105 protein-coding genes, 2 tRNA genes, 1 other RNA gene and 1 pseudogene (2 of these 109 only partly in view) are annotated in these 115,343 nt (G+C 53.0%); 70 read left to right on the top strand and 39 right to left on the bottom strand.

Features of this window, described 5'->3' with window-relative positions:
- The 10 genes from OGX97_RS20065 to hybG form a co-directional block, all read left to right on the top strand.
- Positions 1 to 1,459, top strand: partial view of a methyl-accepting chemotaxis protein gene (locus OGX97_RS20065; RefSeq protein WP_279850806.1) — the 3' portion only. 182 nt of this gene lie to the left of the window's left edge; only the last 1,459 of its 1,641 coding nucleotides appear in the window; its start codon lies beyond the left edge, outside the window; its stop codon occupies positions 1,457 to 1,459.
- Positions 1,460 to 1,543: 84 nt separating this feature from the next.
- Complete coding sequence (locus OGX97_RS20060) at positions 1,544 to 1,831, top strand: DUF2623 family protein (protein WP_003024490.1); 288 nt, start codon at positions 1,544 to 1,546, stop codon at positions 1,829 to 1,831.
- Positions 1,832 to 2,019: 188 nt separating this feature from the next.
- A complete protein-coding gene (gene hybO / locus OGX97_RS20055) occupies positions 2,020 to 3,138 on the top strand; it encodes a hydrogenase 2 small subunit (protein WP_003024486.1) in 1,119 nt (372 codons plus the stop codon).
- Positions 3,139 to 3,140: 2 nt separating this feature from the next.
- Positions 3,141 to 4,127, top strand: coding sequence for a hydrogenase 2 operon protein HybA (hybA, locus tag OGX97_RS20050; protein ID WP_003828357.1), 987 nt, complete (start codon positions 3,141 to 3,143; stop codon positions 4,125 to 4,127).
- Positions 4,117 to 5,295: a Ni/Fe-hydrogenase cytochrome b subunit gene (gene hybB / locus OGX97_RS20045; protein ID WP_003828354.1), complete on the top strand. Its 1,179-nt coding sequence runs from the start codon at positions 4,117 to 4,119 to the stop codon at positions 5,293 to 5,295. The genes hybA and hybB overlap by 11 nt, the downstream gene beginning before the upstream one ends.
- On the top strand, positions 5,292 to 6,995 hold the full coding sequence (gene hybC, locus OGX97_RS20040) for a hydrogenase 2 large subunit (protein ID WP_279850807.1): 1,704 nt from the start codon (positions 5,292 to 5,294) through the stop codon (positions 6,993 to 6,995). Before hybB ends, hybC begins: the two co-directional genes overlap by 4 nt.
- Entirely contained in the window at positions 6,995 to 7,489 is a 495-nt protein-coding gene (locus tag OGX97_RS20035; protein WP_032944999.1) for a HyaD/HybD family hydrogenase maturation endopeptidase, read from the top strand. The genes hybC and OGX97_RS20035 overlap by 1 nt, the downstream gene beginning before the upstream one ends.
- Positions 7,482 to 7,970: a hydrogenase-2 assembly chaperone gene (gene hybE, locus OGX97_RS20030; RefSeq protein ID WP_279850808.1), complete on the top strand. Its 489-nt coding sequence runs from the start codon at positions 7,482 to 7,484 to the stop codon at positions 7,968 to 7,970. The genes OGX97_RS20035 and hybE overlap by 8 nt, the downstream gene beginning before the upstream one ends.
- Positions 7,963 to 8,304: a hydrogenase maturation nickel metallochaperone HypA gene (gene hypA, locus OGX97_RS20025; protein ID WP_279850809.1), complete on the top strand. Its 342-nt coding sequence runs from the start codon at positions 7,963 to 7,965 to the stop codon at positions 8,302 to 8,304. Before hybE ends, hypA begins: the two co-directional genes overlap by 8 nt.
- Positions 8,305 to 8,334: 30 nt before the next feature.
- The gene (gene hybG / locus OGX97_RS20020) at positions 8,335 to 8,583 is read left to right on the top strand and encodes a hydrogenase maturation factor HybG (protein WP_003024459.1); all 249 of its coding nucleotides are present in this window, start codon (positions 8,335 to 8,337) and stop codon (positions 8,581 to 8,583) included.
- Positions 8,584 to 8,677: 94 nt separating this feature from the next.
- Here hybG and yghU read toward each other — a convergent pair whose 3' ends face one another.
- Complete coding sequence (gene yghU, locus OGX97_RS20015; RefSeq protein ID WP_008785803.1) at positions 8,678 to 9,544, bottom strand: glutathione-dependent disulfide-bond oxidoreductase; 867 nt, start codon at positions 9,542 to 9,544, stop codon at positions 8,678 to 8,680.
- Positions 9,545 to 9,762: 218 nt separating this feature from the next.
- Here yghU and OGX97_RS20010 point away from each other — a divergent pair, with 218 nt between their 5' ends.
- Both OGX97_RS20010 and gss read left to right on the top strand, forming a co-directional pair.
- Positions 9,763 to 12,051: an FdhF/YdeP family oxidoreductase gene (locus OGX97_RS20010; protein ID WP_279850810.1), complete on the top strand. Its 2,289-nt coding sequence runs from the start codon at positions 9,763 to 9,765 to the stop codon at positions 12,049 to 12,051.
- Positions 12,052 to 12,204: 153 nt separating this feature from the next.
- A complete protein-coding gene (gene gss, locus OGX97_RS20005; protein ID WP_279850811.1) occupies positions 12,205 to 14,064 on the top strand; it encodes a bifunctional glutathionylspermidine amidase/synthase in 1,860 nt (619 codons plus the stop codon).
- Between the two features lie 1,233 nt (positions 14,065 to 15,297).
- Here gss and OGX97_RS20000 read toward each other — a convergent pair.
- A tRNA-Phe gene (locus tag OGX97_RS20000) sits at positions 15,298 to 15,373 on the bottom strand.
- A 105-nt stretch (positions 15,374 to 15,478) separates the two neighbouring features.
- On the bottom strand, positions 15,479 to 16,186 hold the full coding sequence (locus OGX97_RS19995; RefSeq protein WP_003825390.1) for a DUF554 domain-containing protein: 708 nt from the start codon (positions 16,184 to 16,186) through the stop codon (positions 15,479 to 15,481).
- Between the two features lie 468 nt (positions 16,187 to 16,654).
- Between OGX97_RS19995 and OGX97_RS19990 the strand changes: the two genes are divergently transcribed.
- Positions 16,655 to 18,790, top strand: coding sequence for an ornithine decarboxylase (locus OGX97_RS19990; protein WP_048236909.1), 2,136 nt, complete (start codon positions 16,655 to 16,657; stop codon positions 18,788 to 18,790).
- 52 nt (positions 18,791 to 18,842) lie between these two features.
- Here OGX97_RS19990 and OGX97_RS19985 read toward each other — a convergent pair whose 3' ends face one another.
- The 4 genes from OGX97_RS19985 to mutY all read right to left on the bottom strand — a co-directional run bounded on the left by OGX97_RS19985 (position 18,843) and on the right by mutY (position 22,831).
- On the bottom strand, positions 18,843 to 20,099 hold the full coding sequence (locus OGX97_RS19985; protein ID WP_008785778.1) for a nucleoside permease: 1,257 nt from the start codon (positions 20,097 to 20,099) through the stop codon (positions 18,843 to 18,845).
- A gap of 210 nt (positions 20,100 to 20,309) precedes the next feature.
- The gene (gene mltC / locus OGX97_RS19980; protein WP_008785777.1) at positions 20,310 to 21,395 is read right to left on the bottom strand and encodes a membrane-bound lytic murein transglycosylase MltC; all 1,086 of its coding nucleotides are present in this window, start codon (positions 21,393 to 21,395) and stop codon (positions 20,310 to 20,312) included.
- Positions 21,396 to 21,481: 86 nt separating this feature from the next.
- Positions 21,482 to 21,751, bottom strand: a complete 270-nt coding sequence (locus OGX97_RS19975; protein WP_003027126.1) for an oxidative damage protection protein — start codon at positions 21,749 to 21,751, stop codon at positions 21,482 to 21,484.
- Positions 21,752 to 21,778: 27 nt separating this feature from the next.
- Positions 21,779 to 22,831, bottom strand: coding sequence for an A/G-specific adenine glycosylase (gene mutY, locus OGX97_RS19970; RefSeq protein WP_235126821.1), 1,053 nt, complete (start codon positions 22,829 to 22,831; stop codon positions 21,779 to 21,781).
- A 160-nt stretch (positions 22,832 to 22,991) separates the two neighbouring features.
- On the opposite strand from mutY, the gene trmB reads away from it, so the two are divergent.
- The 4 genes from trmB to ansB all read left to right on the top strand — a co-directional run bounded on the left by trmB (position 22,992) and on the right by ansB (position 26,041).
- Entirely contained in the window at positions 22,992 to 23,711 is a 720-nt protein-coding gene (gene trmB, locus OGX97_RS19965; RefSeq protein WP_003825406.1) for a tRNA (guanosine(46)-N7)-methyltransferase TrmB, read from the top strand.
- Positions 23,711 to 24,037 (top strand): YggL family protein, encoded by a 327-nt coding sequence (locus OGX97_RS19960; RefSeq protein WP_003027115.1) that lies wholly within the window; start codon positions 23,711 to 23,713, stop codon positions 24,035 to 24,037. The genes trmB and OGX97_RS19960 overlap by 1 nt, the downstream gene beginning before the upstream one ends.
- Before the next feature lie 49 nt (positions 24,038 to 24,086).
- Entirely contained in the window at positions 24,087 to 24,806 is a 720-nt protein-coding gene (locus OGX97_RS19955) for a DUF2884 domain-containing protein (RefSeq protein WP_003825409.1), read from the top strand.
- 188 nt (positions 24,807 to 24,994) lie between these two features.
- Entirely contained in the window at positions 24,995 to 26,041 is a 1,047-nt protein-coding gene (gene ansB / locus OGX97_RS19950) for an L-asparaginase 2 (protein WP_003027108.1), read from the top strand.
- Positions 26,042 to 26,155: 114 nt separating this feature from the next.
- Here ansB and hemW read toward each other — a convergent pair whose 3' ends face one another.
- The 5 genes from hemW to OGX97_RS19925 are packed head-to-tail and all read right to left on the bottom strand — an operon-like array spanning position 26,156 to position 29,462.
- The gene (gene hemW / locus OGX97_RS19945; protein ID WP_003825412.1) at positions 26,156 to 27,292 is read right to left on the bottom strand and encodes a radical SAM family heme chaperone HemW; all 1,137 of its coding nucleotides are present in this window, start codon (positions 27,290 to 27,292) and stop codon (positions 26,156 to 26,158) included.
- Positions 27,285 to 27,878 (bottom strand): XTP/dITP diphosphatase, encoded by a 594-nt coding sequence (locus OGX97_RS19940; RefSeq protein WP_235126823.1) that lies wholly within the window; start codon positions 27,876 to 27,878, stop codon positions 27,285 to 27,287. Before OGX97_RS19940 ends, hemW begins: the two co-directional genes overlap by 8 nt.
- Before the next feature lie 7 nt (positions 27,879 to 27,885).
- Positions 27,886 to 28,176, bottom strand: coding sequence for a DUF167 family protein YggU (gene yggU / locus OGX97_RS19935; RefSeq protein ID WP_003027101.1), 291 nt, complete (start codon positions 28,174 to 28,176; stop codon positions 27,886 to 27,888).
- Entirely contained in the window at positions 28,173 to 28,739 is a 567-nt protein-coding gene (locus OGX97_RS19930; RefSeq protein WP_003825417.1) for a YggT family protein, read from the bottom strand. The genes yggU and OGX97_RS19930 overlap by 4 nt, the downstream gene beginning before the upstream one ends.
- An 18-nt stretch (positions 28,740 to 28,757) precedes the next feature.
- Positions 28,758 to 29,462, bottom strand: coding sequence for a YggS family pyridoxal phosphate-dependent enzyme (locus OGX97_RS19925; RefSeq protein ID WP_149281254.1), 705 nt, complete (start codon positions 29,460 to 29,462; stop codon positions 28,758 to 28,760).
- Between the two features lie 17 nt (positions 29,463 to 29,479).
- Between OGX97_RS19925 and OGX97_RS19920 the strand changes: the two genes are divergently transcribed.
- Positions 29,480 to 30,460, top strand: coding sequence for a type IV pilus twitching motility protein PilT (locus OGX97_RS19920; protein WP_048236732.1), 981 nt, complete (start codon positions 29,480 to 29,482; stop codon positions 30,458 to 30,460).
- Here the strand turns inward: OGX97_RS19920 and ruvX are convergent.
- The 8 genes from ruvX to metK form a co-directional block, all read right to left on the bottom strand.
- Positions 30,457 to 30,873 carry a Holliday junction resolvase RuvX gene (ruvX, locus tag OGX97_RS19915; RefSeq protein ID WP_008785771.1) on the bottom strand — a complete coding sequence of 139 codons (417 nt, stop codon included), beginning with the start codon at positions 30,871 to 30,873 and terminating at the stop codon, positions 30,457 to 30,459. The two genes, OGX97_RS19920 and ruvX, sit on opposite strands and share 4 nt — an antisense overlap.
- Entirely contained in the window at positions 30,873 to 31,436 is a 564-nt protein-coding gene (locus OGX97_RS19910) for a YqgE/AlgH family protein (protein ID WP_003027086.1), read from the bottom strand. Before OGX97_RS19910 ends, ruvX begins: the two co-directional genes overlap by 1 nt.
- Before the next feature lie 176 nt (positions 31,437 to 31,612).
- Entirely contained in the window at positions 31,613 to 32,560 is a 948-nt protein-coding gene (gshB, locus tag OGX97_RS19905; protein ID WP_003027083.1) for a glutathione synthase, read from the bottom strand.
- 19 nt (positions 32,561 to 32,579) lie between these two features.
- Positions 32,580 to 33,311, bottom strand: a complete 732-nt coding sequence (gene rsmE / locus OGX97_RS19900; RefSeq protein ID WP_235126825.1) for a 16S rRNA (uracil(1498)-N(3))-methyltransferase — start codon at positions 33,309 to 33,311, stop codon at positions 32,580 to 32,582.
- Positions 33,312 to 33,385: 74 nt separating this feature from the next.
- Entirely contained in the window at positions 33,386 to 34,093 is a 708-nt protein-coding gene (endA, locus tag OGX97_RS19895) for a deoxyribonuclease I (protein ID WP_008785767.1), read from the bottom strand.
- Between the two features lie 94 nt (positions 34,094 to 34,187).
- Positions 34,188 to 34,685, bottom strand: coding sequence for a SprT family zinc-dependent metalloprotease (locus tag OGX97_RS19890; protein WP_003825440.1), 498 nt, complete (start codon positions 34,683 to 34,685; stop codon positions 34,188 to 34,190).
- A gap of 76 nt (positions 34,686 to 34,761) precedes the next feature.
- On the bottom strand, positions 34,762 to 36,156 hold the full coding sequence (gene galP, locus OGX97_RS19885; RefSeq protein WP_008785766.1) for a galactose/proton symporter: 1,395 nt from the start codon (positions 36,154 to 36,156) through the stop codon (positions 34,762 to 34,764).
- Between the two features lie 398 nt (positions 36,157 to 36,554).
- Positions 36,555 to 37,709, bottom strand: a complete 1,155-nt coding sequence (gene metK, locus OGX97_RS19880; protein WP_020996311.1) for a methionine adenosyltransferase — start codon at positions 37,707 to 37,709, stop codon at positions 36,555 to 36,557.
- 540 nt (positions 37,710 to 38,249) lie between these two features.
- On the opposite strand from metK, the pseudogene OGX97_RS19875 reads away from it, so the two are divergent.
- The 4 genes and pseudogenes from OGX97_RS19875 to speB all read left to right on the top strand — a co-directional run.
- Positions 38,250 to 38,351, top strand: a pseudogene (locus OGX97_RS19875) (hypothetical protein); the annotation flags it as partial.
- Between the two features lie 258 nt (positions 38,352 to 38,609).
- The gene (yqgB, locus tag OGX97_RS19870; protein ID WP_071692618.1) at positions 38,610 to 38,756 is read left to right on the top strand and encodes an acid stress response protein YqgB; all 147 of its coding nucleotides are present in this window, start codon (positions 38,610 to 38,612) and stop codon (positions 38,754 to 38,756) included.
- Positions 38,749 to 40,725 carry a biosynthetic arginine decarboxylase gene (gene speA / locus OGX97_RS19865; RefSeq protein ID WP_020996310.1) on the top strand — a complete coding sequence of 659 codons (1,977 nt, stop codon included), beginning with the start codon at positions 38,749 to 38,751 and terminating at the stop codon, positions 40,723 to 40,725. The genes yqgB and speA overlap by 8 nt, the downstream gene beginning before the upstream one ends.
- 207 nt (positions 40,726 to 40,932) lie before the next feature.
- Complete coding sequence (speB, locus tag OGX97_RS19860) at positions 40,933 to 41,853, top strand: agmatinase (protein WP_003027056.1); 921 nt, start codon at positions 40,933 to 40,935, stop codon at positions 41,851 to 41,853.
- A gap of 99 nt (positions 41,854 to 41,952) precedes the next feature.
- On the opposite strand, the gene OGX97_RS19855 is transcribed toward speB, so the two are convergent.
- Positions 41,953 to 42,711 carry a M48 family metallopeptidase gene (locus tag OGX97_RS19855; protein ID WP_032944921.1) on the bottom strand — a complete coding sequence of 253 codons (759 nt, stop codon included), beginning with the start codon at positions 42,709 to 42,711 and terminating at the stop codon, positions 41,953 to 41,955.
- Between the two features lie 279 nt (positions 42,712 to 42,990).
- Between OGX97_RS19855 and tkt the strand changes: the two genes are divergently transcribed.
- The 8 genes from tkt (at position 42,991) to srsR (ending at position 52,616) form a co-directional block, all read left to right on the top strand.
- Positions 42,991 to 44,982, top strand: a complete 1,992-nt coding sequence (gene tkt / locus OGX97_RS19850; protein ID WP_048215577.1) for a transketolase — start codon at positions 42,991 to 42,993, stop codon at positions 44,980 to 44,982.
- Between the two features lie 491 nt (positions 44,983 to 45,473).
- Entirely contained in the window at positions 45,474 to 46,502 is a 1,029-nt protein-coding gene (gene epd / locus OGX97_RS19845) for an erythrose-4-phosphate dehydrogenase (protein WP_218658947.1), read from the top strand.
- 39 nt (positions 46,503 to 46,541) lie between these two features.
- Positions 46,542 to 47,705 (top strand): phosphoglycerate kinase, encoded by a 1,164-nt coding sequence (pgk, locus tag OGX97_RS19840; protein ID WP_003027032.1) that lies wholly within the window; start codon positions 46,542 to 46,544, stop codon positions 47,703 to 47,705.
- Between the two features lie 88 nt (positions 47,706 to 47,793).
- Complete coding sequence (fbaA, locus tag OGX97_RS19835; RefSeq protein WP_003027029.1) at positions 47,794 to 48,873, top strand: class II fructose-bisphosphate aldolase; 1,080 nt, start codon at positions 47,794 to 47,796, stop codon at positions 48,871 to 48,873.
- A 191-nt stretch (positions 48,874 to 49,064) separates the two neighbouring features.
- Positions 49,065 to 49,925 (top strand): small-conductance mechanosensitive channel MscS, encoded by an 861-nt coding sequence (locus OGX97_RS19830; RefSeq protein WP_003825461.1) that lies wholly within the window; start codon positions 49,065 to 49,067, stop codon positions 49,923 to 49,925.
- Between the two features lie 195 nt (positions 49,926 to 50,120).
- The gene (gene argO / locus OGX97_RS19825; RefSeq protein WP_003027005.1) at positions 50,121 to 50,756 is read left to right on the top strand and encodes an arginine exporter ArgO; all 636 of its coding nucleotides are present in this window, start codon (positions 50,121 to 50,123) and stop codon (positions 50,754 to 50,756) included.
- 93 nt (positions 50,757 to 50,849) lie between these two features.
- A complete protein-coding gene (locus OGX97_RS19820) occupies positions 50,850 to 51,596 on the top strand; it encodes an oxidative stress defense protein (RefSeq protein ID WP_003825465.1) in 747 nt (248 codons plus the stop codon).
- A 123-nt stretch (positions 51,597 to 51,719) separates the two neighbouring features.
- Positions 51,720 to 52,616 (top strand): LysR family transcriptional regulator SrsR, encoded by an 897-nt coding sequence (gene srsR, locus OGX97_RS19815; RefSeq protein WP_003026999.1) that lies wholly within the window; start codon positions 51,720 to 51,722, stop codon positions 52,614 to 52,616.
- On the opposite strand, the gene OGX97_RS19810 is transcribed toward srsR, so the two are convergent.
- The 5 genes from OGX97_RS19810 to argP all read right to left on the bottom strand — a co-directional run bounded on the left by OGX97_RS19810 (position 52,613) and on the right by argP (position 59,159).
- A complete protein-coding gene (locus OGX97_RS19810) occupies positions 52,613 to 54,079 on the bottom strand; it encodes an acetyl-CoA hydrolase/transferase family protein (protein WP_043017523.1) in 1,467 nt (488 codons plus the stop codon). The genes srsR and OGX97_RS19810 overlap by 4 nt on opposite strands.
- 24 nt (positions 54,080 to 54,103) lie before the next feature.
- A complete protein-coding gene (gene scpB / locus OGX97_RS19805) occupies positions 54,104 to 54,889 on the bottom strand; it encodes a methylmalonyl-CoA decarboxylase (protein WP_218658948.1) in 786 nt (261 codons plus the stop codon).
- 10 nt (positions 54,890 to 54,899) lie between these two features.
- The gene (gene meaB / locus OGX97_RS19800; RefSeq protein WP_218658949.1) at positions 54,900 to 55,895 is read right to left on the bottom strand and encodes a methylmalonyl Co-A mutase-associated GTPase MeaB; all 996 of its coding nucleotides are present in this window, start codon (positions 55,893 to 55,895) and stop codon (positions 54,900 to 54,902) included.
- Positions 55,888 to 58,032, bottom strand: a complete 2,145-nt coding sequence (gene scpA, locus OGX97_RS19795; RefSeq protein ID WP_235126850.1) for a methylmalonyl-CoA mutase — start codon at positions 58,030 to 58,032, stop codon at positions 55,888 to 55,890. Before scpA ends, meaB begins: the two co-directional genes overlap by 8 nt.
- A 233-nt stretch (positions 58,033 to 58,265) precedes the next feature.
- Positions 58,266 to 59,159: a DNA-binding transcriptional regulator ArgP gene (gene argP / locus OGX97_RS19790; protein ID WP_003825477.1), complete on the bottom strand. Its 894-nt coding sequence runs from the start codon at positions 59,157 to 59,159 to the stop codon at positions 58,266 to 58,268.
- A gap of 170 nt (positions 59,160 to 59,329) precedes the next feature.
- Between argP and rpiA the strand changes: the two genes are divergently transcribed.
- Together rpiA and serA are read left to right on the top strand one after the other, a co-directional pair.
- The gene (gene rpiA / locus OGX97_RS19785; protein WP_003825479.1) at positions 59,330 to 59,989 is read left to right on the top strand and encodes a ribose-5-phosphate isomerase RpiA; all 660 of its coding nucleotides are present in this window, start codon (positions 59,330 to 59,332) and stop codon (positions 59,987 to 59,989) included.
- Positions 59,990 to 60,260: 271 nt separating this feature from the next.
- On the top strand, positions 60,261 to 61,493 hold the full coding sequence (serA, locus tag OGX97_RS19780) for a phosphoglycerate dehydrogenase (protein WP_003825480.1): 1,233 nt from the start codon (positions 60,261 to 60,263) through the stop codon (positions 61,491 to 61,493).
- 118 nt (positions 61,494 to 61,611) lie between these two features.
- On the opposite strand, the gene OGX97_RS19775 is transcribed toward serA, so the two are convergent.
- The 3 genes from OGX97_RS19775 to zapA form a co-directional block, all read right to left on the bottom strand.
- A complete protein-coding gene (locus tag OGX97_RS19775) occupies positions 61,612 to 62,208 on the bottom strand; it encodes a 5-formyltetrahydrofolate cyclo-ligase (RefSeq protein ID WP_003825482.1) in 597 nt (198 codons plus the stop codon).
- Between the two features lie 19 nt (positions 62,209 to 62,227).
- Positions 62,228 to 62,411: non-coding RNA, 6S RNA (gene ssrS / locus OGX97_RS19770), on the bottom strand.
- A gap of 41 nt (positions 62,412 to 62,452) precedes the next feature.
- The gene (zapA, locus tag OGX97_RS19765; RefSeq protein WP_003026980.1) at positions 62,453 to 62,782 is read right to left on the bottom strand and encodes a cell division protein ZapA; all 330 of its coding nucleotides are present in this window, start codon (positions 62,780 to 62,782) and stop codon (positions 62,453 to 62,455) included.
- A 167-nt stretch (positions 62,783 to 62,949) separates the two neighbouring features.
- Between zapA and OGX97_RS19760 the strand changes: the two genes are divergently transcribed.
- The 8 genes from OGX97_RS19760 to OGX97_RS19725 all read left to right on the top strand — a co-directional run bounded on the left by OGX97_RS19760 (position 62,950) and on the right by OGX97_RS19725 (position 73,155).
- Entirely contained in the window at positions 62,950 to 63,528 is a 579-nt protein-coding gene (locus tag OGX97_RS19760) for a YecA/YgfB family protein (RefSeq protein WP_003026978.1), read from the top strand.
- Positions 63,529 to 63,552: 24 nt separating this feature from the next.
- Positions 63,553 to 64,878: a Xaa-Pro aminopeptidase gene (gene pepP / locus OGX97_RS19755; RefSeq protein WP_048215582.1), complete on the top strand. Its 1,326-nt coding sequence runs from the start codon at positions 63,553 to 63,555 to the stop codon at positions 64,876 to 64,878.
- Positions 64,875 to 66,053 (top strand): 2-octaprenyl-6-methoxyphenyl hydroxylase, encoded by a 1,179-nt coding sequence (ubiH, locus tag OGX97_RS19750; RefSeq protein WP_128611720.1) that lies wholly within the window; start codon positions 64,875 to 64,877, stop codon positions 66,051 to 66,053. The genes pepP and ubiH overlap by 4 nt, the downstream gene beginning before the upstream one ends.
- Before the next feature lie 115 nt (positions 66,054 to 66,168).
- The gene (gene ubiI / locus OGX97_RS19745) at positions 66,169 to 67,371 is read left to right on the top strand and encodes an FAD-dependent 2-octaprenylphenol hydroxylase (RefSeq protein WP_071445581.1); all 1,203 of its coding nucleotides are present in this window, start codon (positions 66,169 to 66,171) and stop codon (positions 67,369 to 67,371) included.
- A gap of 452 nt (positions 67,372 to 67,823) precedes the next feature.
- Entirely contained in the window at positions 67,824 to 68,918 is a 1,095-nt protein-coding gene (gene gcvT / locus OGX97_RS19740; protein ID WP_003825494.1) for a glycine cleavage system aminomethyltransferase GcvT, read from the top strand.
- A gap of 25 nt (positions 68,919 to 68,943) precedes the next feature.
- Positions 68,944 to 69,333: a glycine cleavage system protein GcvH gene (gcvH, locus tag OGX97_RS19735; protein WP_003026965.1), complete on the top strand. Its 390-nt coding sequence runs from the start codon at positions 68,944 to 68,946 to the stop codon at positions 69,331 to 69,333.
- Positions 69,334 to 69,460: 127 nt separating this feature from the next.
- A complete protein-coding gene (gene gcvP, locus OGX97_RS19730) occupies positions 69,461 to 72,334 on the top strand; it encodes an aminomethyl-transferring glycine dehydrogenase (protein ID WP_279850827.1) in 2,874 nt (957 codons plus the stop codon).
- Between the two features lie 77 nt (positions 72,335 to 72,411).
- Positions 72,412 to 73,155: an SDR family oxidoreductase gene (locus OGX97_RS19725; RefSeq protein WP_279850828.1), complete on the top strand. Its 744-nt coding sequence runs from the start codon at positions 72,412 to 72,414 to the stop codon at positions 73,153 to 73,155.
- A gap of 93 nt (positions 73,156 to 73,248) precedes the next feature.
- Here the strand turns inward: OGX97_RS19725 and bglA are convergent, their stop codons facing one another.
- A complete protein-coding gene (bglA, locus tag OGX97_RS19720) occupies positions 73,249 to 74,682 on the bottom strand; it encodes a 6-phospho-beta-glucosidase BglA (RefSeq protein WP_048236723.1) in 1,434 nt (477 codons plus the stop codon).
- Positions 74,683 to 74,802: 120 nt separating this feature from the next.
- Positions 74,803 to 75,531: a MurR/RpiR family transcriptional regulator gene (locus OGX97_RS19715; protein ID WP_071445579.1), complete on the bottom strand. Its 729-nt coding sequence runs from the start codon at positions 75,529 to 75,531 to the stop codon at positions 74,803 to 74,805.
- A 52-nt stretch (positions 75,532 to 75,583) separates the two neighbouring features.
- On the opposite strand from OGX97_RS19715, the gene yqfB reads away from it, so the two are divergent.
- Positions 75,584 to 75,895, top strand: a complete 312-nt coding sequence (gene yqfB / locus OGX97_RS19710; RefSeq protein ID WP_048225466.1) for a N(4)-acetylcytidine aminohydrolase — start codon at positions 75,584 to 75,586, stop codon at positions 75,893 to 75,895.
- 163 nt (positions 75,896 to 76,058) lie between these two features.
- Positions 76,059 to 76,721, top strand: a complete 663-nt coding sequence (gene trhA, locus OGX97_RS19705; RefSeq protein WP_071445549.1) for a PAQR family membrane homeostasis protein TrhA — start codon at positions 76,059 to 76,061, stop codon at positions 76,719 to 76,721.
- A 131-nt stretch (positions 76,722 to 76,852) separates the two neighbouring features.
- Here trhA and ygfZ read toward each other — a convergent pair whose 3' ends face one another.
- On the bottom strand, positions 76,853 to 77,836 hold the full coding sequence (ygfZ, locus tag OGX97_RS19700) for a tRNA-modifying protein YgfZ (protein WP_153752296.1): 984 nt from the start codon (positions 77,834 to 77,836) through the stop codon (positions 76,853 to 76,855).
- 257 nt (positions 77,837 to 78,093) lie between these two features.
- Between ygfZ and sdhE the strand changes: the two genes are divergently transcribed.
- Together sdhE and OGX97_RS19690 are read left to right on the top strand one after the other, a co-directional pair.
- Positions 78,094 to 78,360, top strand: a complete 267-nt coding sequence (gene sdhE, locus OGX97_RS19695; RefSeq protein ID WP_003825514.1) for an FAD assembly factor SdhE — start codon at positions 78,094 to 78,096, stop codon at positions 78,358 to 78,360.
- Positions 78,341 to 78,748 (top strand): protein YgfX, encoded by a 408-nt coding sequence (locus OGX97_RS19690; RefSeq protein WP_071446521.1) that lies wholly within the window; start codon positions 78,341 to 78,343, stop codon positions 78,746 to 78,748. The genes sdhE and OGX97_RS19690 overlap by 20 nt, the downstream gene beginning before the upstream one ends.
- A 101-nt stretch (positions 78,749 to 78,849) precedes the next feature.
- Here OGX97_RS19690 and fldB read toward each other — a convergent pair whose 3' ends face one another.
- Positions 78,850 to 79,371, bottom strand: coding sequence for a flavodoxin FldB (fldB, locus tag OGX97_RS19685; RefSeq protein WP_003026933.1), 522 nt, complete (start codon positions 79,369 to 79,371; stop codon positions 78,850 to 78,852).
- 113 nt (positions 79,372 to 79,484) lie between these two features.
- Here fldB and xerD point away from each other — a divergent pair, with 113 nt between their 5' ends.
- From xerD to lysS, 5 genes are all read left to right on the top strand, one after another.
- The gene (gene xerD, locus OGX97_RS19680; RefSeq protein WP_186413019.1) at positions 79,485 to 80,381 is read left to right on the top strand and encodes a site-specific tyrosine recombinase XerD; all 897 of its coding nucleotides are present in this window, start codon (positions 79,485 to 79,487) and stop codon (positions 80,379 to 80,381) included.
- A 23-nt stretch (positions 80,382 to 80,404) separates the two neighbouring features.
- A complete protein-coding gene (gene dsbC, locus OGX97_RS19675) occupies positions 80,405 to 81,118 on the top strand; it encodes a bifunctional protein-disulfide isomerase/oxidoreductase DsbC (protein ID WP_003825520.1) in 714 nt (237 codons plus the stop codon).
- 5 nt (positions 81,119 to 81,123) lie between these two features.
- A complete protein-coding gene (gene recJ, locus OGX97_RS19670) occupies positions 81,124 to 82,857 on the top strand; it encodes a single-stranded-DNA-specific exonuclease RecJ (RefSeq protein ID WP_218658953.1) in 1,734 nt (577 codons plus the stop codon).
- Between the two features lie 91 nt (positions 82,858 to 82,948).
- Positions 82,949 to 84,047 (top strand): peptide chain release factor 2 gene (prfB, locus tag OGX97_RS19665; RefSeq protein ID WP_100194817.1). Its coding sequence is split into 2 segments (ribosomal slippage): positions 82,949 to 83,023 and positions 83,025 to 84,047, totalling 1,098 coding nucleotides; the frame shifts between segments, so codons are not numbered across the junction.
- A gap of 9 nt (positions 84,048 to 84,056) precedes the next feature.
- Positions 84,057 to 85,574, top strand: coding sequence for a lysine--tRNA ligase (lysS, locus tag OGX97_RS19660; protein WP_005123357.1), 1,518 nt, complete (start codon positions 84,057 to 84,059; stop codon positions 85,572 to 85,574).
- 77 nt (positions 85,575 to 85,651) lie between these two features.
- Here the strand turns inward: lysS and idi are convergent, their stop codons facing one another.
- Positions 85,652 to 86,206, bottom strand: coding sequence for an isopentenyl-diphosphate Delta-isomerase (idi, locus tag OGX97_RS19655; RefSeq protein WP_235126854.1), 555 nt, complete (start codon positions 86,204 to 86,206; stop codon positions 85,652 to 85,654).
- A gap of 166 nt (positions 86,207 to 86,372) precedes the next feature.
- On the opposite strand from idi, the gene actS reads away from it, so the two are divergent.
- Both actS and OGX97_RS19645 read left to right on the top strand, forming a co-directional pair.
- Entirely contained in the window at positions 86,373 to 87,131 is a 759-nt protein-coding gene (gene actS, locus OGX97_RS19650; protein ID WP_218658954.1) for an amidase activator ActS, read from the top strand.
- Between the two features lie 79 nt (positions 87,132 to 87,210).
- A tRNA-Gly gene (locus OGX97_RS19645) sits at positions 87,211 to 87,284 on the top strand.
- 33 nt (positions 87,285 to 87,317) lie between these two features.
- On the opposite strand, the gene OGX97_RS19640 is transcribed toward OGX97_RS19645, so the two are convergent.
- The gene (locus tag OGX97_RS19640) at positions 87,318 to 87,854 is read right to left on the bottom strand and encodes a GNAT family N-acetyltransferase (protein ID WP_032944886.1); all 537 of its coding nucleotides are present in this window, start codon (positions 87,852 to 87,854) and stop codon (positions 87,318 to 87,320) included.
- Positions 87,855 to 88,670: 816 nt separating this feature from the next.
- Between OGX97_RS19640 and pgaA the strand changes: the two genes are divergently transcribed.
- The 6 genes from pgaA (at position 88,671) to OGX97_RS19610 (ending at position 95,595) form a co-directional block, all read left to right on the top strand.
- Positions 88,671 to 91,133 (top strand): poly-beta-1,6 N-acetyl-D-glucosamine export porin PgaA, encoded by a 2,463-nt coding sequence (gene pgaA, locus OGX97_RS19635; RefSeq protein WP_286592715.1) that lies wholly within the window; start codon positions 88,671 to 88,673, stop codon positions 91,131 to 91,133.
- A gap of 9 nt (positions 91,134 to 91,142) precedes the next feature.
- On the top strand, positions 91,143 to 93,164 hold the full coding sequence (gene pgaB / locus OGX97_RS19630) for a poly-beta-1,6-N-acetyl-D-glucosamine N-deacetylase PgaB (protein ID WP_048215612.1): 2,022 nt from the start codon (positions 91,143 to 91,145) through the stop codon (positions 93,162 to 93,164).
- On the top strand, positions 93,161 to 94,495 hold the full coding sequence (gene pgaC / locus OGX97_RS19625; RefSeq protein WP_048236716.1) for a poly-beta-1,6-N-acetyl-D-glucosamine synthase: 1,335 nt from the start codon (positions 93,161 to 93,163) through the stop codon (positions 94,493 to 94,495). The genes pgaB and pgaC overlap by 4 nt, the downstream gene beginning before the upstream one ends.
- Positions 94,492 to 94,998 (top strand): poly-beta-1,6-N-acetyl-D-glucosamine biosynthesis protein PgaD, encoded by a 507-nt coding sequence (pgaD, locus tag OGX97_RS19620; RefSeq protein ID WP_235126856.1) that lies wholly within the window; start codon positions 94,492 to 94,494, stop codon positions 94,996 to 94,998. Before pgaC ends, pgaD begins: the two co-directional genes overlap by 4 nt.
- A gap of 82 nt (positions 94,999 to 95,080) precedes the next feature.
- Positions 95,081 to 95,311 carry a 4Fe-4S mono-cluster protein YjdI gene (yjdI, locus tag OGX97_RS19615; protein WP_003825544.1) on the top strand — a complete coding sequence of 77 codons (231 nt, stop codon included), beginning with the start codon at positions 95,081 to 95,083 and terminating at the stop codon, positions 95,309 to 95,311.
- A gap of 11 nt (positions 95,312 to 95,322) precedes the next feature.
- Entirely contained in the window at positions 95,323 to 95,595 is a 273-nt protein-coding gene (locus tag OGX97_RS19610; RefSeq protein WP_003033869.1) for a GNAT family N-acetyltransferase, read from the top strand.
- A gap of 42 nt (positions 95,596 to 95,637) precedes the next feature.
- On the opposite strand, the gene OGX97_RS19605 is transcribed toward OGX97_RS19610, so the two are convergent.
- A complete protein-coding gene (locus tag OGX97_RS19605; RefSeq protein ID WP_003825551.1) occupies positions 95,638 to 96,567 on the bottom strand; it encodes a LysR substrate-binding domain-containing protein in 930 nt (309 codons plus the stop codon).
- A gap of 390 nt (positions 96,568 to 96,957) precedes the next feature.
- Between OGX97_RS19605 and OGX97_RS19600 the strand changes: the two genes are divergently transcribed.
- The 7 genes from OGX97_RS19600 to OGX97_RS19570 all read left to right on the top strand — a co-directional run bounded on the left by OGX97_RS19600 (position 96,958) and on the right by OGX97_RS19570 (position 105,461).
- The gene (locus OGX97_RS19600) at positions 96,958 to 97,563 is read left to right on the top strand and encodes an ankyrin repeat domain-containing protein (RefSeq protein WP_008785731.1); all 606 of its coding nucleotides are present in this window, start codon (positions 96,958 to 96,960) and stop codon (positions 97,561 to 97,563) included.
- A 126-nt stretch (positions 97,564 to 97,689) separates the two neighbouring features.
- Positions 97,690 to 98,478, top strand: coding sequence for a DUF2877 domain-containing protein (locus OGX97_RS19595; RefSeq protein WP_218658957.1), 789 nt, complete (start codon positions 97,690 to 97,692; stop codon positions 98,476 to 98,478).
- Positions 98,456 to 100,003: an acyl-CoA synthetase FdrA gene (gene fdrA, locus OGX97_RS19590; RefSeq protein ID WP_125363283.1), complete on the top strand. Its 1,548-nt coding sequence runs from the start codon at positions 98,456 to 98,458 to the stop codon at positions 100,001 to 100,003. The genes OGX97_RS19595 and fdrA overlap by 23 nt, the downstream gene beginning before the upstream one ends.
- Entirely contained in the window at positions 100,003 to 101,421 is a 1,419-nt protein-coding gene (locus OGX97_RS19585; protein WP_008785728.1) for a DUF1116 domain-containing protein, read from the top strand. The genes fdrA and OGX97_RS19585 overlap by 1 nt, the downstream gene beginning before the upstream one ends.
- Positions 101,422 to 101,538: 117 nt before the next feature.
- Positions 101,539 to 103,089: a hypothetical protein gene (locus OGX97_RS19580; protein ID WP_003825560.1), complete on the top strand. Its 1,551-nt coding sequence runs from the start codon at positions 101,539 to 101,541 to the stop codon at positions 103,087 to 103,089.
- A 26-nt stretch (positions 103,090 to 103,115) separates the two neighbouring features.
- Positions 103,116 to 104,066 (top strand): carbamate kinase family protein, encoded by a 951-nt coding sequence (locus OGX97_RS19575; RefSeq protein ID WP_218658959.1) that lies wholly within the window; start codon positions 103,116 to 103,118, stop codon positions 104,064 to 104,066.
- Positions 104,067 to 104,078: 12 nt separating this feature from the next.
- Positions 104,079 to 105,461 (top strand): amidohydrolase family protein, encoded by a 1,383-nt coding sequence (locus OGX97_RS19570; RefSeq protein ID WP_257119573.1) that lies wholly within the window; start codon positions 104,079 to 104,081, stop codon positions 105,459 to 105,461.
- 45 nt (positions 105,462 to 105,506) lie between these two features.
- On the opposite strand, the gene OGX97_RS19565 is transcribed toward OGX97_RS19570, so the two are convergent.
- The gene (locus tag OGX97_RS19565) at positions 105,507 to 106,406 is read right to left on the bottom strand and encodes a nickel/cobalt efflux protein RcnA (protein WP_279850832.1); all 900 of its coding nucleotides are present in this window, start codon (positions 106,404 to 106,406) and stop codon (positions 105,507 to 105,509) included.
- A gap of 120 nt (positions 106,407 to 106,526) precedes the next feature.
- Here OGX97_RS19565 and rcnR point away from each other — a divergent pair, with 120 nt between their 5' ends.
- Positions 106,527 to 106,799, top strand: a complete 273-nt coding sequence (rcnR, locus tag OGX97_RS19560; protein ID WP_043017452.1) for a Ni(II)/Co(II)-binding transcriptional repressor RcnR — start codon at positions 106,527 to 106,529, stop codon at positions 106,797 to 106,799.
- 784 nt (positions 106,800 to 107,583) lie between these two features.
- Here the strand turns inward: rcnR and OGX97_RS19555 are convergent.
- Together OGX97_RS19555 and OGX97_RS19550 are read right to left on the bottom strand one after the other, a co-directional pair.
- Positions 107,584 to 108,813 carry an amino acid permease gene (locus OGX97_RS19555; protein ID WP_003825569.1) on the bottom strand — a complete coding sequence of 410 codons (1,230 nt, stop codon included), beginning with the start codon at positions 108,811 to 108,813 and terminating at the stop codon, positions 107,584 to 107,586.
- Between the two features lie 142 nt (positions 108,814 to 108,955).
- A complete protein-coding gene (locus OGX97_RS19550; RefSeq protein WP_047408961.1) occupies positions 108,956 to 109,411 on the bottom strand; it encodes a multidrug/biocide efflux PACE transporter in 456 nt (151 codons plus the stop codon).
- Between the two features lie 101 nt (positions 109,412 to 109,512).
- On the opposite strand from OGX97_RS19550, the gene OGX97_RS19545 reads away from it, so the two are divergent.
- The 5 genes from OGX97_RS19545 to araE form a co-directional block, all read left to right on the top strand.
- Positions 109,513 to 110,397, top strand: coding sequence for a LysR family transcriptional regulator (locus OGX97_RS19545; protein ID WP_279850833.1), 885 nt, complete (start codon positions 109,513 to 109,515; stop codon positions 110,395 to 110,397).
- 102 nt (positions 110,398 to 110,499) lie between these two features.
- Positions 110,500 to 111,678, top strand: a complete 1,179-nt coding sequence (locus OGX97_RS19540) for an acetyl-CoA C-acetyltransferase (protein WP_032944867.1) — start codon at positions 110,500 to 110,502, stop codon at positions 111,676 to 111,678.
- A 668-nt stretch (positions 111,679 to 112,346) separates the two neighbouring features.
- Complete coding sequence (kduI, locus tag OGX97_RS19535) at positions 112,347 to 113,183, top strand: 5-dehydro-4-deoxy-D-glucuronate isomerase (protein WP_008785720.1); 837 nt, start codon at positions 112,347 to 112,349, stop codon at positions 113,181 to 113,183.
- Positions 113,184 to 113,240: 57 nt separating this feature from the next.
- The gene (gene kduD / locus OGX97_RS19530; RefSeq protein WP_003033923.1) at positions 113,241 to 114,002 is read left to right on the top strand and encodes a 2-dehydro-3-deoxy-D-gluconate 5-dehydrogenase KduD; all 762 of its coding nucleotides are present in this window, start codon (positions 113,241 to 113,243) and stop codon (positions 114,000 to 114,002) included.
- Positions 114,003 to 114,317: 315 nt separating this feature from the next.
- On the top strand, positions 114,318 to 115,343 hold the 5' portion of the coding sequence (gene araE, locus OGX97_RS19525; RefSeq protein WP_003033926.1) for an arabinose-proton symporter AraE. Its footprint extends 393 nt past the window's final position; the window shows 1,026 of its 1,419 coding nt (coding positions 1-1,026); it begins with the start codon at positions 114,318 to 114,320; its stop codon lies beyond the right edge, outside the window.

The raw sequence follows: 115,343 nt of genomic DNA, 5'->3' as shown, positions 1-115,343 counted from the left end.
GTACTTTCGCTTCGTAACGCGCTTAAGTCGCGCCATGGATGTCAAAATGAGTGGCGGAACGCCTGATTTTGCGCCAGCGCAACAGTCCCTGGAGAATATGAGCAAAAAACTCCAGGAGATGAAAACGTTGTCTCCGGGACCAATGGATCCTGACATCGCTAACGCAGTACTGACGAAGTGGCAGGCGCTGCTGGACAACGGCGTGATCCCGCAAATGCAACTGGCGCAGCAGGGCACGCTTACGGCCTTTGCGGAGCATGCCAGCACTATTACACCCGCGTTGAGCCGTGAATTTGGCGCCAGTGCCGAGCGTTTTAACGCCACGGCAGGTGAGCGACTCGATACCACCCGCGTGATGGTCGATGGCAAAACCTCTATCATCCGGACGCTAATTATCACCGCCGTGATCCTTGGGATTGCCCTCCTTTTCTTTACCGACCGCTACCTTGTTTCCATGATGGTGAAACCGCTGGGACGTATTCGCCAACAGTTCCAGCAGATTGCGCAGGGCGATCTTAGCCATCCCATCGAAGATTTTGGTCGTAACTGTGTGGGTCAACTGGTGCCGTTATTGTGCGCGATGCAGGATAGCCTGCGTGAAGCCGTCAGTACCATCCGTTCAGGTAGTGACAACATCTGGCGAGGGGCGACGGAAATTTCCACCGGGAATAACGATCTCTCCTCACGTACTGAAGAGCAGGCTGCGGCACTGGAAGAGACCGCTGCCAGCATGGAGCAACTGACCGCAACGGTAAAACTGAACGCAGAAAATGCGCGTGAAGCCAGCCTGCTTGCCGATACGGCCACAGAAACGGCAGGCAAAGGGAGCACGCTGGTTTCAGAAGTGGTAGAGACGATGGACGGCATTGCCGCCAGCTCTAAACAGATCGCGGAAATCACGTCAGTTATTAATAGCATTGCTTTCCAGACCAACATTCTGGCGCTGAACGCGGCGGTTGAAGCAGCCAGGGCAGGCGAGCAGGGGCGCGGTTTTGCCGTCGTCGCCGGTGAAGTACGCAACCTTGCCAGTCGCAGCGCCGGGGCGGCGAAAGAGATTGAGACGCTGATTGGCGAGTCATCGCGTCGTGTTGATCAGGGCGCTCGTCTGGTTAAAGAAACAGGATTAACCATGGAGGCGATTCTGCGCGGCGCCACCGAAGTGACTGTCATCATGAAGCAAATTGCCTCTGCCTCGGAAGAACAGAATAAGGGTATCTCGCAGGTGAGCGTGGCGATCACGCAGATGGACAGCGTAACGCAACAGAATGCTGCGCTGGTAGAGCAAGTTTCCGCCGCGGCAGTGGCGTTGGAACGACAAACAGAGGAGCTGCAACGCTCGGTGCAACAGTTCCGCCTTTCCGCTAATGATGTGCAATACGCAGCCAGCCAAACCACTTCCTCTTCAGCAGACAGCAAAACGTCTGCGGCCGCTAAAACGGATGAGTGGGTGTCCTTTTAAGCCGTTATAAAAAGTTCGTGATACCTCTGGTCTTTGCTTAAAAAATCGCTATATAATTTATTATATAGCGATTGGAGGTTATGCATGGACAACCATTTTGGTAAAGGTCTGATGGCCGGATTAAACGCCTCAAGTGCGGACAGTGCACGCTCAGTGGCGAATTTTTGTGCGGATTATAAGCGTGGTTTTGTGCTGGGATTTTCACATCGAATGTTTGAAAAAACGGGTGATCGACAGCTCAGCGCGTGGGAAGCGGGGATCCTGACGCGCCGTTATGGGCTGGATAAAGAGATGGTGATGGATTTCTTTAAAGAGAACCAGTCCAGTACAACAATTCGGTTTTTCATGGCCGGCTATCGACTCGAAGCTTGATCCGAAAGGGGTATTATCTTGCTTTAATTAATTACACTATTGACCTACGCCTTCGTTTTGTTGCTCCGCCGAAGTATTATAATGCACATAACCATATAAAAAGTGTGGTAATGGCGCGCCGATCGCAATATGCAACATGCGAATGGTGCAAAATAAAAGCCAGGTCTTCGCAACGGAATAACTATAAAATGACTGGAGATAACTCTCTCATCAATTCGAGCGGCATTAATCGCCGTGATTTCATGAAGCTTTGTGCAGCACTGGCCGCTACCATGGGGCTCAGTAGCAAAGCCGCCGCAGAAATGGCCGAATCAGTTTCTCGTCCTCAGCGCCCACCGGTTATCTGGATTGGTGCTCAGGAGTGTACGGGTTGTACTGAATCGCTGCTTCGCGCGACACACCCTACAGTGGAAAACCTCGTTCTGGAGACAATCTCTCTGGAATACCATGAGGTGCTCTCTGCCGCCTTCGGCCATCAGGTCGAAGAGAACAAACATAACGCTCTGGAGAAGTACAAAGGGCAATATGTTCTGGTAGTAGATGGTTCTATCCCACTGAAAGATAATGGTATTTACTGCATGGTTGCCGGTGAGCCGATCGTGGATCACATCCGCCGGGCCGCAGAAGGCGCAGCCGCTATCATTGCCATCGGCTCTTGCGCCGCGTGGGGTGGTGTTGCTGCCGCTGGCGTTAACCCAACGGGTGCAGTCGGCCTGCAAGAAGTTCTGCCAGGCAAAACCATCATCAACATCCCCGGCTGTCCGCCGAACCCGCATAACTTCCTCGCAACGGTCGCGCATATCATCACTTATGGTAAGCCGCCGAAGCTGGATACCAAAAACCGTCCGACATTCGCCTATGGCCGTTTGATTCACGAACACTGCGAACGTCGCCCGCACTTCGATGCTGGTCGTTTTGCTAAAGAGTTTGGTGATGAAGGCCACCGTGAAGGTTGGTGCCTCTACCATCTGGGCTGTAAAGGACCAGAAACCTACGGCAACTGCTCAACGCTGCAATTCTGCGATGTGGGTGGTGTGTGGCCGGTGGCTATCGGTCACCCTTGCTACGGCTGTAACGAAGAAGGCGTCGGCTTCCATAAAGGTATTCACCAGCTTGCTCACGTGGAAAACCAAACGCCGCGTTCCGAGAAACCTGATGTCAACATGAAAGAAGGCGGCAATGTTTCTGCCGGAGCGATTGGACTGCTGGGTGGCGTAGTAGGACTGGTTGCCGGTGTCAGCGTGATGGCGGTTCGTGAACTGGGGCGTCAGCAGAAGAAAGATAACGCTGACTCACGGGGAGAATAACCGTGAACAGACGTAACTTTATTAAAGCAGCCTCCAGCGGAGCATTGCTGTTGGGCGCAGCGCCGTCCATCAGCCATGCGGCTGCAGAAAACCGTCCGCCGATCCCAGGTTCTCTTGGGATGCTCTATGACTCGACGCTGTGCGTAGGCTGCCAGGCCTGTGTAACCAAGTGTCAGGATATCAACTTCCCGGCGCGTAACCCGGAAGGCGAGCAAACCTGGTCGAACAACGACAAACTGTCGCCGTATACCAATAACATCATTCAGGTGTGGCGTAGCGGAACAGGTGTTAACAAAGACCAGGAAGAAAATGGTTACGCATACATCAAGAAACAGTGCATGCACTGTGTTGATCCGAACTGCGTTTCCGTTTGCCCGGTCTCCGCGCTGAAGAAAGATCCGAAAACCGGCATCGTCCATTATGACAAAGATGTCTGCACGGGCTGTCGTTACTGCATGGTCGCCTGCCCGTACAACGTGCCTAAGTACGATTACAACAACCCGTTTGGTGCGCTTCACAAATGTGAACTGTGTAACCAGAAAGGCGTTGAGCGTCTGGACAAAGGTGGTTTACCGGGTTGTGTTGAAGTGTGCCCTGCCGGTGCGGTGATTTTTGGTACGCGTGAAGAGCTGATGGCTGAGGCGAAAAAACGTCTCGCGCTGAAGCCAGGTAGCGAATACCACTATCCGCGTCAGACGGTGAAAGCAGGCGATACCTATCTGCATACGGTACCGAAGTACTACCCGCACCTGTACGGTGAGAAAGAAGGTGGTGGTACGCAGGTTATGGTACTGACGGGTGTTCCTTACGAGGATTTGGATCTGCCGAAGCTGGATGATCTTTCAACTGGTGCGCGTTCCGAACATGTTCAACATTCCCTGTACAAGGGCATGATATTACCCCTGGCTGCGCTGGCGGGCTTAACCGTGCTGGTTCGTCGTAACACGAAAAACGACCATCACGATGGAGGAGACGATCATGAGTCATGATCCTAAACCGCTGGGCGGAAAAATAATCAGCAAACCGGTCATTATTTTTGGGCCGCTTATCGTCCTGTGTATGCTCCTGATCGTGAAACGTCTGGTCTTCGGACTGGGCTCAGTCTCCGATCTGAACGGCGGTTTCCCATGGGGTGTATGGATCGCGTTTGACCTGTTGATTGGTACTGGCTTCGCGTGCGGCGGTTGGGCGCTGGCGTGGGCGGTGTACGTTTTCAACAGAGGACAATACCATCCGTTGGTTCGTCCGGCGCTGCTGGCGAGCCTGTTTGGCTACTCGTTGGGTGGTCTGTCGATCACCATTGACGTCGGTCGTTACTGGAACCTGCCGTATTTCTACATTCCGGGCCACTTCAACGTGAACTCGGTACTGTTCGAAACGGCGGTCTGTATGACCATCTATATCGGCATCATGGCGCTGGAATTTGCTCCGGCTCTGTTTGAACGTCTGGGGTGGAAAGTATCCCTCAAACGTTTGAATAAAGTGATGTTCTTTATTATTGCCCTCGGCGCGCTGCTGCCAACCATGCACCAGTCTTCAATGGGTTCATTGATGATTTCTGCGGGTTATAAGGTGCATCCGCTATGGCAAGCTTATGAAATGCTGCCGCTTTTCTCGGTATTAACCGCCTTTATTATGGGCTTCTCGATCGTCATCTTTGAAGGCTCGTTGGTACAAGCCGGTCTGAAAGGTAACGGTCCGGACGAGAAAAGTTTGTTCATCAAGCTGACGAATACCATCAGCGTGCTGCTGGCTATTTTCGTCGTTCTGCGCTTTGGCGAACTGATCTATCGCGACAAGCTGTCCTATGCGTTCTCAGGCGATCTTTACTCCCTGATGTTCTGGCTTGAAGTCGTGCTGATGGTCTTCCCACTGGTGGTGCTGCGCGTCACTAAGCTGCGTAATGACTCGCGCATGCTGTATCTGTCTGCGCTGAGCGCATTGCTGGGTTGTGCAACATGGCGTCTATCCTATTCGCTGGTGGCGTTCAATCCTGGTGGTGGCTACCACTACTTCCCGACCTGGGAAGAGTTGTTGATTTCTATTGGTTTTGTGGCTATTGAGATTTGTGCATACATCGTACTCATTCGTCTACTGCCGATACTTCCTCCTTTAAAACAAAACGATCAAAATCGTCATGAGGCGAGCAAAGCATGAGCCAGAGAATTACTATTGATCCGGTAACCCGTATTGAGGGTCATTTACGCATCGACTGCGAAATCGAAAATGGCGTGGTATCTAAAGCATGGGCTTCCGGTACCATGTGGCGCGGCATGGAAGAGATCGTGAAAAACCGCGATCCGCGCGATGCCTGGATGATTGTGCAGCGTATCTGTGGCGTTTGTACGACCACTCACGCTATCTCTTCCGTTCGTGCAGCAGAAAGTGCGCTGAATATTGATGTTCCGGTGAACGCACAGTATATCCGTAACATCATTCTGGCCGCGCACACCACGCATGACCACATTGTTCACTTCTATCAGCTGTCTGCGCTGGACTGGGTGGATATCACCTCTGCCCTGAAAGCTGACCCAGCGAAAGCGTCTGCCATGCTGAACGGCGTGTCCTCCTGGCACCTGAACAGCGCAGAAGAGTTCACCAAGGTTCAGAACAAGATCAAAGATCTTGTTGCCAGCGGTCAGTTAGGCATTTTTGCTAACGGTTGCTGGGGTCACCCGGCAATGCAGCTTCCGCCGGAAGTGAACCTGATTGCGGTCGCACACTACCTGCAAGCGCTGGAATGCCAGCGTGATGCCAACCGCGTTGTGGCACTGTTGGGCGGTAAAACGCCGCACATCCAGAACCTGGCGGTAGGTGGGGTTGCTAACCCAATTAACCTTGACGGCCTCGGCGTGCTGAACCTTGAACGCCTGATGTACATCAAGTCCTTCATCGATAAGCTGAGCGACTTCGTTGAGCAGGTGTACAAGGTTGATACCGCGGTTATTGCTGCGTTCTATCCTGAGTGGCTGGAACGTGGTCAGGGTGCGGTTAACTACCTGAGTGCGCCGGAATTCCCGACTGATGGTAAAAACGGTAGCTTCCTGTTCCCGGGCGGTTATATCACCGATGCTGATCTGTCGACCTATCGTCCGATCACCTCTCACTCCGATGAGTACCTGATCAAAGGGATTCAGGAGAGTGCGAAACACGCGTGGTACAAAGATGAAGCGCCGCAGGCTCCGTGGGAAGGCACAACGGTTCCTGACTACACCAGTTGGTCAGACGACGGCAAATACTCCTGGGTTAAAGCGCCTACTTTCTACGGTAAAACGGTTGAAGTGGGTCCGCTGGCCAATATGCTGTGTAAACTGGCGGCAAAACGCGAGTCTACCCATGCCAAGCTGAATGAAATCATCGCGATTTACACCAAGCTGACCGGTAAAACTATCGAAGTGTCGCAGTTGCACTCTACGCTGGGCCGTATTATTGGCCGTACCGTTCACTGCTGTGAACTGCAGAACGTTCTGCAGGATCAGTACAATGCACTGATTGTGAACATCGGTAAAGGCGACCACACCACCTTCGTGAAACCGGATATTCCGGCAACAGGCGAATTCAAAGGTGTTGGTTTCCTCGAAGCGCCACGCGGTATGCTGTCTCACTGGATGGTGATTAAAGACGGCATTATCAGCAACTACCAGGCGGTTGTACCGTCAACCTGGAACTCTGGCCCACGTAACTTTAATGATGAAGTGGGACCGTATGAGCGCTCGCTGGTAGGTACGCCGATTGCCGATCCAAACAAACCGCTGGAAGTGGTTCGTACCATTCACTCCTTCGACCCTTGTATGTCATGTGCGGTGCATGTGGTGGACGTTGACGGGAACGAAGTGGTCTCAGTTAAGGTTCTGTAATGCGGATATTAGTCTTAGGGGTCGGCAATATTTTGCTGACCGACGAAGCCATCGGGGTACGTATCGTTGAGGCATTAGAGCAACGGTACATCCTGCCAGACTTTGTTGATGTTCTGGATGGTGGTACGGCTGGGATGGAGCTTCTCGGCGATATGGCGAACAGAGATCATCTGATCATTGCTGACGCCATTGTGTCGAAGAAAAACACGCCAGGAACGATGATGGTCCTGCGGGATGAAGAGATCCCGGCGCTGTTTACCAACAAAATCTCACCGCACCAGCTTGGCCTGGCCGACGTATTGTCGGCCCTGCGTTTTACTGGCGAGTTTCCGAAAAAGCTGACCTTAGTCGGCGTTATTCCGGAATCGTTGGAACCGCATATCGGGCTAACGCCAACGGTTGAAGCGATGATTGAACCTGCGCTGGAGCAGGTTCTTGCCGCGCTTCGCGAATCAGGCGTTGAAGCGATCCCTCGGGAGGCGGCTCATGTCTGAGGAGTTTGCCGGTTTTCAGACGGCCCCGAAGACGCAGATTCAGGCAGCGTTTGAAGAGGTTGCCCGGCGTTCGATGCACGATCTCTCTTTCTTGCATCCGAACATGCCGGTGTATGTCTCTGATTTTACGCTGTTTGAAGGACAGTGGACGGGGTGTGTTATCACACCCTGGATGCTCAGCGCACTGATTTTCCCCGGACCGGACCAGATCTGGCCGGTGCGTAAAGTCAGTGAAAAAATCGGGTTGCGTCTGCCGTATGGCGAGATGACCTTTACCGTTGGTGAACTGGAGGGCGTATCGCAATACCTTTCCTGTTCACTGATGTCGCCGCTTTCGCACAGTATGTCGGCGCAAGAAGGTGTGCGTCTGACTGACGATTGCGCGCGCATGCTGTTATCGCTGCCGGTGAGCGATCCGAATGCGCCGCAGCTAAATCGCCGCGCGCTGCTGCTGGGTCGTCGGAACTGCGAAAATGCATGAGCTGTCCCTTTGTCAGAGCGCGGTTGAGATTGTTCAACAGCAGGCAGTGCAGCACGGTGTCAAACGTGTAACCGGCGTTTGGCTGGAAATCGGAGCGCTCTCGTGCGTTGAAGAGAGCGCCGTCCGTTTCAGTTTCGACATCGTCTGTCAGGGCACGCTGGCGCAAGGGTGTGAGTTGCATATTGATTACAAACCAGCCCAGGCATGGTGCTGGGATTGCAGTCAGGTTGTGGAAATCACCCAGCATGATGCGCAGTGTCCACTATGTCAGGGCGATCGTCTGCGGGTTGATGCAGGCGATTCACTGAAAGTGAAAAGTATTGAAGTCGAATAACCCATAGGTTGCTATGGGGCGGAGTCAGATATGTGTATTGGAGTCCCTGGTCAGGTTCTGGCCGTTGGTGAAGATATTCACCAGCTTGCGCAGGTTGAAGTGTGCGGCATCAAACGTGATGTCAATATTGCCCTGATTTGTGAAGGTGATACCGCTGAGCTGGTCGGGCAATGGGTGCTGGTGCACGTAGGGTTCGCCATGAGCATCATTGATGAAGATGAAGCTAAAGCCACGTTAGACGCACTTCGCCGCATGGAGTACGACGTCACCAGCGCGTGACAATCGGTTAGTGCCTGATGACGTTGCGCTTATCAGGCCTACGCCTTCTATGTAGGCCGGATAAGGCATTTATACCGCCATCCGGCATCTTGCGTTAACCCTGGCGCTTATCTTCGGTATTGGTGTCGAAGTCGCTGGCGTCATGACGTTCATGAAGCTGCTCGTTCAGCGGCCCGTTAGTGCGGTTTACAATACGACCTCGCTTAACTGCCGGACGCGCGGCAACCTCTTTTGCCCAGCGCTGCACGTGCTTGTAACTTCCTGCATCGAGGAACTCTGCCGCGTCGTACACGTTACCCAGCACCACATTGCCAAACCATGGCCAGACCGCCATATCGGCAATGGTGTATTCATCTCCTGCCACAAACTGATTCTGTGCTAATTGCTTATCCAGCACGTCGAGCAAGCGCTTGGCTTCCATCGTGAAGCGGTTGATCGCGTACTCGATTTTTACCGGCGCATAGTTATAGAAGTGGCCAAAACCACCGCCGAGGAACGGCGCCGCGCCTTGTAGCCAGAACAGCCAGTTCAGCGTTTCGGTACGTTTTGCCAAATCTTGCGGCAGGAAATAACCATATTTTTCCGCCAGATAGAGCAGAATTGCGCCAGATTCGAATACGCGAACCGGTGGGTTTTGCGAGTGGTCGCGCAGTGCCGGGATCTTCGAGTTCGGATTCACCTCAACAAAGCCGCTGGAAAACTGATCGCCATCGCCAATGCGAATAATCCAGGCATCGTATTCCGCGCCCTTCACGCCCTGCGCCAGCAGCTCCTCCAGCATAATCGTCACTTTCTGCCCGTTTGGTGTACCCAGCGAATAGAGCTGCAGCGGATGCTTGCCAACCGGCAGCGTTTTTTCGTGGGTGGCGCCGGAAATCGGGCGGTTGATATTGGCGAATGCGCCGCCATTCGATTTTTCCCACGTCCAGACTTTCGCGGGCTGATAGGTATTGTCTGACATATTGACCTGCCTTCTGAGTGGTTGTGTTGATGCAGTGTAGCAGTTAGGTAGAACTCAATTTAACAGATTGGGACTTTATGTCGCTTTGTGCTGAAAGGGGAAGATAAATCTAACCCGTTCATTGTACCTGGCCCGTACTCCATGAAGAGGAAATCAATGTTGGACGGAAATTGCTACCGTATTCACCATCAAAAATTGGCGGTGAATAAGCAGTAATAATGAAAAATGGTGTTCCAGGAGTAAGCGGTTATCAGGGCCCTGCGGGTGGGTGGGGTGCGGTAAAAGCCGTCACTGCTTCGGTGTTTTCGCAAAAGGCTGTCGCGCGCGACATTATCGCGATGTTCAAAATGAACCAGGTGAAAGGGTTCGATTGTCCGGGCTGTGCGTGGCCGGACCCCGGGCATCGTGCGCCAATGGAGCTGTGCGAAAATGGCGTTAAGGCGGTTTCCTGGGAGACAACCAGTAAGAAAGCGTCACCGGAATTTTTCAGTCGTCACCCGGTTTCCACACTCTGGCACTACAGCGATTATGAACTGGAAAACATTGGTCGTTTGACGCATCCAATGAAATACGATGCAGTGTCAGACACCTGGCAGGCGGTGGATTGGGATATCGCCTTTCGGGAGATCGGCGAGCGTCTGCGCAGCTATGACTCAGCACAACAGGTTGAGTTTTATACCTCCGGCAGAACGTCAAATGAGGCGGCGTTCCTGTATCAGCTGTTTGCCCGCGAATATGGTAGCAGCAACTTTCCTGATTGCTCAAACATGTGCCACGGACCGACCAGCGCAGGGCTAACGCCGGCCATTGGCCTTGGGAAAGGGACCGTTGAACTTGATGATTTTGACCACTGCGATCTGGTGATTTGTATCGGGCATAACCCTGGTACTAACCATCCACGCATGCTGACCACCTTACGCGACGTTGCCAAACGTGGAGCAAAAATTATCTCCATCAACCCGCTGAACGAAAGGGGGCTTGAGCGCTTTAGCTTCCCGCAAAGTGCGAAAGAGATGTTCACCGGTCAGGCGACGGAGCTGAGCAACGACTACTACCAGGTAAAAATGGGCGGTGACGCCTCGTTGCTCAAAGGCATAATGAAGGCGCTGATCGAAATGGACGAAGCGCGGATCCTACTGGATCAACAGCCGACGCTCGATCATGCGTTTATCGACCAACATACCGCGGGATATGCAGCGCTGTATGACGACTTACGTCAGCATAACTGGGCTGAGCTGGAACAGGACTCGGGTCTGACGCGCAGTCAGATGGAAGATCTGGCGCACAGCTACAGTAAATCCAGCGCCACGATTGTTTGTTATGGTCTGGGCATCACCCAGCATAAAAACGGCACCGAGAACGTTCAGCAGCTGGTAAATCTGTTGCTGCTGAAAGGCAATATGGGTAAGCCGGGGGCGGGGATCTGCCCGTTACGCGGCCATTCTAATGTGCAGGGCGATCGTTCTGTAGGGATCAACGAAGCGGCGTCCGAAGACTTCCTGCAACGACTTGAGAAGCATTTTTCTATCCGCGTTCCGCGCAAGCATGGACGCTCCAGCGTGGAGAGCATTCGGGCCATCGAGCGGGGAGATGCAAAAGCGCTCATCTGCATGGGCGGCAATCTGGCGGTAGCGATGCCCCAGCCGCAGCGTACCTTTGCGGCGATGAAAAATCTGGATCTGCAGGTCCATGTGGCGACCAAACTGAACAGATCGCATCTGCTGCTGGCAAAGCATAACTACCTGCTACCTGCATTAGGCCGAACGGAGCGCGACATGCAGGCGACGGGGATCCAGTCGGTGACCGTCGAAGATTCTATGTCGATGGTCCACGCTTCCTGTGGCGCGCTGAAGCCGGCTTCCCGCTGGCTAAAATCGGAGCCCGCGATTGTGGCGGGCATGGCGCGTGCCACGCTGCCGCATTCTCCGATCAGCTGGGAAGCATTTACCGGGGACTACGCGTTGATCCGTGACGCCATTGAAGCCGTGATCCCGGCGTTCCACGATTACAACGCACGTATTGCCGAGCCGGGCGGATTTCGTATGGATACGCCTGCTTCGCGCCGTGAATGGCGAACGGAGAATGGCAAAGCCAACTTTATCGTCAACCATCAGCGGGCGGTAGAGCGGGAACATCAGCCTGCTGATGCACTGGTTCTGGCAACGCTGCGTAGCCACGATCAGTACAACACCACGATTTATGGGATGAACGATCGCTATCGTGGCATTACTGGCCGTCGGGATGTGGTGTTTTTAAGCGCCGAAGAAGCGACGAGCCGCGGTCTGAGCCAGGGTGATGTGGTCAACGTTCAGGCGCTGGACGACAACGGTCAGCCCTGCGCGGATCGCATCATGTACGGCTTAACGGTGGTGATTTACAACATGGCGGCTGGCTCAATTGGCGCTTATCTGCCTGAAGCGAATGTCCTGCTTTCGCTGGATGCAGTAGATACACAAAGTTTGACTCCGGCGTATAAAAGCGTACCGGTCACCCTGACCAAAGCGTAGTTCCTGCTGTGAATTTTTCGCCTCTGAGCGCCAGCCGCTGCGTTGAGGTGTATGATGATGTCGACCTCTGTCCGGTTAGTGTCGCAGAGCAGGCAATCAGAGCGAAAAATTCACGCCAACCTGCTCAGGCTGTATTGTTTTGAGGTAAGGTGCATGAGCAAAGGAACGACCAGTCAGGATGCCCCATTCGGGACATTATTGGGCTATGCCCCAGGTGGCGTAGCAATCTACTCTTCAGATTACAGCTCCCTCGACCCACGGGACTACGACGATGATGCAGCATTTCGCAGCTATATCGACGATGAATACATGGGCCACAAATGGCAGTGCGTAGAGTTCGCACGCCGCTTTCTCTTCCTTAACTATGGCATGGTCTTCACCGATGTGGGTATGGCCTGGGAGATCTTCTCCTTACGCTTCCTGCGCGAAGTAGTGAATGACAACATCCTACCGTTACAGGCATTTCCGAATGGCTCGCCCCGCGCGCCGGTAGCAGGGGCTCTGCTTATCTGGCAAAAAGGCGGCGAATTTAAAGATACCGGGCATGTGGCGGTCGTCACCCAGTTGCTGGAAAACAAAATCCGTATTGCCGAACAGAACGTGCTCCATACGCCGCTGCCTCCCGGACAGCAGTGGACCCGCGAACTGGAGATGGTGGTTGAGAACGGTTGTTACACCCTGCGTGATACCTTTGACGACACGACCATTCTTGGTTGGATGATCCAGACCGATGATATCCGTTTCAGCCTACCGCAGCCGGAGATCGCCAATGACTCGCTGAAAATTGGCGGCGCGCGACTGGAAGATAACGGGCAATTTGACGGTAAATGGCTGAATGAGCAGGATCCGCTGCAAAAAGCCTACGTGCTGGCGAACGGCCATGTGATTAATCAGGACCCGCATCAGTACTTCACCATTACCGAGAGCGCCGAGCAGGAGCTGATTAAAGCCACCAACGAGCTGCACCTGATGTATCTGCATGCGACCGATAAGGTGCTGAAAGACGACAACCTGCTGGCGCTGTTTGATATCCCGAAAATCCTCTGGCCGCGCCTGCGCCTTTCCTGGCAGCGTCGTCGGCATCATATGATTACGGGGCGTATGGATTTCTGTATGGATGAACGTGGACTGAAGGTGTATGAGTACAACGCCGATTCCGCATCGTGCCATACCGAAGCCGGTTTGATCCTCGAAAGATGGGCCGAGCGTGGTTACACAGGGCAGGGACACAACCCGGCTGAAGGGTTGATCAACGAACTGGCGGGTGCCTGGAAGCACAGCCGTGCACGTCCGTTTGTCCACATCATGCAGGATAAGGATATCGAGGAAAACTATCACGCGCAGTTTATGCAGCAGGCGCTGCGTCAGGCCGGGTTTGACAGCAAAATTCTGCGAGGTTTGGATGAACTGCGCTGGGATGACGCCGGTCAATTGACTGACGGAGACGGCCGTCTGGTGAACTGCGTCTGGAAGACCTGGGCGTGGGAAACCGCAATTGAGCAGGTGCGCGAGGTCAGCGAAACGGAGTACGCCGCGGTGCCAATTCGTACCGGGCATACGAATCAGGAAGTGCGTTTAATCGACGTGCTGCTGCGCCCGGAAGTGCTGGTCTTCGAACCTCTGTGGACGGTTATCCCTGGCAACAAAGCGATTCTGCCGATCCTCTGGCAACTGTTCCCGCACCACCGTTATCTGCTAGATACGGATTTCACTGTTAATGAAGAGCTGGCGCAAACCGGTTATGCGGTGAAACCTATTGCAGGACGTTGTGGCAGCAACATCGATCTTGTGAGTCATCAGGAAGAGCTACTGGATAAAACCAGCGGTAAGTTTGCCGAGCAGAAGAACATTTATCAGCAGCTTTGGTGTCTGCCAAAAGTTGCCGGTAAATATATCCAGGTTTGTACCTTTACCGTAGGTGGTAACTACGGCGGTACCTGCCTGCGCGGTGACGAGTCGCTGGTGATTAAAAAAGAGAGCGATATTGAACCGCTGATTGTGGTGAAGGAATAACCGCGCAACCCCTGTGATGGTGATGTTGCCATCACGGGGTTATTTGATGGGAATAATTTTCGAAATATCCAAAAGAAATGCCTCTAGGACGGGGTCTTTCTTTAGTGGTTTGATATAAATATTCCTATGCTTTTTTCTTGTCATCGAGGTGCTGAAAGGAAATTAAAAACGTTAAATTGAAAGATAAAATACAAGAGGTCGAGTTTCCTCCAAAAGAACTCTATATGTTCAAAAAAATCAAAGATAAAGAATCCTCAATGCAAAGTAAATTTAAATGACTTGCATGATATAATTTGCTTATCAGCTAAGAGGGCGTTACAACATGCCTTGATTATTTTTTTTGGTATGCTGTTTTTTCAAATCCCATTTATAGTCAAGGGGATGTTTGCGAGAAGACTTGATTTTTTTATTTGTATTAATTACTATTGTCTTTTTATATATTTAGTGGTTTATGTGTCCGCTAAATTAAAAATATCCCTGTGTGTGCAATGTGAACTTATAAAATTGGCTATAAAACCTATATTAACTATTAAATTATAATGTAATGTGTGATTCCTATTAGGAATCTATTTTTCTCTGGTTTTTTTATGATTTTTCTTGCTTTATATCCTTGGGGTAATGGTGCAAATATATGAAGTATTAAATATATAAAGCACAATATTCCAACATAAAGAAAGATAAGTGATGGGGTATAATAGTCTTGTTTGATATCATTAAGGTACTGATAAATTATAATAATGAGAGAGAAAATATGAATAAATGAAGAACGGGGAAAGCATCTTGCCAGTTCAGAAACCGTGTCATATAATGATGTTGAGAATTTTTATGATAATTTATTTAGGTTATTAATCTGTTTTTTAGAGAATTTATTTCTACACATTATTGTTATTAGTTCATCGTTATTCATCAGTAATGCCTCTTATAAGTAAGGGAGCATGGTCCGCTATCTGCCACGAGGTCAGGTCACCCATAAGACTGCGGGTAAAGTGCTCAGTAATACCGGCGGTGGTGCGCTGCGAGACCGTATCCTGTACGGGGTCGTAACGATATTCTGTGCGCCTGCCGTTAATGGTTTCGGCGGTGACCCGGTCGGCATCATCGTATTCATACGTGACGGTGGCGTCGTCGTTGCGGGCTTCTGGACGAATTGGAGGTGAGCAGTTGGCAAAGTTCGATGAAGAGTCCGTTTCGCCAAAAGCAAAAAACCCGCCATAGGCGGGTTCTTCTAAATAGTGGTGCCCGGACTCGGAATCGAACCAAGGACACGGGGATTTTCAATCCCCTGCTCTACCGACTGAGCTATCCGGGCAACGAGGCGCATTAAAACCGATTCGCTTCGTTTCGTCAACGAAATTTCTTCAAATCAACGCAGACTGCACAATCTATCACCACATTGTTGCTATTGCACGCATTCTCAGGCAAAAAATGCCGTCCACGCGGCGGAAAGCGGCATTGCCAGCAGAAGGGCAGGAAGCATATTCACAACCGCAAACATTTTGATTCCACAAATACGTAAACCGGTTGCCAACAACAGCAGTCCACCTACGGCGCTGAAATCGGCCATCATGGCTGGCGTCGTCAGGGGCAAAATAAGTGCTGCGCAAGTGGCAAGCGTTAGCTGGATTGCCAGCATTGGTACACAAATGGCAGATACCGCGATTCCTAATGAACAGGCGAAGATGATGGCCGTGAAGAAATCAAGAAACGATTTGGCGATTAAAATATTCGGGTCGCCGGTCATCCCTTCATGTATCGCCCCGAAGATCCCAGTACCACTGGCGCAAAATAGCACGATGATGGCCACATAGCTCTGGATGAAGGATTCGTGCGTGGTGTTGGCATCCGACCGGGTGAAAAGCTGCTGCGCTTTGGCAACCGCGGTATTGATCCCTTTTTCCAGATAACAGAACTCGCCAATTAATGCACCGACCAACGTAGCCAGGACCATCACCGGTAGGTTAGCGCACTTGATAACCAGCAAAATACCAATCCCCAAAGAGCACAGTCCGAATATGGAGGTCATGGAGGCACGAATGCGTTCCGGTAAATGCTGGCTGAGTAGTGCGCCGAGAACACCACCAAATAAAATGGCGCCAGCATTAATAAAGGGTCCAATTACCACGTTTGCTCCTGCATACCCATTATCGTCTTGATGCTAAAGGCAATTCTCTGGGTAAAATATGTTTTCAGATTGCATTATTATGCCGCGATTGGCAGACGAAATGCTTGTTTATCTGTGAGGTTCAGGCTCCGGATTTTATCTTGCGCCTGAAAGTGAAAGGTGCCATGATTGCGCGAATTTTCTCCTGTCTGAATGGGGCTGCCTGGGATGATATTACTCCCCCTACATCGCCTTCAACATCGCCTTTTTGCGCGATGTTTGCCCCTTCCTGCGACTTATCCTTACGCTCCCACCATGCGGTGAGGGCAGCGCACGCTCACTGCAGGATAACAGTAAAATCAGAGGCTATCTGCTTTTACTGATGTCTGGCGGTCGGGGCTGGTAACCAGTTTGACCTGTCATTTCGTGGGCAAAGCAATGTGGCTTTGTCCGGGACTTTTGATTTTCCCGAAACGGGTTATTGCGCTTATGAAATCAATGAAAATTGCCGCCAGTGGAGAACTGGTTTCTCGTCTGTCCAGCCATCGTCAGGTGGTGTCGCTGGACAGTACTGATTTTACTGACGTTGCGGCAGTCGTCATTACCGTTGCGGATAGCCGCAGCGGGATCCTTGCTTTGCTGAAACGCACCGGTTTTCATATACCCGTGTTTCTGTTCGCAGAGTCGGATGTTGATCTGCCGATGGGTGTGAATGCGGTCATTCGCGGTCAGGCGCAGGACTGGCTGGAGCTGGAGTCTGCTGCCTGTCAGTATGAAGAAGATTTGCTGCCGCCGTTCTATGACACATTGACTCAGTATGTCGAGATGGGGAACAGCACATTTGCCTGCCCAGGACATCAACACGGTGAGTTCTTTAAAAAGCATCCCGCGGGGCGCCATTTCTACGAGTTCTTTGGCGAGAATCTGTTTCGCGCGGATATGTGCAACGCCGACGTTAAGCTTGGCGATCTGCTGATTCATGAAGGCTCGGCGAAACATGCGCAGAAATTTGCCGCGAAAGTTTTCCACGCGGATAAAACCTACTTTGTGCTGAACGGGACTTCTGCGGCCAATAAAGTAGTAACCAATGCGCTGCTGACGCGCGGCGATCTGGTGCTGTTTGACCGTAATAACCATAAGTCGAACCACCACGGTGCGCTGATCCAGGCGGGTGCGACGCCGGTGTATCTGGAAGCGGCGCGTAATCCGTTTGGCTTTATTGGCGGTATTGACGAGCACTGCTTTGATGAGGAGTATCTGCGCCAGCAACTTCGCGAGGTTGCGCCGCAAAAGGCCGATCAACCGCGCCCGTTCCGTCTGGCGATCATTCAGCTCGGCACCTATGACGGTACGATCTACAATGCCCGGCAGGTGATCGACAAGATCGGTCATCTGTGTGATTACATCCTGTTTGACTCTGCATGGGTCGGTTACGAGCAATTTATTCCGATGATGGCCGATGGGTCACCGCTGCTGTTGGATCTCGATGCTAACGATCCGGGGATCTTTGTCACCCAGTCGGTACACAAACAGCAGGCCGGATTCTCGCAAACCTCGCAGATCCACAAAAAGGATAACCATATTCGCGGTCAGGCGCGGTTCTGCCCGCATAAGCGTCTGAATAATGCATTTATGCTGCATGCTTCTACCAGTCCGTTTTACCCGCTGTTTGCGGCGCTGGACATTAACGCCAAAATCCATGAAGGCGAGAGCGGTCGTCGGCTGTGGGCGGAGTGTGTGACGCTGGGCATTGAGGCCCGTAAAGCGATACTTACCCGCTGTAAGATGATTCGGCCGTTTGTTCCCCCGGTAGTCGATGGCAAACCGTGGGAAAGCTATCCGACGCAGGTGATTGCCAGCGAGCGTCGCTTCTTTAGCTTCGAACCAGGTGCTAAATGGCATGGTTTTTCCGGTTACGCGCGCGACCAGTATTTCGTCGATCCTTGCAAACTGCTGTTAACCACTCCGGGCATTGACGCACAAACCGGGCAATATACCGAGTTTGGTATTCCGGCGACGATTCTGGCGCATTACCTGCGTGAAAACGGCATCGTGCCGGAGAAATGCGACCTTAACTCGATTCTGTTCCTGCTGACCCCGGCAGAAAGCGCAGAGAAACTGGCGCAACTGGTGGCGATGCTGGCGCAGTTTGAGCAGCATATTGAAGACGATACGCCGCTGGCAGATGTGCTGCCCACCATCTTCAATAAGTATCCGGTACGCTATCGGGATTACACCCTGCGTGAACTGTGCCAGGAGATGCACTCACTGTACGTCAGCTTTGATGTGAAAGATCTGCAAAAAGCGATGTTCCGTCAGGAAAGTTTACCTGCCGTGGCGATGAACCCACAGGATGCGAACAGCGCTTTTATCCGTGGTGATGTTGAACTGGTGCGGATTAGTGAAGCAGCTGGCCGCATTGCGGCGGAAGGTGCGCTGCCTTATCCTCCGGGCGTGCTGTGCGTGGTACCGGGCGAAGTATGGGGTGGGGCGGTACAGCAATATTTTCTGGCGCTGGAAGAGGGCGTAAACCTGCTGCCAGGCTTCTCGCCGGAGCTGCAAGGTGTTTACAGTGAAACGGATGCAGACGGTATTAAGCGTCTGTATGGATATGTGGTGAAGTAAGCGCAAAAAAAGCGGGTTACCTTTTGGTAACCCGCTTTTCTCTGCGTAAACGTTAGTGCGCGATAGTCTGTGTGCCTGCTGGAACGCGTACGTGTTTGTATTTAAACAGCGCAACGAAGGCAAAAGCCAGAACCAGCGAGTAACCTGCGAAGATCAACCACACGGTCTGCCAGTCGGTAATACCGTTCAGCGTATAGTGTTCAACGACTTTACCGCTCACCAGTCCGCCCAGAATACAACCGAAGCCGTTGGTCATCATCAGGAACATACCCTGTGCGCTGGCGCGGATTTCAGGGCGTACTTCTTTCTCCACGAACACAGAACCAGAGATGTTGAAGAAGTCGAAGGCGCAGCCGTAAACAATCATCGACAGAACCAGCAGCACGGTACCGAACGGCGTTGGATCGCCGTAGGCAAACAGGCCGAAGCGCAGCATCCACGCCACAATACTGATAAGCATCACGTTCTTAATACCGTAACGGCTTAAGAAGAACGGGATGGTCAGGATAAACAGCGTCTCGGAAATCTGTGAAATCGACATCATCACCGATGCGTGTTCCACGATAAAGCTACCGGAGAACAGTGGGTTGTTATCGAAGCTGTGCAGGAAGGTGTTACCAAACATATTGGTAATCTGCAGCTCTGCGCCCAGCATCATTGAGAAGATGAAGAAAATCGCCATACGCTTGTTTTTAAACAGCGCGAAAGCATCCAGACCGAGCATTGATGTCCAGCTCTGGTTTTTCTGCTGATTGGCAACCGGAATATGCGGCAGCGTCAGGGTGAACAGTACCAGTACCAGGGACAATGTCGCACCGATATAAAGCTGCATATGGCTCAGTTCAAAGCCGGAGAAGCTCACGGCCCACATCGCCAGAATAAAGCCGATGGTGCCCCAGATACGAATTGGCGGGAAGTCGGTAACGATATCCATCCCGGCAGATTGCAGGCGATAGTAGGAGATGGTGTTGATTAGCCCCAGTGTTGGCATATAGGCCAGGGAGTTAAGCAGGATCACAAAGAACATGGCCCCTGGCGTGGTGACTTCGGCTGCGGCAAACAGCGTTCCTGCGCCGACCAGGTGGCAAAGGGCGTAAACCCACTTCGCACTGATCCATTTATCGGCCACGATCCCTAACAGCGTTGGCATAAACACGGCGGCGATCCCCAGCGAGCTATACACCGCGCCAATGGATGCACCATCGAATTTAAGGGTGACAAACATATAGGAGCCGAGGGTAGTGAGCCAACTACCCCATAAGCAGAACTGCAGAAACGAGAGAACTTTCAGCTGCAGCTTAAGATTCATGTTAATTTCCTCACACCGTAATGCGGATGAATGTTTTAAAAGGCACATTTGCCGTGGCTATATGATGTGATTCTATCAATGAGAGGCACTCTTTTTTTGTTACCTGTGACAAATATTTGCAAACAATTTCTGATTGCAAAGCAAAAGAGTGATGGAGTTAACATTTTTGGTGCTTCAGGCCCCCGTTTTAGGGGGCTGAAGAGGAATACATTAGCGGCGTCGATAGGATTTTTGTGCGGAATTGACCTTGTAAAGGTATCGGCGTGATTCAGCAGAGGGATGTCGGGTGGTCAGCGTTTGATAAACGTCACCTGGAGACATGCTGTTAATGATATTCGCGGCCTGAATTTTATCGTTCGAGAACACGCGTAGCACGCTGCCCGCGCCGCCGTTATACGCGGTGATTACCGCATAGCGACGTGAGGTCGGATTATCGATACCGCCCAAATAGACATTGTTGAGCATTGCCAGATAGGCCGTACCGGTATCAATGTTGCTGGCCGGGTCAAACAAGAAGCTACGGCTTGGTGTGCCTGAGCGCCCTTGCGAGCGGAACACATCTTTCCCGGCGCTGTGCTGTACCACCTGCATCAGTCCCAGCGCATCGGCATGGCTCACCGCATACGGGTTAAACGAGGATTCGGTTTGCATGATAGCCAGAATCAGCGACTCGTCGACGCCGTACTTACGTGAAGCCTGACGCACCATACCGACGTATTTATGCGCGCGCTTATCAAGGTGGTTCGGCACCAGATTGATCGTCACGCTATAGATGATACGCAGGCCATTGCTGCGGCTTTTAAGTCGTGTTTGCAGCAGGTAGTTGGCAAAGTTGGTGGCACGCCCCTCCCAACGAATGGGCTGGCCGGTATTATCAACCACCTGTCCGTACAGGAATGGTTCTTTGGAAATCTTAATGTCGTCGACATCGGAATAGAGGTCGATAGAACCCGGATCATCGCCCATCAGCAATGTCTTGATAATCGCCCGACGCAGGTGTCCGGCGGGATCTGTCCCGGCAATGGTCTCGACGGTTATTGTACCGTCATCAAAGTTGATGTGGCTGCGGGTTTGATACTGATCGGTATACTTTACGTAGTCCTTCGGACCCGCAATCAGCACTTCCTTAAATCCCCACAAATTCTCAATATTATGGGCAAATTGCCCCATCAGAATATCAAAACCGTTGGTATCCTTGACCCAGGCTTCGTTATAGGAATCGCCTTTTTTGGTCGAACTGGAACAGGAGATGAGCAACGGCGCAATAACGGCAAGCGCGAGAAATTTTTTCATCATTCCGGGAGTGCGTGTTGTGTTTGTTGTTTGCAAGGACCAGATTAAAACGTAGGCCGGATAAGCGCAGCGCCATCCGGCAACGGTTCTTATGATTCTGGCGTATAGCCTTCAATATGCACATCCTTACCTTCAAACAGGAAGTTAATCATCTCCTGTTCCAGTAACTTACGGTGTTCGACGTTCATCATATTGAGTTTTTTCTCGTTAATCAGCATGGTCTGTTTATGCTGCCATTGCGCCCATGCTTCTTTAGAAATCTCGTTATAAATGCGTTTTCCCAGATCGCCCGGGTACAGCTGAAAATCCTGGCCTTCTGCTTCGCGTTGCAGGAAAGTGCAAAAAATCGTTCTGCTCATAAAAAGTCCTCTTTATCGTCCGGTACGTTAAACGTGTGTACCGGCACGTAATTGCTGTAACAAACGCTCCACGGGAGCCGCCAGTCCGACCGACGGCGGTTGCGCTAAGTTATACCAGAGCGCGTTGCCTTCATCCATGCATGAGGTGAATGAAGACACGGGAAGCCACATAGGCACAATATCTAAGTGGAAATGGCTAAAGGTATGGCGAAACGCATTAAGTTGGGTCAGATTATCTGCGTTAATTTGTCGTTGCGCCAGCCAGTTGCGCAGTCCATCTTCGTCGTCAAACTGCGGAAAACAGTATAAACCACCCCACAAGCCGCTGGGCGGTCGCTGTGCAAGCAGCACTTCATCATCATGCTGCATCAGTAAAAAATAGCCCGTTCGTTCCGGTAACGTCTGTTTGGGCTTTTTACCGGGATACAGTGCCCAACTTGCATTGGCGCTCGCCACACAGCCATTTTCCAACGGACACAGGGAACATTTAGGTTTTGAGCGCGTACAGACCATTGCGCCTAAATCCATCATCGCCTGATTAAAACGCTCAACACCCTGGGCCGGCGTAACTTGCTCGCTCAGCTCCCACAGCTTATTTTCGACCTCTTTTTTACCCGGCCAGCCGCTTACAGCATAACAGCGAGCCAGCACGCGTTTGACGTTACCGTCGAGAATCGGAAAATGCTGACCCAGAGAGAGAGAAAGGATCGCGCCTGCGGTTGAACGTCCGACGCCAGGTAGGGCGGCTACTTCATCAAAGGTTTGCGGAAATATACCGCTATGCAGCGTCACAACCTGCTGCGCGGCTTTATGTAGATTACGCGCACGGGCGTAATAACCCAGCCCGGTCCACAAATGCAGAACTTCATCCAGCGGCGCATGGGCTAAATCCGTTACCGTTGGGAAGCGCGCCATAAAGCGCTCAAAATAGGGGATAACGGTCGCAACCTGAGTTTGTTGCAGCATTACCTCAGAGAGCCATACTTTGTAAGGCGTCTTGTCAATTTGCCAGGGCAGCGTTTTACGCCCGTATTTGTCGTACCAGCTCAAAACCTGAGCCGAAAATTGAGACGCTTGCATGATTACCGTTTCATTATTGCCGGGGGCAAGATTGCAGCACAGCGGCAACGGGGTGTAAACCGGAACTTTCCGCTGCTCACTTTCTTCCTTTACTTGCATCCGGCAACTAACTTTGGATAATGCCCGTTTTCAGAACTCAAACACAGCAGACTAAACTTTTATGAAGAACGACGTCATTTCACCGGAATTTGATGAAAACGGCCGCCCTCTGCGCCGGATTCGTAGTTTTGTTCGTCGCCAGGGGCGACTGACGAAAGGGCAGGAACACGCGCTGGAAAACTACTGGCCGGTGATGGGCGTTGAGTTCAGCGAAGAGCCTGTAGATTTCGCAGAACTGTTTGGCCGTGACGCGCCAGTCACGCTGGAAATCGGTTTTGGTATGGGAGCGTCGCTGGTTGCAATGGCGAAAGCGCGTCCGGAACAGAATTTCCTCGGCATTGAGGTTCACTCACCGGGCGTTGGTGCGTGTCTGGCTTCAGCCCATGAAGAGGGGGTCGAGAACCTGCGCGTCATGTGCCATGATGCCGTTGAAGTCCTGCATAAAATGATTCCTGACAATTCTTTATCTATGGTTCAGCTGTTTTTCCCTGACCCGTGGCATAAAGCACGTCATAATAAACGCCGTATCGTTCAGGTACCGTTTGCTGAGCATATCTTAAGTAAGCTGAAGCTGGGCGGCGTGTTCCATATGGCGACCGACTGGGAAGCGTATGCGGAGCACATGCTTGAAGTGATGTCCTCGATTGACGGGTATAAAAACCAGTCAGAGAGTAACGATTATGTACCGCGCCCGGAATCGCGCCCGGTAACCAAATTTGAACAACGTGGTCATCGTCTTGGCCACGGCGTATGGGACTTAATGTTCGAGAGGGTGAAATAATGGCAAAGAACCGTAGCCGTCGTCTGCGTAAAAAGATGCACATCGAAGAATTCCAGGAAGTAGGATTTTCGGTTGCATGGCGTTTCCCGGAAGGTACATCTGGAGAGCAGGTCGATCAAATCGTTGATGACTTTATCAATGAAGTCATCGAACCGAACAAGCTGGCTTTTGACGGCAGCGGCTATCTGGCCTGGGAAGGTCTGATCTGTCTGCAGGAAATCGGCAAATGCACCGAAGAACACCAGGCAATCGTGCGTAAGTGGCTGGAAGAGCACAAACTCGAAGAAGTGCGTACCAGCGAACTTTTCGATATTTGGTGGGACTAAGTAGCACAGGGTCGGCAAATGCCGGCCCGATTTGTATTGAGGGAAAGATATGATGCGCAAAACGCTGCTGGCGGCAGTCCTAACGTTCACGGCGATGGCCGCACATGCAGATTACCAGTGCAGCGTCACCCCGCGTGACGATGTGATTTTGAGCCCACAAACGGTGCAGGTGAAGGGCGAGAATGGCGACCTGGTTATTACCCAGGCTGGCGATGTCACCTTCAACGGTAAACAGTACAACCTGAACGCCGCACAGCGTGAGCAGGCCAAAGATTATCAGGCGGCGTTGCGTAGCAGCCTGCCGTGGATCGACGAAGGTGCCAGAGCGCGCGTAGAGAAAGGTCGCGTGGCGCTGGACAAAATCATCGCCAAAGAGGTCGGTGAAAGCAGCAACATGCGTGGCCGCTTAACCAAGCTGGATGCGCAATTGAAAGAGCAGATGAACCGCATCATCGAGCATCGAACTGATGGCCTGACTTTCCATTATAAGGCGATTGATCAGGTCCGCGCGGACGGACAACAGCTGGTTAATCAGGCGATGGGCGGCATTTTGCAGGACAGCATCAACGAGATGGGGGCGAAAGCCGTGCTCAAAGGCGGTGGTAATCCACTGCAGGGCGTACTCGGAAGCCTCGGTGGTTTGCAGACCTCAATTCAGAACGAATGGAAGAATCAGGAACAAGACTTCCAGCAGTTTGGCAAAGATGTTTGTTCCCGCGTTGTGACGCTGGAAAACGATCGTAAAACGCTGGTTAGCACTCTGAAATAATCTTCACCTCTTATTAACGGCACAGAAACATTCTGTGCCGTTTTATTTTGTATATTTCTGTTTTTTTGATATCCATCTCTAAGAACGGCAATTTGGTGGAGATATAAATCTGGTTAATTGGAACTCGTCACATTATTCATCTGTAGGATAGACATAATGCTGCAAATTCAAGTAACTGGAGAAATAACATGGAGTTTTTCAAGAAAACGGCACTTGCCGCACTGGTTATGGGTTTCAGCGGCGCGGCGCTTGCACTGCCAAACATCACCATTTTAGCTACTGGCGGAACGATTGCCGGCGGCGGTGATTCCGCGACAAAATCTAACTACACGGCAGGCAAGGTTGGCGTAGAAAATCTGGTTGAGGCCGTACCTCAATTGAAAGATATCGCTGTCGTTAAAGGCGAGCAGGTGGTGAATATCGGCTCCCAGGATATGAATGACGAAGTCTGGTTAACGCTGGCGAAAAAGATTAATACCGAGTGTGATAAAACCGACGGCTTCGTGGTAACACATGGTACGGATACCATGGAAGAAACCGCCTATTTCCTCGACCTGACCGTCAAGTGCAACAAGCCGGTGGTGCTGGTCGGTGCAATGCGTCCGTCTACGGGTATGAGCGCTGATGGCCCGTTCAACTTGTATAACGCGGTAGTAACTGCCGCAGACAAAGCCTCTGCCAACCGCGGAGTGCTGGTGGTGATGAACGACACCGTTATGGATGGTCGTGACGTGACTAAAACCAACACTACCGACGTCGCTACCTTCAAATCCGTTAACTACGGCCCGCTGGGTTACATCCATAACGGTAAAATCGACTACCAGCGTACGCCTGCGCGTAAGCACACCACGTCTACTCCGTTCGATGTGTCTAAGCTGACCGAGCTGCCGAAAGTTGGGATTGTTTATAACTACGCTAACGCCTCCGATCTGCCGGCAAAAGCGCTGGTGGATGCGGGTTACGCCGGGATCGTCAGTGCGGGTGTAGGTAACGGTAACCTGTATAAAACCATTTTCGATACGCTGGCAACCGCCGCGCATAAAGGTACCGTTGTAGTGCGTTCATCCCGTGTACCAACGGGCGCCACTACACAGGATGCAGAAGTTGATGATGCAAAATACGGATTTGTGGCTTCAGGTTCCCTGAACCCGCAAAAAGCACGTGTTCTGCTGCAGCTTGCGCTGACTCAAACCAAGGATCCTAAGCAGATCCAGGAAATGTTTAATCAGTATTAATCGATGAAGGTGGCTGCGCTTACCGCCCTAACCCTGTAGGCCGGATAAGACGCAGCCGCCATCCGGCAATTTTCCTGATGGCGCTACGCTTATCAGGTCTACGTTCACCAGCCATCACTCCGCCAGAAACAGCTCCAGCAGCGAATTCAAGAACAGCTTACCGTGTTGGGTAATCTGCCAGTACTCATCGCATTCACTCAGGTAGCCCTGGGAAATAGCCTCATCGATCTGTCGACGAATAACGTCTTCGGTGAGACCGGTATATTGCGTGAACTCCGCGCGAGGCGCGGCTTCCAGCAGCCGGAAACGATTCATGAAGAACTCGAACGGCTTATCGGCTTCGGCGACATCGCGCTGGCTTTCGAGATAACGCCCTTGCATATACCCACGCGGATGCCGTGTTTTGGTGGTGCGCAGGATGCGTCCGTCAGGGAATGTGATCTTACCGTGTGCGCCGCAGCCAATGCCAAGATAGTCGCCAAAACGCCAGTAGTTAAGGTTGTGCTGACACTGATAACCCGGTCTGGCGTAGGCTGAGGTTTCGTACTGCTGATATCCCGCGGCGGTCAGTAGCTGGTGGCCTTGCTCAAAAATATCCCACAGCGCGTCATCGTCCGGTAAAACCGGCGGTCGGGAACCGAACAGCGTGTTGGGTTCGATGGTCAACTGATACCAGGAAAGATGTGGCGGGTTGAGCGCGATGGCCTGCTGTAAATCGCCCAGCGCCTCTTCCAGCGTCTGATCCGGTAAACCATGCATCAGGTCGAGGTTAAAGCTGCGTAGCCCCAGACCGCTCGCCAGGTGTGCTGCTCGTTTGGCTTCTTCCGGCCCGTGAATACGTCCCAGACGTTCGAGTTTGGCGGAGCTAAAGCTCTGTACGCCAATCGAGATACGGTTGACGCCAGCGCGTTGATAATCCACAAAGCGATCGGCTTCCACCGTCCCGGGATTCGCCTCCATCGTGATTTCTGCATCTTCGGCCAGATTCAGCCGTGCTCGCACGCCGTCGAGCAGCGTTTGCATCGCCGGGCCAGAAAGCAGGCTCGGCGTGCCACCACCGATAAAAATCGTCTTTACTTCACGGCCCTGGGCATGGGCCACCTCAGTATCCAGATCGCTCAGCAGATGCTGCACATAGTCGTCATGAGGGACTTCGCCCTTTAGCGCATGCGAGTTGAAGTCGCAGTACGGGCATTTCTGCACGCACCACGGGATGTGAATATAAAGACTTAGCGGCGGAAGCTTAACCATTACGCAGGGCATCCAGCAACAGCTTCAGCGCCTGTCCGCGGTGAGAAATCGCACTCTTTTCTTCACGGGTCAGTTCAGCTGCGGTTTTCCCTTCAGACGGCACAAAGAAGATCGGGTCGTAGCCAAAACCACCGTTTCCGGCAGGTTCACGGGTAATCACGCCCGGCCAGCTTCCGTGGCACACAACAGGCGTTGGATCGTCTGCATGGCGCATATACACCAGCACACAGTGGAACTGCGCCTGGCGCTTGTCATCAGGAACATCCTGCAGGGTGTGAAGCAGTTTTTCCAGGTTCTGCTGATCGGTCGCATCTTCGCCGGAATAGCGGGCTGAATAGATACCCGGCGCGCCGCCAAGGGCATTTACTGCCAGACCTGAGTCATCAGCAATGGCCGGTAAGCCGGTAATTTGCGCAGCATGACGCGCCTTCAGAATGGCGTTCTCAATAAACGTCAGCCCGGTCTCGTCTGCAGAATCAACACCCAGTTCCGTTTGGGCAACAACATCAAGACCGAAATCACTCAGAAGAGAGGCGAGTTCACGCACTTTACCGGCATTGCCGGTCGCGAGGACAACTTTTTGCATGGGATACCTAATCAGTTAACGCCGCAATTTCGGGCGGGATCTGTTGCGGATGAATGATTTTAACCTGTTTGTGACGACCAAGCTCGCCCTTCTCAATGACGACCTGGCTTTTTGCCACACGGAACTGTTTGCCGAGAAACTTCACCAGATGGCTATTGGCCTGGCCATCAACCGGTGGGGCGGTAATGGCGACTTTAACTTCGTCGCCATGTAAACCCACAATACTGTCACGGCTGGCTTTAGGCTGAATATAGAGCCGTAAAACCAGACCGTCGTCGCAGGGTGTAACGGCACTCATAGCGCCATCCACAGCCCCGGCAGCAGCATGTTGCCTGTCGCCTGTAACACTTCCGCGATGCCCATGTTAATAACGTAGAGCAGCAGAACCAGAATCATTGGGGAGAAATCGATCCCGCCCATGCCTGGAAGTATGCGACGGATAGGACGCAGCAGCGGATCTGCCAGTTGAATCAGCACGTACTCTACAGGACTGCGGCCCTGGCTGACCCAGCTCATAATTGCCATCACCAGCAGCACCCAGAAAATCAACAGCCCGATAGTCTTCAGGACAATCAGTACGGCGGCGATCCAGATGATCGGCTGGAACGTGACCACCTTAAACAGCACGATTGCTTTGATAAAGCTGAGAACGAGCGCAACTAATGCCGATGCGCTGTCGATCGGCCCCATCGGGGGAATAATGCGGCGTAACGGCCCAATGATGGGCTGAGTGATTTTCACTATAAACTGCGAGAACGGGTTGTAAAAATCGCAGCGAGACCATTGCATCCACACGCGCAGCAGCAGCGCCATGGTATACAGCTCAATTACCGTTGAGAGCAGGAAGGTCAACGTATTCATGGTGTTCCTTAGTTTTCCTTATTTTTTAGTGTAATCACGAGCACCAAAAATGGCAGTGCCAATGCGCACCATCGTGCTACCCGCCGCGATGGCGGCATCCATATCATCAGACATTCCCAGTGAGAGAGTGTCGATGCCTGGGTAGCGTGTTTTCAACCCGGCAAATGCTACCGCCATTTGCTGTGCAACTTCAAACTGCCTTACATAATCTGACTCTGGAGCCGGAATCGCCATCAGACCACGCAGGGTAATGCGCGGCAGTGCAGCGACGTCAGCGGCCAGTGCATCAAGCTCTGCCAGCGGAATTCCTGACTTACTGTTCTCATCGCTGATATTAATTTGAATCAGTACATTGAGCGGCGGCAGTTCCGCCGGGCGCTGTTCGCTCAGACGGGCAGCGATACGCAGGCGGTCGATCGTATGGCACCAGTCAAAGTGCTCAGCGACCAGACGACTTTTGTTGGACTGCAGCGGGCCGATAAAGTGCCACTGCAGATCGTTGACGCCTTTTTCCTGGAAGTAGCGGATTTTATCCACCCCTTCCTGCACATAGTTTTCACCGAAGGCACGCTGCCCTGCGGTAATGGCTTCTTCGATGGCGCTCGCAGGTTTGGTTTTACTGACTGCAAGCAACGTAACTTCTTCTGAAGACCGCCCGCAACGCGTCGCGGCGGCTGAGATTTTGTCCCGGACATGTGCCAGGTTATGCGCGATATCGTTCATTTTCCGAGGATGTTCATATGAATATGGAAGAAATAGTGGCCCTTAGTGTAAAGCATAACGTGTCGGATCTACACCTGTGCAATGCATGGCCTGCGCGCTGGCGCATACGTGGAAAAGTCGAAATCGCACCCTTTACTACGCCTGACGTGGAGAATCTGCTGATGTGCTGGCTCAGTGAGCAACAACAGGTACAGTGGCAGGAACAGGGGCAGATTGATTTTGCTATTGCGCTGGCCGGTTCCCAGCGGCTGCGCGCCAGTGCTTTTGTTCATCAACAGGGAACCTCACTGGCGCTAAGATTGCTCCCGCTTGATTGTCCATGTTTAGACGATCTCCAGACCCCTGACGTCATACCTGAACTGCTGCGCAGTGAAAATGGGTTAATTCTGGTGACAGGCGCTACCGGTAGCGGTAAATCAACGACCCTGGCGGCGATGGTAGAGTACCTTAATCAGCATGTTGCGGGGCATATTCTGACGCTGGAAGACCCGATTGAATATCGCTACACCAGCCAGCGTTGTCTTATTCAACAACGGGAGGTGGGCGTACACTGCGCTTCTTTTGCCGCCGGTTTACGCGGCGCGCTGCGTGAAGATCCCGACGTCATTTTGCTGGGCGAACTGCGCGACGCGGAAACCATTCGTCTGGCATTAACGGCAGCGGAAACCGGGCATCTGGTGCTGGCAACGTTACATACGCGAGGGGCGGCACAGGCCATCGCGCGGCTGGTGGACACCTTTTCGGCAACAGAGAAGGATCCGGTGCGTAACCAGTTAGCAGACAGCCTGCGGGCGGTACTTTCGCAAAAGCTGGAGGAAGATAAGCTGGGAGGACGCGTGGCGCTATTTGAGCTGCTCGTCAACACGCCAGCCGTGGGCAATTTGATTCGTGAAGGGAAAACGCATCAGCTGCCCGGCGTAATTCAAACCGGGCAACAGACAGGTATGCAGACATTTGCACAAAGTCAGCAGCAGCGTCAGGCGCAGGGACGGATTTAGTAACCCTGCTCGAAATAGCTTTCGAGGATGACCACGGCAGAAGCGGAATCTACTTTGCCTTTATTCAACGCCCGATAACCGCCTTGTTCAAACAGGCCAGAGCGGGCTTCGACGGTACTCAAGCGTTCATCGTGCAGCGTTACGGTTACGCCAAAGCGACCGTGAATACGGTTAGCGAACTTACGTGCGCGCGCGGTAAGGGGCTGTTCGGTGCCATCCATGTTGAGTGGTAGGCCGACAATGATTTCATCCGGCTGCCATTCTTTCAGCAGGCGTTCAATCAAACTCCAGTCTGGCGTACCGTCCTGCGCCTTAATGGCGGGCAACGGTCTGGCCGTACCGGTAATGCGCTGACCAACAGCAACACCAATACTTTTCGTACCAAAATCAAAAGAGAGTAATGTTCCGCTCATCAGGCATGTCCCGCCACGCCTGGCATGGTCTGAATATCTATCCCGATAAGCTTCGCCGCATCGCGCCAGCGGTCGGCAATCGGCGTTTTGAATAAGATGTTGAGGTCTGCGGGCGCCGTGAGCCAGGCGTTATCCAGTAGCTCTTGTTCCAGTTGACCTTTTTCCCATGATGAATAACCCAGCGCAACCAGCACTTCGGACGGTTGTTCTTGTGTGCCCAGGGTTTCTAGTACATCGCGGGAGGTGGTGATGATGGTGTTATCTGAAATGCGGATACTGGATGCAAAACGTGACGGCGGGGTATGCAGAATAAATCCACGGTCTTCCGCCAGCGGGCCGCCGAGCATCACTGGTTTATCCAGACGAATGGCCGGATCGCGTTCTTCTGGGGTAATCTTCAGCTTTTCCAGAATCCCTTCAATTTGTAAGTTTTCCAGAGGCTTATTAACGATAATCCCCATTGCTCCGTTCTCATTATGTTCACAGATGTACACCACGGAACGGCGGAAAATCGGATCCTGGAGAGCAGGCATGGCAATCAGAAAGTGATGCTGTAAATTCATTGTCAGAGGTTCTGTTTCCTGGTTCAAAAAAGCAACAGAGCCCAGTATGTGGGCAAAGCTCGAAGATGTCACCCTCTGAAGATAGCATTGCCGGATGACGGCTTCGCCTAATCCGGTCTGCGGGGTGCAATTTCAGGCCGGATAAGACGCGATGGCGTCGCTATCCGGCAACGTATTTACTTCTGCAAACGCGCCTCAATGGCATCCATCAGCATACCGGTAATCGAAACCGGGAACTCCGCTTCGATTTCACGAATACAGGTTGGGCTGGTAACGTTAATTTCCGTCAGACGATCGCCAATGATATCCAGACCGACAAAAATCAAACCTTTCGCTTTCAGCGTTGGCCCAATGCGACGTGCAATTTCCCAGTCGCTGTCGGTCAAAGGACGCGGCTCGCCACGACCGCCAGCGGCCAGGTTGCCACGGGTTTCGCCGCCCTGCGGAATACGCGCCAGGCAATAAGGAACGGGTTCGCCATCGACCACCAGGACGCGTTTATCGCCATCTTTAATTGCTGGCAGATAGTTCTGCGCCATGCAGTAGCGGGTACCGTGCTCGGTCAGCGTTTCAGCAATGACGCCAAGGTTCGGGTCGCCTTCCTTCACACGGAAAATAGATGCGCCGCCCATACCATCCAGCGGTTTGAGAATGATGTCGCTGTGTTTTTGCCAGAAGGCTTTCAGCTGCGCTTTGTTACGCGTGACCAGCGTTTCCGGCGTCAGGTCGGCAAACCATGCGGTGAACAGCTTTTCGTTGCAGTCGCGCAGGCTCTGCGGTTTGTTGACGATCAGCGTCCCTTTTTCTTCTGCACGTTCCAGAATATAGGTAGCGTAGATGAACTCGGTATCAAACGGCGGATCCTTACGCATCAGAATAACGTCCAGGTCTGCCAGCGGGAGATCCTGCTCGCTCTTGAACTCATACCATTTGTCGTAGTTCTGCTCTACGCTCAGGGTACGCGTATGGGCGCGGGCTTCACCGTTGATCAGATAAAGATCGGCCATCTCCATATAATGAATTTCGTAACCGCGACGTTGCGCTTCCAGCAGCATAGCGAAGCTGGAATCTTTCTTGATGTTGATGCTTGCGATGGGATCCATCACGATGCCGAGCTTGATCATTTTCTTCTCCGTTTATGCCTTAGCCCAGATCGCCAAAACGCACCTGTAGCGCAGTAATGGCGGTGAGCGCGGTTGTCTCAGTACGCAGAACGCGAGGTCCTAACAGAATATCAGTAAACTGATAACGTGCGGTCATGGCAATTTCATCTGCCGACAACCCGCCTTCCGGGCCAATCAGCAAGCGGATGCGCTCCACCGGCAGCGGCAGCGTATTGATGCTGGCGCTGGCGCGCGGATGCAGGTTCAGTTTCAGACCTTCGTCCTGTTCCGCGCACCATGCTTCCAAATCCATTGCCGGGCGAATTTCGGGCACCCGGTTACGACCGCACTGTTCGCAGGCGGCAATGGCGATTTTCTGCCACTGCTGGAGCTTCTTGTTCAGGCGTTCACTGTCCAGTTTAACGCCGCAGCGCTCAGAAAAAAGTGGCGTAATGAGGCTTACACCCAGTTCGATCGATTTCTGGATAGTGAATTCCATTTTTTCACCGCGCGACATCACCTGACCCAGGTGGATGTGCAACGGCGACTCACGATCGTCGAGTTCAGCGTTAAGTACCTTCACATCCACGCTTTTTTTACTGGCGTGGGTGATTTCAGCGTCGAATACCTGATTGCTGCCATCAAACAGCAGTAGCGCCTGGCCCGGTCCCATACGCAGCACGCGGCCGATATGGTTGGCTGCATCTTCACACAGTGAAATTTGGCTGCCGGAAGTGATTGGCTCAGGGTGATAAATGCGAGGAATGCGCATAGTTAAACATCCGCGTCATGGCCCTGGGCTACGAAAGGCCAGGGCATGGTTAAAAATATTGACGCTAGTGTAGGTTAGCTCTTTTGCGCCTGGCAAGCGCGTTGCACATATGGGTTATGGTTCCCCTGTACCTTTGCAATGCGTTCGTCGCGCTCACACTCCCAGTCGGTGACCGGATATTGCTTATTCCAGGCGTTAAAAAGCTGAGTTTGCTGGCGGGAGAGCGTTAGATCGTACTGGTCGCGCATGTAAAAATAGGTACGAGCAATGGCACCGCGGGCGCGGGCCGGCGGCTCGGCAACTTTCTCTTTGAAGTCGACCTTCATGGCGCATTGCCCATACTGACCCTCGCCACCGTTCCACTGGCTGTACATGAAGTTAGCGCGATCGCCATTTACCTCACCCACCGCAGGTTGCAGGTTATGCATGTCGCTTTCCATTTTGCGATAGACCGGATCTTTGGCGCAGTTTTTACGCCCTCCGTCCTGCCAGCACTGACGCTGATGACCAAATTGCCAGGCGGGGACAACGTGCTCCCATTCAATTCGACTGGCGCGGTTTTCATTTTTTCGCACTTTATAGCCGCAGGATTCGAGGTCAACGACCCCTTTTTTGCCTTGCCAGTTAATTTTACAACCGCAGTAGAAATCGCCCGGTGCATCGGCGTTAACCTTGACGCCTGCTGCTTTTGCCTGAGAAAAACTGTTGATGCCTTCGGCTAAAACCGGGCCTGAAAACGCAGCGGCTAACAGGGCCGCAGCAAAAGAAAAATGACGGTACATCACAAACTCCGTGTCAAAACGAGCCCGCAACGTAGCGAAAGTTATTCCAGTATGCAATCAGTTAGGTCAGAAAAGTTCCTGATAATTCTGAAGATTATTCTGCAACCAGCGGTTCGCCGCAGTGAACACAGCGGTAGGTGGCCTCACCGCGCACAACGCGGTTATGGCGGCGGACGGTCAGTTGGTGCTCCTGACACTTACAGCGGTAAGTAAAAGTCTTGCGCTGCACCGATTGCAGTTCAAACTGATGCGTGCGCCGGGCCGGTACGCCCAGAACGCTTTCCATCATCCATTTCCATTCTTTCCCGTGTGGCGGCACGCGCCCAAAGTGTTTCCACACCAGTAAATGCGCCAGTTCATGGGGCACAACTTCGTTAATGAATGCGTCGACGTTTTCCATCAGCAGGACGGGATTAAGGCGAATTTCATAGGTTTGTAGCCACGCAGTGCCGGCGGCGGTGCCGCGCTGTTGGTAAACCAGCTTTGGCTCCGGATATTGGCGTTCGAGCTTGAGATTGGCCTGGGCGAGTTTTTCCCGCAGGCTACGCATAACGGCTTGTTGGATGGCGATAGGGAGACGGGAGGTTTTCATAACGCCAGAGGATAGTGCGACAGGGAAGGGACTGCAAGAGGAAGGCTTCCTCCTCTGGGGAGGAAGCCTTTGGTGATTAGTCGTGTGCGCCAATTTCGCGCAGTTTACGACCCTTCATCAGGTTACGCTCAATGTGTTCCAGAGAGACGTTTTTAGTTTCAGGGATCAGCCACAGAGTCAGGAAGATGAACAGTACGTTCAGGCCGCCGTAGACCCAGAAGGTGTTGGCGCTGCCCAGCGAGTTCAGCATCGTCAGGAAGGTTGCGCCGACGATCATGTTGGCAATCCAGTTGGTTGCAGTAGAGCAGGTGATGCCGAAATCGCGGCCTTTCAGCGGCTGGATTTCAGAGCACAGTACCCAAATCAGCGGACCGGCGCTCATCGCAAAGCCAACGATAAACATCAGCAGCATCAGTACTGCGAAGTATTGTGCGGATGCCGAGTGAATACCCACGTGCATCATTGTACCCAGCACGCCCATACCAACAGCCATCACGATAAAGCCAAGAATCAGCGTAGGCTTGCGGCCCCAACGGTCAACCAGGCCAATGGCGATAAAGGTTGCCAGCACGTTGGTCAGACCGACGATAACAGTCCCCCACATCTGCTCGGTGGTGTTGGTGTAGCCCGCCAGCTCAAAGATTTTCGGTGCGTAATACATGATGACGTTCATCCCGGTGAACTGCTGCATCACCTGTAACAGAACGCCAAGGAATACCGCGCGACGGAAGTTGCTGTTTTCTTTAAACAGCGCCCAGCCGCTCTGCTTCACCTGCAGACTTTCACGGATTTCATCCAGCTCGCGTTTGGCTTCTGCGCTGGTGTCACGCAGACGCAACAGGACGCGTTCAGCATCAACAAAACGACGTTTAGCTGCAAACCAACGTGGGCTGTCCGGCAGGAAGATAACGCCAACCAGCAGCAGCAGGGCAGGGATGATGATTACACCCAGCATCCAGCGCCATGCGCCGCTGTAGCTAAACGCTGTATCGGAAAGATACGCGCCCAAAATACCGATGGTGATCATCAGCTGATACATGGAGATCATGCTGCCACGAATCTTTTCCGGGGCAATTTCAGACAGGTACAGTGGCGCGGTATAAGACGCAACGCCTACAGCCAGGCCGAGCAGCACGCGGGAAACCAGCAGGACTTCAACGTTTGGTGCAGCGGCGGAGAACAGTGAACCCGCAACAAACAAGATCGCACCGATCATCAGGCTTTTTTTGCGTCCCAGTTTGAAGGATAGCCAACCGCTGCCGACAGCACCTACCGCCGCACCAAACATCATGGAGCTCACCACCCATTCCTGAGTGTGCGGGGTAATTTGAAACTCGTCGGTGATGAACGGTAAAGCACCGGCAATAACACCGATATCCAGGCCAAAAAGTAATCCAGCCAGGGCTGCCAGAAAGCAGACAAAAAATGTCATGGCTTTGTTGGAACGCCCCGTTTTTTTATTGTCAGGCATGATGCCCTCCGGTTGGGTAGCTAGTTTTGTTGATGTTAAGGGTAGGTGAGTACGGGGTAAAAAAATGCGAATCACATCACATTAGTGTAATCGCTTACACTGCCATTCATGCTAGTTATTGGTTAATTCATTGAAAGTTAACATTATTTATTGGGATTAAATAATGTTGATCGTCTGAATTTAAGACAATGATGAAATATAATGTAACAGTGATGCAAGTATGCTGGCTAAGAGATGTTAATTCAAGGTAGAGGGAAATATGGTGTGATGTAATCGCTTTCATTTTCATTTAAAGCAATAGTAATCAGCGCGGTTTGGTGATGGATGTGGGAGAGGAAATAGGTATAAAAAAAGACCAGCGTGAGGCTGGTCTTCATAAGCGTTAAGTCTGGTTTAAATTACTTCAGACCGGCAGCGTCGCGCAGCAACTGTGCTTTGTCGGTTTTTTCCCATGGGAAATGTTCGCGACCAAAGTGACCGTAAGCAGCGGTTTCTTTGTAAATCGGGTGCAGCAGATCCAGCATCTGAATCAGGCCATACGGGCGCAGGTCGAAGAACTCACGCACCAGAAGAGTCAGCTGCTCTGAAGGCACTTTTTCAGTACCGAACGTTTCCACCATGATAGATGTCGGTTCTGCCACGCCGATTGCGTAGGAAACCTGAATCTCACAACGGTCAGCCAGGCCTGCGGCAACGATGTTTTTCGCTACGTAACGGGCTGCATAGGCTGCGGAACGGTCAACTTTAGACGGATCTTTGCCAGAGAATGCACCGCCGCCGTGACGCGCCATGCCGCCGTAGGTATCAACGATGATTTTACGACCGGTCAGACCGCAGTCGCCCATCGGGCCGCCGATAACGAAACGACCAGTTGGGTTGATGAAGAATTTGGTCGAAGCGGTCAGCCATTCAGTCGGCAGTACCGGCTTGATGATCTCTTCCATAACGGCTTCTTGCAGCGATTTCTGGTCGATATCTTCAGAGTGCTGAGTAGACAGAACAACCGCATCAATACCGACGATTTTGCCGTCGTCATACTGGAAGGTTACCTGGCTTTTGGCATCCGGACGCAGCCAGGATAAGGTGCCGTTTTTACGCACTTCAGCCTGACGCTGCACCAGACGGTGAGCATAGGTAATAGGTGCTGGCATCAGCACGTCGGTTTCGTTGGTTGCATAACCAAACATCAGGCCCTGGTCGCCTGCGCCCTGTTCCAGCGGATCGGCACGGTCAACACCCTGGTTGATGTCCGGAGACTGTTTACCAATCGCGCTCAGTACCGCGCAAGAATTGGCGTCAAAGCCCATGTCGGAATGCACATAGCCAATTTCGCGAACCGTGTTACGGGTGATCTCTTCGATATCAACCCATGCGCTGGTGGTGATCTCACCGCCAACTAAAACCATACCGGTTTTGACGTAGGTTTCGCAGGCAACGCGTGCTTTTGGATCCTGTTCCAGGATTGCATCCAGCACAGCATCAGAGATTTGGTCAGCGATTTTGTCAGGATGCCCTTCTGATACGGACTCGGACGTAAAAAGGTGTTTTGCCATATTTAATTTCACCTAAGGAGAATTTGGTTAGCTCAAACTGTCGAGTGGAATAGCCATGTGTAGAAGATTCTACCATGAGTCTGCAGATGACGAACACTGGCAGTCTGAGTGTTAATCGGTATAGATGGATTAACATCTGGACGGCTATTTTAGGACAGTTCTTCGCCTGATTTCCAGTTTTTTTTGATTGAGGTCGCATTGTACTGAAAATGTAACTGGAAATTTTTCCTGACGGTGCTGGCAATGTGCATATTTATCTTTTGCTTTTTGACTTTCTTATCGGTATAAAACGCGGCGCGCGGCTCATATCCGTCATACTTCAAGTTGCATGTGCGTTGGCTTCCTCGCTCGCCCCAGTCACTTACTCATGTAAGCTCCCGGGGACTCTCTGCGTTGCCGCCTTCCCGCAACTCGAATTATTTAGGATAGACAAAAGCACACGACGTTTTCATCGTGTTGCCACTTCCAGCCGGGTTAAAACTTTAGCTTTGGCTTGTGGGTTCGTTCCATAAGGAGCAACCGTGGAGGTGATACGAGATAATGAACCGTTGTATTCTGCAGAATCTGTCGCACCGTTCTGGTGTACATATGTCCCCCGCAATCTGCATCTCTGCTTTGCATACCTGTCGATGTTATATACACAAAATCATTTATGCTGCGTCGAGGCGGCAAGTGAATGAGTCCCCTGAACGTACGAGTAGTACGTGACTGGGGCGAATGAGCGTAGCCAACAAAGTGGCTGCATGAAGGATGAAGTGTATACCCATCTCGGCGTATCTCAGGACTCAAGAGCCGGTAACGGTCACTAAGAACTGAACAAGGGCGCTCTTGGTAAACAAGAGTTTTCTCGTGGTTTCGCCGAACCGTCAGCATTAAGTTCGGTTACGTGTTTACATTGATATGAAAAAGAAACCGGTCGCACAGTCGGAGCGACAGCACTATCTGCTGCAAATTCTGCCTGTATTTGGGTTGTTATCGCGTCTTCGGATTGCGATAGTAGTCAACTGTTTTACACTTGTTAATAAAATTGAGGTTCGCTATGTCTGACGACATTTCTTTGGGTTCGCCTTCGTCAGCAGGCGAACACGGTGTACTACGCTCCATGCAGGAGGTTGCAATGAGTTCCCAGGAAGCCAGCAAGATGCTGCGTACTTACAATATTGCCTGGTGGGGTAATAACTACTACGACGTCAATGAACTGGGTCACATCAGCGTGTGCCCGGATCCGGACGTACCCGAAGCGCGCGTTGACCTTGCTGAGTTGGTGAAAGCCCGTGAAGCGCAGGGCCAGCGTTTGCCTGCATTGTTCTGCTTCCCGCAGATCCTGCAACACCGTCTGCGTTCGATTAACGCCGCGTTTAAACGTGCCCGTGAATCTTACGGTTACAACGGTGACTATTTCCTCGTTTACCCGATCAAGGTCAACCAGCACCGCCGCGTGATTGAATCGCTGATCCACTCCGGCGAACCGCTGGGACTGGAAGCGGGTTCCAAAGCTGAACTGATGGCCGTTCTGGCTCATGCCGGAATGACCCGTAGCGTGATCGTGTGTAACGGTTATAAAGACCGCGAATATATCCGTCTGGCGCTGATTGGCGAGAAGATGGGCCATAAGGTCTATCTGGTCATCGAGAAGATGTCTGAAATTGCAATCGTGCTGGATGAAGCTGAACGCCTGAATGTCGTTCCGCGTCTGGGCGTGCGTGCGCGTCTGGCGTCGCAGGGCTCTGGCAAGTGGCAGTCCTCCGGCGGGGAAAAATCAAAATTCGGCCTGGCGGCAAACCAGGTGCTGCAGCTGGTCGAAATTCTGCGCGAGCGCGGTCGTCTGGACAGCATTCAGTTGCTGCACTTCCACCTTGGCTCGCAGATGGCGAACATTCGTGATATCGCCACCGGCGTACGTGAATCGGCGCGTTTCTACGTTGAGCTGCACAAGCTTGGCGTCAATATCCAGTGCTTCGACGTGGGCGGTGGTCTGGGCGTGGATTACGAAGGTACCCGTTCGCAGTCTGACTGTTCCGTAAACTACGGCCTGAACGAATACGCCAACAACATCATCTGGGCTATTGGCGACGCCTGTGAAGAACACGGTCTGCCACATCCGACGGTAATCACCGAGTCTGGCCGCGCGGTTACCGCGCACCATACCGTGCTGGTATCTAACATTATCGGCGTTGAGCGTAGCGAAATTACCGAAGCGACGCCTCCGGCAGACAACGCGCCGCGTTCCCTGCAAAGCATGTGGGAAACCTGGCAAGAGATGCACGAGCCGGGCACGCGCCGTTCGCTGCGTGAATGGCTGCACGACAGCCAGATGGATCTGCACGATATTCACGTTGGTTACTCTTCAGGTACTTTTAGCCTGCAAGAGCGCGCGTGGGCTGAGCAGCTTTATCTGAACATGTGCCATGAAGTGCAGAAACAGCTCGACCCGAGCAACCGCGCGCATCGCCCGATTATCGACGAGCTGCAGGAGCGTATGGCGGATAAGATTTACGTCAACTTCTCGCTGTTCCAGTCGATGCCGGATGCGTGGGGGATCGATCAGCTGTTCCCGGTAATGCCGCTGGAAGGACTGAATCAGGTACCTGAGCGCCGCGCGGTGCTGTTGGATATCACCTGTGACTCTGATGGCGCGATCGACCACTACGTTGACGGTGATGGCATTGCGACCACCATGCCGATGCCGGAATATGACCCGGAGAACCCGCCGATGCTGGGCTTCTTTATGGTGGGGGCGTACCAGGAGATCCTTGGCAACATGCACAACCTGTTTGGTGATACCGAAGCGGTTGACGTGTTCGTCTTCCCTGACGGCAGCGTAGAAGTTGAGCTGTCCGACGAAGGGGATACCGTGGCGGATATGCTGCAGTACGTGCAGTTGGATCCGAACACCTTGCTGACGCAGTTCCGTGACCAGGTGAAAAACACCGATCTGGATACCGAGCTGCAGCAACAGTTCCTCGAAGAGTTTGAGGCCGGTCTGTACGGTTATACTTATCTGGAAGATGAGTAACGATAAATGCCTGCTGGCGCTACGCTTACCGGGCCTACGAAAGTAGGCCGGATAAAGCGAAGCCGCATTTGTGGCACTTACTTGAATCCGTACAAAATAACGGCGATAATTTGCCGTAAATATGCAGTTACCAAATCAATCCCTTCCTCGTCGGGCTTAACGACGCGGAGGGGATTTTTTTTCATCGATTTTTAAAGAGGTCAGTACATGAGCACCTTAGGTCATCAATACGACAACTCCCTGGTTTCTAACGCCTTTGGTTTTTTACGTCTGCCGATGAACTTCATGCCATACGACAGCGACGCCGATTGGGTGATCACCGGCGTACCGTTTGATATGGCAACGTCTGGTCGTGCGGGCGGGCGTCATGGTCCGGCGGCGATCCGTCAGGTTTCCACTAACCTGGCGTGGGAGCATAACCGCTTCCCGTGGAACTTCGATATGCGCGAGCGCCTGAACGTGGTGGACTGCGGCGATCTGGTTTATGCCTTCGGTGATGCGCGTGAAATGAGTGAAAAACTGCAGGCTCATGCTGAGAAACTGCTTTCTGCCGGTAAGCGCATGCTCTCCTTCGGCGGCGACCACTTCGTCACGCTGCCGCTGTTGCGCGCGCACGCTAAGCATTTTGGTAAAATGGCGCTGGTGCATTTTGATGCCCACACCGATACCTACGCGAACGGCTGCGAATTCGACCACGGCACCATGTTCTACACTGCGCCGAACGAAGGGCTGATCGATCCGAATCACTCTGTGCAGATTGGTATTCGTACCGAATTCGACAAAGACAACGGCTTTACCGTGCTGGATGCTTGCCAGGTGAACGATCGCAGCGTAGATGACATCATCGCCCAGGTTAAGCAGATTGTCGGTGATATGCCGGTGTATCTGACCTTTGATATCGACTGCCTGGATCCAGCATTTGCGCCGGGTACCGGTACGCCAGTGATCGGCGGTCTGACTTCTGACCGCGCGATCAAGCTGGTTCGTGGTCTGAAAGATCTGAACATCGTCGGGATGGATGTTGTTGAAGTGGCTCCGGCCTACGATCAGTCAGAGATCACCGCGCTGGCGGCGGCTACGCTGGCTCTGGAAATGCTGTACATCCAGGCAGCGAAAAAAGGCGAGTAAGTTGTTTTGCCGGATGGCGCTAACGCTTATCCGGCCTACAGCTGGTTGATGTTTGTAGGCCGGATAAGGCGTTCACGCCGCATCCGGCACGATTAACGGTTATTTGATCCCGTCTGCGCTCATGCGATCGCGAATATGTTGCGCACGTTCTGCGGATGCCGGGTGATCGTCAAACATTGAGCTTTGACGTCCAGCTTCCAGTTTGGCCAGTTTCTCAAAGCTGGTGGCTAAACCTGCCGGATTGATCCCGCGTTTGCGCAACAAATCATACGAGTAATCATCCGCCTCGGATTCCTGACGCTGGGAGAACTGCGAGTTCACCAGTTTCTCGCCAAGATCGCCCAATTGCGACTGCGACAGGCTGCCGACAATACCGCCAGCGGATGCCGCCGCTGCACGTACGGCGTTGGTACCCAGCGCAACCTGCATACCTTTTTTCACGTGACCCAGCGCGACGTGGCCCATTTCATGGCCGATCACCGCTTCGACTTCGTTGTCGGTCATCATATCCATCAGGCCGCTGTACACGCGGATACAGCCGTTTGCCATGGCAAAGGCATTCACATCTTTCGCCATATAGACTTTATAGTTCACCGGCTGACCGTTAATGTTATCGCCAAGCGCGGCGGATATTTTGCCAAGACGCGTTGCGTACTCGCTGCTGGCCGGGGCGATAGTAGCCTTGCTGTCCATATCTTTACAGGCCTGATCGCTTAGCGCTTTTACCTGAGCATCGCTCAGACTGTAGGCCTGAAAAGCCTCCGCGCCAGAAGAAAGCAGTCCGTTGGAGTCCATGTTCTGGCAGCCGGTCAATGCCGCAGCCATGCTCGTAGCAAGCAGTAAAGCGCGAATTTTCATTTTTTCTCTTCCGCACAAAGTCAGGATTATTCTAAAAATTACGTCGTTTGCAGGTGAACCGACGCTCGGCCTAAGTATAAAGAAAAGAACAATACGCGGGCGAGAAGATTGCGCAACTTGCGCGCATGATCCAGAGATTTCTGAAGCGGCAAAAGGATGCTCCATGTACATGACACGCGGCTTGGGTTACATTGTTGGCACTTTTTTCCGGCGTAGCCCAAAACGCGCTGTCGTCAAGTCGTTAAGGGCTCAGCCTTCATTATCCGATCTGGAGTCAAAATGTCCTCACGTAAAGAGCTTGCCAATGCTATTCGTGCGCTGAGCATGGACGCAGTACAGAAAGCCAAATCCGGTCACCCGGGTGCCCCGATGGGTATGGCTGACATTGCCGAAGTCCTGTGGCGTGATTTCCTGAACCACAACCCGACTAACCCGTCCTGGGCTGACCGTGACCGCTTCGTGCTGTCCAACGGCCACGGCTCCATGCTGATTTATAGCCTGCTGCACCTCACCGGCTACGATCTGCCGATGTCCGAGCTGCAGAACTTCCGTCAGCTGCACTCCAAAACTCCGGGTCACCCGGAAGTGGGTTACACCGCGGGTGTTGAAACCACTACAGGTCCTCTGGGTCAGGGCATTGCGAATGCAGTGGGTATGGCTATCGCTGAAAAAACGCTGGCGGCGCAGTTTAACCGTCCAGGTCACGACATCGTTGACCACTTCACCTATGCTTTCATGGGCGACGGCTGCATGATGGAAGGTATCTCTCACGAGGTATGTTCCCTGGCTGGTACGCTGAAGCTGGGTAAACTGGTTGCGTTCTACGATGACAACGGCATCTCTATCGATGGCCACGTTGAAGGCTGGTTCACCGATGACACCGCGAAGCGTTTTGAAGCTTACGGCTGGCATGTGGTTCGTGGTGTTGATGGCCACGATGCTGACGCGATTAAGCGCGCAGTTGAAGAAGCACGCGCAGTAACCGACAAACCGTCCCTGCTGATGTGCAAAACCATCATCGGTTTCGGTTCTCCGAACAAAGCGGGTACTCACGACTCTCACGGTGCGCCGCTGGGTGATGCAGAAATCGCACTGACCCGTGAACAGCTGGGCTGGAAATACGCGCCGTTCGAAATCCCGTCTGAAATCTACGCGCAGTGGGATGCGAAAGAAGCCGGTCAGGCAAAAGAAGCTGCATGGAACGAGAAGTTCGCTGCTTATGCGAAAGCCTTCCCGCAGGAAGCGGCTGAATTCACCCGTCGTATGAAAGGTGAAATGCCGTCTGACTTCGACGCCAAAGCGAACGAGTTCATTGCTAAGCTGCAGGCTAATCCGGCGAAAATCGCCAGCCGTAAAGCTTCTCAGAACGCGATTGAAGCCTTCGGACCTCTGCTGCCTGAATTCCTCGGCGGCTCCGCTGACCTGGCACCGTCTAACCTGACGCTGTGGTCTGGTTCGAAAGCGATTAACGAAGATACTGCCGGTAACTACATCCATTACGGTGTGCGTGAATTCGGTATGACCGCTATCGCGAACGGTATCTCCCTGCACGGTGGTTTCCTGCCGTACACCTCCACCTTCCTGATGTTTGTGGAATATGCCCGTAACGCGGTGCGTATGGCTGCGCTGATGAAACAGCGTCAGGTCATGGTCTACACCCACGACTCCATCGGTCTGGGCGAAGACGGCCCGACTCACCAGCCGGTAGAGCAGGTTGCTTCTCTGCGTGTGACCCCGAACATGAGCACATGGCGTCCGTGTGACCAGGTTGAATCCGCCGTTGCGTGGAAATACGGTGTTGAGCGTCAGGACGGCCCGACCGCGCTGATCCTCTCCCGCCAGAACCTGGCACAGCAGGAGCGTACCGAAGAGCAGCTGGCAAACATCGCTCGCGGTGGTTACGTGCTGAAAGACTGCGACGGTCAGCCGGAACTGATCTTCATCGCTACCGGTTCTGAAGTTGAGCTGGCTGTGGCTGCGTGGGACAAACTGACTGCCGAAGGCGTGAAGGCTCGCGTGGTTTCCATGCCGTCTACCGACGCGTTCGACAAACAGGATGCCGCTTACCGTGAGTCTGTGCTGCCGAAAGCGGTTTCCGCTCGCGTTGCAGTGGAAGCAGGTATCGCTGACTACTGGTTCAAATATGTGGGCCTGAACGGCGCAATTGTCGGTATGACCACCTTTGGTGAGTCTGCTCCGGCAGAGCTGCTGTTTGAAGAGTTCGGCTTCACCGTAGATAACGTTGTCGCGAAAGCTAAAGAACTGCTGTAATTTCGATTACAGGTGAAAACGGGTCGCTTAGGCGGCCCGTTTTTTTTGCTTTTCCGCAACGTGCCGTGCGTTGCGCATTCGCACGACGCAGTCTGCTATCCAGACCGCCTGCGGCATCATTGAATGGCTCCGGGACTCGGACCTCGCGCTGGTGATTAGATGCAGGTTAGGGGGGGTGTCTGATTTAAATCAGGGTGTGTAACACGACAATGAAATATTTTTGCTACGGTTATTCGTCATTCTGGAATATGGAATAAATTTAGCGTTGAAGGGCGTTAAAATGTGACGTAAGTCAGATAACTGTGTTCTGTTGCTGGACAATCATTCCTTTTATTCCGCGTTTCGCTTATTCTAGCTGAAGCGTTTCAGTCGATTAAATGTTCGACAATTAACCAATTAGTCGCAGTTTGCGACAGGTAAGGTTTCCCTGAGCGATTTGCTGCATTACTCTGTCTGCCACATCGTTTCTGAGAAATCCTTGCAGGAGACCTATGACCGTACGCGTAGCGATTAATGGTTTCGGTCGCATCGGACGCAACGTGGTTCGTGCTTTGTATGAATCCGGGCGTCGGGCGGAAATCACCGTGGTGGCAATCAACGAACTTGCGGATGCTGCAGGCATGGCGCATTTGTTGAAATATGACACCAGCCATGGACGTTTTGCCTGGGATGTTCGTCAGGAACGTGACCAGCTCATCGTTGGCGATGACGCTATCCGCATTCTGCATGAGCGAACACTCGATGCACTTCCATGGCGCGAACTGGGTGTCGACATCGTGCTGGATTGTACGGGGGTCTTCGGCAATCGCGAACACGGCGAGGCGCATATTGCCGCTGGTGCAAAAAAAGTGCTCTTTTCACATCCTGGTAGTCACGACATCGACGCAACCGTTGTGTATGGCGTTAATCAGGATCAGCTGCGCGCTGAGCACCGGATCGTTTCCAACGCTTCCTGCACCACGAATTGCATAATACCCATCATTAAATTGCTGGATGATGCTTACGGCATTGAGTCTGGTACCGTCACCACGATCCACTCTGCGATGCACGATCAGCAGGTTATTGATGCTTATCATCCTGACCTGCGTCGCACGCGAGCGGCCAGCCAGTCGATTATTCCGGTTGATACCAAACTGGCGGCGGGCATCACGCGAATTTTCCCGCAGTTTAACGATCGTTTTGAAGCGATAGCGGTGCGTGTACCGACCATAAATGTGACGGCGATCGACTTAAGCGTGACGGTGAAAAAACCAGTAAAAGCCAGTGAAGTCAACCAGTTGCTGCAAAAAGCAGCACAAGGTGCATTTCATGGTATAGTTGACTATACGGAATTACCGTTGGTCTCTGTAGATTTTAACCACGACCCGCACAGCGCCATCGTTGATGGTACGCAAACGCGTGTGAGTGGCGCTCACCTGATCAAAACGCTGGTCTGGTGTGATAATGAATGGGGCTTTGCTAACCGTATGCTCGACACTACGTTAGCGATGGCTGCTATTGGTTTCAGGCTCGACGCTTGAGCGTCGACAAAACTTTATGAATCAACGAGAGGATTCACCATGTCTGTAATTAAGATGACCGATCTGGATCTGGCTGGTAAACGCGTTTTTATCCGTGCGGACCTGAACGTACCAGTTAAAGAAGGGAAAGTAACCAGCGATGCGCGTATCCGTGCTTCTCTGCCGACCATCGAACTGGCCCTGAAACAGGGTGCGAAAGTGATGGTAACTTCCCACCTGGGTCGTCCTACCGAAGGCGAGTACAACGAAGAATTCTCTCTGCTGCCGGTTGTTAACTACCTGAAAGACAAACTGTCTGCTCCGGTTCGCCTGGTAAAAGATTACCTGGACGGCGTTGAAGTCGCTGCCGGTGAACTGGTGGTTCTGGAAAACGTTCGCTTCAACAAAGGCGAGAAGAAAGACGACGAAGCACTGTCCAAAAAATATGCTGCGCTGTGCGACGTATTCGTAATGGACGCTTTCGGTACAGCTCACCGTGCACAGGCTTCTACTCACGGTATCGGTAAATTCGCTGATGTAGCTTGCGCAGGTCCGCTGCTGGCTGCTGAGCTGGATGCGCTGGGTAAAGCACTGAAAGAACCTGCTCGTCCGATGGTTGCTATCGTTGGCGGTTCTAAAGTTTCCACCAAACTGACCGTTCTGGATTCTCTGTCAAAAATCGCTGACCAGCTGATCGTTGGCGGTGGTATCGCGAACACCTTCGTTGCCGCTCAAGGCCACAACGTGGGTAAATCCCTGTACGAAGCTGACCTGGTTGACGAAGCTAAGCGTCTGCTGACCACTTGCGACATCCCGGTCCCGACTGACGTTCGCGTAGCGACTGAATTCTCTGAAACTGCACCGGCTACTCTGAAGTCCGTTAGCGATGTGAAAGAAGACGAGCAGATCCTGGACATCGGCGACGCTTCTGCACAGCAGCTGGCTGACATCCTGAAAAATGCGAAAACCATTCTGTGGAATGGCCCGGTTGGCGTGTTCGAATTCCCGAACTTCCGCAAAGGTACTGAAATCGTTGCTAACGCTATCGCAGACAGCGAAGCGTTCTCTATCGCAGGCGGCGGTGACACCCTGGCAGCAATCGACCTGTTCGGCATTGCTGACAAAATCTCCTACATCTCCACTGGCGGCGGCGCTTTCCTCGAATTCGTGGAAGGTAAAGTATTGCCAGCAGTAGCGATGCTCGAAGAGCGCGCTAAAAAGTAAGCATTTAATGGGCAGGGAAACCTGCCCAATTATTAGCGCGCTTTAGAGCGCGCGCCCTTTCCAAGGCCGAAGATACAGGATTCGTAATATGTCTAAAATTTTTGATTTCGTAAAACCAGGCGTAATCACTGGTGATGACGTACAGAAAGTTTTCCAGGTAGCAAAAGAAAACAACTTTGCCCTGCCAGCTGTTAACTGCGTTGGTACCGACTCCATCAACGCCGTTCTGGAAACCGCTGCAAAAGTTAAAGCGCCGGTAATCGTACAGTTCTCCAACGGTGGTGCTTCTTTCATCGCGGGTAAAGGCGTGAAGTCTGACGTTCCTCAGGGCGCTGCAATCCTGGGTGCTATCTCTGGCGCGCATCACGTTCACCAGATGGCTGAACACTACGGTGTTCCGGTTATCCTGCACACTGACCACTGCGCGAAGAAACTGCTGCCGTGGATCGACGGTCTGCTGGACGCGGGTGAAAAACACTTCGCAGCAACCGGCAAACCGCTGTTCTCTTCTCACATGATCGACCTGTCTGAAGAGTCTCTGGAAGAGAACATCGAAATCTGCTCCAAATACCTGGCGCGCATGTCCAAAATGGGCATGACCCTGGAAATCGAACTGGGTTGCACCGGTGGCGAAGAAGACGGCGTGGACAACAGCCACATGGACGCTTCTGCACTGTACACCCAGCCGGAAGACGTTGATTACGCATACACCGAGCTGAGCAAAATCAGCCCGCGTTTCACCATCGCAGCTTCCTTCGGTAACGTACACGGCGTTTATAAGCCGGGTAACGTTGTTCTGACACCGACCATCCTGCGCGACTCTCAGGACTATGTTTCTAAGAAACATAACCTGCCGCACAACAGCCTGAACTTCGTCTTCCACGGCGGTTCCGGTTCTACTGCTCAGGAAATCAAAGACTCCGTAAGCTATGGCGTAGTGAAAATGAACATCGACACCGATACCCAATGGGCTACCTGGGAAGGTGTTCTGAACTACTACAAAGCGAACGAAGCTTACCTGCAGGGCCAGCTGGGCAACCCGAAAGGCGAAGATCAGCCGAACAAGAAATACTACGATCCGCGCGTATGGCTGCGTGCTGGTCAGGCAACCATGATCACCCGTCTGGAACAGGCTTTCAAAGAACTGAACGCGGTTGACGTTCTGTAATTTACGCCGTTCTACGTGACATGAGGCCCGCAAATGCGGGCCTTTTTTATTGCCATTTCAATATGCTGCTGGCAGAGAATTCTGTGATCTGTTTGGCAAAATCCAGGTTTATTGTTTACCCTTGTCAGATTGCCAGTCCCGTTGGGACGGCTTTATTTTTCCCATTTGGGTAAGCAAAAAAGGAATATTGAATGGAAGATTTGAATGTTGTCGACAGCATAAATGGTGCGGGCACCTGGCTGGTCCGCAATCAGGAGCTGCTGTTAAGCTATGCCGTCAACATCGTTGCGGCCATCGCCATTGTCATTATCGGTATGATTGTGGCGCGAATCGTATCAAACACCGTTAACCGCCTGATGGTGGCACGTAAAATTGATGCAACCGTTGCTGACTTCCTCTCCGCACTGGTGCGCTACGGTATTATCGCGTTCACGCTGATTGCCGCTCTGGGTCGCGTTGGGGTACAAACCGCTTCTGTGATTGCCGTTCTCGGTGCCGCAGGTTTAGCCGTTGGTCTGGCGCTGCAAGGTTCGCTGTCCAACCTCGCCGCTGGCGTGCTGCTGGTGATGTTCCGTCCGTTCCGCGCAGGTGAGTATGTAGACCTTGGCGGCGTAGCGGGAACCGTACTCAACGTGCAGATTTTCTCCACGACTATGCGTACCGTAGACGGTAAGATTGTGGTGATCCCAAACGGTAAAATCATTGCCGGAAACATCATTAACTTCTCTCGTGAGCCGGTTCGTCGTAACGAATTTATCATCGGCGTGGCTTACGACTCCGATATCGATCAGGTGAAAAAAATCCTCACCGATATCATTCAGTCTGACGAGCGTATCCTTAAAGATCGTGAAATGACGGTGCGCCTGAATGAGCTGGGCGCTTCCTCGATCAATTTTGTGGTACGCGTCTGGAGCAACAGTAGCGATCTGCAAAGCGTCTACTGGGACGTACTGGAGCGTATTAAACGCGAGTTTGACGCCAACGGTATCAGCTTCCCGTACCCGCAGATGGATGTGAACTTCAAGCGTGTGAAAGAGAGCGCGGCAGAGTAATCGCGTGCCCGGTGGCGCTATCGCTTACCGGGCCCGCAGGTTTTGTAGGCCGGATAAGGCGTCAGCCGTCATCCGGCATTTCCCCCCCCCCCTTGGTATTAATTCTTCTTATCCCTGATTAAAATTATCCATTTCCGCTAATGTTTTCCCCGCGCTATAGTCTGCTCCTAAGAGAAACAGTTCGGGATGATTAACGTGTTATCGTATTATTTTCAAGGGCTTGCACTTGGTGCGGCTATGATACTTCCGCTCGGTCCGCAAAACGCCTTCGTGATGAATCAGGGGATCCGTCGCCAGTATCACATCATGATTGCTTTACTCTGCGCTATCAGCGACTTAGTGCTGATTTGCGCGGGGATCTTTGGCGGTAGCGCCTTGCTGATGCAGTCACCATGGCTGATGGCGCTTGTCACCTGGGGTGGGGTGGCATTTTTACTCTGGTACGGTTTCGGGGCGTTAAAAACGGCGATGAGCAGTAACCTGGAACTGGCCAGCGCCGAGGTGATGAAGCAGGGCCGCTGGAAAATTATCGCTACTATGCTGGCGGTGACATGGCTAAACCCCCATGTTTACCTGGATACCTTTGTGGTGCTGGGGAGTCTGGGAGGCCAACTGGACGTTGAGCCTAAGCGCTGGTTTGCGCTGGGTACCGTCAGCGCTTCGTTCCTGTGGTTCTTCGGCCTGGCATTGCTGGCGGCCTGGCTCGCTCCGCGTTTGCGCACTGCTAAAGCACAGCGGATCATCAATACCCTGGTAGGATTGGTGATGTGGTTTATCGCTTTTCAGTTGGCAAAAGAAGGTGTTGCGCACGTTCATGCGTTGTTCAACTAAGTGTTGTCTGATGGACAACGCAGCGAGATCGGCTAAGCTTGCCTGCATGTGCCCTGAGTTTCGGGGTAATTAATGAAACATGGAGGAACGACCGTGAAGTTCAAAATAATGGCCCTGGCGGCATTAGTCGGATTCAGCGCACTATCGGTACAGGCAAATGAGTTGCCAAATGGACCGCACATCGTGACTTCCGGAACGGCAAGCGTGGATGCGACACCAGACATCGCTACTCTGGCGATTGAAGTGAACGTTGCTGCAAAGGATGCGGCTTCAGCGAAGAAGCAGGCAGATGAGCGCGTGGCGCAATATCTGTCCTTCCTTGAACAGAACCAGATAGCGAAGAAAGATATTAGCGCGGCAAACCTGCGCACCCAGCCGGACTACGACTACCAGAATGGTAAAAGCGTCCTTAAAGGCTATCGTGCGGTACGTACCGTTGAGGTCACGCTGCGTCAGTTGGACAAACTCAACGCGCTGCTTGATGGTGCGCTGAAGGCCGGTCTGAATGAGATCCGTTCGGTATCGCTTGGCGTTGCCCAGCCGGATACTTACAAAGATAAAGCGCGTAAAGCAGCAATTGATGATGCTATTCATCAGGCTGAGCAGTTAGCTGCGGGCTTTAACAGCAAATTGGGGCCCGTTTACAGCGTGCGTTACCACGTTTCCAATTATCAACCGAGCCCGATGGTACGGATGATGAAAGCAGATGCAGCGCCTGCGACATCCGCTCAGGAAACCTACGAACAGCCGGTTATTCAGTTTGACGATCAGGTTGATGTGGTCTTCCAGATTGAGCCGACGGCGGGGCAGCCAGCAGCAACGCCAGCCAAAACCCAGTAATCATTGCAGACCCGGCTTTCCAGCCGGGTTTTTTCTGTGAGCAACTGTAAAAATGAGACCCCACATCCAGTCTTTTTTTTCGCCGTAATGAGGATAGGCCATAGCGATTTTTAAGGGGACGCTATGGATATTTTTATCTCGAAAAAGATGCGTAATTTCATTCTGCTGGCGCAAACCAATAACATTGCCAGAGCGGCAGAAAAAATACATATGACCGCATCGCCTTTCGGTAAAAGCATTGCCGCACTGGAAGATCAAATCGGCTATACGCTGTTTACCCGCAAAGATAACAACATCAGCCTGAATAAAGCCGGACAGGAGCTGTATCAGAAGCTGTTTCCCGTTTATCAGCGCCTTTCTGCCATTGATAACGAAATCCATAACGCCTCTCGCCGCTCGCGGGAAATCGTCATCGGTATCGACAATACCTACCCAACGATTATTTTTGACCAGTTGATTAGCCTTGGTGACAAGTATGACGGCGTGACGGCTCAGGCCGTTGAATTCAGCGAGAATGGGGTGATTGATAACCTGTTCGATCGCAAACTGGATTTTATTATCTCGCCGCAGCACGTTTCCCCCCGCGTCCAGGAACTGGAGAATCTGGCGATTAGCGAGTTGCCTCCGCTGCGTCTGGGGTTTCTCGTTTCCCGGCGCTACGAAGAAAAACAGCCGCAGGATCTGCTGCGCGAGCTGCCCTGGCTGCAAATGCGCTTCCAGAATCGCGCCAACTTTGAGGCGATGCTGGATGCATACATGCGGCCCTGCGGGATCAACCCGACGATTATCTACCGTCCGTACAGCTTTATGGCCAAGATCAGCGCGGTAGAGCGCGGGCAGTTTTTGACGGTAATCCCTCACTTCGCCTGGCGGCTGGTGAACCCGTCGACGCTAAAGTATTTCGATGCGCCCGGCAGCCCCATGTATATGCAGGAGTTTCTCTATTCGCTGAAAAATCATCGCTATACCGCCACTATGCTCCAGCATATTGCTGAAGATCGTGACGGTAGCGCAAGTTAACCGAGCATCGATCCTGTTTCGAGAAGATTACGATGCAGATCGAACGCATGGCTGAGATCGTGATGGATATGTCCGCCGGGTGCTTTCTCCAGATAGCGGTGCAGATAATCCCGGTAAAGAGGGTGCGCACAGTTATCGATAATCGTGTGCGCCCGCTGCATCGGAGATAGCCCACGCAGATCGGCAATCCCTTGTTCGGTCACGATCACTTTAACGCTATGTTCGCTGTGGTCGACATGGCTGCACATCGGTACGATGGTGGAGATTTTCCCGCCTTTGGCAATCGACGGCGCCATAAAGATAGACAGGTAGGCATTGCGCTCGAAATCCCCGCTGCCGCCGATGCCATTCATCAGGTTCACCCCCGCAACGTGCGTGGAATTGGCATGGCCGTAGATATCAAACTCCAGACCGACGTTGAGCGCAATAACCCCCAGCCGACGGATGATCTCCGGGTTATTGGAGATCTCCTGCGGGCGCAGCACAATCCGGCTGGCGAAGAAGTCCATGTTGTCGTAAATCTTCTGTAGCGACGGGGCTGAAATGGTCAGGCTGGAGGCGCTGGCGCCGGTTATCTTGCCCGTTTCCAGCAGATGCACCACCGACTCCTGCAACACCTCCGAATACATCATAAAGGGCGGGATATCCGGGTTTTCCCCCAGCCGCGCCATCACCGCGTTGTTGATATTGCCCACGCCGCTTTGTAAGGGTAGAAACTCAGCTGGAATGCGTTTGTGCGCCATTTCTGCCAACAGGAAAGTGACGACGTTATCGGCAATTTGTTGGCTGACCGGATTAGTTTTATCCGCTGTATTTCCTGCATCCGGCAGGTCGGTATCCACTATCGCGACCACTTTCTGCGGGTCTATCTGCACGCACTGACTGCCCACGCGATCCATGGTATGAAATATGGGTACGCTGTTACGCCGCGGCGGTGCGCCGGGTATCACGATGTCGGCAAACTCCGCCACGCGCGGATTATGGTAATGATTCAGTTCAATGATCACTTTTTTCGCCCGCAGAAGCCAGGTGGGCGCATTACCAATACCGCTGGAAAGCCAAATCCGTCCATCTGGCGCAATGGCGGAAGCTTCAATGACGGCAACGTCGATCTCGCCAAAAAAGCCGTAATTAACCATTTGCGCAACCTCGCTCAAATGGAGATCGACAAACCTCACCTGGCCCTGATTAATTTTCTCGCGCAGGCCCGATGAGGTTTGATAAGGCGCGCGCCAGGAAACGGCATCCGCCGCGGATAGGACATCATCAGCAGCAGCGCCAATTGATGCTCCGGTCAGCAGGCGGATCTGAAAAGGCTGCCCGAGCTGATGCTGTTCGCATGCGCGTTGGGCAATTGCGCTGGGTAACGCTTTTGGCGAACCTGCGGGGGTAAAGCCGCTGAATGCCACCATATCATCGTGCTGGATAATTTCTGCCGCCTGTTCGGCGCTCATCCGTTTCATGGCCGTCTCCTTTCTCGGACGTGATTAATGGCCGACAAAATTGGGTTTGCGTTTTTCCATAAACGCGTTCATCCCTTCCTGATAATCCTCGCTGTCGTACACCGCGCGGCGCATGCCCTGAATACGCTCGAACTCATCGGAATTCATGGTGTGCGCTTCACCCAGCACGCGCAGTTCTTCTTTGATGACGGCGATTGCCAGCGGCGCTTTTTCCGAGATGTGGTGCGCCATTTGCAGGGTGAAATCTTCCAGTTCCTCGGCGGGTACGACATGGTTGAGGATCCCGACCGCCATGGCGCGTTGAGCGGTGATGGGCGAGGCGGTAAAAATCAGTTCTTTAACGATGTGAAAACCAGCGTCGCGGGTCAGATTGTGGATGCCCACAAGGTTATACGGCACGCCGAGGTTGACCGGGGTCATTGAGAAGGTGGATGTGCTGGCTGCGATGATCAGATCGGAACTCATGATCATCTCAAACGCGCCGCCCCAGACGCTGCCTTCGACCATGGAGATCACCGGCTTCGGGTATTTTTGGATCATACGGGTTATCTGACGCAGCGGATCGTCATAGGAGAGCGGATCTCGACGTCCGGTGGGGAGCTCATGAATATCATGCCCGGCAGAGAACACTTTGGCCCCGCTCGGAGCGCGTAGAATGATGCAGCGAATGTCCGCACGATTGAGGTCGCTCAGCGCCTGCATCAGATCGTCAATAAACACTTTGCTCAGGGCATTGAGCTTACGCGCGTAGTTGAACTCAATAACCGCGACTTTCCGGATGATGACCACGTTGACGTATTGATAAGACATAATGTTCTCTTTATTGAAAGTAATGATGCTGGATAAATTCGCTGATATGCCGCAGACCGGTGCGCGGCGAAAGATCATTGTTTTTGACAGCCTGCAGCGTCTGCTGGAAATAACGGTCGAAATCAGCCCGGGCAAACAGCAGATGCAGCGCTTCTTCTTCAGCCTGCTGATGTAACCAGTCCACCGCCTGCTGCTGGCGAACTTTTTCCAGTCGACCGCTGGCGGTCAGGCATGTTTTAAAGTCGGTTATCGCCTGCCAGATTTCCTCAATGCCGCGTTTTTCCAGGGCGCTACAGGTCAGAACCCGCGGCTGCCACTCGTCATATTTACGGCGCAAAATGTGCAGGGCGGATTCGTACATATGGCGGGCGATCGCAACGCTGGTATGGTTCTCGCCGTCGTCTTTATTGATGACGACCAGATCCGCCATTTCCATCAGTCCTTTTTTGATACCCTGTAAATCGTCGCCACCGCCAGCGATTTGCAGTGAGATAAAGCAATCCACCATACCTGCGACTTCGGTTTCTGACTGTCCAACGCCGACGGTCTCTACAATCACCACGTCAAAGCCAGCTGCTTCGCACAGCAGCATTAATTCGCGTGCGCGCTGGCTGGCGCCGCCTAAATGACCGCTGGAAGGGACCGGTCGAATAAACGCAGATTCGGCGCGGGCCAGCTCCGTCATGCGGGTTTTATCGCCAAGAATGCTGCCGCCGCTGACCGGGCTGCTGGGATCGACGGCGATCACCGCTACCCGTAATCCGTGGTGGATAAGCAGCATGCCGAATGCTTCCAGAAAAGTGCTTTTGCCCGCGCCCGGCGTACCGGTGATCCCCAAACGCAGGGCGTTACCGGTGAACGGCATAATCGCGTCCAGCAATTGCGTACTCAGCGGCTGGTGGCGCGGGTGGTTGCTTTCGACCAGCGTCATCGCCTGGGCGAGCGTAGCCCGTTCACCGAGTCGCAAACGGCGGACGGTATCTTCAAGCGTGGCGGCATTAATCATGATGCTGACTGATACGGGTTAACACATCGCGGACGCTGTCGAGCATTGGCGTGCCGGGGCCATAAATGGCCGCCACGCCATGCTCGTGCAGAAAGGCGTAATCCTGTGGCGGAATAACGCCTCCTGCTACCACGCAGATATCTTCACGCCCCCATTTTTTGAGTGCGGCAACCAGTTCCGGAATCAGCGTTTTATGGCCCGCCGCCAATGATGATGCGCCTATTACATGCACATCGTTTTCTACCGCCAGACGGGCGATCTCTTCCGGAGTGGAGAACATCGGGCTGAGATCGACATCGAAACCGAGATCGGAATAGGCGCTGGCGATTACCTTCGCGCCGCGATCGTGGCCGTCCTGACCCATCTTGGCGATCAGAATACGCGGGCGGCGGCCATTTTCCGCGAGGAACTGCTCGGTTTGCGCAACGATAGCGTCAAACTCATCGGCGGATTTGTCTGACTGATGATAGCTTTGCGCAATCACGCCGGTGACGCAGTGGCTGGGAACCAGATACCGATCAAAAGCAACTTCCAGCGCGTCGGAGATTTCACCGAGCGTGGCGCGAACGCGGGCGGCGTTGACGGCGGCAGCCAGCAGGTTTTCATTATGCTGCGCGGCGTGGGTCAGCGCCGTGAGCGCGGCTTTGACGGCATCATTGTCGCGAGTTGCGCGTATATGCTGCAGCGAAGCAATCTGCTCGTTGCGCACCTTCACGTTGTCGATCTCCAGTACCGACGTCTCGTCTTCTTTATCCAGCTTGTACTTATTGACGCCGACGATAACGCGCTTACCCTGGTCGATCAGCGACTGTTCACGCGCGGAAGCTTCTTCGATCATCCGTTTAGGGAGCCCGACTTCGATCGCTTTCGCCATGCCGCCTGCCTCGTCAATCTGTTTGATGATCGTGCGTGCCTGCTTCACAATTTGATCGGTGAGTGACTCGACGTAATACGATCCGGCCAGCGGATCAACGGTGCGGCAGATCTCTGATTCTTCCTGAATGATGATTTGCGTATTACGCGCAATACGGGCGGAGAAATCGGTGGGCAGACCGAGCGCTTCATCAAAGGCGTTGGTATGCAGCGACTGGGTGCCGCCAAGCGTAGCGCCGAGTGCTTCAATAGTGGTTCGTACCACGTTGTTATATGGATCCTGCTCGGTCAGGCTCCAGCCAGACGTCTGGCAGTGGGTACGCAGAGCGAGAGATTTCGGGTTGGTCGCGCCAAAGCTGCTGACCGCTTCACTCCACAAATAGCGCGCCGCTCGTAGCATGGCGACGTTCATAAACAGATCCATGCCGATGCCGAAGAAGAACGACAGGCGCGGGGCGAAGTCATCAATTTTCAGTCCGGCGGAGAGTGCGGCTTTGATGTATTCAATACCGTCTGCCAGCGTAAACGCTACCTGCTGCACGCAGTTTGCTCCGGCTTCACCCATGTGATAGCCGCTGATGCTGATGGTGTTAAAGCGCGGCATGTTGCCGGAGCACCAGGCGATGATGTCGGCGATAATGCGCATGGACGGTTTTGGTGGATAAATGTAGGTGTTGCGGCACAGGTACTCTTTCAGAATATCGTTCTGAATGGTCCCGGTGAGTTGTTCCGGCGTTACGCCTTGTTCTTCTGCAGCGACGATATAAAACGCCAGCACCGGCAGAACCGCGCCGTTCATGGTCATCGATACCGACATCTTATCCAGCGGGATCTGGTCGAACAGTATCTTCATATCTTCGACGGTATCGATCGCCACGCCTGCTTTACCGACGTCACCTGCCACGCGCGGGTTGTCAGAGTCATAGCCACGATGGGTGGCAAGGTCAAAGGCGACGGAAAGCCCTTTTTGCCCGGCGGCGAGGTTGCGGCGGTAAAAGGCGTTGGACTCTTTGGCGGTAGAGAAACCAGCGTATTGACGAATGGTCCACGGCTGCGCGGTATACATGGTGGCGCGCGGGCCACGCACGTAAGGCGGCAGGCCGGGAAGGGTGCCCGTGACTTCCAGATTATCGAGGTCTTCTTCGGTGTACAGCGGCTTGATGGCAATCCCTTCCGCCGTCTGTCTTTCCAGCGACTCGACGGTTTTTTCCCGTCGACTGAGTTCTTTATTGGCGAGTGTTTGCCACTCCTGCACGTTTGCCATTTTTTGCTCCGTATTACGCAATAAGTTGAATCTTTGCGAATACGGTGAGCTTTTTCATTTGGCTTGTCGCCAGCAAAAAATAGCCAACAGGGCGTCGTTTTTTGCCGCGTGGCGTGTTTGATTTTGTGATTTATTTCAAAGACGTGGCGGGAATAGCATGAAAAGAGGGTAAAAGGCTTGTCGGCCGGATAGGGCGTTACGCCACCATCCGGCACTCAGAGGTTATGAGCGGTTTAATCCTGACGCAGTACGTTGTGACCATAGGCCAGCAGTGCATCGGTGACGTTGCGCATCATGCGGCTTTCCGGTGCAAAACGGTGCCAGTACAGCATCCGGCGCTGGAACAGACCTGGCGTTAAGTCGATAAGCTCACCGCTTTCCAGTTCTTTCTCAATCTGCAAGTGGGGGATCATGCAGCAGGTCGTTCCCTGACGCGCCAATTGAACAAAGGCTTCAGACGAGTTAACGATATGACACGGCACGCTGCCCGGCGGCAGGTCGAAGTTTTGTTGCAGGAACGCCTGGTGCATATCATCAAGATGGTCAAACGCTACCGCTGGGGCTTTCAGCAGGGCAGAGCGGGTGACGCCGTTAGGGAAATAACGCTCGGCGAAAGGTTTAGAACCGACAAACAGGTAGTCCAGCGCGCCGAGTTTATCCACCAGACAGCTTGGCAGCGCCTGATGTTGAATACTCACCGCACCGACCACTTCACCACGACGCAGACGTTCCTGAGTTCGGGTTTCATCCTCAACCTGCAGGTTCAGCCGAATCGGCGAATTTGCCAGTACCGGAGCCAGCGCCGGAAGCAACCAGGTCGCCAGACTGTCGGCGTTCACCGCCAGTGAGAGCAGCAGCGGCGTCGAGCCGGTTTGTTCATCACCCAGCCACTCGTCTTCCAGCAGTTCAACCTGACGCAAAAGCGCCAGTAGTTTCTGCCCCTGTTCGGTTGGGCGTGGTGGTACGGTACGCACCAGCAGCGGTTGTCCGAACATATTCTCAAGCTGTTTTATGCGCTGTGAAACCGCGGATTGCGTGATGCACAGCTTTTGCGCCGCGCGCTCAAATCCTCGTTCACGAATAACCGCATCCAGTGCTTGTAGTGTTCTGTAGTCCGGACGTTTCATTGCTTTGACGCACTCCTGAAAATTTTGCTTGTTCTGCACTATGACACAAATTTAGGTTGGGTAAAGACGAAATCCGCCGCTTGCGAGCGGGTGTGGGGACATTTTTCTGCACAATGTTCTATAATGCGCGTGAATTTTCCCACCATATTCACACCACAGGCGAAACGATCATGACGCAGGATGAACTGAAAAAAGCAGTAGGATGGGCGGCACTTCAGTATGTACAGCCCGGTACCATTGTGGGCGTAGGTACAGGTTCAACAGCCGCACACTTTATTGATGCGCTGGGCACAATGAAAGGTCAGATTGAAGGTGCGGTATCCAGTTCGGACGCTTCAACCGAAAAACTCAAAAGCCTCGGTATCCACGTGTTCGATCTTAACGAAGTGGACAGCCTCGGCGTATACGTTGACGGCGCGGATGAAATCAACGGCCACATGCAGATGATCAAGGGCGGCGGCGCTGCGTTGACCCGTGAAAAAATTATTGCTTCCGTGGCGAAGAAATTTATCTGCATTGCCGACGCGTCCAAAGAAGTCGATATTCTCGGTAACTTCCCGCTGCCGGTTGAAGTGATCCCAATGGCGCGCAGCGCTGTGGCTCGCCAGTTGGTGAAGCTGGGCGGTCGTCCTGAATACCGTCAGGGCGTAGTGACGGACAATGGTAACGTGATCCTTGATGTACACGGTCTGGAGATCCTCGATGCCATCGCGATGGAAAACGCCATCAATGCGATTCCGGGCGTGGTAACCGTCGGTCTGTTTGCCAACCGTGGTGCGGATGTCGCGCTGATCGGTACACCAGACGGCGTGAAAACTATCGTAAAATGATCTGACGGGAGTGTCTTCTCCCGTTAAAAAAATTTTGGCAGGGCAAATTTGGTGACTTGTGTCACGTTTATAATATTGTCCTGCCGATCTCTCCAAAGAAAAAGTTATCGCCAGTATTTTCCTCTGACATTTCTCTCTGAATGACATTTCTTCAGCACGGCGACGCAAACGTTCATATTGCCGCAATATTATTTTTTGATATGTTGAAGAGACGGATGAAAATCCCACACACAACACATCAGTTTGAACAAAAAAAGACAGGGTCGGGGAAATGGCAAAGGTATCACTGGAGAAAGATAAGATTAAATTTCTGCTGGTTGAAGGCGTGCATCAAAAAGCGCTCGAAAGCCTTCGTGCAGCAGGTTATACCAACATCGAGTTTCATAAAGGCGCTCTGGACACTGAACAACTGAAAGAGTCCATCCGTGATGCCCACTTCATTGGCCTGCGATCCCGTACCCATCTGACTGAAGATGTGATTGACGCCGCAGAGAAACTGGTCGCGATTGGCTGCTTCTGTATCGGCACCAACCAGGTTGATCTCAGCGCTGCGGCAAAGCGCGGTATCCCCGTGTTTAACGCACCATTCTCTAACACGCGTTCCGTTGCGGAACTGGTGATTGGCGAACTGCTGCTGCTGCTACGCGGCGTACCCGAAGCAAACGCCAAAGCACACCGCGGCGTGTGGAATAAACTGGCTACCGGCTCGTTTGAAGCGCGTGGCAAAAAACTGGGGATCATCGGCTACGGCCACATTGGTACTCAGTTGGGCATTCTGGCGGAATCGCTGGGGATGCACGTCTATTTCTATGATATTGAAAATAAACTCCCGCTCGGCAACGCCACGCAGGTGCAGCATCTTTCCGACCTGCTCAATATGAGCGACGTGGTCAGTTTGCACGTACCGGAAAATGCCTCCACCAAAAATCTGATGGGCGCGCGTGAGATTGCGTTGATGAAACCAGGAGCGCTGCTGATTAACGCCGCACGCGGTACAGTTGTTGATATTCCTGCGCTGTGCGACGCGTTAGCGACCAAGCACCTGGCAGGGGCAGCAATCGACGTATTCCCAACCGAGCCGGCAACCAACAGCGATCCTTTCACTTCGCCGCTGTGTGATTTCGACAACGTGATCCTGACGCCGCACATTGGTGGTTCAACGCTGGAAGCACAGGAAAACATCGGTCTGGAAGTGGCTGGGAAACTGACCAAGTATTCCGACAACGGCTCTACGCTGTCTGCAGTTAACTTCCCGGAAGTTTCGCTGCCGCTGCACGGCGGTCGTCGTCTGATGCACATTCACGAAAACCGTCCGGGCGTACTGACTGCGCTGAACCAGATTTTTGCCGAGCAGGGCGTCAACATTGCCGCGCAGTATCTGCAGACTTCCGCACAGGTAGGTTACGTGGTTATTGATATTGAAGCGGATGAAGATGTGGCGGAGAAAGCGCTGCTGGCGATGAAAGCCCTTCCGGGAACCATTCGCGCTCGTCTGCTGTACTGATTTCCTCTACATGGGCAGGCGATGACCTGCCCATCTTTCCTCTGATTTCCCGGCCTCAAAATCTCTTCCTGTCACGCATACATTCTGTTTTCGAGCCTTGCCGCAATTGGCAAAAAAGCTACCACTCCCAGATTTTGGACGGCGTCACCACCGCAGGCAGCGGGATATCCCATTCTTCGACAGGTAGCTTTTCCACTCGCTGACAATCGTGCGCGTAGCCTACGGGCTGGATCTTATGCTGCTGCCAGTTTTGAAGCGTTCGATCGTAAAATCCACCGCCCATACCCAGGCGTTGCCCGACCTCATCAAATGCCACTAACGGCGTAATCAGTACATCCAGCTGTGAGAGCGGCAATACGTCACGTACATCAAGCCGTGGTTCCTGGATCTTTAAGCGATTGGTTACCAGGTCGCTGTGCGGATGATAGTGCAGGAACAGCAGGTTGCCAGGGCTGAAGGGGTGAAGAACTGGAAGATAGACGCGCTTGCCTGCTCGCCACAGCTGATCTATTAGCGGCTGGGTATCGAGTTCGCCATCGAACGAGAGGAATACCGCCACGGTATGAGCGAGTACAACAGGGGGATAACTGAGCATTCGGGTCGCGGCTTGCTGACCGTATTGTCGTTGCTGTTCGGAAGTAAGCGCGCGACGACGCTGCCGAATCAGTTGACGGATTTCTTGCCGGGATAAAGGAAGTTCAGAAAGTAATGTCATGGCTGTTGCCAGGTAGAAGGGAATCTCCGAGATGCCGCCGCAGGCTGTAACCCTTGAACCCTTGGTTCAAGGTGAATGCGTCGTCACAGTTTTAAGGCTTCTCGGACGGGCCGAGCATGCTCACCAACCGTGGAGCGCCACATTCTTGTGGTATGAAATATCGGCTCAGGGGACTGGCCCGCTTGCAAACATCTCAGAGAAATTTTGTCTTCACGGTCACTCTACCACAGTAAACCGAAAAGTGTTATTCAAAGTTTTGGCCCGTTTTTTCGGTTATGCGACCCTGATCAAGCAACGCCTGTTCGATGGTCTGTTGTAGCATCCGAATACGTTGTTCCATGCTCGCCGCGTACTCACGCGTCTTCGCTTTTTCCTGAGTTAATTCATAGCTGATGTTCAACGCGGCGATGAAAACCAACTGCTCAGTATTTGTGACTCTAGTGCGAACTTTCAGATCTTGCAATCGCTGATTGAGATCGTCCGCAGCCTGATTCAACGCATCCCTTTGTTCAGGCGGGCAATTCACTCGCAGTGAACGGCCAAATATTTGGATATCGACGGGTTGTGCAGACATGCCACCTTCCTGCTGATTGACTGCGCTGCCTTCGTCTCCAGACCGTGGGTCCGCGAAGGGGCGACACTATAGCTACCCTGGTATCAAGATACAAGCCCTTTTCTGGTCCACCAGGGTCCAAAGTGGTAGCATATCATGAATATTCCTCCCTTTGATGACGAATGCTTATGTCTATACAGAACGAAATGCCTGGTTACAACGAAGTTAGCCAGTTTTTGAACCAACAAGGGGCTGGATTAACCCCGGCCGAAATGCACGGCTTGATAAGCGGAATGATTTGTGGCGGAAACAACGACAGCTCATGGCAGCCGCTGCTGCACGACCTGACGAACGAAGGTCTGGCCTTTGGTCATGAGCTGGCTCAGGCGCTGCTGAAAATGCACTCAGCCACCAGTGATGCCCTCGAAGACGACGGCTTCCTTTTTCAGCTTTATCTGCCTGAAGGGGATGACGTCAGCGTGTTTGATCGCGCCGATGCGCTGGCGGGATGGGTAAACCACTTTTTACTGGGCCTTGGCGTCACGCAGCCGAAGCTCGACAAAGTGACCGGCGAAACCGGGGAAGCGATTGACGACCTGCGCAATATCGCTCAATTGGGATATGACGAAGACGAAGATCAGGAAGAGCTGGAAATGTCGCTCGAAGAGATCATCGAATACGTGCGCGTAGCCGCCTTGCTGTGCCATGACACGTTTACGCGTCAGCAGCCGACCGCGCCGGAAGTCCGTAAACCGACTCTGCACTAAGAACGAAACGCAAAGGAGAGTGTGATGAGCGAGATATCTCAGCAAGAATTCCAGCGTCGTCGCCAGGCTTTACTGGCACAAATGCAGCCCGGCAGCGCCGCGCTGATTTTTGCCGCACCGGAAGCGACGCGTAGTGCGGACAGTGAATACCCTTACCGCCAAAGCAGTGATTTCTGGTACTTCACCGGTTTTAACGAACCTGAAGCCGTGCTGGTGCTGATTAAAAGTGATGACACTCATAACCACAGCGTTTTGTTCAATCGGGTTCGCGATCTGACGGCGGAAATCTGGTTTGGCCGCCGTCTGGGCCAGGATGCTGCCCCGGCAAAACTTGGCGTTGACCGGGCGCTGGCCTTCAGTGAAATCAACCAACAGCTGTATTTGCTGCTCAATGGTCTGGACGCGGTATACCACGCCCAGGGCGAGTATGCCTGGGCAGACGAGATTGTGTGCACGGCGCTGGATAAACTGCGCAAAGGCTCCAGACAAAATCTGCACGCGCCTGCCGCGATTATCGACTGGCGTCCGATGGTGCATGAAATGCGCCTGTTCAAATCACCGGAAGAAATTGCGGTCATGCGTCGTGCCGGAGAAATCACCGCACTGGCGCATACCCGCGCGATGGAAAAATGCCGTCCGGGAATGTTTGAATACCAGTTAGAAGGGGAGATTCACCATGAATTTACCCGTCATGGCGCGCGTTATCCGTCCTATAACACGATTGTCGGCAGCGGTGAAAACGGCTGTATCCTGCATTACACCGAAAATGAAAGTGAAATGCGCGATGGCGATTTGGTGCTGATTGACGCTGGCTGTGAATACAAAGGCTATGCGGGTGACATTACGCGTACCTTCCCGGTAAACGGTAAATTTACCCCAGCACAGCGTGAAATCTACGATATCGTACTGGAATCCTTAGAGACCAGCCTGCGTCTGTATCGTCCCGGAACGTCCATTCAGGAAGTCACTGGCGAAGTGGTGCGCATCATGATTACGGGCCTGGTGAAGCTTGGCATTCTGCACGGTGATGTCGATCAGTTGATTACCGAAAATGCTCACCGCCCATTCTTTATGCATGGCCTAAGTCACTGGCTGGGTCTGGATGTGCACGACGTCGGCGTTTATGGTCAGGACCGCTCACGTATTCTTGAGCCGGGAATGGTACTCACCGTCGAACCGGGACTGTATATCGCGCCGGATGCAGATGTACCGCCGGCTTATCGTGGTATCGGCATTCGTATTGAGGATGACATCCTCATCACCGAGGACGGCAATGAAAACCTGACCGCCAGCGTAGTGAAGAAAGCTGATGACATTGAAGCCTTAATGGCTGCGGCGCGACTGCAATGAGCGTGATTATCGTTGGTGGTGGTATGGTCGGTGCGACGCTGGCGCTGGCCATTTCCCAGCTCAGTCATGGGACGCTGCCAGTTCATCTGATAGAAGCGAGCGAACCTGAAACTGACCGTCATCCTGGGTTTGACGCCCGGGCGATCGCGCTGGCGGCAGGAACCTGCCAACAGCTGGCGCGAATTGGTGTATGGCAGGCGATTGCCGATTGCGCAACGGCCATTAAAACGGTTCACGTCAGCGATCGCGGCCATGCTGGATTTGTGACGCTGGATGCGCAGGAATACCGTATTCCGGCTCTGGGTCAGGTGGTAGAACTGCACGACGTCGGGCTGCGTCTGTTTGCGCTGCTGCGCAAAGCACCTGGCGTCACATTGCACTGCCCCGACCGCGTAGCCAGCGTGTCGCGCACGCAGGAGCGCGTTGAAGTGACGCTGGAGAATGGCGAGATGATTACCGGTCGCCTGCTGGTGGCTGCTGACGGCACGCGTTCCGCACTGGCGACTGCCTGCGGTGTTGACTGGCTGCAACAGCCTTATGAGCAATTGGCGGTGATTGCCAACGTCACGACCTCTGTACCGCACGACGGGCGAGCGTTTGAACGCTTCACGCAATATGGTCCGCTGGCAATGCTGCCAATGTCTGACGGTCGCTGCTCACTGGTGTGGTGCCATCCGCTGGAGCAGCGTGATGAGATCATGGCCTGGTCCGACGAACAGTTTTGCCGTGAACTGCAAACCGCTTTTGGCTGGCGACTGGGACGTATTACCCAGTCTGGTAAACGCAGCGCTTATCCGCTTTCGTTAACTACGGCGCTGAAAGCGATTACCCATCGTACCGTGCTGGTAGGGAACGCCGCCCAGACGCTGCATCCCATTGCCGGGCAAGGTTTCAACCTTGGCCTGCGCGATGTAATGAGCCTTGCTGAGACGTTGACGCAGGCGCAGAACGGCGCGGAAGATGTGGGTGATTATGCGGTGCTGGCACGCTATCAGCAGCGCCGCGAGCGCGATCGCGAGACGACGATTGGTGTGACCAACAATTTAGTATATTTGTTTGCCAATCACTGGGCCCCGCTGGTTGTTGGGCGCAATGTCGGGTTGATGGCGATGGAATTATTCACCCCTGCGCGCGATGCGCTGGCGGAGCGGACCCTGGGTTGGGTTGCACGATAAATATGACCTGTAGGCCGGATAAGGCAACGCCGACATCCGGCAAGGGTCCCCGCAAAAATGCCTGATGGCGCTGCGCTAATCAGGCCTACGGATTACAGGTTTCGAGGTACAAACAGTGCAAAGTGTTGATGTAGCAATTGTTGGTGGCGGCATGGTGGGGCTGGCGGTTGCCTGCGGCCTGCAGGGCAGTGGGTTGCGCGTTGCTGTATTAGAACAACATGTTCCGCAGCCGTTGGTGGCGGATGCACCTCCTCAGCTTCGCGTTTCGGCCATTAATGCAGCCAGCGAAAAACTGCTTACCCGTCTTGGCGTCTGGTCCGACATTGTTGCCCGTCGCGCTTGCTGCTACCACGGCATGGAAGTCTGGGACAAAGACAGCTTTGGACGCATTGAATTTGATGACCAGAGCATGGGTTACAGCCATTTGGGCCACATCGTTGAAAACTCAGAAATCCATTATGCGTTGTGGCAAAAGGCGCAGCGTTCAGCGGATATTACGCTGATGGCGCCAGCTGAAATACAGCAGGTGGCCTGGGGCGAGAACGAGGCATTTCTCAGCCTCAAAGATGGCGCAATGCTGACGGCGCGTCTGGTCGTCGGTGCCGATGGTGCTAATTCCTGGCTGCGCAATAAAGCGGACATTCCGCTCACCTTCTGGGACTACCGTCATCATGCGCTGGTGGCGACTATCCGTACGCAGGAAGCTCACGGTGCGGTTGCGCGTCAGGCGTTTCATGGCGAGGGGATCCTGGCATTCCTGCCACTCAGCGATCCACACCTGTGTTCTATCGTCTGGTCGCTCTCGCCGCAGGAAGCAGAACGTATGCAGCAGGCAAGCGTTGACGAGTTTAATCAGGCGCTGAATATCGCCTTTGATAATCGTCTGGGGCTGTGCAGCCTTGAAAGCGAACGTCAGGCGTTTCCGCTGACGGGACGTTATGCTCGCCAGTTCGCGGCCCATCGTCTGGCGCTGGTGGGGGATGCGGCGCATACCATCCACCCGCTGGCGGGTCAGGGGGTTAACCTTGGCTTTATGGATGCGGCGGAACTGATCGATGAGCTTAAGCGGCTACAGCGTCAGGGCAAAGATATTGGGCAGTATCTCTATTTACGCCGCTACGAGCGCAGCCGTAAGCACAGCGCAGCGCTGATGCTGGCGGGGATGCAGGGTTTCCGTGAACTGTTTGCAGGCGAGAATCCGGCGAAAAAACTGCTACGCGATATTGGGCTGAAACTGGCCGATACCCTCCCGGGTGTAAAACCACAACTCATCCGTCAGGCGATGGGACTGAACGATCTTCCCGAGTGGTTACGTTAGTGTCCGTAAGGACAATCTTAAGAGTTTGAGACCCGTCACACTTTCCTCTCCCGGCCTTCGCGCCGGGGTGCTTCTCTCATTTGAAATAATCTAATTCCACGCCTTTTTTCGCATTAGTTTTTCTAATATTACGTTTTTTTCATAACGCCATTTTTGACATTTTTTCCACATTTAATGTGGATTGGTGCTGTGATTTTACGCTTACCTTTGTTTGTTGTTCTGATTAATTGCTATATGTATGGAGTTTTATTCTGTTGGTGATCTGGCTGTTTTTCGCCATAAGCTAATGTGATGGTTAATTTTGACTTATGGTTTAGCGTCTGTTTCGGTGGTAAGTTCAGGACAAAGAGAACGTTTGCGTCGTAGCCCCTGGAGCGGCTGCGGTGCTGGGTTTCGTGGCGAAAATTTCACCGCGAAAGAGTTGGTAGCCCCGCTTATTCAACGAGGAAAAGATGGCTCAACAGACTCCTTTGTACGAACAACACACGCTATGTGGCGCGCGCATGGTCGATTTCCATGGCTGGATGATGCCACTGCATTACGGTTCTCAGCTCGATGAACACCATGCTGTTCGCACCGACGCCGGAATGTTTGATGTGTCGCATATGACCATCGTCGACCTGCGCGGTAGCCGCACCCGGGAGTTCTTGCGTTATCTGCTGGCAAACGACGTCGCGAAGCTAACGAAGACGGGTAAAGCCCTCTACTCCGGGATGCTCAACGCTTCGGGCGGCGTGATAGATGACCTGATTGTCTACTACTTCACTGAAGATTTCTTCCGCCTCGTTGTAAACTCCGCCACCCGCGAAAAAGACCTATCCTGGATTACCCAACACGCTGAACCTTACGCCATCGACATCACCGTTCGTGACGACCTGTCGCTGATTGCGGTGCAGGGGCCAAACGCGCAGGAAAAAGCAGCCACGTTGTTTACTGACGAACAGCGCCATGCGGTAGAAGGTATGAAGCCGTTCTTTGGCGTTCAGGCGGGTGATTTGTTTATCGCAACCACCGGTTATACCGGCGAAGCAGGCTATGAAATCGCCATGCCGAATGAAAAAGCGGCTGATTTCTGGCGTGCGCTGGTACAAGCAGGCGTCAAACCTTGTGGTCTCGGCGCGCGCGACACCCTGCGTCTGGAAGCGGGTATGAACCTGTATGGCCAGGAGATGGACGAAGGTATTTCTCCGCTGGCGGCCAACATGGGCTGGACCATCGCGTGGGAACCGGCTGACCGCGACTTTATTGGTCGTGAAGCGCTGGAAATGCAGCGTGAAAAAGGCCACGAACAGCTGGTCGGGCTGGTGATGACTGAGAAGGGCGTGCTGCGTAATGAACTGCCGGTGCGTTTCACCGATGCTTCTGGCAACCAGCATGAAGGCATTATCACCAGTGGCACATTCTCCCCAACCCTGGGTTACAGCATCGCGTTGGCGCGTGTGCCTGCGGGTATCGGTGAGACTGCGATCGTACAGATCCGTAACCGTGAAATGCCGGTAAAAGTGACTAAACCTGTTTTTGTGCGTAACGGCAAAGCCGTCGCGTAATTCATCCTTTTTTGGAGATTGATTGATGAGCAACGTACCTGCAGAACTGAAATACAGCAAAGAACACGAATGGCTGCGCAAAGAAGCTGACGGCTCTTACACCGTTGGTATCACCGAACACGCTCAGGAGCTGTTAGGTGACATGGTTTTCGTTGACCTGCCAGAAGTTGGCGCCACCGTCAGCGCGGGCGATGATTGCGCCGTTGCGGAGTCCGTAAAAGCGGCATCCGATATCTATGCGCCAGTAGGCGGTGAGATTGTTGCGGTTAACGATGCGCTCAGCGACTCCCCGGAACTGGTCAACAGCGAACCGTATGCGGGCGGCTGGATTTTCAAAATCAAAGCCAGCGATGAAAGCGAAATTGAATCGCTGTTGGATGCCACTGCGTACGAGGCATTACTGGAAGACGAATAAGATTGTGCCGGATGGCACTGCGTTTATCCGGCCTACGGTTTTATGTAGGCCCGGTAAGCGTCAGCGCCACCGGGCAATTGAGTTAGAGACAATCACGATTCACTGCACGTTTCAGGAACCATCGCCCATGACACAGACGTTAAGCCAGCTTGAAAACAGCGGCGCTTTCATTGAACGCCACATCGGACCGGACGCCGCGCAGCAGCAAGAGATGCTGAATGCGGTTGGCGCCGAGTCGTTAAACGCGCTGATCGGCCAGATTGTGCCGAAAGACATTCAGCTCGCAACCCCGCCACAGGTTGGCGAGGCGGCGACCGAATACGCTGCGCTGGCTGAATTAAAAGCCATCGCCGGGCGTAACAAGCGCTTCACGTCCTACATTGGCATGGGCTACACCGCCGTGCAGTTGCCACCGGTTATTCTGCGTAACATGCTGGAAAACCCAGGCTGGTACACCGCATATACGCCGTATCAGCCGGAAGTCTCCCAGGGACGACTGGAAGCTCTGCTGAACTTCCAACAGGTCACACTGGACCTGACGGGCCTGGATATGGCTTCCGCTTCTCTGCTGGATGAAGCCACTGCGGCTGCTGAAGCCATGGCGATGGCCAAACGTGTCAGCAAACTGAAAAATGCCAACCGTTTCTTTGTGGCGGCTGATGTTCACCCGCAAACGCTGGACGTGGTTCGCACCCGTGCAGAGACCTTTGGCTTTGATGTCATTGTTGATGACGCGGCGAAAGCACTGGATCACCAGGATGTGTTTGGCGTGCTGTTGCAGCAGGTTGGCACCACCGGTGAAGTGCATGACTACAGCAAACTGATTGCCGAGCTGAAATCCCGTAAAGTTGTGGTCAGTGTCGCTGCCGACTTTATGGCGCTGGTACTGCTGACTGCGCCGGGCAAACAGGGCGCGGATATTGTTTTCGGCTCTGCCCAACGCTTCGGCGTACCGATGGGTTACGGCGGCCCACACGCGGCATTCTTCGCCGCTAAAGACGAATTCAAACGCTCCATGCCAGGCCGTATTATCGGCGTATCGAAAGATGCGGCGGGCAATACCGCACTGCGCATGGCGATGCAGACTCGCGAGCAGCATATCCGCCGTGAGAAAGCGAACTCCAACATTTGTACCTCGCAGGTTCTGCTGGCCAACATCGCCAGCCTGTATGCCGTTTATCATGGTCCGGTTGGCCTGAAACGTATCGCTAATCGCATCCACCGCCTGACTGATATTCTGGCGGCCGGTCTGCAACAGAAAGGGCTGAAGCTGCGCCATGCGCACTACTTCGACACTCTGTGTGTTGAAGTGGCCGATAAAGCGGCTGTTCTGGCGCGTGCCGAAGCGGCAGAAATCAACCTGCGTAGCGATATCCATAACGCGGTAGGTATTACGCTCGATGAAACCACCACCCGTGAAAACGTGGTGCAGTTGTTCAATGTTCTGCTGGGCGACAGCCACGGTTTGAATATCGATACGCTGGATAAAGATGTGGCGCTCGACAGCCGTTCCATTCAGGACAGCATGCTGCGTGACGATGCGATCCTCAGCCATCCGGTGTTTAATCGCTATCACAGCGAAACCGAAATGATGCGCTACATGCACTCGCTGGAGCGCAAAGATCTGGCGCTGAACCAGGCAATGATCCCGCTGGGTTCTTGCACCATGAAGCTGAACGCTGCCGCCGAGATGATCCCTATCACCTGGCCGGAATTCGCTGAACTTCACCCGTTCTGCCCGCCAGAGCAGGCAGAAGGTTATCACCAGATGATCGGCCAGCTTTCCGAGTGGCTGGTAAAACTGACCGGTTATGACGCCGTCTGCATGCAGCCGAACTCCGGCGCGCAGGGCGAGTATGCGGGTCTGCTGGCGATTCGTCACTATCACGAAAGCCGTAACGAAGGCCATCGCGATATCTGTCTGATCCCGGCTTCTGCCCACGGTACCAACCCAGCATCCGCACAGATGGCGGGGATGCAGGTTGTGGTTGTCGCGTGTGATAAGAACGGCAACATCGACCTGGACGATCTGCGAGCAAAAGCAGAACAACATGCTGCGAATCTCTCCTGCATCATGGTGACCTATCCGTCTACTCACGGCGTGTATGAAGAAACGATCCGTGAAGTGTGCGACGTTGTGCACCAGTTTGGCGGCCAGGTTTACCTTGATGGCGCGAACATGAACGCTCAGGTTGGGATCACCACGCCGGGCTTTATCGGCGCAGATGTCTCGCACCTCAACCTGCATAAAACATTCTGCATTCCGCACGGCGGCGGCGGCCCAGGTATGGGACCGATTGGCGTCAAATCACATCTGGCACCGTTTGTACCGGGTCACAGCGTAGTGCAGATTGAAGGAATGCTCACCCGTCAGGGCGCAGTTTCAGCGGCGCCGTTCGGTAGCGCATCCATTCTGCCAATCAGCTGGATGTACATCCGTATGATGGGTGCAGAAGGTCTGAAGCAGGCAAGCCAGGTGGCTATCCTTAACGCTAACTACATTGCCAGCCGTCTGAAAGATGCTTATCCGGTGCTGTATACCGGTCGCGACGGTCGCGTGGCGCATGAATGCATTCTCGACATTCGCCCACTGAAAGAAGAGACCGGCATCAGCGAACTGGATATTGCCAAGCGCCTGATCGATTACGGTTTCCATGCGCCGACTATGTCATTCCCGGTCGCGGGTACCCTGATGGTTGAACCGACTGAATCTGAAAGCAAAGTGGAACTTGATCGCTTTATCAATGCGATGCTGGCAATCCGCGCTGAAATCGATCGCGTGAAAGCCGGTGAATGGTCACTGGAAGATAACCCGCTGGTTAACTCACCGCACACGCAAAACGAGCTGGTCACGGAGTGGAATCACGGTTATAGCCGCGAAATCGCCGTCTTCCCGGCTGGTGTGGCGAACAAATACTGGCCGACCGTGAAACGCCTTGATGATGTTTACGGTGACCGTAACCTGTTCTGCTCCTGCGTGCCGATGAGCGAATATCAGTAACTTTTCCGCGCAGTAAAGCTTTTGTAGGCCGGGTAAGGCGAAGTCGCCTCCCGGCTTTTTCATATCTGGAGGTATCCATGGGAATCGCACTGGTTACTGGCGGCAGTCGCGGCATCGGGCGGGCAACCGCGCTGCAGTTAGCGCAAGAGGGTTACACGGTTGCGGTTAACTTTCATCACAATATCCGTGCGGCAACGGAGGTGGTGAATACTATTGTCGCTGCCGGGGGAAAGGCGTTTGCTCTACGGGCTGATATCAGCAATGAAAGCCAGGTTGTGGCAATGTTTGAATGCATTGACCGCGAAGGGGAACCACTGACTGCGTTAGTGAATAATGCCGGGATTTTGTTTGAACAGAGCACGGTGGAAAGCTTAACCGCCGAAAGAATTAACCGCGTGCTGGCGACCAATGTTACCGGCAATTTTTTGTGTTGTCGGGAAGCGGTAAAGCGCATGTCGTTTAAACACGGAGGGCCAGGCGGGGCGATTGTGAATGTCTCTTCGGCGGCATCGCGGCTTGGTGCGCCATTCGAATATGTTGATTACGCGGCCTCAAAAGGCGCTGTGGACACGCTCACCACCGGCCTTGCGCTGGAGGTTGCGGCGCAAGGGATCCGCGTAAACTGCGTGCGACCTGGTCTTATCTACACTGAAATGCACGCTTCAGGCGGCGAGCCGGGAAGGGTCGATCGCGTGAAATCGATGTTGCCTATGCAGCGCGGCGGACAACCGGAGGAGGTCGCGCAGGCGATTACCTGGCTGCTGAGCGAGAAGGCGTCGTACGTAACGGGCAGTTTTCTGGAACTGGCTGGCGGGAAGTAGGGTTTAATCGCCGGATGGCGCTACGCTTATCCGGCCTACGGGAATTTAATCTGTAGGCTGGATAAGGCGTTTACGCCGCCATCCGGCAAAAAATCAAAGTTTCTCGCCGTTGCTGGCAATCACCGCTTTGTACCAGTTAAAACTTTTCTTGCGTGAACGCGACATATCGCCGGTGCCGTCGTCGTGTTTGTTCACGTAGATAAAGCCATAGCGCTTGCTGTACTGACCGGTGGTGAACGAGACACAGTCGATGCAGCCCCACGGCGTGTAGCCCATCAGGTCTACGCCATCATAGGTTACCGCTTTCATCATCTCTTCAACGTGGGCGCGCAAATAGTCGATGCGATAGTCGTCGTTGATGCTGCCGTCTTCTTCCACTTTGTCGTAGGCACCAAATCCGTTTTCTACGATAAATAGCGGTTTCTGATAGCGCTCATACAGTTCGCATAAGGCGTAACGCAGACCGACCGGATCAATCTGCCAGCCCCAGTCGGACGCTTTTACGTGCGGGTTCGGTACGCTGCCCTCAAAACCAGAAATGGCATCGCCGCTGCCGCCTTCCGCTTTTACCGCGTTGGTCATGTAGTAACTGAATCCGAGATAGTCACAGGTGCCTTCACGCAGGATTTGCTCATCTCCAGCTTCCATTCGGATGTTGAATTCGCGGCGTTCCCACTCGTTCAGTACATATGATGGATAGTAGCCGCGCAGTTGAACGTCGGTGAAAACGTAGCGCTCACGCATCGATTCCTGCGCGAACATCACATCTTCAGGCTTACAGGAGAACGGGTACAGTGGCACCATCGCCAGCATGCAGCCGACTTTCATTTCCGGGTTGATGCGGCGTGCGGCTTTCACTGCCAGAGCGCTGGCCACGAACTGGTGATGCAGCACCTGGTACATGGTTTCTTCCGGGTTTTCATGCTCGGTATACACCACGCCGGAGCAGCAATAACCAAACAGCGGTGCGCGCCAGTTGCGCTGGTTGTTGATCTCGTTAAAGGTCATCCAGTATTTGACCTTGTGCTTGTAGCGCTCAAAAACGACTTCAGCAAATCGGACAAAGAAATCGACGACTTTACGATTGGTCCAGCTACCGTATTGTTGAACCAGGTGCAGCGGCATTTCAAAGTGGGAAAGGGTGATGACCGGTTCGATGTTGTACTTCAGCAGTTCATCGAACATGTCGTCGTAGAACTTTAGCCCTTCTTCATTCGGCTGGCTTTCATCCCCTTTGGGGAAGATACGCGTCCAGGCGATTGAGGTACGGAAGCATTTGAAGCCCATCTCGGCAAACAGCTTAATGTCTTCTTTGTAATGACCGTAAAAATCGACGGCTTCGTGGTTGGGGTAGTACTTACCGGGCACAACTTCCTGAGTGATTTCTCGCGGAACGCCGTGCGCACCACCGGTCAGTACATCGCAAATGCTGGGGCCTTTGCCACCTTTGTTCCAGCCGCCTTCAACCTGGTGCGCCGCAACCGCGCCACCCCATAAAAAATCTTTCGGTAAGGTAAGTTTTTTCATCTGCGCTCAGTCTCAAATTAATACAATCTGATTTTGAGTCTAACAAAGGAAAGATAAATGTCACGATATAACAAAATAGCGCTAATGTGATTTGTTACATCCAAAAAACAGATTGTTTTTTTACGCTATTCTTTTCGCCAGCTTGCGGCCGAGTGACTCCAGAATATAAATAACAGGGATCTGTGTGGTTATATCGTATACCCCGGCAATGCGCGTCTGTGGAACGTGCCAGGAGAGATTAAAGTCAGCCAATTTGGCCAGCCGCGAATGTTCATGACTGGTGACAGACAGGACCCTACAGTTATGCAGGCTGAACTGGCTGGCAAAACGCAGGATCTCTTCTGTTTCACCGGAAACGGAAAGCACGATCGCCAGCGCGTTTCTGGCCATGTCATTCGTTACCGGGAAATAAGGATCATCAATGTGATTACTGAATTTTCCAACGTTTGAGAAAAAACGTGCGCCATATTTGGCTAAGGCTCCGGATGTTCCCGCTCCGACGAATATAATACGTTCGGAAGATAATATAATATCAACAGCCTGATCGAGCAGGTTATCGAACTCATCATTATTAACGCCTTTAAAGAAGCTGATAATTTCGCTGGCACCGAAATTAGCCTGTTGCGGTTCATTCTGCTCTAAATATAATTTGAAGCGCACGCGAAATTCTGAGTAACCTTCACACTTAAGCTTGCGGCAAAAGCGCAGTACGGTGGTAGTGGAAACACCCACGGCATCGGCCAGTTCGCGAATGGTCATGTACATGACTTTGTCACGGTTTTTGATGACATAGTTGTAGACCAGCATCTCAAGATTGTTAAGACTGGCGATGGCAGCGTGGGAGAACATACTCACAATGGCAAAACTCACTCATCAGACTTCATCTACAGGGAATAATAACATGCAGCCAAATGACATCACTTTTTTTCAGCGTTTCCAGGATGACATTCTGGCCGGACGCAAGACCATCACTATTCGTGACGAGTCTGAATCACACTTCAAAGCCGGGGACATTTTACGGGTTGGGCGCTTCGAAGATGACGGTTACTTCTGCACGATTGAGGTTGTTGGCACCTCAACCGTCACGCTGGATACGCTGACGGATAAACATGCCCAGCAGGAAAACATGACACTTGAAGAACTTAAACATGTCATTGCCGAGATTTACCCGGATCAGACGCAATTTTATGTGATTGATTTTAAATGTCTTTGATTTTAATGGTACGCATGTTAGCTGAAATTTAAAAACTAACACCATGATTTTTAATGGTAAATATTTATCTGGTAATTATTTTAGCTAACAGGTGTTCACTGGAACCATTCTCAGTTACGCTAGAGGAGCAATCACGATAGGGTTCGTTTCTCGGGAGTAAGTTATGGTTCAGAAGCCATTAATCGCGCAGGGATATTCGCTGGCAGAGGAAATAGCCAACAGCATCAGTCACGGTATCGGGCTGGTGTTTGGGATTGTCGGACTGGTGTTGTTGCTGGTTCAGGCAGTGGATACCAATGCCAGCGCTATGGCGATTACCAGCTATAGCCTGTACGGCGGCAGCATGATCCTGCTGTTCCTCGCCTCAACCTTGTATCACGCGATCCCCCATCAGAGAGCGAAAGTCTGGCTGAAAAAATTCGACCACTGCGCGATTTATCTGCTGATTGCCGGGACCTACACGCCATTTCTGCTGGTGGGGCTTGATTCGCCGCTGGCACGTGGACTTATGATTGTTATCTGGAGCCTGGCGCTAATCGGTATTTTATTCAAACTGACCATCGCACACCGGTTTAAAATTCTGTCGCTGGTGACTTACCTGACAATGGGCTGGCTTTCGCTGATTGTGGTGTATCAACTGGCGGTGAAGTTGGCGGCGGGAGGCGTGACGTTGCTGGCTGTTGGCGGTGTGGTGTATTCGCTGGGCGTAATTTTCTACGTCTGTAAGCGTATTCCTTATAACCATGCGATCTGGCACGGTTTTGTGCTGGGCGGCAGCGTTTGCCACTTCCTGGCGATCTATCTGTACGTGGGGCAACACGCATAGATTCAGTGCAACCCCGGGGGCGGCGTAAACGCCTCGCCCGGGCTGTATTTTGTTGGCCGGACGAGGCAATGCCGCAATTCGGCGGCATGTGCCGAATTGCCTAATGGCGCTGCACTTATCAGGCCTACCAATTACTCTTCGTCTAACGAATATGGCAGCGGTACGATACGCAGCGTTTTTGCGTCGTCACGAACGCGGAACACGCTGTCGGCCTCCATGTCGTTATTCATCACAACCTGCACCAGTACCTGACCATCGGCCAGTTGTACTGCAGCAAGTACGGTACCAGTACGACGCCAGTTCTCGCCCATTTTTAATTCAAGGTCTTCGCCAGCTTCCGGTACTCGACCGGCGGCCCCCGCCAAAGTCCACATGGCGCGTTTGTTGGCTCCGCGGAATTTTGCACGAGCCACCATTTCCTGACCGGTGTAGCAGCCTTTTTTAAAGCTGATCCCGCCCAGAGCCTGCAGATTGGTAGCCTGTGGAATAAACTGTGCACTGTTGGCTGTATCAATCACGGGGATACCCGCTTCGATATCCAGCGCCAGCCACTGCTGGCTGTTATTTAACTCAGCTTCGCCACGTAGCTTTTCAACCAAGGTTTCTGCGGTGGTGGCATCAACGATCAGCAGAAAACGTTCGGCAGGGTGTTCGAACCACAATACCGTGGAGGCACCTTCGGTAATGACCTGCTTATCACTGTTCGGTAATTCGCTGAAGATATTGGCCAGCGCTGCACGTGCCTGGAATCCCGCTACGCCCAACAGGACGCGCTCGTCGTCTGGGGCGATCGCCACCTTCGAGAAGACCGCGTATTTTTTCAGCTCAGTGAGCTGCGCATCACGCAGGCTACGGCGCTCAAGCCATGCAAAACCGTCACCCCGGCGGAACAGACGCAGGTTGCTCCACATTTTACCTTTGGCGTCACAATGTGCAGCCAACAGGTGCTGATGCTCGGTCATCTGGCTGACATCCGCCGTGACCTGACCCTGAATATACTTCTCACTGTCGACACCGGTGATGGTGGCGAGCGCCCAGTCATCGAGCGTCATTAGCGTCAGAGGTAAACGCGTTGACGCAAAAGGCTGGCGAGGAGGAAAAGATGTAAAAGCCATAATAATGTCCTGATTTGCTTAACGCAGTGATGATGACTAATGGTAAAAGAGCTATGGCCCATTGCAAGCGGTTTAAACAGGCTATTTGTGCCATATATTGTGCTTTGCGAGGAGACATCCAAAATTGGTGAATCCTTTGGCTTAATAAGGTTTTATTTAGCGAGCGAGCTTCAATTTACTGATATTCCCGTAAAAAGAGCGGGAAAAACACGTTACAATAGCGGGATACTTCGTTTTCGCGAGACAGGGAGAAGAACATGGATATTAACAACAAAGCACGTATTCATTGGGCATGCCGCCGCGGTATGCGCGAGCTGGACATCTCTATCATGCCGTTTTTCGAACATGAATATGACAGCTTAAGTGACGAAGAAAAACGTATCTTTATCCGTCTGCTAGAATGTGATGATCCAGATTTATTTAACTGGTTGATGAATCATGGGAAACCAGCTGATGAGCAGCTGGAACAGATGGTGCGACTTATCCAGACACGGAATCGGGAACGTGGTCCAGTGGCAATCTGATTTACGCGTATCATGGCGCGCACAGTGGCTTTCACTGCTAATTCATGGGCTGGTCGCGGTGTTTATTTTATTGATGCCCTGGCCATTGAGCTACACCCCATTATGGCTGGTTTTGCTCTCTTTGGTGGTGTTCGATAGCGTTCGCAGTCAGCGTCGAATCAACGCCTGTCAGGGTGAGATTCGGCTATTGATGGATGGCCGTCTGCGCTGGCAAGGGCAAGAGTGGTCTATCGTTAGCGCCCCCTGGATGGTTAAAACAGGCATGATGCTGCGTTTGCGATCTGATGCCGGAAAACGTCAACATTTGTGGCTGGCAGCAGACAGTATGGATGATACAGAGTGGCGGGATTTACGGCGGTTGATGCTGCAAAAGGCGAAGCAAGGGTAACGCATGACACATGCCTGATGGCGCGCAGCTTGAAGGCCTACAGTTAGGTGCGTCATGCAGGCCGGATAAGGCATTTACGCCGTCATCCGGCAAATCGGTTATCAGGACCAGTGCTCGGCCATTTCCCCAAGAATTTGCTCGCACCAGGCCTGAATGCGTTCATCGCTGAGATCGTACTGGTTCGTCTCATCCAGCGCCAGGCCAACAAACAGCTGTCCATCAGCAATGACGGGTTTATCGCTGGTGAATTCGTAGCCTTCTGTGGGCCAGTAGCCGACAAACTTTACACCTTTGGTGATCAGTTTATCGTGCAGCATACCCAACGCATCCAGGAACCATTCGCCGTATCCCAACTGATCGCCCATACCGTAAAGCGCGACAATCTTGCCCTCCAGGTTGAGGTCGTCCAGTTGCTCCCAGACCGCTTCCCAGTCCTCCTGAATTTCACCGAAATCCCAGGTTGGGATGCCCAAAATGAGCACGTCATATTGCTCCATTAGGGTCGGGGAATCGTCTTTGAGGTTGTGCAGTGTCACCAGTTCGGGACCCAGGATATCGCGGATTTTTTCTGCTGCCATTTCGGTGTAGCAGGTGCTGGAACCGTAAAAAAGACCCATGTTCATGACGTAAACATCTCAATTCTGCTGTAGCGTTGCGGGTAGTGTAACAGAATCGCCGCATTCACGGCACAATGAGGCATAATGCATCAAAAATGAGAGTGGAATAAGGGGCGCGAGTGGAACAGGATCTGGCGCGCATCGAGCAGTTTCTTGATGCCCTGTGGCTGGAACGAAATCTGGCGGAAAACACATTAAGTGCGTATCGTCGCGATCTGACCATGCTTGTGGAATGGTTACATCACCGCGGCGCTTCGCTTGCGACCGCGCAAAGTGATGATCTGCAAGCCTTGCTGGCTGAGCGGATGGATGGAGGGTATAAAGCCACCAGTTCCGCACGTTTGCTCAGTGCGACGCGACGTTTTTTTCAGCATCTGTACCGCGAAAAATATCGCGAAGATGACCCCAGCGCCTCGCTTGCATCACCTAAACTTCCGCAGCGCCTGCCTAAAGATCTCAGCGAAGCGCAGGTTGAGCGGCTGCTACAAGCGCCGCTTATTGAGCAACCGCTGGAGCTACGCGACAAAGCCATGCTGGAAGTGCTGTATGCAACAGGCCTGCGCGTGTCTGAACTGGTAGGACTGACGATGAGTGACGTCAGCCTGCGTCAGGGTGTGGTACGGGTGATCGGTAAAGGTAACAAAGAGCGCCTTGTCCCGTTGGGTGAGGAGGCTGTGTACTGGCTGGAAACTTACCTGGAGCATGGGCGTCCATGGTTGCTCAACGGTGTAACGATTGATGTGCTGTTTCCTAGTCAGCGGGCGCAACAGATGACCCGTCAGACCTTCTGGCATCGTATCAAACACTATGCTGTGTTGGCGGGAATCGACAGCGAAAAGCTGTCACCGCACGTCCTGCGGCACGCGTTTGCCACGCATCTGCTCAACCATGGCGCAGACCTGCGCGTGGTGCAGATGCTACTGGGGCATAGCGATCTCTCGACAACGCAGATTTATACTCATGTCGCAACGGAGCGCTTGCGGCAACTACATCAACAACATCACCCGCGAGCGTGAGTGCTGACAGGATAGGATAGGCTATGAAAAAACGTTTTATGATGTTCACCCTTCTGGCGACGGCGTTTTCCGGCATGGTACATGCAGACGACGCGGCAATTCGTCAGTCATTAGCAAAGCTGGGTGTGCAGAGCACCGAGATTCAACCTGCTCCGGTTGCGGGCATGAAAACCGTACTGACCAATAGCGGCGTGCTGTACGTAACTGAAGACGGTAAACATATTATTCAGGGACCGATGTACGACGTGAGCGGCGCAAGTCCGGTGAATGTCACCAACCAACTGCTGATGAAGCATCTGAACGCGCTGGAAAAAGAGATGATCATCTACAAAGCGCCGCAGGAAAAACACGTCATTACCGTTTTCACCGACATCACTTGTGGTTACTGCCACAAGCTGCATGAAGAGATGAAAGATTACAATGCGTTGGGGATCACCGTACGTTATCTGGCCTTCCCACGTCAGGGGCTGGACAGCCAGGCTGAGCAAGACATGAAGTCTATCTGGTGTGCTAAGGACAAAAACAAAGCCTTTGACGACGCGATGACTGGCAAGGGCGTGAAAGCGGCGACCTGTGATGTGGATATCGCTAACCACTATGCGCTGGGCGTACAGTTTGGCGTCAGCGGTACACCGGCGATTGTGCTGAGCAATGGCTATGTCGTACCTGGTTATCAGGGCCCGAAAGAGATGAAAGAATTCCTCGACGCACATGCAAAACAGACCAGCGGTAAATAATTCGCGTGAAACAACAGATACAACTTCGTCGGCGTGAAGCCGACGAGACAGTCGAGCTACCTGCCGACTTACCGCCGCTGCTGCGCCGTTTATACGCCAGTCGCGGTGTACGTAGCGCGCAGGAGCTTGAGCGTAGCGTCAAAGGAATGCTGCCGTGGCAGCATTTAAACGGTGTCGAAAAGGCGGTTGAGATCCTCTACAGCGCCTTTCGTGCGGGAACTCGCATCATCGTTGTTGGCGATTTCGATGCCGATGGCGCGACCAGCACGGCGCTAAGCATCCTGGCGATGCGCGCGTTGGGCTGCAGTAACGTTGACTACCTGGTGCCAAATCGTTTTGAGGACGGTTATGGTTTAAGCCCGGAAGTCGTTGATCAGGCCCATGCCCGTGGTGCTCAGCTGATTGTCACCGTAGACAACGGCATCTCGTCTCACGCGGGTGTCGAACATGCCAGAACGTTGGGGATCCCGGTCGTTGTGACCGATCACCACCTGCCAGGGGATACGCTGCCGGGCGCAGAGGCGATCATCAATCCTAACCTGCACGACTGTGAGTTCCCGTCGAAATCGCTGGCAGGCGTTGGTGTAGCCTTCTATCTGATGCTGGCGCTGCGCACTTTCCTGCGTGACAAAGGCTGGTTTGATGGGCGAGGCATTGCACCGCCGAACCTGGCGGATTTGCTCGATCTGGTTGCGCTTGGCACGGTGGCGGACGTGGTACCGCTGGATGCCAATAACCGCATTCTGACGTGGCAAGGCTTAAGCCGTATCCGTGCTGGAAAATGCCGCCCTGGTATCAAAGCGCTGCTGGAGATTTCCAATCGCGACCCCCTAAAGCTGGCAGCCAGTGATTTAGGTTTTGCCCTCGGGCCACGGCTGAATGCGGCGGGGCGTCTGGACGATATGTCCGTTGGCGTAGCGCTGTTGCTGTGCGACAACATTGGTGAAGCGCGCGTGCTGGCCAATGAGCTGGACGCACTCAACCAGACGCGCAAAGAGATTGAGCAGGGTATGCAGGCCGAAGCGCTGACCCTGTGTGAAAAGCTGGAACGCAGTAGCGATACGCTTCCGGGCGGCCTGGCAATGTATCATCCCGAGTGGCATCAGGGCGTTGTGGGGATTCTGGCATCGCGCATTAAAGAACGATTCCATCGCCCGGTGATAGCGTTTGCCCCGGCAGGTGATGGTACTCTCAAAGGCTCCGGGCGTTCGATTCAGGGGCTGCACATGCGCGATGCGCTGGAGCGCCTGGACACCCTTTATCCGGGCATGATCCTCAAGTTTGGCGGTCACGCCATGGCTGCGGGCTTATCGCTTGAAGAGGCGCAGTTTGAGCGTTTCCAGCAGCGTTTTGGCGAACTGGTTACCGAGTGGTTGGATCCCGCCTTACTGCAAGGTGAAGTGGTGTCGGATGGCCCACTGAGCGCAGCGGAGATGACCATGGAGGTCGCACAAATGCTGCGCGATGCCGGACCGTGGGGACAAATGTTCCCGGAACCGCTGTTTGACGGGCATTTCCGTTTGCTCCAGCAGCGTCTGGTCGGTGAGCGTCATCTGAAGGTAATGGTGGAGCCCGTAGGCGGTGGTCCGCTGCTGGACGGCATTGCGTTTAACGTCGATACCACCTGCTGGCCGGACAACGGCGTGCGCGAAGTTCAGCTTGCCTACAAACTGGATATTAATGAGTTTCGCGGCAACCGTAGTTTGCAGATTATAATCGACAATATCTGGCCACTTTAGCGTCACTAATCGCTATAAAAAAGGGCGTGGATTAGTTACAATCCCGCTCTTATCACCGCATTTTGACTAGTCCAATAAAAGAAATCAGACAATGTTTGAAATTAATCCGGTAAATAACCGCATTCAGGACCTCACGGAGCGCTCTGACGTTCTTAGGGGGTATCTTTGACTATGATGCCAAGAAAGAGCGTCTGGAAGAAGTAAACGCCGAGCTGGAACAGCCGGACGTATGGAACGAACCCGAACGCGCGCAGGCGCTGGGTAAAGAGCGTTCTTCTCTTGAAGCCATCGTTGATACGCTCGATCAGATGAGCCAGGGCCTGGAAGATGTCTCCGGCCTGCTGGAACTGGCTGTAGAAGCCGACGACGAAGAAACCTTTAACGAAGCCGTAGCAGAACTCGACACGCTGGAAGATAAACTGGCCCAGCTGGAATTCCGTCGTATGTTCTCCGGTGAATATGACAGCGCAGATTGCTATCTCGATATTCAGGCAGGTTCTGGCGGTACGGAAGCGCAGGACTGGGCAAGCATGCTGATGCGCATGTATCTGCGTTGGGCTGAAGCGCGCGGCTTTAAGACTGAAATTATTGAAGAGTCTGAAGGTGAAGTGGCGGGTATTAAATCCGTGACCATCAGAATTGCTGGCGAATATGCGTACGGTTGGCTGCGTACTGAAACCGGCGTACACCGTCTGGTTCGTAAGAGTCCGTTCGACTCCGGCGGACGTCGCCATACGTCGTTCAGTTCTGCGTTTGTTTATCCGGAAGTTGATGATGATATTGATATCGATATCAACCCGGCGGATCTGCGTATTGACGTTTACCGTGCCTCCGGTGCGGGTGGTCAGCACGTTAACCGTACGGAATCTGCGGTGCGTATTACCCACATCCCGACTGGGATTGTGACGCAGTGTCAGAACGACCGTTCCCAGCACAAGAACAAAGACCAGGCCATGAAGCAGATGAAAGCGAAGCTTTATGAACTGGAAATGCAGAAGAAGAATGCCGAGAAACAGGCGATGGAAGACAACAAGTCAGATATCGGCTGGGGTAGCCAGATTCGTTCTTATGTCCTTGATGACTCCCGCATCAAAGATCTGCGTACCGGGGTTGAAACCCGTAACACGCAGGCGGTGCTGGATGGCAGCCTGGATCAATTTATCGAAGCAAGTTTGAAAGCAGGGTTATGAGGAACCAACATGTCTGAACAACACGTACAGGGCGCTGACGCGGTAGCCGACCTTAACAATGAACTGAAAACGCGCCGTGAGAAGCTGGCGAGCCTGCGTGAGCAGGGGATCCCGTTCCCGAACGATTTCCGTCGCGATCATACCTCAGACCAACTGCATGCTGACTTCGACGCGAAAGAAAACGAAGAGCTGGAAGCGCTGAACATTGAGGTATCCGTTGCTGGCCGTATGATGACCCGTCGTATTATGGGTAAAGCATCATTCGTTACGCTGCAGGACGTTGGCGGCCGTATTCAGCTGTACGTTGCTCGCGATGACCTGCCGGAAGGCGTCTACAACGAGCAGTTCAAAAAATGGGATCTGGGCGATATCCTCGGCGCGAAAGGTAAGTTGTTCAAGACCAAGACCGGTGAGTTGTCTATTCACTGCACCGAACTGCGTCTGCTGACCAAAGCGCTGCGCCCGCTGCCGGACAAATTCCACGGTCTGCAGGATCAGGAAGCGCGCTATCGTCAACGTTACCTGGATCTCATCTCTAACGATGAATCCCGCAATACCTTTAAAGTGCGTTCACAAATTATGGCTGGCATCCGTCAGTTCATGGTGGGTCGCGGCTTTATGGAAGTGGAAACCCCGATGATGCAGGTGATCCCTGGCGGTGCCGCTGCGCGTCCGTTCATCACCCATCATAACGCGCTGGATCTGGATATGTACCTGCGTATTGCGCCGGAACTGTACCTCAAGCGTCTGGTGGTTGGCGGCTTCGAACGCGTGTTCGAAATTAACCGTAACTTCCGTAACGAAGGCATCTCTGTTCGCCATAACCCAGAGTTCACCATGATGGAACTCTACATGGCTTATGCGGACTACAAAGATCTGATCGAACTGACCGAATCGCTGTTCCGTACGCTGGCGCAGAACGTTCTGGGAACGACTGAAGTGCCTTATGGTGAAGAAGTCTTCGACTTCGGTAAGCCGTTCGAAAAACTGACCATGCGCGAAGCGATTCAGAAATACCGTCCGGAAACCAACATGGCCGATCTGGATAACTTCGACTCTGCAAAAGCGATTGCTGAATCTATCGGCATCAAAGTTGAGAAGAGCTGGGGTCTGGGCCGTATCGTGACCGAGATCTTTGAAGAAGTTGCGGAAGCGCACCTGATTCAACCGACCTTCATTACCGAGTACCCAGCAGAAGTTTCTCCGCTGGCGCGTCGTAATGACGAAAATCCGGAAATCACTGACCGTTTCGAATTCTTCATCGGCGGACGTGAAATCGGTAACGGTTTCAGCGAGCTGAACGATGCGGAAGATCAGGCGCAGCGTTTCCAGGATCAGGTTAACGCTAAAGATGCGGGTGATGACGAAGCAATGTTCTATGACGAAGACTACGTTACCGCTCTGGAACACGGTCTGCCGCCGACTGCGGGTCTGGGCATTGGTATCGACCGTATGGTTATGCTGTTCACCAACAGCCACACTATCCGCGACGTGATCTTGTTCCCGGCGATGCGCCCGGTTAAGTAAGATGTGAAATGCCGGATGGCGGCTGACGCCTTATCCGGCCTACGATTCGTTATGTAGGCCAGATAAGCGTAGCGCCATCAGGCAATAATTTGTTGGCAGTAATTCCGCAACAGCGTACGCGCTTCTTTGTCTGCAACCTGCATTACCATCCACGGGCTAAAAGCCCACGGCGTCGCGTCAATCCCGCTTAAGACATCCGCAAGACTGCTCCAGTGGCAATCCATCACTTCATCTGGATTTAGCTGTAGCGGACTCACGATATGTGCGGCATAAACCGGGCATACTTCGTTTTCAACTATTCCACTCGGGTCTGTAGCGCGATAACGAAAGTCAGCGTATACGGGGCTGAGCAAGTCGATGTCTGCACCCAGTTCGAAGCGAGCCCGGCGAACAATAGCGGCTTCGTGGGTTTCACCCAGCTGCGGGTGACCGCAGACAGAGTTGGTCCAGACACCTGGCCAGGCTTTTTTGTGCAGCGAGCGGCGGGTGACCAGCAGTTGGCCCTGCTCGTTAAATATCCAGCACGAGAAAGCGGAATGCAGGGGGGTTGTGGCGGTATGCGCCGCATATTTTTCCAGCGTTCCGCAAGGTTGGTCCTGCTCATTCAATAAAATGACATGTTCCTGTCGCATAGCGTCCACCATCAATCTTAAGCACCCATATTATATGCTTAATTAAGTCAGATTGATTAACAGAGGGTGTGAAATGCCAGAGCCGACGGTTCGTTGCGCGATATGATTTGGCATCCGGTGTCTGGCTGCTATGATAAAGCGTCTGAAAATGTTGCGAGGTATTGTTTTGAGTGCAGGACGCCTGAAGAAAAATGGCCAGGGTATCGTGATGTTGCTGTGCGTCGGTCTGCTGTTAGCAGGGTGTTCCGGGAGCAAGTCGTCTGATACAGGAAGTTATTCCGGCTCCGTGTATACCGTGAAGCGGGGGGATACGCTATACCGTATTTCGCGCGCTACCGGGACCAGCGTGAAAGAGATCGCCCGCCTGAATAATATTTCACCGCCCTATACCATTGAAGTAGGGCAAAAACTGAAGGTCAGCGGTGGCGCGAAAACCAGTTCTAACTCTGGCAAAACAACCAAGAAATCCTCAACCAAAACGGCAGCGGTCAGACCGTCTTCGTCCGTACCGCAGTCTTCCTGGCCTCCGGTAGGGCAACGTTGCTGGCAGTGGCCTGCCAGCGGTAAGGTGATCCTGCCTTATTCAACCGCGGACGGCGGCAACAAGGGCATTGATATCTCTGCTGCGCGCGGTACACCGATTTATGCCGCCGGCGCTGGGAAGGTGGTTTACGTCGGTAATCAGCTGCGGGGCTATGGTAATCTCATCATGATTAAGCACAGTGAGGACTACATCACTGCGTATGCGCATAATGACACCATGCTGGTGAACAACGGTCAAAACGTGAAGGCCGGGCAGAAAATCGCGACGATGGGCAGCTCGGATGCGACTACGGTGCGGCTGCATTTCCAAATCCGCTACCGGGCGACGGCTATCGATCCGCTGCGTTATTTGCCGCCGCAGGGCAGTAAGCCAAAATGCTGACGGTGATTTAATCGCCAGTCAGTCGGTTAGTCCCTTGCCAAGAAGAGCGTAAGGTTTATAATCCCTTACGCACTTCGATGCGGGCGTAGTTCAATGGTAGAACGAGAGCTTCCCAAGCTCTATACGAGGGTTCGATTCCCTTCGCCCGCTCCAAAATTCTCTCCCTGTAATTAATCCTTAAAAACGTTAGATAGCGACACCGGAATCCGGTGGTAGCGTGCCGTTACCTTCACCCAGATTACGTTGTAGCAATACCGTGTCGAGCCATAGCCCATGTTTGAAGCCAATGTTTTTCAGTGTGCCGATTTGCGTAAATCCGGCCTGCTGATGGACTTTTAACGATCCCTGATTATTGCTGTCGCCGACGATGGCAATCAGTTGCCGATAACCCTGTGCTTCAGCCCAGCCAATCACATGACGCAGTAAGGCTTTTCCTACACCCTGACGCTGAGCCGTTGGAGCAATATAAATCGAATCCTCAAGGGTATAGCGGTAGGCATAGCGCTCGCGGTAGCGGGTGAGGTAGCAATACCCGATGACCTTATCTTCCTGCAGAGCGACGACCCACGGCAGCCCGAGGCTGCGGATTTTTTCCAGACGAGCAAGCATCTCGTGTGCATCCGGCGGGTCGGTTTCAAAGCTGCCGGTACCGTGAAGAACATGATGTGCATAGATATCGCGTATGGCGGGGATGTGCTTTTCTTCTGCGTTAACGATTTTCATTGACCGGCTCCCATTGGCGTCTTTGCCCAGATTACCTGAAAGTCTGAGGGGAAGGTAAGTGCAAAAAATTATGCTTCTATCAGTTGCTTGTAATGCAAATAGGCTTGCATATTGTAAGGGGAAATAATTGATTGTGGTTGATATTGTCAATAGTACGCAAGGTTGGTAAATATATTAACAGGTAGAGTAATACACAATTATTCACGCACGTATTTGATTGAGTTTCCAAATACCAATTATGGTAGGTTTCGAAAAATGATAAATAAAGTTGTTTGATTTCAACGCATTGTTACTGTATCTAATTCTTCTTGCGCCTGTACCCTTATTTTCATTTCATTGGCCCTGTTTGAGCCCTAAAAATTAAGTTATATTTTGTTGTTAGCAGAGAGCCTATTATCAGATTTTTCTCTATTCACCTCTCAAAATAGTTACCATGCAAACAGTTGCGCGGTGTAGCTATGCTAACCAGCAATAGTAAGCATCGTCACATGATGTCACCGGGCAAACTTTGTTTAAATCCAGAATTCAATCCCAAGAGTATTAGGATTATTTAGTCTAAAATACTTTTTTGCCTAAGACTTTTCTTATTGCGTAGCCACGAACTACATGGAGTGATAAAATTCCCGAGTTTATGCCTCCTGTCCAACGATTAGAGGACGCGGTGCGGGTAGTCAATAAGACGAAAGAATTAATTGCTTCATAACCCTATTACGAAATAAGCGGCAGTGCATCTTACATGGTCGGCAACTGTCAGGGATTGACCGTAACTTATTGAAAACGCTTATTTTTACTCTGATGTAAGATATAAGGGCAGATATGTTCAGTATGCGTCGACATGCCAACTTCATTAAACGTTTTAAGTCTGTAAGCTGTTTATTTACGGCAAGCATTCTTTTCCCTATGCAAATCTCTGCTGCGGTATCAGATTATGATGCTTTGGTTATTGAAGCGCGGGGGGGGAATAGTGCGCCACTATTGCGCTACCTTGAGGATCAGGGAAAGAAAAGTGCGCTAACGCCAAATCAGGTTGCCGACTGGCTGCAAGTTTCTGGTTGGGTTGAGAACAACGATAAAACAACCATTCAAATCTGGCAGCGGTATCGTGGGCAGATGGATGTGCCTGCGCGCGGCAAAGTCGCCGCTGCACGTGCGTACCGTAACCAGAAAAACTGGAATGATTCATTGGCGGTGTGGGAAAGCGTTTTACAGGAAGAGCCTGATAACGTGGATGTACGCACCGGCTGGATAATGACGTTGGCGGATGCGCGCTACAACCAACAAGCCCTTACTGAAGCGAATAAATGGGCGCAGGCGCATCCGGGCGCAGACTCCGACGCACTGCTTGCCTACGTATATCATTCTCAGGGGAAAAACTGGGATGCACTGTTGGTTGCCAGCCAGGCGGATGATGTTGATCCAGGCAACAAAAATGCAAAATCCACGCTGCTATCTGCGCTGTCGGCGAACCGCGTTTCCGGACCCGCTTTAAATATGGCGGAGGTCGTTCCCACGGCTGATCCAGTGAAGCGCCGTCTTGAGCTTGATGCGGCGGCTGAAATGGTACGCTCCTCCTATACGTCCGCACGTAATGAAGAAGAACGGTTTATCGTGGCCGATAAAGCGCTGGCCCGTTATGACCTGTTGCTGGCGGCCTGGAAAGATGAGCCGTCTGCGCAGAATGATGTCCGTCGGGCGAGAATTGACCGTATGGGTGCCCTGTTGGTGCGTAAGCGTACTGCCGAAGTGATTGATGAGTATGAATCCCTTTCTGCAAGCGGCGAAGTACCAAACTATGCAAAACGCTGGGTGGCATCAGCATGGTTAAGCGAACGCCAGCCGGAAAAAACCGAAGCGATGCTGGCGAGCATCTACTACCCGAATGGACCTATCCCGGTGACGCCGCTCAGTCCTGAGGATCAACAAGATCTGTTCTACGCGCACATTGATAATGAAAACTTCGATGCTGCCAAAAAACAAGTCGATGATTTGATCAAAGAGAGTCCGTATCTGCAGCGTATCTATGGCTCGCCAACGCCGCAGCCTAACGATAACTGGCTGCTCGGACAGTCGCTACTGACGCAATATCATATCGCTGCCAATGAACTGCCAGAGGCAGAAAAGCTCGCAGAGCATCTGGCACGAACAGGCTCTGGTAACCAGGGATTGCGCATTTCCTATGCCTCTGTGCTTGAAGCGCGTGGATTGCCGCATGCGGCGGAGAAAGAGCTTAAGCTGGCGGAAGTCATTGAACCAAGCAACCTGGAGCTGGAACGTCAGCAGGCTTACGTTGCACTGGATCTTCAGGAGTGGAAACAGGCAGATGAACTGACGGATGACGTTATTGCCCGTAGCCCGGATGATGAAGCGACGCTGCGCCTCGCGCGTATTCGTGATGTCCACAAAATGTCGGAAGTGCGTATTAGCGGAACGCAGGGGATCTCGTCCGATAGCCCGGTCAGCGGTAAGAATGACTTCAACATCAACACGGCTATTTACAGTCCGCCGATTAATGACAACTGGCGACTGTTTACCGGATTCAACTTTGCTACTGGTGAATTTGAGGAAGGGAAGGGCATCAGCCGCGATCTGGCGGCGGGGGCAGAATGGACTTCCCGTGATTACTGGGCGGAAATGGAAGTGTCTGGCCGAAATTATGGCGATGGTCAGAAGATTGGCGGGCGTCTATCCGGCTGGCATGACTTCAATGACAACTGGCGCGTTGGTGGTTCGGCCGAGCGCCTCTCTCGCAATACCCCGTTGCGCGCGCTGCGTAGTGGCGTGTATGCCAACGGCGGCGATATGTTTGTTCGCTGGTATCAAAACGAACGACGTGAATATCAACTGTCGTTTGCCGCATCACATTTCTCGGACGGTAACGATCGCATCGAATACGGACTCAGCGGAAAAGAGCGCATGTGGACCACGCCGCGCTTCACGCTGGACTTTACACCGGGTATCGGCGGGAGCACCAACACCAAAGAAAATGTTCCGTATTACAACCCGAAGAGTGATTTTTCGGTTGTCCCTAGCCTGAGCGCAGAGCAGGTTCTTTACCGCCACTATGATACCGTCTGGACACAGCAAGGTCTGGCTGGCGTAGGTGGCTACTGGCAGCAAGGTGAAGATGCAGGCGCTATCGTCCAGGTGGGATACGGACAACGGCTTAAATGGAACAACGTCGTAGATGGCGGGGTGATGCTGATTTGGGATAAACGCCCCTATGACGGTAAACGTGAGCGGAATATCTCCCTCGCTTTCGATTTAAATGTCAGGTTTTAAGGATTGTTCATGCTGAAAAGATGCCTGTGGCTTAGCGCATTAATCGCTGGCTGGTTGATGATTACCGCGTGCAGCAGCGCGCACAATACAACGCCTCGCTATGTTCCTCCCGCAGAGAGAACACCGCTGACGGCGGATCATCCGTGGCCGAAAAATAGCTTTCTGGTGCTCGGCTACCATGATGTGGAGGATGGTGCAGCCGACCAGCGCTACCTCTCTGTGCGTACCAGCGCGTTGAGCGACCAAATGGCCTGGCTGCGTGATAATGGCTATCAGCCGATCAGCGTGCAGCAAATTCTGGACGCCCATGACGGTAAAATTGTACTGCCGGAAAAAGCGGTACTGCTCACCTTTGACGATGGATATAGCAGTTTTTATACCCGCGTCTGGCCGCTACTGAAAGCCTACAACTGGCCTGCGCTCTGGGCGCCAGTAGGCAGTTGGGTTGATGCGCCAGCCAACAAAAAAGTCGATTTTGGTGGCTTAATGACCGCGCGAGACAAATTCGCCACCTGGAAAATGGTCGAAGAAATGGGCAAGTCGCCGTTGGTGGAAGTCGGTGCGCACACCTGGAACTCGCACTTTGGCGCTGAGGCCAACCCGCAGGGGAGTAAAGAGCCCGCTGTGGCGAACCGCCTGTATGATAAGAAAACCGGCACTTACGAAACGGACGAACAGTACACGCGACGTATAAACACGGATATCTCTCTGATCACTAACAAGATCAAAGCGGTGACCGGCAAATCGCCGCGCGCGTGGGTATGGCCTTACGGCGCAGCCAACGGTACAACGTTAAACCTGGCCAAAGAGCATGGCTATAAGATGGCCTTTACGCTTAATGAAGGGTTGGCGAATGCCGCGTTTCTCGATGATATTCCGCGCGTGCTGATTTCTGATAACCCATCCCTTAAGCGCTTTGCCAGTCAGGTCGCTCAGGTCCGTGAACCACAGACGATGCGCGTGATGCATGTCGATCTGGATTACGTGTATGACAAAGACCCTGCTCAGCAGAAGCGAAATATCGATAAGCTGATCCAGCGCGTTTATGACATGCGTATTTCTCATGTCTTCCTGCAGGCGTACGCCGATCCGCAGGGCGACGGGAATATTCGCGAACTCTATTTCCCTAACCGTTGGCTGCCGATGCGTGCCGATCTCTTTAACTATATCTCCTGGCAGTTACAAACGCGGGCCGGGGTGACGGTGTATGCCTGGATGCCGGTTCTGGCTTTCGATCTCGACGCGTCCATTCCACGCGTAACCGCATGGGATCCGAAAACGGGACGCACTGCTATCAATCATGAGAACTATGTTCGTCTCTCGCCCTGGGACAGCGAAGCGCGCAAACGCATCACTGAAATCTATGAAGACCTGGCGAAGCACGCCAGCTTCAAAGGTATTTTGTTCCATGACGATGCTTTCCTGACGGATTTTGAAGATGCGTCACCGGAGGCGTTAGCCGCCTACCGTGCCGCAGGGCTTCCGGGCAGTATCGAGCAAATACGTAATAATCCTCAGGCGTTCGAGCGCTGGACTCGCCTGAAAAGTAAGATGCTGATTGACTTCACCAAACAACTGACCCGGACGGTGCGTAATATTCGCGGTCCACAGGTGCAAACCGCGCGCAATATTTACGCCATGCCGGTACTGGAGCCTGAAAGTGAAGCCTGGTTTGCACAAAACCTGAATGATTTCCTCAATACCTATGACTGGACGGCGCCGATGGCGATGCCATTCATGGAACAGATCCCGGCCAATGATGCCAACGCATGGCTTGACCGACTGGTGAATGCCGTTGCACAAACCCCTGGGGCGCTGGATAAAACCGTGTTTGAACTGCAGGCACGAGACTGGCGTAAATCCGGGGATCAGGCTGAAATCAGCGGAAAACAAATAGCCGAATGGATGCGCCAGCTGAAATTAAGCGGTGCAGGTAACTACGGCTATTACCCGGATGATTTCATCAGCGACAAACCTGAGATGTCAGAGATTCGCTCGACGTTCTCCTCATACTGGTATCCGCAAAAATGACCGATCGCATTATTGCTTTCCTGATACTTTGCCTGATGTTCAGCCTGCCGTTTGGTGTGGCTGTCATCTTTACAGGTGAAGTGATGTTGAACTTCGTCTTCTTCTGGCCTTTATTCATGTCTGGCTTATGGATAAGCGGCGGGGTCTATTTCTGGTTTTACCGTGAACGTCACTGGAAATGGGGAGATGACACTCCACCACCGACATTGCAGGGGAATCCACTGGTTTCCATTCTGATCCCCTGTTTTAACGAAGGGATCAATGCGCGTGAAACCATTGAGGCAGCACTGGCCCAGCGATATAAGAATATCGAAGTGATCGCCATCAACGATGGTTCGACGGATGACACTCACGACGTGCTGGAACAACTGGCAGTGGAATACCCCAGCCTGCGGGTGATTCATCTGGCTGAAAACCAGGGCAAAGCGCTGGCGCTCAAGACCGGTGCGGCCGCGGCGCGCAGCGATTATCTGGTGTGTATTGATGGCGATGCGTTACTGGAACGCGATGCCGTCGCTTATATGGTGGCTCCGCTGATCCAGTTCCCGCGCGTTGGTGCAGTGACGGGGAACCCGCGAATTCGAACCCGCTCTACGTTAATCGGTCGTGTGCAGGTCGGTGAGTTCACTTCCATTATCGGCTTGATTAAGCGTACTCAGCGAGTCTATGGGCAGATCTTTAGTGTCTCAGGTGTGGTTGCGGCGTTTCGTCGTCGCGCGCTGGCCGAGGTCGGTTACTGGAGCCCGGACATGATCACCGAAGATATCGATATCAGTTGGAAGCTGCAATTGCGCCACTGGTCGGTATTCTTTGAGCCGCGCGCACTGTGCTGGATCCTGATGCCTGAAACCTTAAGAGGGCTGTGGAAGCAGCGTTTGCGCTGGGCGCAGGGTGGTGCAGAGGTGTTTATCGTTAACATGCGTCGTCTGTGGTCGTGGGAGTTCCGCCGCATGTGGCCGCTGTTTCTTGAGTTCTGTTTTTCTACCGCCTGGGCATTTGCCTATGCGATCAGTATCGTGCTGTTCCTGTTAGGGCTGATGATCCCGATGCCGGACTCGCTGTATGTACAGCATCTGTTCCCACCAGCCTTTACCGGGCTTATCCTCGGCGTGGTGTGCTTGCTGCAGTTTGCGGTGAGCCTGATGATTGAACGACGCTATGAAAAAAATATTGGCGCTTCATTGTTCTGGATTATCTGGTTCCCGGTGGTGTACTGGATGCTAAGCCTGTTCACCACGCTGGTGTCATTCCCGAAAGTGATGCTCAAACGCAAACGTGGCAGAGCGCGTTGGGTGAGTCCTGATCGCGGTATTGGGAGGATCGAATCATGAACCAGCCACTGATCTTCACGGAGCGGCGTTTGCTGCCGCGCATCATCGATGTGTTGTTGACGGCCATCGCATGGGTTGGATTTATCTATTTAATCTATAAAGGGCTGATCACAGCCCTGGCGCATTCACCGTATATGGGGGTGCGACCCTTTTTCACCACGCTGGATACGGTCACGTTTTATATCCTTGTCGCCCTGGTCAACGGACTGGTGCTGATTGGCTGGGCGAAGTACAACCAGTTTCGTTTTCGGGTCGAACGCCGCAGTCGCAGACCCGGGCTTGAAGACCATGAGCTGGCAGAAAGTTTGCGTATTACCCGGGAGCTGGTTACGGAACTGAACAAGGCGAGGGTGCTGACGGTCCACCATCATGAGAATGGCGAAATCAGTCATATCGATGTGGACAGGGATATTGCCGATAACCGCCTCCCGCCGCCGACGCCTGCGATGCTGGAGTATTTGCCGCCAGAGCCGCAGCCGTCGATACTGAAAAAGCCTGAATGATATTTCTGCTTTCAGCCGCTTCCTTCAGCCTCGCATAGGTCTATGATTAGACCCAGACAATAAAAAAATGCGAGGCAATGTCGTGGATAAGGAACTACTGGATGCAGGTTACCGGGCCTATACCGGCGAGAAGATTGACGTCTACTTCAACACGGCGATGTGTCAGCATTCGGGCAATTGCGTGCGGGGAAGCGCGAAGCTGTTTAACCTGAAACGTAAACCGTGGATTATTCCGGATGAAGTGGACGTTGCCACGGTCATCAAGGTCATCGATACCTGTCCGAGCGGTGCGCTGAAATATCGCCAAAAATGAGTGAGGGAAGCATGGAAATTCTTGCAGGCCATAACAAGTTTTATGTCAATGATGCTGAGGGCAACCAGGTTGCCGAGATTGTTTTCGTGCCGACGGGCGAGCATCTGAGCATCATTGAACATACCGATGTCGATCCCAGTCTGAAAGGTCAGGGCGTCGGCAAACAGCTGGTGGCGAAAGTGGTAGAGAAGATGCGCGCTGAAAACCGCAAAGTTATTCCGCTGTGCCCGTTTGCCAAACATGAATTTGATAAAACCCGCGAGTACGACGATATCCGCGCCTGATTATCTAATATGCACCGGAAGGTATAACAGCCATCCGGTGCATCACGCCCGATGCAGTAAATCCTGATAAATCCCCGTCAGTATCCCTTGCGGGCCAAACTCTTTTTTAATCCACTGAGTGACACGACCGGTTGCCGAATGCTGGGTTGCCAACAGCATTCGTGAATCCTGACGCGGGTTGTGGATCTGCCGTGTCACCAGCAACGACTTTTCCATCGCCTCGCGCACCATATAGTCTGGCAGAAAACCGATGCCCTCCCCCAGGATCTGGCACTGGCACTTGGTATTAAAATCGGGAACCAGAATCGACTCCTGTCCGTGTAACAGCCAGCCGACCTTCTTATTGATGGTATGTGCGGTGTCTTCCACCATGATGTTCGGGTACAGGCGCAGTTGGCTCTCAGAAATGGGTTCAGGCATAAACGCCAGCGGATGATCCGGGGCAATAGCGAACGACCAACGGATCGCGCCGATCTCGGTGTAATCAATTCCGCCGCCGTCCAGTAATGTATCGGGCGCGCCAATCGCGATATTGGCCAGGTTATTGATGATCGAATCCCAGACGCCGTTATACACCTCTGTAGTGACGGTTATCTGGCAGGTTGGAAACTGTTTCTTGAGTACCTGCAGCAGCCGCGCCGTATGTTGAGGGGTATACAACAGCTGGTTAATGCAGATGCGCACCCGAGCCTCAATTCCCTGAGCGATGGTATCAATGCTGCGCTTGATTGCGTGGAAATCGTTGAGCAGGTCGGTCGCCTTACGAAACAGATAGCGTCCGGACTCGGTCAGCTCAATGCTGCGAGTACTGCGGGTAAACAGCACCACGTCGAGACCCATTTCCATGCGCTTAATGGTGTAACTAATTGCCGATGTGGTTAAGCCAAGCTCCTCCGCTGCCTTGCTGAAACTGCTATAGCGGGCAGCCATCGTAAATGCCAGTAGGTTTTCCTCGGTAAATATTGAATTCATCTTTCTCCCCTCCGGCGACAATGCGCATCCGCAACACGATGATTGTTGAATGTATTTGTAATCCTTATACAGAGCAATCAGTTTTGAACAGAATTTAACACTAGTTTTACATTTGATTTGAAGGCAATCACACTTCTGTATTTTAATTGCAGGCCGCTATCCGTGCAGCATACCGCCTGATTTTCCGGACTACTGATTAGTGGCTAAAAGGGCCCCAGCCATAAGGGAAAGATTGCACTACAGCACGTTTTGCTCTCATTGTTAAAATTGATTCAATAATCGATGCGCTAACGATGAATGAAATTTAAGCGGATGTTATTCTCTGCACTCTATTGCTATTCTCAGGTTATCGGATATTTAAAAAGTCTAAAAAACTGCAGGGGAGCGATTATGTCAGAGAAAGAACTCATTACTGAATTTCTGCTGGCGGCAGAGCAGGGCAATGCCGATGGATTAAAATCCTGTCTGGCAAAAAATGTGGATATTAACGCCACCAACCGCCAGGGGCGTACTGCCATTATTATTGCCAGCCTGAATAAACATTATGACTGTGTTTCTTTATTGATTGCTGCGGGTGCCGATATTAATAAACAAGATCAAACTTGTTTTAACCCCTTCCTGATTAGCTGCCTGACTAATGATTTAACGCTGTTGCGTACGGTATTACCGGCTGACCCTGACCTCAATTGCCTGAGCCGTTTTGGCGGCGTTGGTATTACACCTGCCAGCGAAAAAGGTCATGTCGAGATCGTGCGCGAACTACTGCTGCGTACCGATATCAATGTCAACCATACTAATTTTGTTGGCTGGACGCCGCTCCTGGAAGCCATCGTGCTAAATGACGGCGGTGCGAAGCAGCAGGAGATCGTTAAGCTGCTGCTCGACCATGGCGCAAACCCGCACATGACGGATAAATACGGTAAAACCCCGCTGGAACTGGCGCGAGAGAAAGGGTACCACGAAATTGCCGAGCTGCTGATTGCGGCCGGAGCCTGACACAGGAGCGCCATTATCGCTACGCCATCACGGCGATGCGTACGGGCGCTAACCGCAGACAGCGCGTTTCTCACTTTCCGGGGAACGGGACGGGTTGAACAGGTTTTTTCCCACGCGGTAAACCTGTTGATACCCGAACAGCAGCGGCTGCTGACGTTACTGAGTGAAGATTGTGATAACGCACCTAACAGCTGTCGGTTGGCGCTGACGCATTGTGAAGACCTGTTTCACCCCGGTGAGCGGGTCAATTTTAGCGGGTCGGGAATAGTTGTTGGCAATGATAAATGGATAGAAACCGCCGGTTGCCAGCTGTGGCGAATACCACGGTGGACATCTGATGCAGCAAGCCTTGCCGCAGTCGGCTGGCAGCACTGGGAAGAGGTTATCCGCCAACAGCTAACAAGCGACGACACATTATTTCTGTACCGGGGTGACAATCCGTTTTATCAGGAAATCACCCGTCAATTACTCAACCGCCGACAAACATTACTGACGGCGTTGCGTACAGGAGAAAATATTACTACGGCGGTCAGCCATTTAATTGGTTTGGGGATAGGGCTGACGCCCTCATCGGATGATTATTTAGTAGGCTTAAGCACTATTTTATTTATTCTCGGACATCCGCTGAGGAAATATCGAGATGATTTTTTAGCAGCATTGCAACGTGCAGGAAATAATACAACGCTACTTAGCAAAATAACGCTAGAGGAAGCATTTAATCAGCGTTATCGGGAAAGCATCGGACGGCTGCTGAACCAATTTATTACTGAGCAACAACTCGTTTCTACGCAATATATTACTGACATTAAAAATATCGGTTCAAGTTCTGGCTGCGACATGCTGTATGGCATGGCGGATGCCTGCGCCCTGAGCCACAGGTCCGGAGGGAATTATGTCGATCAGGATAGTTGTTAAAAAGAACACGTATTTTGATTCTGTCTCACTGATGTCTATCTCCACGCGCGCAAATAAGCTCGATGGCGTTGAGCAGGCGTTTGTGGCTATGGCGACAGAGATGAATAAGGGCGTACTGAAGAATCTCGGCCTGCTGACGCCTGAGCTGGAAGAGGCGAAAAGTGGCGATCTGATGATTGTCATTAAAGGCGCCAGCGAGGCGGCGAACGACCAAACGCTGGTGGCGATTGACGATCTGTTTACGCATAAAGAGCAGGGTGGCCAGCATGAAGCGCGCTATGCCACGCTTGCCAGCGCGAAGAAGCATGTTCCTGAGAGCAATCTGGCGGTGATCTCAGTCAATGGCCTGTTTGCCGCGCGTGAAGCGCGCCAGGCGCTGCAAAATAACCTCAATGTGATGCTGTTCTCTGACAACGTCTCTCTTGAGGACGAGCTGGCGCTTAAGCAGCTGGCGCATGAAAAAGGACTGTTGATGATGGGGCCAGATTGCGGAACCGCCATCATTAACGGCGCGGCGCTGTGTTTTGGCAACGCGGTGCGTCGCGGCAACATCGGAATTATTGGTGCCTCCGGTACCGGCAGCCAGGAGCTGAGCGTACGCATTCACGAATTTGGCGGCGGAATTTCCCAGTTGATTGGCACAGGTGGACGCGATCTTAGCGAAAAGATTGGCGGCCTGATGATGCTTGACGCGATTGGCATGCTGGAGGCCGATCCGCAAACTGAGATCATCGCACTTATCTCCAAACCACCTGCGCCAGCGGTGGCGCGCAAGGTGCTGGAACGTGCGCGCGCCTGTCATAAGCCCGTGGTGGTGTGTTTCCTCGGACGTGAAGCCGCGCCTGCGGATGAAAAAGGCCTGCAGTTTGCCCGCGGTACTAAAGAGGCGGCGTTGAAAGCGGTACTGCTGACCGGCGTGAAAAAAGAGAGTCTGGATCTGCATCCGCTCAACTGGCCGCTGATTGAAGAGGTTCGCGCCCGTCTGACCCCACAGCAAAAGTACATCCGTGGCTTGTTCTGTGGCGGCACGTTGTGCGATGAGGCGATGTTTGCTGCCATGGAAAAACATGCCGAAGTTTACAGCAACATTCATCCGGATCCGGCGTTCCGCCTGAAAGATCTCAACCGCAGCGTGGCGCATACCTTCCTCGATTTCGGTGATGACGATTTTACCAATGGCAAACCGCACCCGATGATCGATCCCACCAACCGCATTAGTCGTCTGTTACAGGAAGCGCGCGATCCTGAAGTTGGCGTGATCGTGATGGACTTCGTCCTTGGATTTGGATCGCATGAAGATCCGGTTGGCGTGATGCTCGATGCGATCGTTGAAGCCAAAGCGATCGCCGTCGCAGACGGTCGTCCGCTTGAGATCCTCGGCTATGTGCTGGGAACCGATCTTGATACGCCGTCGCTGGAAAAACAGTGTCAGATGCTGACCGACGCCGGGGTTATCTGGGCGAGCAGTAGCACCAACACAGGATTGCTGGCGCGTGAATTTATCTGTAAAGGGGAGGAAGCCTGATGAGCCAGACACTGTTTAACCAGCCGCTGAACGTGATTAACGTTGGCATAGCAATGTTCAGCGATGACCTGAAAAAGCAGAACGTACCGGTGACTCAGCTCGACTGGACACCGCCGGGCCAGGGCAACATGCAGGTGGTAGCGGCACTGGATGATATTGCCGATTCACCGTTGGCAGACAAAATCGCGGCCGCTAACCAGCAGGCGCTGGAACGCATTATCCAGTCGCATCCGGTGCTGATTGGCTATGACCAGGCGATCAACGTCGTGCCGGGCATGACCCGTAACACCATCCTGCACGCCGGGCCGCCAATCCGCTGGGAAAAAATGTGCGGCGCAATGAAGGGGGCGGTAACCGGGGCGCTGGTCTTTGAAGGGCTGGCGAAAGATCTGGATGAAGCCGCCGAACTGGCCGCCTCGGGTGAAATCATCTTCTCTCCGTGCCACGAGCATGACTGTGTCGGCTCGATGGCGGGCGTGACATCGGCATCGATGTTTATGCACATCGTCGAGAACAAAACCTATGGCAACCGCGCATATACCAATATGAGCGAGCAGATGGCGAAGATCCTGCGTATGGGCGCGAACGATCAGAGCGTTATCGATCGTTTGAACTGGATGCGCGATGTGCTGGGACCGATGCTGCGCGACGCTATGAAGCTGGCGGGCGAAATCGATCTGCGCCTGATGTTGGCGCAGGCATTGCACATGGGTGATGAGTGCCATAACCGCAACAACGCCGGGACGGCGCTGCTGATTCAGGCGCTGACGCCGTGGATTATTCAGACCGGCTATCCGGTTGAGCAGCAACGTGAGGTGTTCGAGTTCGTCCTCAGTAGTGATTACTTCTCCGGACCGACCTGGATGGCGATGTGTAAAGCCGCAATGGACGCTGCACACGGTATTGAATACAGCACCGTGGTGACGACGATGGCGCGCAACGGCGTTGAGTTCGGTCTGCGCATTAGCGGCTTACCGGGCCAGTGGTTTACCGGTCCGGCGCAGCAGGTGATTGGACCGATGTTTGCGGGCTATAAGCCGGAAGATTCCGGACGTGATATCGGCGATAGCGCGATCACCGAAACCTACGGCATTGGCGGTTTCGCGATGGCGACGGCACCGGCCATCGTAGCGCTGGTGGGCGGTACGGTCGAAGAGGCCGTTGATTTCTCTCGCCAGATGCGAGAAATCACTCTCGGCGAAAACCCCAACGTCACCATTCCGCTGCTTGGTTTTATGGGCGTACCGACTGCTATTGATATTACGCGCGTAGGCAGCACCGGCATTCTGCCGGTGATCAACACCGCTATTGCGCACAAAGACGCGGGGATCGGCATGATCGGCGCCGGAATAGTTCACCCGCCGTTCGCCTGTTTTGAAAAGGCGATCCTCAACTGGCGCGACCGCTACTGCCAATAACAATAACCGGGGCTAACGCGGTTAGCCCCACAGTAGCGAAGCGAAAAACGTTGCTTACCTGCAGGGCTGGGCGATCTCCGAGATCGCAAATGATGCTTAACCTGTTAAGGATATTCCATGAACAGCATAAAACTAGAATGGAAACGTGGTGACTGGGCGGCTTACTTTGGGCTGATGACCAACAACCTGACTAACCTGCTGACAATGATGGGGCTGCTCATTTTTGTCGTCGGGATCCCTACTGAAATTGTCTACGGTCGTATTGCGCCTGCCTTTGGTCTGGCGGTGCTGGTGGCCAGTGTCTGCTACGCCTGGTTTGGCCTGCAGATGGCAAAGCACACCGGGCGTAACGACGTAACGGCGCTGCCGTCCGGACCGAGTGCACCGTCAATCTTCACCGTGACCTTCCTGGTGCTGATGCCGGTTTATCAGCAAACCAAAGATGCCAACTTCGCTATCCAGATAGCCCTGGTGTGGTGCTTTGTCGAAGCGTTGATCCTGGTCGGCGGCTCCTTCCTGGGCGAGACCATCCGCAAGATGATCCCGCGTACGGTACTGCTTTCTTGTCTGTCCGGCCTGGGGCTGTTGCTGCTGGCGATGAACCCGATGCTGCAGGCATTCGAAGCGCCGACGGTTTCTTTCATCGTCCTGTTGCTGATCTTCATTAACTGGTTCGGTAAGAAGCCGATTTTTGCCCGTATTCCTACCGGTTTACTGCTGCTGATTGCCGGTACGGCCCTGGCGTGGATCTCCGGTTTACAAAGCCCGGAAGCCATTAAAGCGTCGATGTCTTCCTTTGGCTTCAACCCGCCGGAAATTCATGTCGACAGCTTCTTGCAAGGTTTACCGCACGCACTGCCGTATCTGGCTTCTGCTGTTCCTCTGGGCCTGGCGAACTACATTTTTGACCTTGAGAACATTGAAAGTGCGCACGCGGCGGGGGATGAGTACAACACCCGTAAAGTCATGATGGCGAACGGCTTTGCCTCCATGCTCGGCTGCATGCTGGGTAACCCGTTCCCGGTGACCGTATATGTTGGGCATGCGGGCTGGAAAGCGATGGGCGCCAGCATCGGCTATACCCTCGCTTCAGGCATCACCATGTTCCTGGTGCCGCTGTTTGGGCTGGGCGCGTTTATGCTCGCCATTATTCCGATGACCGCGATAGTGCCGATTCTGGTGTTTATCGGCGTGGTGACCGCCAACCAGGTGGTGCGAGAAACGCCCAAAGTCGAGGTTCCCGTTATCTTCATCTGTCTGTTCCCGTGGATCGCCAACTGGGCATTGACCATCGTCAACAGCGTGATGGGTGCCGCCGGAACATCCGCGGGGAAACTGGGTAGTGACTTGCTGCACAGCAAAGGTGTCTATTACGACGGACTGGTGCATTTGGGAAGCGGCGCACCGCTGGCCAGCATGCTGTGGGGCTGCGTCGCTATCTTCGCCATTATGAACAAGCCGCTGCGCGGCGCGATTGCCGCAGCCTTTGGCGCACTGTTATCACTGTTTGGCGTGATCCACTCCCCGGCGGTTGGCTTTGCGGAAGGCAGCTCGATGATGTTTGTTGTGGCCTACCTGATGATGAGTGGCATGTTTGTCCTCAAGCATGTTCTTGATAGCCGTGAAGCGGTGACTGCGCCTGAGCAGGAACCGACGAAAACGACCTGAATTGCCTGCAAGCGGAAGATAACACTATGAAAGAACTTGTGGTCGTTGCCATTGGCGGCAACAGCATTATCAAAGATAACGCCAGCCAGTCGATTGAACACCAGGCTGAAGCGGTGAAAGCGGTAGCGGATACGGTGCTGGAGATGCTGGCATCGGACTACAACATTGTGCTGACGCACGGTAACGGGCCACAGGTAGGGCTGGATCTGCGGCGTGCGGAAATCGCGCACGAGCGTGAAGGGCTGCCGCTTACCCCGCTGGCAAACTGCGTTGCCGATACGCAGGGCGGTATCGGTTATCTGATCCAACAGGCGCTGAATAACCGTCTGGCGCGGCGCGGTGAGCAGAGGGCAGTTACGGTGGTCACGCAGGTGGAGGTCGACAAAAACGATCCGGGCTTCGCTAATCCGACCAAGCCCATTGGCGCGTTCTTTAGCGAAGCGCAGCGTGATGAACTGCAGCGGGTCAATCCGGGCTGGCGCTTTGTTGAGGATTCGGGGCGCGGCTACCGTCGGGTAGTCGCCTCTCCACAACCGAAGCGCATTGTCGAGGCGGAGGCGATCAAAACGCTGACCCAGCAAGGCTTTGTGGTTATTGGCGCGGGCGGCGGCGGGATCCCGGTGGTGCGTAGCGATCAAGGGGATTACCAGAGCGTGGACGCGGTGATTGATAAAGATCTCTCCACGGCGCTACTGGCGCAGGAGATCCGCGCCGACATTCTGGTCATCACCACCGGCGTCGAGCAGGTCTGTATTCATTTTGGCAAACCCAACCAGCAGGCGCTGGATACGGTGGATGTTGCAACGATGACCCGTTACATGCAGGAGGGTCATTTCCCGCCTGGCAGCATGTTACCCAAGATCGTTGCCAGCCTGGCGTTTCTGGAGCGTGGCGGTAAACGAGTAATCATCACCACGCCGGAATGCCTGCCTGCCGCACTGCGCGGCGAAACGGGCACCCATATTGTCCATTCCTGAGAGGAGACGTGAATGAAGGAAAGTAACAGCCGCCGTGAATTTTTAAGCCAGAGCGGAAAAATGGTGACCGCTGCCGCGCTGTTTGGCGCGGTCGCTCCGGTCGCGTATGCTGCTAATCCTGTCGGGAACACCTGCGGGTCGAAGAGCACAATGACGATTAACGATAAACACTATTACCTGGATAACGTCCTGCTGGAAGCGGGCTTTGATTACGAAAGCTCGGTGGTGGTGCACACCCGTACCGCGCTGCAAACCGTTGAAATCAAAGACGGAAAAATCGTTGCGCTGCGCGAGAATAAGCAGCATCCGGATGCGACGCTGCCTCACTATGATGCGGGTGGAAAGCTGATGCTGCCCGCCATGCGCGACATGCACATCCATCTGGATAAAACCTTTTACGGCGGTCCCTGGCGTTCGCTGAACCGTCCGGCTGGCACCACTATTCAGGATATGATCCGCCTGGAACAAAAGCTGCTGCCTGAACTCCAGCCTTATACGCAGGAGCGCGCAGAAAAGCTGATCGATCTGCTGCAGTCAAAAGGCACCTCGATCGCCCGCAGCCACTGCAACATAGAACCGGTTTCCGGGCTGAAAAATCTCGAAAACCTGCAGGCGGTACTGGCGCGTCGTCAACCGGGTTTTGCCTGTGAAATCGTGGCATTTCCGCAGCATGGCCTGCTGTTATCAAAATCTGAACCGCTGATGCGCGAAGCGATGCAGGCGGGAGCGCATTACGTCGGCGGTCTGGACCCAACCAGCGTCGATGGGGCGATGGAAAAATCCCTCGACACCATGTTCCAGATTGCGCTGGATTACGATAAAGGCGTAGATATCCATCTGCATGAAACCAGTCCGGCGGGTGTGGCGGCGGTGAATTACATGGTGGAAACGGTGGAGAAAACGCCGCAGCTAAAGGGCAAACTGACCATCAGCCACGCGTTTGCGCTGGCAACGCTGAACGAGCAGCAGGTTGACGCGCTGGCGACCCGTATGGCGGCGCAGCAGATTACAATTGCCTCGACGGTGCCGATTGGCACGCTGCATATGCCGCTCAAACAGCTGCGAGACAAAGGCGTGGAGGTGATTACCGGCACCGACAGCGTGATTGACCACTGGTCGCCGTACGGGCTGGGCGACATGCTGGAGAAGGCGAATCTGTACGCCCAGCTCTATATTCGCCCCAATGAGCTTAACCTGTCGCGTGCGCTGTTTCTTGCCACCGGCGATGTGCTGCCGCTAAACGATAAAGGTGAGCGCGTCTGGCCAAAAGCGCAGGATGAAGCCAGCTTTGTGCTGGTGGATGCCTCTTGTTCGGCAGAAGCGGTCGCGCGAATTTCCCCACGCACCGCGACCTTCCATAAAGGGCAACTGGTGTGGGGGAATGTCGCAAGCTAGCCTGGTTTTACGCGCAGCGGCAAGCGCTGCTGCGCTCTCTTGGTGTTAACCGACGATCCCCATATAGCCGTGAATCCCCATATATAAGCCGACCATAGCAATGAGCACACTGGAAAAATAGGGTGCTTTGCGGGCCATCGTGTTAAATCCGCTCCAGCGTTTGGCCGCCTGCTGCACGCTGATTGCCGCTCCCACGCCCACCGTTACCAGCGTCAGCGCCAGCCCGAGGCTGAAGCACAGCACCATGGTCGCACCCAGCGTGAAGGCTTTGAGCTGGATGCAAATCAGCAGCACCGTAATGGCGGCTGGGCACGGGATAAGCCCGCCGGTCAGACCGAACAGTAATATTTGGCCGTTGGTGACCTCTTTGCCCGCAAAGCGGCGCTGAATATCGGTGGCATGCGCCCGTTCGTGGGCATCCTGATACTCTTTTGAACCTTCGTTCAGCCCGGCCAGTGCGCCATGGTCGTGTTCATGATGATGATGGTGATCGTCATCGTGGTCATCATGATGGTGGTGATGACCGTCATGATCATGGTGATGCTCGTGAGCGTGGTGATGATGCCCATGATCGTGGTCGTGATGCGTCTGGGCCAGCCAGTTCTGCTCTCCCTGCCTGGTCCGCCAGAACATCCAGAATGCGGTCCCGAGAATAATAATCGCCGAAACAAACTGCAGCCAGGGCTCGACGGCCTGGGCGGTAAACGCTTTGCTGATATACATCCCGCCTAGCGCAATCAGCCATACCACGGCGGTATGCGACAGCGTTGCCGCCAGCCCCAGCATCACCGCCTGTTTGATGGTTCCCTTAATAGCAATAATAAAGGCCGCCATCATCGTCTTGGAATGCCCTGGTTCCAGCCCGTGTAACACACCCAATAGAATCGCGCTGGGAATGAAAAACCAGGCGTTGCCTTGCTGAAGAAGCGTAGAAAACTCACCCATGAGAATGATTCTTAGTTGTTTAATTTTGCTTGATTCTACTCCCCCCCAGTATTAAATACTACCCCCCAGTAGAATGAGGATGGTATTGTCGCTACAGCCAGACGTTAAAAAGGTAAAGCTATGTCACATACGATCCGCGACAAACAAAAGCTGAAAGCCCGAGCCAGCAAGATTCAGGGGCAGGTAGCGGCGTTGAAAACCATGCTGGATGAACCGCATGAATGCGCGGCGGTATTGCAGCAAATAGCGGCGATCCGCGGTGCGGTAAATGGATTAATGCGTGAAGTGATTAAAGGTCATCTGACCGAGCACATTGTGCATCAGGGCGATGAAATTAAGCGCGAAGAGGATTTGGATGTGATCCTGAAAGTGCTGGATTCGTACATCAAATAAGTCAGTTTAACGGCTCATCCACGTTCAATACCGTCCAGTTAAGCATGTAGGGTGAACATGTGATTCTTTCTCAGGGTTCCGTTCACCTCAGCAGTGTTATTTTTCTGAAGCATTGATACCCGTGAACGTGTAAAGGGCGTTCTTCGCCACGCCCTTTACAATCCCGGCTCCCGGCGGGAAAATTGCCGCTCCGCGGTCCCCTCCGCTTATTCCTCCAGGCTACCGGGTCGGGCGCGAGGTAGCGTCCCTGCAAAGCGCGCCCTGAGCCAGCATCCATGCTGGCTCTCCCGGGCTTACGGAAACACGTCGGCAATTTTCAGCCGGACCAGCCCACACCTCACCATCTGCGTTTTTGGTCTGAACAGCAAAACAGATTTAACTGGAAATCAGAGCGTTGAAGCGATGACTCGGGTCCGGCTGAAAATCGATGAGGAGTTGACGTCTGACCGGGGCTGTCCGCAGGGATGCGGACAGAGGGGACGGGCTGCATGGACGCAGGCTCGGCCCCGACCCGACAGGCAGACGGCATAAGACGAATGAATCGCGTAGCGACGATTTTCCCGCCGGGAGCCTGGGTTGCAAGGGAGGCGGCGGTGAGCCTCCCTTGCACGTTCACAGGAATCGGTGCTTCAGAGAAACGATGAACATGAGGTGAACGGAACCCTTCTCTGAGATAGCATGTTCATTACTTCCGCCAACACAGGTTGATATTTTCTGAAATTGAGTTGTTAACTGAACGACATCGCACCCACTTTCAGGAGAATGAGCCGTTCAACAACACGTTCTAGCCAAAAAACATCACAGATACGCACAGCAGACCGACAATCAGGGTGATCAGATTACCCACTGAACGGTACGGCTTCAGTGCCGGGATCAGATAGGTCGATAATGTCGGCATGATAAACAGAATCATGGCAATCAGTGGCCCGCTAATCGCGTAAATCATTGAAATGGCATTAGGGTTAATGCAGCAGATGATGAACGTAATGGCCGAAACCAACATAATGGACAGGGCGCGGTTAAAAGCCCGGCTTTTCTTCACTCCCACCTGATGCAACGACGTTTTTACTACTTCCGTTGCCCCTTCAATCACGCCAAAGTAGGTGCCGAGGAACGATTTTGACATCGCCACAACGGCAACGATGATCCCGGATATCGACAGCCAGGCCGGCGCATTGGGCATCATCGATAGCGCTGACAGAATGGTCACGCCTTCATTTTTCGCGTCTTCGATATAGTTTGTCGGAATCGAAAGCAAACAGCTGAAGACGAAAAACAGCACGCTCAGGCAGATGATGACGTAGGCTACCTTCATGATTTTTTTGCATTTACCCATGGCCTGCTCGCCGTATTTCTCACGTCGGTCAATGGCGAACGTAGAGATAATTGGCGTATGGCTAAAAGCGAAAACCATCACGGGAATAGATATCCAAACCTGATGCAGCGTGTGCTGATCGAAAGACATCTGGCCAGTGAGTAACGTTGGTTGCCAGCTTCCGGTCAGGTAAAGCGAAAGGAATAAAAAGTATGCGATCAGCGGGAACACCAGAAAGCCCATGACCCGAATGGTGGCTTGTCGGCCCATCAGAAAAATCAGGTTCAGCACCAGCACCACGCCAAAACTGACCAGCATGCGGATCCGCAGATCGATGGTGATATGTTTTGCCAGCTGTTCGGTGAGTGAATTGGTTATCGCTACGGCGTAGATCAGCACCACCACAAAGAAGGCAATAAAATAGAGAGTGGTAATCAGGCTGCCAATCTTCTTGCCGTAGTAGTGCGTAACCGCGCCGGTAATTCCTTCACCTGCCGAGGTTTTTGAGGACAGGATAAACTGGCACAGCGCCTTGTGCGGCCAGTAGGTTAAAGGCCAGGCGACGAGTGCGGTGATAAACAATACCACCGCGCCTGCAGAACCCAGCTGTATGGGGAGGAAGAGGGTTCCTGCGCCGACGGCAGTCCCATATAGTGCGAAGCTCCAGAGAGTCTCTTCTTTTGACCAAAATTTCGACATTATTTGAACGTATCAACTATAAAATAAACAAAAAGAAGCGCAATTTACCACAAATGGCAGGGGCTGGGGGAGGTGTGAACGAGTGGGCTAGTGAATGGATTAATAGCCGGAACCGAGAAGATTCCGACTATTATTTTAATTATCAGGCAGTAACGCGCTGCTGGCGACGCTTCATAACACGCTCGCGTAACGTGTCATAAGCCCAGTTATAGAACATGGTGTACGGCAGGAAGAACAGGAAGAAACCTATTTCCAGCGTGAATGCCTGAATCAGGCTGACGTTTAGCACATACGCCACGATGCTCACCCCGATCACAATAAAACCGCTCTCGAAGCCTAAGGCGTGAAATGCCCGCACTTTCGCCGTACGTTTTACCAGATGTGATGGCCACAGGCGGTCAAACAGGGCGTTATAAATGATATTCCAGATCATCGCCGTGGTGGCGAGAAGAACGGTCAGTCCGCCCATTTCCAGCACCGAGCGCTGCATCAACCATGCGGTGGTTGGTGCGAGAACAGCGGTGGCAATGCCTTCAAAGCAGACGGCATGAAAAATACGCTCCACTAGCGAGCGGCGTTGGACTGTATCGTGTTGCATAACCTAAAACCTTCTTTAATGCCCGGATAACGGAATGGTGGCAATTTTATCGTTTTATGTGATATCTAAAAGATAGTATCCATCGATAAAGTAGATAGTTCATGCGTTACTCTCCTGAAGCGTTAACGGCATTTGTGGAGACCGTGTCCTGCGGCTCGTTTTCTGCGGCGGCCCGGCGGCTGCGCAAAAGCCAGTCCACCATCAGTACGGCCATTGCGCATCTGGAAGCCGATCTTGGTTTTGCGCTCTTTGACCGCTCATCCCGCCAGCCAACGCTGACTGAAGAAGGTAAGCGGGTGCTGGGCTATGTGCAGGCAATTTTGACGGCCAGCGAACGTCTCGATGAGGCGGCGATCTCGCTGTCGGGTGAGACGGAAGCGCGTCTGACTTTCGTGCTTTCGGACACGCTTCACCCGGATGTGCTGGAAGAGTTGATGGTGCAGTTTGACCGCAAGTTTCCCCATACCGAGTTTGAATGTCTGATTGGCGAAGATGAAGACGTGATCGATCTGCTGCAAAAAGGGCGTGCTCAGGTGGGGTTGATCGAAGCGCGCGAGGATTACCCGACCGACATGGGCGTTACGCGTCTGCCGATGCAAACCTGGATGGGATTATACGTCGCGGCGTCGCATCCGCTGGCGGCTCATGAAAAACTGCAGTGGGAGCAGCTACACACCTGGCGCGAGCTGCGTTTGAATACCTATCTGGAAAGCGGCACCAACGTGGCGCGCGGCCCCGTCTGGTCTGCTCCTAACTATCTGTTATTGCTAAGTATGGCTGTTCAGGGATTCGGCTGGTGCGCGCTCCCTTGTGCGCTGGTGGAGGAGTTTGCGGCAGAAAAACCACTGGTGCAATTAAAGATGCCTGGCTGGCCAAAGGCTATCTCTATCGATCTGTTGTGGAATAAGAAATCACCGCCTGGTGTGGCAGGAAGCTGGTTGCGTGACCATTTACAGCAGAGTGGCGTTCAGATGACCAATAAGTGATACGAATTTCCTTTGTGATAAAAATCACCGTTTTTAAACAACCTTGATAACTATTTTTAACAATCATCTACTATTGCGGTGTTATTTTGCGCTGAGGTAGTGATGAAAGAGGTTGTGATCGTCGGGGCATTAAGGACACCGATTGGCTGCTTCCAGGGGACGCTGGCGCGCCACTCTGCCGTTGAGTTAGGCAGCATGGTGGTCAAGGCGTTACTGGAACGCACGGGCGTGGACGTTCACGCTGTGGATGAAGTGATCCTCGGACAGGTGCTTACCGCAGGTGCCGGGCAGAACCCTGCGCGTCAGTCTGCCATCAATGGTGGGCTACCCAATACCGTTTCCGCCATCACCATTAACGATGTCTGTGGCTCGGGTCTGAAAGCGCTGCATCTGGCGACCCAGGCTATCCAGTGTGGCGAAGCCGACATTGTGATTGCGGGCGGGCAAGAGAATATGAGCCGTGCACCGCATGTCCTTACCGATAGCCGCACTGGCGCACAGCTGGGGAACAGCCAACTGGTCGACAGCCTGGTACATGACGGTCTGTGGGATGCCTTCAACGATTATCACATGGGCGTTACCGCGGAAAACCTGGCGCGAGAATACGGAATCAGCCGCGAATTGCAGGATGCCTACGCGCTGCACTCGCAGCACAAAGCGCGGATGGCAATTGATGCCGGACGCTTTAAAGATGAAATCGTGCCGGTGGTAACACAGCGTAATGGGCAATCGTTCGTGGTGGACACCGACGAACAACCGCGTACCGATGCCAGCGCCGAGGGGCTGGCGCGTCTGGATCCTACCTTTGACAGACTCGGTTCGGTAACGGCGGGTAACGCGTCATCCATCAACGACGGTGCCGCTGCGGTGATGATGATGAGCGAGGCCAAGGCGCAGGAACTTAACTTACCTGTGTTGGCCCGTATTCGCGCCTTTGCCAGCGTCGGAGTCGACCCTGCGCTCATGGGGATTGCGCCAGTGTATGCAACACGCCGCTGCCTTGAGCGTGTGGGCTGGCAACTGGCTGATGTTGATCTTATCGAAGCTAATGAAGCCTTCGCCGCGCAGGCATTATCCGTTGGGAAAATGCTGGAGTGGGATGAACGGCGGGTGAATGTGAACGGCGGGGCCATTGCGCTCGGCCATCCGATTGGCGCATCTGGCTGTCGTATTCTGGTTTCGCTGGTACATGAAATGGTGAAACGTCGGGCGCACAAGGGCCTGGCAACGCTGTGTATCGGTGGTGGTCAGGGGGTGGCGCTCGCTATCGAACGAGACTAATCCCCGTCATACTTCAAGCTGCATGTGCGTTGGCTTTACTCGCTCACCCCAGTCACGTACTTATGTACGCTCCGGGGAATTCGCTGCGTCGCCGCGTGATTCGGCCTTACGGCCTCACCCCTTCGGGGCCAGCGCAAGCGCTGTTCAAAACGGCCGGGAAGTTTTGTCCTGCAACTCGAATTATTTAGGGTATATATTTTTCTTCTCGAACAGTTTTCTGCCGTGTTATCTCTTCCTCTATAAAAAAGCCCTCCAGCAGGAGGGCAAGGCCAGTTACAGAAACATACACTCTAAACCCTGCCAACATATCAAAACGTTGTTTCATTTCATGTGATTGATAGCGCACTTTGTTAGAAAAGGTGTGTGAATGACGTATGAGCCTGGCTGTATTTTCAATATCTTACCCCTGCCACTAATGATCTACTTTTTTGCGTTTTTATCTATCTAATTGTTTTAAATGGTTTTATTGAAACAAATTTTGCGATTTATACGCGCTAGCGTGATCGCACTTACACTTTTGATAATAAGATGCGGAAAAAGTGAAACATCGTTTTAGTTATAATTGAAAACACATTCAGGGAGGGATATCATGAGCGCATAAGATAAAACGGAACAGCGTTTTGCTATTCGTTTAAGCATTCACGGTCAATTTATCACTGGAGGTAAATGTGGACGTAAGACAAAGTATCCATAGTGCGCATGCGAAAACCCTGGACACTCAGGGGCTGCGTAATGAGTTTTTGGTCGAAGAAGTGTTTGTCGCAGATGAATACACCATGGTCTACAGTCACATCGACCGCATCATTGTTGGCGGCATTATGCCAGTGGCCAAAACCGTCTCTGTGGGTGGCGAAGTCGGCAAACAGCTGGGCGTAACCTATTTCCTCGAACGTCGTGAGCTGGGTGTGATCAATATCGGCGGCCCGGGCACGATTACCGTTGACGGCCAGTGCTATGAAATTGGTCATCGCGACGCGCTGTACGTCGGAAAAGGGGCAAAAGAAGTGGTATTCGCCAGTATTGATACGGCGAAACCGGCGAAGTTTTACTACAACTGCGCGCCGGCACACACGACTTACCCAACTAAGAAAGTCACGCCTGCAGACGTTGCGCCAGTGACGCTGGGCGATAACCTCACCAGTAACCGTCGTACCATCAACAAATACTTTGTGCCGGATGTTCTGGAAACCTGCCAGTTGAGCATGGGGCTGACTGAACTGGCACCGGGTAACCTGTGGAACACCATGCCGTGTCATACCCATGAACGTCGTATGGAAGTCTATTTCTACTTCAATATGGAAGAAGATACCTGCGTCTTCCACATGATGGGTCAGCCTCAGGAAACGCGTCATATTGTGATGCACAACGAGCAGGCGGTGATTTCTCCAAGCTGGTCTATTCACTCCGGTGTCGGCACAAAAGCTTATACGTTCATTTGGGGCATGGTCGGCGAAAACCAGGTCTTTGATGATATGGACCATGTTGCAGTAAAAGATCTGCGCTAGTTGCGGGCGACAGCCGTGCCTGCTGCGGCGGGCATTATAAAAAATTAAGGATTTACAATGATTTTGAATGCATTCTCTCTTGAAGGTAAAGTCGCCGTTGTGACCGGTTGTGACACAGGTTTGGGTCAGGGTATGGCGCTGGGCCTGGCTGAAGCGGGCTGCGATATCGTCGGTATCAATATTGTTGAACCGACAGAAACCATCGAACGCGTGACCGCACTGGGCCGCCGTTTTTTAAGCCTGACCGCCGATCTGCGTCAAATCGATGGTATTCCGGCGCTGCTGGAGCGCGCAGTGGCAGAATTCGGCCATATTGATATTCTGGTCAACAACGCGGGTCTTATCCGTCGTGACGATGCGATCGACTTCAGCGAAAAAGACTGGGATGACGTGATGAACCTGAATATTAAGAGCGTGTTCTTTATGTCTCAGGCCGCGGCGAAGCACTTTATCGCTCAGGGTAACGGCGGCAAAATTATCAATATCGCCTCTATGCTTTCCTTCCAGGGCGGGATCCGCGTGCCGTCTTACACCGCGTCTAAAAGCGGCGTAATGGGTGTTACCCGTCTGATGGCGAACGAGTGGGCAAAACATAACATCAACGTCAACGCGATTGCACCAGGTTACATGGCGACGAATAACACCCAACAGCTGCGTGCTGATGAGCAGCGTAGCGCAGAGATCCTCGATCGTATCCCGGCGGGGCGTTGGGGTTTACCGAGCGACCTGATGGGGCCTGTCGTGTTCCTGGCGTCCAGCGCATCTGACTATATCAACGGCTATACCGTTGCAGTAGATGGCGGCTGGCTGGCACGTTAATTCGCTTTCCAGAACCGTTAAACCCTGCCCTCTGGCAGGGTTTTTTTATATTCGGATCATTAAAATCCATATTGTGGTTATAAATTATTCCATATTAAATTTCATACGTATAAATTTATTGTTTTTAATATTCTTTAATATCAACGAATTAAATTTAATTGAGTGATTGTCGGTAAATTTTAAAATTGGAATATCCATCACATAACCATGTGGTGTAGCTATTTAATCCATGTTTTTGCCGTTTCCCGCCTGACGCTTCCTGCAAGGGATCCCTTACTTTCAATGGCATGGTTACTCTGTATCTGGCAGGAAAAAATGGTCTCAATAAATAATGATGCTGCTTTAGCGCCGCGCCCAGTGCGCGATACACGACGTATGAATATGTTTGTTTCTATCTCTGCGGCCGTCGCAGGGTTGTTATTCGGCCTGGATATTGGCGTGATTGCTGGCGCGTTGCCTTTTATCACCGATCACTTTGTGTTGACCAGCCGCCTGCAGGAGTGGGTGGTAAGCAGCATGATGCTGGGTGCGGCAATTGGTGCGCTGTTTAACGGTTGGTTGTCATTCCGCCTGGGGCGCAAATACAGCCTGATGGCGGGCGCGATCCTTTTCGTCGTCGGATCTCTGGGCTCGGCGTTTGCCTCCAGCGTAGAAATGCTCATTTTTGCTCGCGTGGTGCTGGGCGTAGCGGTGGGGATCGCGTCTTACACCGCACCACTCTATCTCTCTGAAATGGCCAGCGAAAATGTGCGTGGCAAGATGATCAGTATGTATCAGCTGATGGTGACGCTGGGCATCGTTCTGGCCTTTTTGTCCGACACCGCGTTCAGCTACAGCGGTAACTGGCGCGCTATGCTGGGCGTGCTGGCGCTTCCGGCTGTATTGCTGATTATTCTGGTTGTTTTCTTGCCCAACAGCCCGCGCTGGCTGGCGGAGAAAGGTCGCCACATCGAAGCTGAAGAAGTACTGCGCATGTTGCGCGATACGTCAGAAAAAGCCCGCGATGAGCTGAACGAAATCCGTGAAAGCCTGAAGCTGAAGCAGGGGGGTTGGGCGCTGTTTAAAATTAACCGTAACGTGCGTCGTGCGGTTTTCCTCGGAATGTTACTGCAGGCGATGCAGCAGTTCACCGGGATGAACATCATCATGTATTACGCGCCGCGCATTTTTAAAATGGCGGGTTTTACCACCACAGAGCAGCAGATGATTGCCACGCTGGTAGTTGGCTTAACGTTTATGTTCGCCACCTTTATTGCCGTCTTCACGGTCGACAAAGCAGGACGTAAACCGGCGCTGAAAATTGGTTTCAGCGTAATGGCTATCGGGACGCTGGTGCTTGGT

It is taken from the genome of Citrobacter sp. Cpo061 (assembly GCF_030332845.1).
Taxonomy (GTDB): Bacteria; Pseudomonadota; Gammaproteobacteria; order Enterobacterales; family Enterobacteriaceae; genus Citrobacter; species Citrobacter portucalensis.
The sequence above is the reverse complement of the archived record's forward strand: the minus strand, read 5'-3'. Positions and strand labels throughout refer to the sequence as shown.

Coding starts and splice junctions, on each gene's coding strand:
- OGX97_RS20060 (WP_003024490.1), top strand. CDS start 1,544: ATGGACAACCATTTTGGTAAAGGTCTGATGGCCGGATTAAACGCCTCA.
- hybO (WP_003024486.1), top strand. CDS start 2,020: ATGACTGGAGATAACTCTCTCATCAATTCGAGCGGCATTAATCGCCGT.
- hybB (WP_003828354.1), top strand. CDS start 4,117: ATGAGTCATGATCCTAAACCGCTGGGCGGAAAAATAATCAGCAAACCG.
- hybC (WP_279850807.1), top strand. CDS start 5,292: ATGAGCCAGAGAATTACTATTGATCCGGTAACCCGTATTGAGGGTCAT.
- OGX97_RS20035 (WP_032944999.1), top strand. CDS start 6,995: ATGCGGATATTAGTCTTAGGGGTCGGCAATATTTTGCTGACCGACGAA.
- hybE (WP_279850808.1), top strand. CDS start 7,482: ATGTCTGAGGAGTTTGCCGGTTTTCAGACGGCCCCGAAGACGCAGATT.
- hypA (WP_279850809.1), top strand. CDS start 7,963: ATGCATGAGCTGTCCCTTTGTCAGAGCGCGGTTGAGATTGTTCAACAG.
- hybG (WP_003024459.1), top strand. CDS start 8,335: ATGTGTATTGGAGTCCCTGGTCAGGTTCTGGCCGTTGGTGAAGATATT.
- yghU (WP_008785803.1), bottom strand. CDS start 9,544: ATGTCAGACAATACCTATCAGCCCGCGAAAGTCTGGACGTGGGAAAAA.
- OGX97_RS20010 (WP_279850810.1), top strand. CDS start 9,763: ATGAAAAATGGTGTTCCAGGAGTAAGCGGTTATCAGGGCCCTGCGGGT.
- gss (WP_279850811.1), top strand. CDS start 12,205: ATGAGCAAAGGAACGACCAGTCAGGATGCCCCATTCGGGACATTATTG.
- OGX97_RS19990 (WP_048236909.1), top strand. CDS start 16,655: ATGAAATCAATGAAAATTGCCGCCAGTGGAGAACTGGTTTCTCGTCTG.
- OGX97_RS19985 (WP_008785778.1), bottom strand. CDS start 20,099: ATGAATCTTAAGCTGCAGCTGAAAGTTCTCTCGTTTCTGCAGTTCTGC.
- mltC (WP_008785777.1), bottom strand. CDS start 21,395: ATGATGAAAAAATTTCTCGCGCTTGCCGTTATTGCGCCGTTGCTCATC.
- OGX97_RS19975 (WP_003027126.1), bottom strand. CDS start 21,751: ATGAGCAGAACGATTTTTTGCACTTTCCTGCAACGCGAAGCAGAAGGC.
- mutY (WP_235126821.1), bottom strand. CDS start 22,831: ATGCAAGCGTCTCAATTTTCGGCTCAGGTTTTGAGCTGGTACGACAAA.
- trmB (WP_003825406.1), top strand. CDS start 22,992: ATGAAGAACGACGTCATTTCACCGGAATTTGATGAAAACGGCCGCCCT.
- OGX97_RS19960 (WP_003027115.1), top strand. CDS start 23,711: ATGGCAAAGAACCGTAGCCGTCGTCTGCGTAAAAAGATGCACATCGAA.
- OGX97_RS19955 (WP_003825409.1), top strand. CDS start 24,087: ATGATGCGCAAAACGCTGCTGGCGGCAGTCCTAACGTTCACGGCGATG.
- ansB (WP_003027108.1), top strand. CDS start 24,995: ATGGAGTTTTTCAAGAAAACGGCACTTGCCGCACTGGTTATGGGTTTC.
- hemW (WP_003825412.1), bottom strand. CDS start 27,292: ATGGTTAAGCTTCCGCCGCTAAGTCTTTATATTCACATCCCGTGGTGC.
- OGX97_RS19940 (WP_235126823.1), bottom strand. CDS start 27,878: ATGCAAAAAGTTGTCCTCGCGACCGGCAATGCCGGTAAAGTGCGTGAA.
- yggU (WP_003027101.1), bottom strand. CDS start 28,176: ATGAGTGCCGTTACACCCTGCGACGACGGTCTGGTTTTACGGCTCTAT.
- OGX97_RS19930 (WP_003825417.1), bottom strand. CDS start 28,739: ATGAATACGTTGACCTTCCTGCTCTCAACGGTAATTGAGCTGTATACC.
- OGX97_RS19925 (WP_149281254.1), bottom strand. CDS start 29,462: ATGAACGATATCGCGCATAACCTGGCACATGTCCGGGACAAAATCTCA.
- OGX97_RS19920 (WP_048236732.1), top strand. CDS start 29,480: ATGAATATGGAAGAAATAGTGGCCCTTAGTGTAAAGCATAACGTGTCG.
- ruvX (WP_008785771.1), bottom strand. CDS start 30,873: ATGAGCGGAACATTACTCTCTTTTGATTTTGGTACGAAAAGTATTGGT.
- OGX97_RS19910 (WP_003027086.1), bottom strand. CDS start 31,436: ATGAATTTACAGCATCACTTTCTGATTGCCATGCCTGCTCTCCAGGAT.
- gshB (WP_003027083.1), bottom strand. CDS start 32,560: ATGATCAAGCTCGGCATCGTGATGGATCCCATCGCAAGCATCAACATC.
- rsmE (WP_235126825.1), bottom strand. CDS start 33,311: ATGCGCATTCCTCGCATTTATCACCCTGAGCCAATCACTTCCGGCAGC.
- endA (WP_008785767.1), bottom strand. CDS start 34,093: ATGTACCGTCATTTTTCTTTTGCTGCGGCCCTGTTAGCCGCTGCGTTT.
- OGX97_RS19890 (WP_003825440.1), bottom strand. CDS start 34,685: ATGAAAACCTCCCGTCTCCCTATCGCCATCCAACAAGCCGTTATGCGT.
- galP (WP_008785766.1), bottom strand. CDS start 36,156: ATGCCTGACAATAAAAAAACGGGGCGTTCCAACAAAGCCATGACATTT.
- metK (WP_020996311.1), bottom strand. CDS start 37,709: ATGGCAAAACACCTTTTTACGTCCGAGTCCGTATCAGAAGGGCATCCT.
- yqgB (WP_071692618.1), top strand. CDS start 38,610: ATGAAAAAGAAACCGGTCGCACAGTCGGAGCGACAGCACTATCTGCTG.
- speA (WP_020996310.1), top strand. CDS start 38,749: ATGTCTGACGACATTTCTTTGGGTTCGCCTTCGTCAGCAGGCGAACAC.
- speB (WP_003027056.1), top strand. CDS start 40,933: ATGAGCACCTTAGGTCATCAATACGACAACTCCCTGGTTTCTAACGCC.
- OGX97_RS19855 (WP_032944921.1), bottom strand. CDS start 42,711: ATGAAAATTCGCGCTTTACTGCTTGCTACGAGCATGGCTGCGGCATTG.
- tkt (WP_048215577.1), top strand. CDS start 42,991: ATGTCCTCACGTAAAGAGCTTGCCAATGCTATTCGTGCGCTGAGCATG.
- epd (WP_218658947.1), top strand. CDS start 45,474: ATGACCGTACGCGTAGCGATTAATGGTTTCGGTCGCATCGGACGCAAC.
- pgk (WP_003027032.1), top strand. CDS start 46,542: ATGTCTGTAATTAAGATGACCGATCTGGATCTGGCTGGTAAACGCGTT.
- fbaA (WP_003027029.1), top strand. CDS start 47,794: ATGTCTAAAATTTTTGATTTCGTAAAACCAGGCGTAATCACTGGTGAT.
- OGX97_RS19830 (WP_003825461.1), top strand. CDS start 49,065: ATGGAAGATTTGAATGTTGTCGACAGCATAAATGGTGCGGGCACCTGG.
- srsR (WP_003026999.1), top strand. CDS start 51,720: ATGGATATTTTTATCTCGAAAAAGATGCGTAATTTCATTCTGCTGGCG.
- OGX97_RS19810 (WP_043017523.1), bottom strand. CDS start 54,079: ATGAAACGGATGAGCGCCGAACAGGCGGCAGAAATTATCCAGCACGAT.
- scpB (WP_218658948.1), bottom strand. CDS start 54,889: ATGTCTTATCAATACGTCAACGTGGTCATCATCCGGAAAGTCGCGGTT.
- meaB (WP_218658949.1), bottom strand. CDS start 55,895: ATGATTAATGCCGCCACGCTTGAAGATACCGTCCGCCGTTTGCGACTC.
- scpA (WP_235126850.1), bottom strand. CDS start 58,032: ATGGCAAACGTGCAGGAGTGGCAAACACTCGCCAATAAAGAACTCAGT.
- argP (WP_003825477.1), bottom strand. CDS start 59,159: ATGAAACGTCCGGACTACAGAACACTACAAGCACTGGATGCGGTTATT.
- rpiA (WP_003825479.1), top strand. CDS start 59,330: ATGACGCAGGATGAACTGAAAAAAGCAGTAGGATGGGCGGCACTTCAG.
- serA (WP_003825480.1), top strand. CDS start 60,261: ATGGCAAAGGTATCACTGGAGAAAGATAAGATTAAATTTCTGCTGGTT.
- OGX97_RS19775 (WP_003825482.1), bottom strand. CDS start 62,208: ATGACATTACTTTCTGAACTTCCTTTATCCCGGCAAGAAATCCGTCAA.
- zapA (WP_003026980.1), bottom strand. CDS start 62,782: ATGTCTGCACAACCCGTCGATATCCAAATATTTGGCCGTTCACTGCGA.
- OGX97_RS19760 (WP_003026978.1), top strand. CDS start 62,950: ATGTCTATACAGAACGAAATGCCTGGTTACAACGAAGTTAGCCAGTTT.
- pepP (WP_048215582.1), top strand. CDS start 63,553: ATGAGCGAGATATCTCAGCAAGAATTCCAGCGTCGTCGCCAGGCTTTA.
- ubiH (WP_128611720.1), top strand. CDS start 64,875: ATGAGCGTGATTATCGTTGGTGGTGGTATGGTCGGTGCGACGCTGGCG.
- gcvT (WP_003825494.1), top strand. CDS start 67,824: ATGGCTCAACAGACTCCTTTGTACGAACAACACACGCTATGTGGCGCG.
- gcvH (WP_003026965.1), top strand. CDS start 68,944: ATGAGCAACGTACCTGCAGAACTGAAATACAGCAAAGAACACGAATGG.
- gcvP (WP_279850827.1), top strand. CDS start 69,461: ATGACACAGACGTTAAGCCAGCTTGAAAACAGCGGCGCTTTCATTGAA.
- OGX97_RS19725 (WP_279850828.1), top strand. CDS start 72,412: ATGGGAATCGCACTGGTTACTGGCGGCAGTCGCGGCATCGGGCGGGCA.
- bglA (WP_048236723.1), bottom strand. CDS start 74,682: ATGAAAAAACTTACCTTACCGAAAGATTTTTTATGGGGTGGCGCGGTT.
- OGX97_RS19715 (WP_071445579.1), bottom strand. CDS start 75,531: ATGTTCTCCCACGCTGCCATCGCCAGTCTTAACAATCTTGAGATGCTG.
- yqfB (WP_048225466.1), top strand. CDS start 75,584: ATGCAGCCAAATGACATCACTTTTTTTCAGCGTTTCCAGGATGACATT.
- trhA (WP_071445549.1), top strand. CDS start 76,059: ATGGTTCAGAAGCCATTAATCGCGCAGGGATATTCGCTGGCAGAGGAA.
- ygfZ (WP_153752296.1), bottom strand. CDS start 77,836: ATGGCTTTTACATCTTTTCCTCCTCGCCAGCCTTTTGCGTCAACGCGT.
- sdhE (WP_003825514.1), top strand. CDS start 78,094: ATGGATATTAACAACAAAGCACGTATTCATTGGGCATGCCGCCGCGGT.
- fldB (WP_003026933.1), bottom strand. CDS start 79,371: ATGAACATGGGTCTTTTTTACGGTTCCAGCACCTGCTACACCGAAATG.
- dsbC (WP_003825520.1), top strand. CDS start 80,405: ATGAAAAAACGTTTTATGATGTTCACCCTTCTGGCGACGGCGTTTTCC.
- lysS (WP_005123357.1), top strand. CDS start 84,057: ATGTCTGAACAACACGTACAGGGCGCTGACGCGGTAGCCGACCTTAAC.
- idi (WP_235126854.1), bottom strand. CDS start 86,206: ATGCGACAGGAACATGTCATTTTATTGAATGAGCAGGACCAACCTTGC.
- OGX97_RS19640 (WP_032944886.1), bottom strand. CDS start 87,854: ATGAAAATCGTTAACGCAGAAGAAAAGCACATCCCCGCCATACGCGAT.
- pgaA (WP_286592715.1), top strand. CDS start 88,671: ATGTTCAGTATGCGTCGACATGCCAACTTCATTAAACGTTTTAAGTCT.
- pgaB (WP_048215612.1), top strand. CDS start 91,143: ATGCTGAAAAGATGCCTGTGGCTTAGCGCATTAATCGCTGGCTGGTTG.
- pgaC (WP_048236716.1), top strand. CDS start 93,161: ATGACCGATCGCATTATTGCTTTCCTGATACTTTGCCTGATGTTCAGC.
- pgaD (WP_235126856.1), top strand. CDS start 94,492: ATGAACCAGCCACTGATCTTCACGGAGCGGCGTTTGCTGCCGCGCATC.
- OGX97_RS19610 (WP_003033869.1), top strand. CDS start 95,323: ATGGAAATTCTTGCAGGCCATAACAAGTTTTATGTCAATGATGCTGAG.
- OGX97_RS19605 (WP_003825551.1), bottom strand. CDS start 96,567: ATGAATTCAATATTTACCGAGGAAAACCTACTGGCATTTACGATGGCT.
- OGX97_RS19600 (WP_008785731.1), top strand. CDS start 96,958: ATGTCAGAGAAAGAACTCATTACTGAATTTCTGCTGGCGGCAGAGCAG.
- fdrA (WP_125363283.1), top strand. CDS start 98,456: ATGTCGATCAGGATAGTTGTTAAAAAGAACACGTATTTTGATTCTGTC.
- OGX97_RS19585 (WP_008785728.1), top strand. CDS start 100,003: ATGAGCCAGACACTGTTTAACCAGCCGCTGAACGTGATTAACGTTGGC.
- OGX97_RS19580 (WP_003825560.1), top strand. CDS start 101,539: ATGAACAGCATAAAACTAGAATGGAAACGTGGTGACTGGGCGGCTTAC.
- OGX97_RS19575 (WP_218658959.1), top strand. CDS start 103,116: ATGAAAGAACTTGTGGTCGTTGCCATTGGCGGCAACAGCATTATCAAA.
- OGX97_RS19570 (WP_257119573.1), top strand. CDS start 104,079: ATGAAGGAAAGTAACAGCCGCCGTGAATTTTTAAGCCAGAGCGGAAAA.
- OGX97_RS19565 (WP_279850832.1), bottom strand. CDS start 106,406: ATGGGTGAGTTTTCTACGCTTCTTCAGCAAGGCAACGCCTGGTTTTTC.
- rcnR (WP_043017452.1), top strand. CDS start 106,527: ATGTCACATACGATCCGCGACAAACAAAAGCTGAAAGCCCGAGCCAGC.
- OGX97_RS19555 (WP_003825569.1), bottom strand. CDS start 108,813: ATGTCGAAATTTTGGTCAAAAGAAGAGACTCTCTGGAGCTTCGCACTA.
- OGX97_RS19550 (WP_047408961.1), bottom strand. CDS start 109,411: ATGCAACACGATACAGTCCAACGCCGCTCGCTAGTGGAGCGTATTTTT.
- OGX97_RS19545 (WP_279850833.1), top strand. CDS start 109,513: ATGCGTTACTCTCCTGAAGCGTTAACGGCATTTGTGGAGACCGTGTCC.
- OGX97_RS19540 (WP_032944867.1), top strand. CDS start 110,500: ATGAAAGAGGTTGTGATCGTCGGGGCATTAAGGACACCGATTGGCTGC.
- kduD (WP_003033923.1), top strand. CDS start 113,241: ATGATTTTGAATGCATTCTCTCTTGAAGGTAAAGTCGCCGTTGTGACC.